Raw genomic sequence first — 86,430 nt, forward strand, 5'->3', positions numbered from 1 at the left:
TGCAAGGTCCCGCCGCCGGGTCAGCCCATGATTGGCGTCATGGAGAACGCCGTCGAAAAGATCAAGGTCTGGTTCCGGTTCGTCCCCCGCGAGGGCTGGTTCCCTCAGGACATCGAGGGCCTGTGGGCGACAAGGCTCAGCGCTGACACGGCCACGATTGAGAACGTCCCGTTCCTCCAGGACGGTGTGGCCGAGGGGGACGTTGTTCAGTTCCAGACCGACTCGGATGGGCTGCACTGGGCTGTCGGGCGGGTCAGTTCAGCCGGCAATTGCACGGTTCGCGTCGTTCCCGTCCCCTCTGGGCTGCTGGGACGCAGCCCTCAGGCGGTGCATCAACGCCTGGCTGTCTTCAACCTCGGCGGTGAAGTCATGAGCAAGGACTTCCCTATGGTCGCCTTCAACGTGCCGGCCGGCGCGGACTTCGCCGGGATCAAGGCACTGCTGAAACAAGGGCAAGACGCGGGCTGGTGGCACTACGAGGTTGGCTGCGGGACCGACGAGTGGTGGAGCGCCTGACTCCAAGTCTTCGCGTTCGTCCTCGCTGTCACGGGACAACTGCCCTGACAGTGCGTTCAGTCGCGACCTGTTGACACTGCAGTGAACACCAGCGGCGAACTCGTCCAGAGGGACCGCGGACGAATAGCTTCTGGCAGTGCTCACACGTCACCGGGCCGTAGTCGGCGGGGTCAAGCCCGCGCTGGGCCCGCTTGCTGCAGCGGCCGGAGCACCATTTGCGGACGGGGCCTCTGGGGTGAGTGGATGACGGAATCGGCTTTCCGCAGAAGCCGCAGGCGGTCATGGGCAGGGGAGGCTGCTCGCGTTGGGCGAGCTGGTGCCAACGTCGGGCTTCATTGCTGCAGGATGCCGAGCAAGTCTCCCATGTTGTATTCGAGAACTCCGGGATCGGGTTCTCGCAGACGATGCACGCACGCGATTGTTCGCCGGGCTGCGGCCCGACGTGGCCGGCTTGCGTGTTGTCGGGTTGGCCATACCAGCGCGCAAGGTAGGCAGCACGGCGGCAGGCCGATGAACAGAGCCGCTGCCTCTGTCCGAGCCGAAGGACCATGGGCTGCTGGCAGACCCGACAAGCAACCGTCGTGAGGGTGCGGCGATGGGCCCAACTCCGGCATCGGCTTGAGCAGAGAAAGGGAGGTCTGCCGAAGGGGGCCTTAGGTGGGATGCTCGTGCCGCACTCCTTGCATTTCGCGGTGTCCAGGATCTTTCGCAACAGCTGCGGGTCGCGGCCGGAAACTTCGGCTAGTCGGTTCCAGGACAGTGGGCCGGGGCCCCACGGTGGCTCGACGAGGAATTTCCGCAGATAGGCAGGTGGGAGATGGTTGGCTTGGGCGAGTCGGGCGATGAACGACCGCCCGCCCTCACCCGCGATTGGGCGGATTTGGAACGGGAGCTTCGCGATCACTTCCCCTTCCCAGGCGGGGCGATTCATCCTGCTCCATCCTGTGCCTGAGTGCTCTTGGGTCGATTGCGGCGGGAGGCTATATCCAGATCGACGGCCAGCAGACCCTGCTTCGTTATCTTCTCGGTCCCGCTGAGGATGGCGTCAACGGCGGCTCCTCGAACCTGGTGGGAGAGGGTGCCGATCATGCCTCCAGTTCGGGTGTGGAGAAAGCGGTCCAGCCGGGTGAGTATGCCGGGCTTGTGCTGATGCAGCAGCAGGTTGGCCTCCATCTGGGCCACGAGGGCCTTCCATTCCGCGTTATAGGGGAACGGGTGGGTGGCGACCGAGGTGAAGCGGGCGGCGATCTGGTCGCCTCGGGTCCCGGTCAGGAGGCTGCTGTCCTCAATGTCGATACCCGCGTAAGCGAAGGTCGCCGGGATTCGCTCGGAGAAGTACTTGAGCGTGTCCGAGGCTTCGGCCCCAGTTCGGGTATGAAGGGAGATGTTGTGGATCTCATCCACCAGAACCAGCCCGGTGCGAGCTTTGGTGCAGACGCCGACCACTGCCTCGGTGAGGTCGGTGATGTTCGAGCTTCTCCGGACCGGCAGCCCGAGAAAGCGGGCGAACTCGGCTGCAATCATGCGGGGTGTCGCAGCTGGCGGGACGGTGATGTAGAGGACCGGTATGCGTTCGTCCTGCCCGGGGTGCCGACGGCGGTCCTGAAGTTCGTGGGCCAGGCCGAGCTGGGCCAACGCGATGGTCTTGCCAGTGTTGGCCGGTCCCGTGACGATCAATCCGCGACGGGCACTGATCGCCCCTCGGTTGAGGATGATCAGGCGGCGTCCGCATGTGACGGTGTGTCGGACGGTGGAGGTGGCGACCACCTGCAGGCGGGCGTGGTGGTCGAGGCGGTCATCGTCGTAGGTGTACTTGTCTTCTTTGTTCAGGGCGTCGTACTCGTCCTGTGGCAGCGTGACCATCGGCTCGGCGACCGCCGAGGAGACGAACTCGCGCCAGCCAGGCAGGGTGGTCAGTTGCCGCCCGAAGTCGTCGTCCGGACTGTCGGCAGGACTCGTGATCACAGGCGCTTCCAGGGGTCCTCGAGCGGGTCGAAGAGCCCCAGCGGGATCACCTCGGCCAGCGTCTCCTCGTCCTCCGCCGGCTCTTCCGGAGAGGGTTCGTGCTGTGGCTTCGGCAGGGGTGGTGCCGCGGCTGTGGCCCGGACGGTGGCCTTGGTCCGGGCCGCGACACGGTGGTCGCCCTTGGCGGGCTTGGTCTTCCTGCTCTTCTTAGCAGCCGGCTGGTCGGGGCCGGCGTGGGCGCGGGTCAGCAGGGCCGCGACGGCATCGGCGAGTTCTTCCTCGGTGGCCTTGGGCAGTTGGTGGCTGACGTGGTCCCAGGCCAGGTCGCCGAACGGGACCGGGGCCCGGTTCAAGTACTTCCAGGTCGCCTGGACCCAGCCGCCGCCTGCGCGGTGGTCACGGACCCAGACCCGGGAGACGTCGTAGGGGTCGCGGTGGATCTCCCAGAGTCCGCGTTTGGCGGTGATGCCGGAGTCGCGTCGGCGCATCGGGCCGAGCTCGGGGCTGTCGTAGGTGCGGTTGTTGATCCGAATGCCGTAGGTGTTGACAGCCCGCCAGGCCGCCGGCAGGAGTTCGATGTAATCCTGGCCGCTGAGGGCGACCGGGACATAGCCGCAGGCCTCGACCAGGGCGGCGTACTTCTGGTTCGGAGTGAACAGCCGCCCGGGGTGGTCGGGGTCTCGCAGTCCTTCGTGGGGACGGTTCTGCCAGTGCGCGATGATCCACTCGTCGAGCAGGTCCTGAAGCTCGGGCAGCGACCACAGGTTCTCCTGCTCGGGGTGCCGTCCGCGGCGGTCAGTGTTGCGGCCGGTGTGACCCGGCAGAAACTGGGCGAACATCGTGGCGACCGAGCCCAGCATCTTCTCGATGTGACCCTTCTCGAAGGGCGAACCCTTGTGGGTGGGCTGGAAGTCGATCTCCAGAAATCGGCAGGAGGCCCGGAAGTTGCGGGAGATGAACACCTTGCCGTGGTCGCAGACGATCATCTCCGGGACGATGACCGGCTTGGCAGCGGCGTGCTCAAGGCGCTCGTCCAAGGTCAGCAGGCGGCGGTGCGGCAGCACGGACCGGGACATCTTGAGCACATCGACCCAGCCCGGCCGCATCAGCTCCGGGGTGACCGTGCGCGCCAGCAGCACGCTCGCGTCGACCGACTTCGTCGACGGCCGCAGCACCGCCGCCGACAGCGTCCGGGACGCGACGTCGATCATGCCGGTGAGCTCAACCTTGCCGACGACCCCGTTGTCGAGGCGGACCATGACGTCCAGCGGCGTCGAGTCGATCTGCATCACCTCGCCCGGCGCGGACACCGTCAGTTCGCCGAACGGAGCCGCCGCCCCGTGGGCCCTGGACCGGCGCGTGACCGCGGAGCCGGTCGCGTGAGTGCCCGCGGTCAGCTTCGCAACCAGCCGGTAGAGCGTTCGCCTCGACGGCAGCTCGACCGGTTCCCCACCGCGCTCCCGCAAGATCTCACCGGTCCGCCAGATCAGGTAGGCCCCGTTGCGGGTCGAGGTGTCGACTCCCTCCTTGATTGCCTGCCGCATCGCGTCGACGACTGGCTCGGGCACCGAGCCGAACTCCTTGCGCTTGCGGACCGGCCGGTGGTCGGCCAGCCCGACCAGGCCGTCTTCCTGGTAGCGGCGACGCCGGAGTCCGACCGTGCTCGGCTTGACTTCGTGGCCCAGGGCCGTGAGCTCGGCCGCCTTGACCCGCTGGCGTGAGGTCACGGACGAGCCGGAACCGTAGCCAGGCCGCGGAGGCGTGCCCGGCTCGGCGTCCGGCGGCAGCCGGTGCAGGACCTCAAGGATGTGCTTCTCCCACCAGAGCGCCTGCTTGACCGCATCAGGCGGGAACGTCTCCAGTAGCCCGGTCGGGGGCATCGGCATGCGTTCGGGCTGGAACAGGACCTCGAAGTCCGCTGCCTCGAACAAGTCGATCAGGGCGACCACCCGGTGCGGCGCCTGGTCATCTTCCAGCACCGCGGCCTGGGCGGTGATGTCGAGGACCCCCCTCATCTGACCGTCGAACCGGATCCTCTGGCCGACCGCCAGGGCCGGTGGCCGCTTCAGCCTGCCCATCGACTTTCCTCCGTCCAGACGAGACTGTCGGTCTCCATCAGGCCGCTCACCAGGTCCGTTCCCAGAGCACCGGACCAGAGCAGGTGAAACAGCACCGGCAGAACCTGCAGCCGGTCCCCGACCAGTCCGGCCCCCTCCCAGAGGGCCATCGGCTCACGGAAGACCTCCAAGAGCCGGGCGGCGACCGAGGCCGGCCGCCCGCAGCGAGTCCGCCGGTAGCGGGCCAGCCAGCGGATGTTCGCCATGAGTACTGGTTCGGGCCGCCCCGCCCATTCGAACTCCCAACCCACCGTCCGGCAGGCGCGTTCGGTCGCGGTGAAGGCCTCCCACGTCTCCCCGTCCAGGTCGCTCTCAGCGCGGACGTCAACGACGCGGGCCCGGCCATCAGCCAGCCGAACGAAGTAATCCGGAGCGTGACGACGACGCCGGTTGCCGTCGTGCCAGTGCAGCCAGAACGGCTGCGAGGCGATGGCTGTGACCTGCGGATCTCGGTCGAGCAGAACCAGTCGGTCCCGCTCCAGCCACGACTCGTAGCCCACGTGATCCCGCTCGGTGACCGAGTAGTACCAGCCCGCGAAACCCTGGCTGCCCTTGTGCCAGCTGAACTCGCGAACAGGCTCAGCCATCTCGAACTGCACGTCCCAACTCGCACGCAACGGCTTGCGCTGGCGTACCCCCTCAACAGAAAAGGCCAGTTCAAAGGCCGTAAGCGCATCCTCAACGAGCGCACGTGCCGGTTCCCCCACCGCATCCTCACTTGACGGATCAGCTACAAGTCAAGGTTCGGTGGCACAAACTAGCGTTGATCAACCTTCGCTGACAACACGTCAGGGTTCGTTGTCACAGGACACCGACACGGTTGCGACAGACGGCACGGGCCCGGGGCGAACGGATACGGTGACGGGCATGTCCGGTGAACGAGACCTTGCGACCCTGCTGCGCGGGATGCGCCCGCAGCTCAACCCGGGGCGGTACGTCTACTGCACGCTCCCCGCGAAGGTGCCCGCCGGGATGCGGCCGGTGGTGACCGTCGCCGAGCCCGAAGGGGTGACGGTGGTGGTCACCCAGGACGAGGCCGACGCGCTCGGACTGCGCTACGACTACGTGGCCGCCTGGATCACCCTGCAGATCCACTCCGCGCTGGAGGCCGTCGGACTGACCGCGGCCGTCGCCGGGCGGCTCGCCGAACAGGGCATCAGCTGCAACGTGGTGGCCGGCTTCCACCACGACCACCTGTTCGTCGCCGCCGACGACGCCGACCGCGCCGTCCTGGCCCTGGAGCAGCTCTCGGCCGACTCCGCCGACTCCTCCAGCTCGGCCTGACCGTCCCGCCGGACGGGCCCGCCGGGTGGCCGCCCCCGGGCGACCCTTCGACACTGGTGGGAGCCGCCCCGCCAGGGCCGGCCCCGACCGGAAGGAGACGGCCGCCATGGCCATCTGCGTCACCTGCGGCAACGACTACTGGCTCGCCTTCGAGATCAAGACGGTCACCGGCGACACCTACACCTTCGACAGCTTCGAGTGCGCGATGGAGAAGCTCGCCCCCCGCTGCGAACAGTGCAACGTGCGCATCGTCGGCCACGGCGTCGAGGTGGCCGGGATGTTCTTCTGCTGCGCCAACTGCGCCCGGGTCAACGGCGGCCTCGGCGAACAGATCCGCGACGCCGTCGGCGCCCACCCGGCGTGAGGCCCGGCAGGACCGAGGTCCGGCCCCGGGGCCCGAACGCGACGAAGGCCCCCCGGCCGCGCTTCTCGCGCGGGCCGGGGGGCCTTCTCCAAGTCGGCGACGGAAGAGTCGGCCTGTACGCCGGGAACAGTCTCTTCACCAGCAGCGACCTGCGGAAACGCCGTTCCCGGCGGTCCGATCGCCACGTGATCGCCACACCTTCGGCGACCGCCACTCATCGGGCCTCTTCAGCGGCTCCTCGTCCGTCGTGAGGCTCTCGTCAGACGGTGGTGGTGCAGACGAATCCGAGGTCGGCCAAGCCCTCGCTCTGGCACAGTCGGTCGGATGCGCCCCCGGCAGCTGTCTGCAAGAGCTGGTAGTCGGCGCCGTGTTCCTTGCCCCAGTGCATCGCCGAGCGCCACAGGAGCCGACCGAGGCCGAGGCCTCGGTATTCCGGCAGAACACCGAAGTACTGCGGAAGGAGTCGTCGCCTACCGATGGGGTCGGCCATGGTCTCCATGGGGCCGATTGCGCCTACTACGCGCTCGCCCCGGACAGCGACCAGCACGGGGCCGACGCTGTCGATCCGGGAGTGCAGGAACACGAAGCCCTCGCCGGCCAGCTTCTCGGCGAACTCGGGGAAGGCGGTCCGAATGGCTTCGGGCTGTTGGCCGAGAGCCTCGATTCCCTCGACGGCTGGTGCGTCCTGGTCGAAGGTACGGAGCTGTACGCGGGTAGAGGCGGCCACTGGGTCGGCGGCGTCCTGAAACCACACCACACGGGCTTTAGCCCCGTCATGCTCGGCGGCAAGCTTGGCGGCGAGTTCCTCGGCCTCCTGGCGATACTCGCGGGCACCGTAGAGATGGACGCGCAGGATGCCGCGACCGGTGATGGTGGGGATCAGCGTGCGGGCCTGGTCCTGAACGACGGCATCCACCAGGACATGCTCGTCCTTGTGGTCGGACCACCGCCGGTCCTTGTCGTGCGGCAGGAATTCTCCGGTGCCAGCGACGGCGAACACGTCGGCCAGAAGCTCAGCGGAAACAGCTTCGGGGTGGAGCGGCCCGAGCGTCGGAAAATACGGGACGCACATCACGGGGCGCAGCAAGTCCCAGCGCAGATCCATACCCGCACCCTACTCGCCCGCCCCGCACGGCTCAGGCCCCGACGCGGAGAGCGCCGGGGCCTGAGCGTTACTGATCAGGTGCGATCAGCGGGTGGTTCAGTGCGGGTTGTCGTCGCCCGCGTTGCACGAGCACTTCACGCTGTCCATGACGTCGTCCAGGTCGCCGACGGCGATGATCTCGGTGACGGGCGGGGTCGGGGCCGCGATCGGCCGCGTGAGGTACGGCAGGCGCTGGGCCGGGCCGTCGTCCGGGAGCGGACGCCTCGGGGAGAGTTCGACAGCTACAGCGGTCATGTCACCCTGCTTTCTTGATCCCGTGCTGGCAGTAACTTGCGAGTGGTGCCTTCGCCTCCTGGTAGTGCTTGGCCAGCGGCCGGCACACGGTGCACGCGCCGGAAAGCTGGCAGCCGGAGCATCCACCGGTGCGAAGCATGAGGCGATCGGCGATGGCGCCGAGCCGGGCGAGGCCGTTGATCCCCTCAGCGGGGAGGCTGATTTGGTCGTCACGGCCGATCTTGCAGATGGACACCAGCCCGTGTGGGTCGGTGTGGAAGAAGGTGTGTCCGGCGTTGCAGCCGCCGAACGGCTTGCGCATCCGCAGGTGCTCCTTGGACTGCGCGGTCAGCGACTCCGCCCCGCCGTAGATCGTCGGAGTCATGTTGGTGAAGACGTTGTACTCCAGCCCCCAGCCTTCACACAGGTCGATCATCGCCTGTTCCTCGGTGGCGTTGTCCTCGGTGACGATGATGCTCATCCGCAGCGGCAGCTTGGCCCGGCGGCCGGCATTCATGCCCTGGATAAACAGGTCCCAGGCGCCCTGCCGCTGGGTCAGCTCGTCGTAGCTGGCCTTGGTCGCCCCGTACATCGATACCGTGACCCGGTAGGGCGGGCACTCGCGGAACATCTCCAGCAGGTTCTCTCGCCACAGCAACGAGGCGTTGGTGGAGACGGTGATCATCATGCCCAGCTCGAACGCACGGCGATACGAGGGCATGAAGTCCCGGTCCACGGTGGGCTCGCCCCCGGTGATCTGGAGCCAGAGGACGCCGGCCTCGGCCATGATGCCCAGGCAGGTGAGCTTGTCCGCGAGCGGCATGCCCGAGTTGACCTTGAGCCCGAGATAGCAGTGCTTGCACTTGTAGTTGCAGCCGAGGTTGATCTCCCAGCTGGCTCGCGAGTAGCCCCAGGTGGAGGGCTGCCGGACCAGCAGGACGTCACCCGCAGGACGACCGGTCACGTCCAGGTCAGCCCACTGGGCGCGTACGGCGTCCGCGAGCCACGAGGGAACTGCCTGAGCGGGGTTGTGGGCGCGCAGATCCTCGTAGTTGGCCTGCGGGAGCCGGAGACCACCCCGGCCACCGGGGCGCACCAATAGGTATTCGTCCAGGAACGGACTGGCGATCAGGTCGTGCACGTGTTCCCCTCCTTCGCTGAGCGGTATTCGGTGGCTGTGGCGCCCTGAGGTCCTGCCTGCGACAGGGTGTTTGGTGGACAGCCGATCTCGGCCCAGACCCATTTGCCGAACGGGGCTTCGTCGACACCCCAGCGGTTGGCGATGCGGTCGACGAGGCCCATGCCGCGCCCGGACGTCTCGGTGACCCCGGTCTTGATGACCACGGGCAGGGCGCGTGACGAATCGCGGACCGCCAGTCTGAGTCGGCCCCCGTCCAGGCCGAGTGCCACACACAGCCAGGTGCAACCGGTGTGCCGGGCTGCGTTCCCGACCAGTTCCGAGACGATCAGCCGAGCATCTTCCAGCAGATCGAGACGGCCCCAATCGGTCAGCTTCTCCTGGACCAGGTGTCGGGCGCTCCTCGCCGACTCGGGGGCGCAGGGCATGTGCCGCATGCAGCGGCGGCGCCGCATGGTGGGCACGTCAAGTGCGGTTGTCACCGCAGCCCCTGGTGCCGCCGGAGCCACCGGCCGCGTTGGAGCTGCCATAGGCGGATCTCCGGTAGGAGCGCCCGGCTCTCGGCCGGGACATAGAGCGCGGTGCCCCTACCTGCCTCGTCGGTGTCGGCATGGATCAGGCCGCGCTTGGTGAGCAGCAGCGTCGTCATGGTCGTCAGGGCGGCCTCCGGTAGTCAGGGGCCGCCCGGCGCTCTTCCACGGAGCCGAGGGGATCGTTGTTTCCTCGCGCCGGGCGGCTGTTAGTCATTGAACGGCGCGGGCATGCCGTAGGAGAGGGGCCACGAAGGGGTGCATTTTCCACCAGGGGACCGCCAAGGGGGCCAGAATTGAGGTCATGTCAGCTATGAGCTAGGGGGCCGCAGGTGAGCGGTGTCAGCCTGGACGGGATCGGCCGACTGTTGCGGGAGATCCGCGAGGCGCATCCGAAGAAGACGCGCGCCGAGCAGGCCGCGTTAGTCGCCGCCGCAAGTGGCGAGTGGTGCGACTGGGAGACCATCAAGCGGTGGGAAACCGAGAAGCGAATTCCGCAGAAACCCTCGTACCAGGGGATCGCCGACGCCTACGGTCTGACCGTGGGCCAGGTGGCCGAGGCCGCCGCCGCCTCCCGGCGGTACCGGAGTGAGCGCAGCACGAAGGGCAACAGCGTGGACAGGCGGAAGTTCATCGGAGCAGGAATAGGAGCAGCCACCGGCCTCGTCGCGCTGCCCGGCATCGCACAGGCCCACGAGGGGATCACCGCCGCGCTCAGGTCATCCGGAGAGGGCGATCTCGCCTACTTGAAATCGGCGTTCGAGCGACACCGGGGTGGCTACCGTGGCCGGGCACCGGAGGCGGTGCTGGCCGAGATGATGGGCGATCTCGATCTGCTGGGTGAGGTGCTGAACCGCCCTCACCCGGCGCGTACCCGTGCGGACCTCGCCCGGACGGCAGCAGGCATTGCGGGCTTGGTGGCGATCGTCCAGCACGATCGCGGTGACCAGCGCGACGCCTACCGGTGGTTCGCCACCGCCGAGCAGGCCGCACGAGAGTCCGGTGATCAGCGGATGATCGCGTGGGTGCTGGCCCGGCATGCCATGGTCCCGCTCAACTACGGCGCCCCTGGGGCTGCCGCTCGGATCGCCGAGCAGGCTCGGCGGGAGGCGGGGAGCAGCCCGACGGCGGCCGGAGCACTCGCTGCAGCCGTCACAGCGCGGGCCCTGGCAGCCTCCGGCGACCGCGAAGCGGCCCGGCGAGCAGTGGACGACGTGCGGAATCTGGCGGAACGACTGGAGGGCGCCGAGGCGGCTGACACCTGGTTCGGCTACCCCGAGCAGAAGCACCACGTGCACCTGTCGCAGGCGTACACACTGCTGGGCGACACGGGCAGCGCCTACCAGGCACAGGAGGACGCCCTGGCGCTCACGGACTCTCCGTCGGTCATGGCGCGCGCCCTGCTGGCAGTGGACACCGCCAAGTGCCTGCGCGTCGACGGCGACCCGACCGGTGCGGCCGAGATGGCGTCCGGGGTGTGGGAGCGGCTGCCGGCCGCCTACCGTGAGGGCCTGATCCGATCCCGCACCGAGACGCTGCATCACCAGCTCACCGGTCGGCCATACGCGCTGCTCGGGGAGGCGCTGGCCAGCTAGCTGCAACGAGGTTACCGGGGGGCTATTGGACGGCTGCTTCGACCGTTCTCACCGCCACTCAATCGCCACACAGCACTCAGAAACAGGCCGCAATAGGCACGAAGAGTCAGCAAGCGATTACAGATCTACGAGACATGAAAAGGCCCCCTGACCTGCAAAGATACAGATCAGGGGGCCCTTCAAAAACCGGCGACGGAAGAGTCGGCCTGTACGCCGGGTTCTGTCACCCGGGTTGCTTGCGCGGCCCGGGGAGACGGCCATCCATCTAGGGCTGCCGTTGCCGACAGCCTCGTGCGGTCTACCCGCGAGCTCGGGCGAGCAGCCCTCGAACACTCGCGCACGGTGCCCGAGGGCACCGATCTTGACCTTGCTCCAGGTGGGGTTTACCTAGCCGGCCGGGTCACCCCGGTCGCTGGTGGTCTCTTACACCACCGTTTCACCCTTACCCACGCGCCGAAAGCGGTGGGCGGTCTGTTTTCTGTGGCACTGTCCCGCGGGTCACCCCGGGTGGGCGTTACCCACCACCCTGCTCTGTGGAGCCCGGACGTTCCTCGGCGGGTCAGGGACCCGTCGCGACCGCCCGGCCGGCTCTTCCGCCGTAGTGGTCATCGTAGCCGCTCGGGCGGAGCCTCCCGAACACCGGACCGGGCCGCCGGGGCCTCGCCGCCCAGGCGGGCGGCCACCCGGGCGGCGGTGCCGGTGGCCCAGGTGCCGGTGGTGAGCACGCCGAGGACCAGGATCGCGCCGCCGAGGCCGACCAGGATCCACCAGCCGGCGTGGCTGGCAGGGGCGAAGCCGGTGGCCACCGGGCCCACCACGGCCGAGGTCACGACCGTACCGATCACCGCCACGCCCAGCGACTGGCCCACCTGGCGGCTGGTCGAGGCGACGGCGGCGGCCACCCCCGCCTGGGAGCGCGGCATCCCGGAGACGGCGGCGTTGGTGATCGGCGCGTTGACCAGGCCGAAGCCGAAGCCGAACAGCGCGTACGCGGCCAGCAGCAGCGCGGCCGGGGAGTCCGCGGTCAGCCGGGTGAGCAGCAGGCCGCTCGCGGCCAGGCCCAGCCCGGCCACCATCAGCGGCAGGCGCGGGCCCCGACTGCCGACGATCCGTCCGGACAGCGGCGCGCAGACCAGCATCAGCCCGGCCATCGGCAGCGTCCACAGGCCCGCCTCGACCGGGCTGTAGTGCCGGACGTCCTGGAGGTAGAGGGTGTTCAGGAAGAGGAAGCCGCCGAGCGCCGAGAACGCGCAGACCGCGGTGACGGTGGCTCCGGCGAACGGCGCGCTGGCGAAGAACCGCGGGTCCACCAGCGGCTCGGCGACCCGCCGCTCCCAGAGCGGGAAGGCGATCAGCGCGGCCACCGCGGCCGCGGCGAGGGCCAGGATCATCGGCGAGGTCCAGCCGTTGGCCGGGCCCTCGATGATCGCGGCGGTGCCGCAGCCGAGCAGGACGACCATCAGCGCCTGCCCGACCGGGTCCAGTCGGCGCGGTCGCGGCGCGCGCGACTCGGGGACGTAACGGACGGTCAGCAGGATGGCGAGCAGCGCCACCGGAACGTTGATCAGGAAGATCGACGGCCAGCCGGCGCCGTCCACCAGGAAGCCGCCGAGCAGCGGGCCGAGCGCCATCGAGATGCCGACCACACCGCCCCAGACCCCGATCGCCCGGGCCCGTTCCTTCGGGTCGGTGAAGGTGTTGGTGATGATCGACATCGCCACCGGGTTGAGCATCGAGCCGCCCACCGCCTGCAGCGCCCGGAAGGCCACCAGCCACTCCAGGCTCGGCGCCAGGCTGCAGAGCAGCGAACCCAGCGCGAAGCAGGCCAGCCCGATCTGGAACACCCGGCGGCGGCCGAAACGGTCGGCCACCGAGCCGAACAGCATCAGCAGCGAGGCCAGCACCAGGGTGTAGGCGTCGATGATCCACTGGAGGCCGGAGGCCGGGGCGTCCAGGTCCTTCTGGATCGCCGGCAGCGCGATGTTCACCACGGTGTTGTCCAGGCCGACGATGAACAGGCTCAGGCAGCAGATGGCGAGGACCAGCAGCCTGCGGCGGCGGCCGGGGTCCGCGGCGGGGGGCGGGCCGGCGGGGGACGGGGCGGCGGGGGGTGTGGCGGCGGGAGGCTGAGGATCGGGCACGGACCGATCCTCCCACCCCCGGGGCGGGGGCGGGCGGTTCAGACAGCGGCGAAGCGGACCGTCCGGGTGGCCGGGTCGGCCGTGGTGAGGCGGACGTCGATCACCCGGCCCAGCGGGAGCGCGGGCCCGCCGCCGTTGCCGCCGGCGGCGTCGCAGCGGGCCCGGACGGCGGGCTCGCGCAGTTGGACGACGCCCGCGCCGGGCCGTTTGCCGTCCACCTCGATGACCACCGCGGGGAACTCCTCGCCCTCCCGGCCCACCAGCAGCTCGGCCTCCACCAGGTCCACGCAGGCCCGTTCGACCTCGGCCGCCCGCCGGTCCCCGCCCGCCATCAGCGCCGGCACGGTCGGCAGCGCCTCGCGCGCCCAGTCCGGCACGTCCTCCCCCGCCGCGACCGCCGCGCACACCTCCTGGGCGAAGCGGTCGCCGAGCCGGCGCAGCGGCGCGGTGCAGTGCGCGTACGGGGCGGCCAGCGCGGCGTGCCCCGGCTCGGCGGGGGCGGGCAGGCCGCGGGACTCGTCGAAGGCGTGGTAGCCGGCGCCGCGCAGCAGCCCGGTGCAGGCGTTCAGGAAGGCCGCGTTCAGCGGCACGTCCGGGTCCAGCGAGCGGATCAGCTCCGGGTACGGGACGGCCTGCGGCCAGTCGACGTCCAGCGCGGCGGCGATCCGGCGCAGCCGGTCGTACCCGGCGGCGGGAGCGGCGGGCAGGGTGCGCAGCAGGCCGACGCCCGCATCCAGCATCAGATCGGCCGCGGCCATGCCGGTGAGCAGCGAGATCTGGGCGTTCCAGCCGTCGGCCGGGCTCGGCGCGCGGTAGCCGAGGACGTAGCCGTGCAGGGTCTCCTCGACCTCCTGCTCGGGCACCGGCAGGCTGATCCCGCCCCGGGCGCGCTCCTGCTCCTCGCGCAGCCGGCCGACGGTGGCGAGCAGGGCGAGCTGTTCGTCGGCGCCGCCGAGGTCCACGGCGCGCTGGACGGCGGCGTAGTCCAGGCGGCGGTGGGAGCGGACCAGGGCGCGGCGCAGGTCGGCCAGCACGACGGCGCCGTCGGCGTCCAGGTCCAACTGCCAGAGCAGGGCCGGGCGGGGCTCGCCGGGCAGCAGGCTGGCGGCGTCCTCGGAGATCCGGGCGGGGTGCAGCGGGACGCGGTGGTCCGGGAAGTAGAGGGTCTCGATCCGGCGCCGGGCCTCGGTGTCGACGGCGCCGCCGGGGCGGACGAAGGCGGCGACGTCGGCGATCGCGTAGTGCACCCGGTAACCGCCGCCCTGACGGTGGCTGAGGTGCATGGCCTGGTCGAGGTCGCGGGAGCCCGGCGGGTCGACGGTGAACAGCGGCAGGTCGGTGGCGTCGTACTCCGGCAACCGGGGGTGCCCGGCCGCTTCCTCCGCCTCGGCGAGCACCGCCTCCGGCCACTCGGTGTGGATCTCCAGGCGGGTGCGGAGTTCGGTCAGCTCGATGTTGATCCGGGCGGAGTCGACGGCCTTGACGCGCAGTTTTCGGCGAGGCATGCAGGCCAGCGTAGGGCGAACCGGGTGATTCCGGGCGCAGGCCCCCGGCGCGTCCGCCCGGGGCCTGCGCCGGCCAGGACGACAGGGGCTGCGCCCGGGGTGGGGGTAAGGGCTCGTACGGTGGGGTCGGGTGTTGGTTCACGGAGTCGGGTGTCGGTTCACGGAGGGGATGCGGGCGATGGGCGGGGTCAGGGCGGCAGGGGTCGTGGTGTCGGCGGGGTTGGCGGTGACGGGGGCGCTGCACGCGCTGTGGGTGGTGACGCCGTGGCCGTTGCGGACGCCGGAGGAGTTCGCGGACACCGTGGTCGGGACGGGCGAGGGGGTGCCGTCGGCGGCGGCCTGTCTGACGGTGGCGGGGCTGCTGGGGACGGCCTCGTACCTGGTGGCGGCGGAGGCCGGGGTGCTGCCCGCGGTGGGTCCGCGGGGGTTGCGGCGGGCCGGGGTGCGGGTGGTGGCCGGGGTGCTGTCGGCGCGCGGGCTCGCCGGGCCGGTGGTGTTCGGGCGGCTGAGTGAGCGCTCGGCGCGGTTCCGGCGGCTGAACGTGCGGTACTACTCGCCCCTGTGCGTGGCGTTGGGAGCCGGGGCGGCCGCAGTAGGGTGGCGGGGTTCGTCCGCCACAAGCTGTTGAGGAGTCCGCTGTGCTGGTGCTGTTGCCTCCCTCGGAGGGCAAGGCCGCGTCCGGGGACGGCGAGCCGGTCGCGCTCGACGGGCTGTCGCTGCCGGGGCTGACGGCGGCGCGCGGCGCGGTGCTGGACGCACTGGTCGGCCTCTGCCGGGGCGACGAGGACACCGCCGCCGAGGTGCTCGGCCTCACCCCCGGGCTGCGCGGCGAGATCGCCAAGAACGCCGGCCTGCCCGCCGCCGGGGCCCGTCCGGCGGCCGAGGTGTACACCGGGGTGCTGTTCGACAACCTGGACCTGGCCACCCTGGACGCCGCCGCGTACGACCGCGCCGAGCGGGCGCTGCTGGTGTTCTCCGGCCTGTGGGGCGCGGTGCGGATCTCCGACCGGATCCCGTCCTACCGCTGCTCGATGGGCGTGAAGCTCCCCGGGCTGGGGGCGCTCGGCGCGTACTGGCGGGGCGCGACGGCCGCCGTGCTCCCGGAGGTGGCGGACGGGCTGGTGCTGGACCTGCGCAGCTCCGCGTACGCCGCGGCCTGGAAGCCGGCCGGTGAGGTGGCCTCCCGGACGGCGACCGTCCGGGTGCTGCAGGAGCGCGACGGCAAGCGGAGCGTGGTCAGCCACTTCAACAAGGCCACCAAGGGCCGGCTGGTGCGGGACCTGCTGGTCGCCGGGGCCGAGCCGAAGACCCCGTCCGAGCTGATGGACGCGCTGCTGGAGCTGGGCCACCGGGTCGAGCTGGCGGCGGAGGGCACGGCGCGCAAGCCGTGGCAGCTGGACGTGGTGGTCACCGAGGTGCACTGACCCCCCGGATGGGGAGGGTCAGCGCAGGTGCGAGCTGTCGTTGAGCAGCCGCAACGAGGCGTTGCCGTCCGCGTAGTACTGGACGGCGCAGATCGAGGCGGCGGACAGCTCCATCCGGTACATCGAGTCCGGCGGGGCGCCGAGCGCCAGCCGGACCAGGGTCTTGATCGGGCTGACGTGCGAGACCACCAGCACCGTCTTCCCCGCGTACCGGGCGAGGATCTTGTCCCGGGCGACGCCCGCCCGGTGGGTGAGGGTGGTGAAGCTCTCGCCGCTGCCGGTCGGCTTGGCCTTGGCCGAGCCCAGCCAGGCCGACAGGTCGTCCGGGTAGCGCTCCTGCACCTCGGCGAAGGTCAGGCCCTCCCAGTCGCCGAAGTCGACCTCGCGCAGCCCGTCCTCGTACCGGACCTCCAGGCCGAGCCTGGCGGCGACGATCTCGGCGGTCTGCCGGGTACGGCGCATCGGGGAGGCGACGACCGCCTGGATGCTGCCTCGCGCGGCCAGCGCCTCGGCGGCCCGCTCCGCCTGCCAGCGGCCCTTCTCGGACAGCTCGGGGTCGGTGCCGCCGCTGCCGGAGAAGCGCTTCTCCGGGGTGAGCGGGGTCTCGCCGTGGCGCAGCAGGACGAAGGTGGTCGGGGTGCCGAGGTCGGCGGGGGCGGCCCAGCCGGCCTTGGGGGCGGGGGGCTTCGGCACCGGCTGCTCGACCGCGGCCGCAGCTTCGGCCGCTGCTGCGGGCCTGGGCTCCCACTGGCGTCCGTCGCGGCCGGCGTCCATCGCCTCGTTGGCCAGCTTGTCGGCGTCCTTGTTCTTCTCGCGCGGGATCCAGGTGTAGCTGACCCGGCCGCGCGGGAAGACCGTGCGCGCCTCGGCGGCGAGCGGCTGCATGTCGGGGTGCTTGATCTTCCAGCGTCCGGACATCTGCTCGACGACCAGCTTGGAGTCCATCCGGACGTCCACGGAGGCGTCCGGGTCGAGCTCGCGGGCCGCCTTGAGGCCGGCGATCAGACCCCTGTACTCGGCCACGTTGTTGGTGGCGTGGCCGATGAACTCGGCGGCCTCGGCGACGAGCTGCCCGGTGTCGGCGTCCCGGACCACCGCGCCGTAGCCGGCCGGCCCCGGGTTGCCCCGGGACCCGCCGTCCGCTTCGACGATGAAGCGCGCCGCCACCGGATCAGGCGCCCGAGTCGGCGGTGCGGACCAGGACCCGCCCGCAGTTCTCGCAGCGGACGACCTTGTCGGCCGGCTCGGCCTTGATGGCGTTCAGCTCGGTGATCGAGAACTCGGTGCGGCAGCCCTCGCAGCGGCGCTGGTAGAGCCGGGCCGCGCCGACGCCGCCCTGGGTCTCGCGCAGCTTGGTGTACACCTTCAGCAGGTCGGCCGGGATGACGGCGGCGACGGTCTCGCGGTCGCGCTTGACCTTGTCGGCCTCGCCGTCGATCTCGGCGAAGGCGGCGTCGCGGCGGCCCTCGGCCTCGGTGAGGACGACGGTGGAGTGCTCCAGGCGGGCGGACAGCTCCTCGACCCGGGTGTTGGCGCTCTCCTGGCGCTCCATGATCTCCAGCACGACCTCCTCGAGGTCGCCCTGGCGCTTGGCCAGCGAGCCGATCTCGTGCTGGAGGTTCTCCAGGTCCTTCGGCGAGGTGATCGCGCCGGAGTCCAGGCGCTGCTGGTTGCGGGCGGCCCGGGCGCGGACCTGCTCGACGTCCTGCTCGGCCTTGGCCAGCTCGCGGGCGGTGTCGCCCTTCTGGGCCTCGGCGGCGACGACGAGGTCCTTGAGCGCGGTGTGGTCGGCGGTGGCCTTGTCGATCTCGGCGTGCTCGGGCAGGCTCCGACGCCGGTGGGCCAGCTGGTCGAGCTTCGAGTCGAAGGCCTGGAGGTCGAGCAGGCGGATCTGGTCGGCGGGCGCGGCGTTCAAGGGGAAAGCTCCTGTGAATCGGGTCAGGCGGTGAAGGACATGGGGGCGTGCGCGGTCCACGGGTCGGTGACCCGGTGGGAGACCTTGGTCTCCACGGCCCAGCCGTGCTGGTCGGCGACGGCCCGCAGGGCGCGCTCGGCCAGGCCGAGCCAGGGCCACTCGGTGGCCCAGTGGGCGGCGTCGACCAGCGCGACCGGCGCGGCCTCGGTGGCCTCGGAGGCCGGGTGGTGGCGCAGGTCGGCGGTCACGTAGGCGTCCACGCCGGCCGCCCGTACGTCGGCGAAGAAGCTGTCGCCCGAGCCGCCGCACACCGCCACCCGGCTGATCAGCCGGTCCGGGTCGCCGGAGACGCGCACGCCGGTGGCGGTCGCGGGCAGGCCGGCGGCGACCTGCGCGGCGAAGGCCGACAGCGTCAGCGGGGGCTCCAGCAGGCCGATCCGGCCGGTGCCGCGACGGCCCAGCGGGTCGGTCCGGTCCGGCACCAGCGGGCCGGTGACCCGCAGGCCGACGGCCTCGGCCAGCGCGTCCGAGACGCCGGGGTCGGCGTGGTCGGCATTGGTGTGGGCGACGTGCAGCGCGATGCCGTTGGTGATCAGGCTGTGCACCACCCGGCCCTTGAAGGTGGTCGCGGCGACGCTGGTGGTGCCGCGCAGGTACAGGGGGTGGTGGGTGACCACCAGGTCGGCGCCCCACTCCACGGCCTCGTCGACGACCGCCTGGACGGGGTCGACGGCGAAGAGCACGCGGCTGACCTCGGTCTGAGGGTCCCCGCAGACCAGGCCGACGGCGTCCCAGGACTCCGCCCACTGCGGGGGGTAGACCTCTTCGAGCGCGGTGATGACGTCGGACAGTTTCGGCACCTGTCGAGACTACCGTGCGCGCGGGGCCGCCCGGGCCTCGGCCGTTCGGGGGACGGGGGCGGGGCGGGGGCGGGGCGGGGCCGGATGGCGTTCGGACGGGCGTGGAACGGCGTTCGGACGGTGGCCGGACGGCGTTCGGACCGCGGCGGGACGGCTTTCGGACGCGGGTGCCGTGGACGTACGGATGCGCGTCAACCCGGCGCGGGGGGACGTCGACCTGCGGCGGATGCGCCCGGAGCGCCGTACGCGGGCCGCGCGCGCCCGTACGCCGGGCGCCCGTTACTCACAGCAGGGTTCTCGTACGAATTCGAAACCGCCCCCTGATCACCCTTACGAGTGAAGTGACCGGCTCTGCGTTGAGGGTTCGGATTTCTCGAAACTAACTTCAGTCCTGCGAACGGGAGTTGCCCTGGCTGCCTCGACCGAACGGTCCCCGACCGAACGGACGGAGGCCCGATCGAGGACTCCCGTCCCGGAGCGGGACTCCCGCTCCTCCCGAGGAAACCGATCAGGCCGGGCCGTCGCGCCGCGGATGCCGAGCAGGGGCATCCGCGGCCCGGGCGGCCGAAACGAAGGGGTGTGGCGACGGATGAGGGCGGACACATCCCTTCGTACGGCCGGGGGCCGGGGATCGGCGGGCCACGGACCGGATGCGGCCGGTGGGTGGCCGGAGGCGACGCGGACGGCCCTGGCCGGTGCCGGGGGCCGGGGAGACGACGGCGACTGGGACGTCACCGTCGGGGGCTTCTGGTGCACGGCCAGGCCGTCCGTGTCCGCACCGTTACCGGCGCAGGGGTGGAAGCTCCACGTCAGCGCCGCCTCGGTGGTCGGCGGGGAGGTGCTCGCGGCGGTGGCCCGGGTGCTCGCCGCGGACCCCTGCAGCTTCAAGTTCGCCGCCGCCGAGGAACGGCTGCGCGAACTCAACTCCCGCAACAGCGACCGCGGTTCGGCGGGAAAATTCATCACCGTCTACCCGACGGACGACGCGCAGTTCCAGCGGCTGGCGGCCGCACTGGACCGGGTGACGGCCGGGCTGCCCGGGCCGGTGGTGCTCTCCGACCGGCCGTACCGGCCCGGCAGCCGGGTGCACTACCGCTACGGCGTGTTCGCGGCCCGGGCGGAGCTCGGCAATGACGGGGAGTACCGCTCGGTGCTGCGCGGGCCCGGTGGGGAACGGGCCGAGGACGTGCGCGGGGGGTCGTACCGGGCGCCGGGGTGGGCGCGGGATCCGTTCGCCGCGCCCGCTGCGCCCGGCGTTCCCGCTGCGCCCGGCGGGCCCGTCGTGCCCGCTGCGCCCGGCGGGCCCGTCGTGCCCGCTGCGCCCGGCGGGCCCGTTGCTCCCGTCGCCCCGGGGCGGCGCAAGGGCGGGGTGCTGCTGGCCGGACGGTACGCGGTGACCGCCGCCGTCCGACACGGCGCCAAGGGCGGGGTGTTCCTCGGGCGCGAGGCGGCGAGCGGCGCGGAGGTCGTGGTCAAGCAGGCCCGCGCGCACATCGAGGTCGACCGCGCCGGGACCGACGCCCGCGACGCGCTGCGGCACGAAGCCGCCCTGCTGGCCCGACTGGACGGGCAGGGGCTGGTGCCGCGCGCCGTCGAACTGATCGAACAGGACGACTCCGTCTTCCTGGTGCAGGAACGAATCGCCGGGCAGCCGCTCGGCTCCTGGGTCGCCGCCCGGCTACGGCGCGACGGCAGCCCCGACGTCGACTGGGCCGAGGCCGGACCGGTGGTGCACGGGCTGCTCGACCTGGTCGAGCGGGTGCACGGCCAGGGGCTGGTGCTGCGCGACCTCTCCCCCGGCAACGTGATGGTCCGGCCGGACGGCAGCCTGCGGCTGATCGACCTCGAACTCGCCGCCGAGACCGGCCGCCGGGCCGGCACCGCCGGCACCCCCGGCTACCGCGCCCCCGAACAAGGACGGCTCGCCCTCGCGGGCTCCTGCACCGCCGACCCGGCCGTCGACCTGTACGCCCTCGGCGGGCTGCTCTTCCTGCTCGCCACTGGGCACGACCCGCTGCTGCCGGAGGACCTCCCGCGGGCCCGCCCGGTCGCCGAGCGCCTCGGCCGCTGGCTCGCCCTCGCGGCCCGATCCGGGGCGACGGCGCGGCGGCTGGCACCGGTGGTGCCGGGACTGCGGGCGGAGGAACCGGAGCTGCGCTGGAGTGTGGCGCGGGCCCGGGAGGCGCTGGGCGGCTCCGCCCGCCGGCCGGGATCCGAGCCGGCCGTTGTGGTCGCTCCGCTGTGGCACGCCGGTGCGGCGCCGGGCGCAGGCGCCGACGGCCCGCTCCTCGATCGGTTGCTGCACGACGGCCTGCGGCACCTCGCCGCCACCGCGACGCCGGAGCGGTCCGACCGGCTGTGGCCCGTGGTGCCCGCCGGGGAGCGGACGGATCCGTGCAATGTGCAGCACGGCGCCGCGGGTGTGCTCGCCGTGCTGGCGCGGGCGGTTGCGACGGAGGGGCTGCCGGCCGGGGTGCGGGCGGAGGCCGCGCGGACCGCCCGTACCGCCGCGGCCTGGATCGAGCGGCGGGTCGCCGTCGAACCGGTGGTGCTGCCCGGGCTGCACTTCGGACGGTCGGGGACGGCGTGGGCACTGCTGGACGCCGCCCGTGCGCTGGGCGACCCGGCGGCGGCCGAGCGGGCCGCCGTACTCGCCCGACGGGTCGCCGTCGAGTGGCCCAACCCCGATGTGTGCCACGGCGCGGCGGGGGCCGGCTTCGCCCAACTCCGCTTCGCCGACGACGCTTTCGCCCATGAGGCTTTCGACGAGGCCGCTTTCGACGAGGCCTTCCGCCGGAGCCACGGCTTCGCCGAGCGGGCCGACCGCTGCGCCCGCGCCCTGCTCGGCGCCGCCCGGCGGGAACCGTACGGGACGGTCTGGCCGGTGCCGGCCGACTTCGACTCGGCGCTCGCCGGGATCACCCACCTCGGCTTCGCGCACGGCGTGGCGGGCGTGGGCGCCTTCCTCCTCGCCACCGCCGGGGCGACCGGCGACCGCGCCCTGCGGGAGGCCTGCACGGCGGCCGCCGTCGAGGCGGGGCGGACGCTCGGCGCGACCGCGCGGTGGAGCGGAGGCGACACCGAGGACGACAACGAGGACGACAACGGGGGTGCCGGCAGGGGCGGCAGCGGGGGCGGCACCGCCCAGGCCTGCGCCTGGTGGCCGCAGAGCGCGGCCGACCCGGGGCACATCCGACTCTCGCACTGGTGCAGCGGTTCGTCCGGCGCGGGCAGCTTCCTGCTGCGGCTGTGGCGGGCGACCGGCGACGCCGAGGCGCTGCGCCTCGCCCGGGCCGCCGGTCGGGCTGTGCTGGCCGGGCGCTGGCACAGCGGGGTGAGCGCCTGCCACGGACTGGCCGGCGACGGCGAGTACCTGCTGGACCTCGCCGAGGCCACGGACGATCGCGAATTCCGCTCCGGTGCGCATGAGTTGGCGCGACTGATCGCGGCCAGGGCCGCCCTGCGCGACGGCCTGCTGGTCCTGCCCGACGAGACCGGGACGGGCTGCGCCGCCGCCTACGGCACCGGCACCGCGGGACCGTTGGCCTTCCTGCTCCGACTCCGCCACGGCGGCAGCAGGCTCTGGCTGGACCCGGTCACCCCCTCCCGCCGCCAACTCCCCTGCGGCGCCGACGGGGTGAGCGGGGAATGAACACGGCCACCCGCACCACCACCCGGGCGCTGCGCCGGCTGAGCTTCTCCTTCGCTGCCGACGGCAGCCACGCGGCCTGCCTGGCCGCGGCCGCCGACAGCGGCTGGTACGTGGAGAGTTGGCGGCTCCCGTCGGACGACTCCCCGGCCGCGCCCGCCGCGCTGCCGCTGACCGGCAACCGGTCGGAGCAGCTGCGCTCGCAGCTGGTCGCGCTGCCCGACGGCTCGGTCCTGGTCTGTCGGCACGACGGCGAACGGCACGACCTGGTCCGCCTCTCGTACGGCGAGAACGGCACCATGGAACAGCAGTTGGCCACGCTCCGGATGCCGGGCCTGCGCCTGCTCCCGCTCCCGGTGCCGCCCGGCGCGGACCCGCACACGCCGGTGGCGATCGCCCTGGGCACGGACACCCGTCCGGCGACCACCGCCTGGCTGGTCCGAACGGACGGCAGCGACCCCGTCCAGGTCGCCGAGATCCCCGGCCTGCACGGCGGCGGCGCCTGGCTGGACCACTCGGGCACGCTGCTCGCGCTGGACCGGGTGGCCGGCGGGCTGGTCCGCAGCGTGGTGCTGGACCTGCGCAGCGGCACCACCACCCCGCTGCTGGAGATCGGCGAGCACAGCAACGACCGGCTGGTGCTGTTCGACCCCGACAGCCGCTTCGCGATGGTGCGCAGCGACGCACCCGGCACCGACCGGCTCGGCTGGGGCGTGCTGGGCGGCGGGCAACCGCTGCGGTTCCCCGAATGCCTGCACGTCACGGGCATGTTCCTGCGCCCGGTGGCGCTGCGGCAGGCCGCGGACGGCCCTCGGGTCGCGGTGCAGATCGACCACGGCGCCGGGTCGGCGCTCGCCCTGTGGCGGCCCGCCGTCGGACGGCTGGACCCGCTGCCGGTGCCGCCCGGGCGGCTCGGCGCGGTCGGGCGCTGGGACGCGGCGGGGCTGCGGATCCCGTACTCCTCGCCCGACCACCCGGCGGCGCTGGCCACCCTGGACGTGGACGCCCTGCTGGCGCACGGCCCGGCCCCCGCCGGAACGGCCCCCATCCCGCTGCCGCTCCAACTCGCCCCGCTCGGCTCGGGCCTGCCCGGACCGTGGCGGGACACCGTACTGCCCTGGCAGCCCGGCGCGCCGCGCCCCACCCGCACCCCGCCGGCCGGCTGGCGTCTGGACGGCAGCACCCAGCCCGGCGACGGCAACCGCTGGCATCCCGCACAGAGCCTCGAACTGGCGGGCCCGGCAGGCCCGTTGGAGGCCCTGGTGTACGGGGGTGACGCCTGGCTGAGCAGCCCGCACCTGGTCCTGGCCCTGCACGGCGGCCCCGCGGACGCCTGGCGACTGGAGTTCGACCCGGCGCTGCAACGGATGGCCGCCGAGGGCCTGGCGGTGGTCGCGCCCAACCAGCGCGGCTCCACCGGCTACGGAGTGCCGCACGCGCTGGCCATCCGGGGCGCCTGGGGCGGGCCCGACCTCGACGACGTGCTGTACCTGCTGGACGGCATCGCCGGGCAACGTGCGGCCCTCGGCCTGGAACCGCCCGCCCTGTTCGGGGTCAGCTACGGCGCCTTCCTGGCCCTGCTGGCGGCGGCGCACGCGCCGGCCGAACAGGTCGCCCGCTGCGCGGTGGTCGCGCCGTTCCTGTCCGGCGCCCGACTGCTGGCCGAAGCGGCGCCCCCCGTAAGGGCGTTGACCACCCGGCTCGGCGGCGGCGAGCCGATCCTGGACGCCCGCGGCCCGCGCGACGTGCTCCAGCTCGCGCACCGGCTGAGCGCGCCGCTGCTGGTCGTGCACGGGAACCGGGACGAGGTCGTCCCGGTCAGCCAATCCCGCTCACTACGGCACGAGTTGCTGCGAATCGGCCGGGTCGAGGGCGCGGACTTCCGGTACGTGGAGGCGGCCGGCTCCGGACACGAGGTGCTCGCCGAGGAGGGCGCCGCCGTGCTGCACGAACTGCTGGCCGCGTTCCTGCGGACCGGCCGGCCGGGCTGATCCCGCCCGGCCGCTCACAGACTCCCGGGCCCGTCGAGGCCCGGGGCACCACCCCGGTGCGGCGGATGGAGGCCGCCCGGGGATCAACACCCGACGCCCGCAGGCAGATCGCGGCGGGCGCATCCCAAGGGGAGGACCCGATCATGGAGAACATGGTGGACTTCGAGACCGACCTCGCGGCGCTGCAGGACCTGCCGGAGACCGAGTCCGTCGAGCTGACCGGCCACGGCAGCGGCTGCCAGTACACCTGTCTCATCCTGACCTGCCTGATCTTCACCAACAGCTGATCCATCGGCTGAGGCAACGGCTGAGGCAACGGCTCAGCCATCGGCTGATCAGGAGTGACCCACGGGTGCCGCCCTCGCCTGTCCGGACAGGCGAGGGCGGCACCCGCCTTCTCGCCCACCTTCTCAGGCACCCTCTCAGACGTGCTTCCAACTCAGCTACGGGAGAACGGACTTGCCCCGCCGACCCACCGGATGGGCCCTCGCACTCGGCATCGCCCTGCCGGTCGAGGCCGCCACCACCCTCGCGCTGCCCGCCGTCCTCGCCGGGGCCGTCGACACCGTCCTCGCCCACCGGAGCGGGGCCGCCCTCGCCCTGCCCGCCCTCCTGCTGCTCACAGCCGCCGCCGCCGACGCCACCGCCGCGGCCGCCGGCCCGGCCTGCTCCGCCGAGGCCACCGCCGCCCTGCGCGGGCGCCTGCTCCACCACCTGTTCGCCCTCGGCCCCGGCGGCCGCCTGCACGGCGGCCCACCGCCCGGCGACCTCGCCGCCCGGCTCCTCGGCTCGGCGGGCGACGCGGGCGGCCGGCTCCCCGCCGTCCTCGGCGCGGCCACCGCACTGCTCACCTCGATCGGCGCGGTCCTCGGACTCGCCGTGCTGTCGCCGTGGCTGGCCCTCGCCTTCTTCGCGGGCGTGGTGCCCGGCGCGGTGCTGATCCGGCTCTTCCTGCGCCAGGCCGGACCGGTGTTCGCCCGCTACCAGGAGGTGCAGGCCGAACTCGCCGCCCGGCTCAGCGGCGCCCTCACCGGACTGCGCAGCATCCACGCGGCGCGCGCGGAACACCGCGAAGCCGCCCGGGTGCTGGCCCCGCTCCCGGAACTCTCCGCGGCCGGACACGCGCTCTGGGCCGCCCAGCGGCGCACCGCCTGGCAGGCCACCCTGCTGATCGCCCTGGTGGAGGTCGCGGTGCTCACCACCGCCGGGGCCCTGCTCGCCGACGGCGCCCTCGCCCCCGGCGCGCTCGCCGCGGCGGCGGGCTGGGCGGCGCTCGGCGCGGGGCTCTTCGAGCAGGTCGAGTCCCTGGTCGGGGTCGCCCACGCGCGTGCCGGCCAGGCCCGGGTCGACGAGCTCCTGGCCCTCGCCCCGGCCCCGGCCGGCACGGCGGCCCTCCCGGCGGGCGGGCCCGGGGAGGTCACGCTGCGGGGCGTGGTGGTGCGCGACGGAGAACGGGTGCTGCTCGGCCCGCTCGACCTCACCGTCCCCGGCGGCCGTACGGTCGCCCTGGTCGGACGCTCCGGCTCCGGCAAGTCCCTGCTCGCCGCACTGCCCGGGCGGCTGCGCGACCCCGACGAGGGGGCCGTACTGATCGACGGCGTCCCGGTGGGCGCCCTGTCCCCCGCCGACCTGCGGGAGGCGGTCGGCTACGCCTTCGCCCGACCCGACCTGGTCGGCCGAACCGTCCGCGACGCACTCGCCGGAGCGGGCCCGGCCGAAGCCGCGGCCGCATGCGCGGACGGCTTCCTGGCCCGGCTCCCCCGCGGCTGGGACACCCCGCTGGACGAGCTCCACCTCTCCGGCGGCGAACTCCAACGCCTCGGCCTCGCCCGACTGCTGGCCCGCCCCACCCGCGTCGTCATCCTCGACGACGCCACCTCCGGCCTGGACCTCGCCACCGAGTACCAGGTCACCGAGGCCCTCGACCGCGCCACCCACGGCCGCACCCGGCTGGTCATCGCCCACCGCACCACCGTCGCCGCCCGCGCCGACCTCGTCGCCTGGCTGGACGGTGGCCACCTCCGCGCCCTGGCCCCCCACACCCAACTCCTCACCCACCCCGACTACCGCGCCGCCCTCGCGACCACCACCCTCCAAGCAGCCACGGCCTGACCCGCCCCCGGGCTCCCGAAGTCGACTTCCCACCCAAGGCCCCCACGCCGATCGCACCGGGCCGGGCCGTCACCGCCGACCCGGGAAATGTGCGGGCCCAACAAACCCCACACCACAACGCGTGCTGCACCGAAGGCCGGCCCGATCGACGTCTCGCGCACACCGCTTAGCCGTACGCGGGAAGTCGGCCCGGCCGACTTCCCGTCCTCCTAGAAGGCCGACTGGATCGACTTCCATGCGACTCACCTCGAACCATGCCAGCACCAGCACCGACGCCGGCACCGACGCCGACGCTGAAAGTCGGCGGGGCCGACTTTCCGTGCAACCGCCGAGCCGGGCGGGCCACCGTGCGAGGGGTCGGCGGCGGACGAGGCGGGTGGGGTCGTCGTCGCCTGGAGGTCGCCGGGAGCCGGGAGTGTCTGCGCCCGGAGGTCGGCGGGGGCCGGGGGTGTCGGGGCGGCCCGGCGCGGGGGCGCCCGGGTGGGGGTTGTGGATGGGGGAGGTGCGGGGGACGCGGGCCGCGTTGGTGGGGTTGCTCGTGTGGTCGGGGGTGGAGGCGGTGCCGCCGTTGGTGTCCGGGTTGTTCGTGTCGGCCGCGGTCGATCAGGGGTTCCTGGCCGGGCGGCCGGGGGTCGGGGTGGCCTGGCTGGGTGGGTTCGGGGCGGCGATGGGGGTCCGGGCGTACGCGGCGCGGGCCGGGTTCCCGTACCTCGCGGGGGTGGTGGAGCCGTTGCGGGACGCCTTGGTCGAGCGGGTGGTCCGCGGTGCGCTGGCGCGGCCGGCGGCGGATCCGGCGGCGGTCGCCCGGCTGACCGAACAGGTCGAGTCCGCACGGCAGTTGACCGCGACGCTGCTCCGCACGCTGCGCGGGGTGGGGGTGACGCTGGTCGCCGCGCTGGTCGGGCTGGCGCTGCTGGCACCGGTGGTGCTGCCGTTGGTGCTGGTGCCGCTGCTGGCGGCCGGTCTGCTGTTCGTGCGGCTGCTGCGGCCGATGGCGGCCGGGCGGCAGGCCGTCGTGCTGGCCGAGGAGCGGCTCGCCGCCGAGGCCGGGCGCGCGCTGCGCGGGCTGCGCGATGTGCAGGCGACGGGCTCCGGGGAGGCGGTGGCCCGGGCGCTGACCGGGGCCGCGCGGGAGAGCGCCGCAGCCTCCCGCGCGCTGGGCCGGGCGTCGGCCCTGCGGGCCCTCGTGGTGGCACTCGGCGGGCGACTGCCGGTGCTGGCCGTCCTGGCGGCCGCGCCGTGGCTGCTGGCGCGCGACGCCCTGACGGCGGGCGAACTGCTCGGTGTCGCCACCTATCTCCTCCAGCAACTCGATCCGGCGGTAAGGACGTTGGCGGGCACGGTCGGCGGCTGGCTGCTCAACCTCGCCGTGGTCCTGGACCGCCTGGCCGCGGCAACCGCCGGAACCGATACACCAGCCGGCACCGGCAGCGCACCACCCGGTGTCCCACCCGGCGTTCCACCCGGTGTCCCACCCGGCGTTCCACCCGGTGTCCCACCCGGCGTTCCACCCGGCGTCCCGCTCGGCGAGGTACGGCTGACCGGACTGCGCTACGCCCACGCCCCCGGTGCCACGCCCGTACTGGACGGGGTGGACGCGGTGTTCCGGCCCGGGGAGCACGTGGCGGTGGTGGGGCCGAGCGGGGTGGGGAAGTCGACGTTGGCGGGGCTGCTGGCGGGCTTGGCGACACCGACGGCGGGGGCCGTACTGGTGGGCGGCGGCATGCGCGGGGTGGTGCTGCTGCCGCAGGAGGCGTACGTGTTCCCGGGCTCGGTGTGGGAGAACCTGACCTGGCTGGCCCCGGGCGCGTCCGAGCCCGAGGTCGCGGAGGCCGTCGGGCGACTGGGGGCGGACGGGGTGGTGGCGCGGCTGGGCGGGTTGGCCGGCCCGCTGCGCGATCCGGGCGAACTGTCGGCCGGGGAGCGGCAGTTGCTGGCACTGGTGCGGACGTATCTGGCGGCTTCGCCGGTGGTGGTGCTGGACGAGGCGACCTGCCACCTGGAGCCGGCCGCGGAGGAGCGGGTGGAGCGGGCGTTCGCCGAGCGGCCGGGGACGCTGGTGGTGGTCGCACACCGGATCAGTTCGGCGTTGCGGGCGGACCGGGTGCTGTTGCTGGACGGCGGTCACGGGGTACTGGCCCGGCACGGCGACCTCCAGGTGCTGTCGCCGTTCTACCGCGAACTCGTCGGTCACTGGTTGGGTTCGACGACCGGCCCCGGGGCCGCGGGCGGGACGGGACTCGCCTCATGAGGTCGATAGGATCTCGTCCGTCCCGGCCGTTATGGTGGCCGGGGCACGGGCCGCGATCACCGGCTGTGGGCGCGTACCGAGCGCCCGATCGGGGACCCGACCGTGTGCCGCAGGCGCCGGACGGGCGCCGACGACCCGCACCCTCGCACGGAAGACGATTCTCATGTCCGACACCCTCACCGACACCACCGGCTCCGCGGTCAACGGGTCCGACGCCGACGAGAAGACGGCCGAGTACTCCTCGCACGGTCGCCACCGCGGCGGCTCGGCCGCCGACGACACCCCCGGGGCGGACCCGCACGGCCGCCACCGCGCGGCCGGCGCCCGGGGCTGATCCGGGCAGCACGCCGACACACCCCGCGAGGGCCCGCCGAGGATGCTCCCCGGCGGGCCCTCGCACGTCTCCCGGCGGACCCGACCGCTTCAGGTCAAGGCGTCAGGAGTCCAGCGAGACCACCGTCCGCAGCGCCTCGCCGCTGCGCATCTGGGTGATCGCCCGGTTCACGTCGGCCAGCCCGACCCGGTGGGTGATCATCCCGTCGAGGTCGATCCGCCCGGCCCGCCAGAGGTCCACGACGAGTCCGATCGTGCGGGCGACCGGCGCCCCGCCGTACAGCGAGGGCAGCAGCCGCTTCTCGTTGAAGAACAGCTCCCCCATGGTGAATTGGGCGAGGTCGTCCTGCGCGCCCGCGCCGATGACGACGACGGCGCCGCCGCGCCGGGCCACGTCGTAGCCGGCCCGGACGGTGGCCGCGCGGCCGACCGCTTCGAAGACGTAGTCGAAGCCGCCGCCGGCCAACCCCTTGGCGAACGGCTTGAGTTCCTCGGGGGCGATGGCCTCGGTGGCCCCGAAGGCGAGGGCCCGTTCGCGGCGCGAGGCGACCGGGTCGACGACGGTGATCCGGGCGGCGCCGCAGACCCGGGCGCCCTGGACGGTGGCCACGCCGACGCCGCCCGCGCCGATCACCGCGACCGAGGAACCGGGCTCGACCCGGGCGGTGTTGACGGCGGCGCCGATGCCGGTGGTCACGCCGCAGCCGATCAGGGCGGCGGCCTCGTACGGGAGGTCGGCGGGCACCTTGATCACCGCGTCGGCGGCGACCACCACCTCCTCGGCGAAGGCGCCGGTGCCGTAGAAGCCGGAGGCCTCGGTGCCGTCGTCGGCGAGCCGGAAGCCGGGGGCGCCGAGCCGCCGCAGGCTGGCGATGCAGAGGTGGCCGCGGCCGTGCTCGCAGTGGGCGCAGCGTCCGCAGGGGGCCATCCAGCAGAGCACCACGCGGTCGCCGACGGCGATGCCGGTGACGCCTTCGCCGACCTCGACGACGTCCCCGGCGCCCTCGTGCCCGGGGACGAACGGCGCGGGCTGCGGCAGGACGCCGCTCATCGCGGAGAGGTCCGAGTGGCACAGGCTGGCGGCGCGCATCCGGACCCGTACGGTGCCCGGGCCGAAGCCGAGCGCCGTGACGTCCTCGCGGACGTCGAGGGTGTCCTGGCCGGTCTTGTGCAGGACGGCTGCGCGCATGGGGCTGCTCCCGGTGTGCCGCGGGTCAAGGGTCGGGGCGATTCTGGCACGGCCGCCGGCCACCGACTAGAACGCGTTCCAGAACGGCGCGGGGGCGGCGAGGAGGCTCACCGGATCCGGGCCGAGGAGCGCGGACGGCCCCGGGTCGGCCGCGCCCGGAACCGCCGGACCGAGGACGCCCCCGCACCGCCCGCACCGGAGTTGCTCTGGGACCGGGTGCGCGAGCACATCGCCGCCGTCCCCGCCGTCGAGCACGAGCGGCTGCTGCGGCTCAGCGCCCGCGACCGGTGCGCCGTGGACGGCTCGCACCCGCCGACCCACCTGCGGATCGCGCTGGCCGAGCGTGCCGGGGACGGGGGCGCGGCCGTCACCGCCACCGCCGCCGAGGCCGCGGCGATCGCCGCCGAGCTGGCCCCGTACCGCGCCCGGATCGCCGCCGACCTCCTGGCCGGCTGACGGCACCGGCCCGACGGCACCGGCTGACAGCGCCGGCTCACGGCACGAACCGACCTCCCGGCAGCCGCCCCGCTACCGTCGAGTAGGGTCCGAGCACGTCCGTCCGCCGCCCGAACCCTAGGAGCACCCCCATGTCCGACCTGCTGGAGGGCGCCCGCCCGGCGCCGGAGGTGCTGGCGGCGTTCGAGGCGGCCACCGGGTTCATGCCGGTGGACGAGGGCCTCGCGCTGTACGCGGCGGCGGTGGCGGCGGCCCGGCGCACCGGGCTGCCGGTGCTGGAGATCGGCACCTACTGCGGCCGCTCGGCGGTCCTGCTGGCCGCCGCGGCCCGGGAGGCCGGGACGGTCGCGCTGACCGTGGACCACCACCGCGGCTCGGAGGAGCAGCAGCCGGGCTGGGAGTACCACGACCCGACCCTGGTGGACCCGGAGGTCGGGCGGATGGACACCCTCCCCCGGTTCCGCCGCACCCTGCACGCCGCGGGTCTGGAGGAGCACGTGGTCGCGCTGGTCGGCCGCTCGCCGCAGATCGCCGCGCTGTGGGGACGCCCGCTGGCGCTGGTCTTCATCGACGGCGGGCACACCGACGAGCACGCCACCGGCGACTACGAGGGCTGGGCGCCGCACCTGGCCCCGGACGGCCTGCTGGTCGTCCACGACGTGTTCCCGGACCCGGCGGACGGCGGCCAGGCGCCCTACCGGGTGTACCTGCGGGCGCTGGCCGAGGGCTTCGAGGAGGTCTCGGTGACCGGCTCGCTGCGCGTCCTGCGCCGGGCCGCCGCCTGACGCCCGCCCCGCGCAGCCCGGCCGTCCCCTCTGCGCCCACCGCCCCCGTCCACCCCGCGGGATCACCCCCACAGCCGCGCCCCGATGCTCTAACGTCGTGCCGGGGCTGTCGGGCGGGGGTTCGAACGGTACGGTGTCCGCGCAGCACCAGGCAGCTGCGGCACGGGCGGCAGCACCAGGCAGAGCATCGGCGGACGGTGGGGGCTAGCGGCACATGACGGACCAGCACAACACCGCTCCGGCGGTCTGGGACCCGACCGCGCGCGGCGGCGCGGGCGGCTGGGTCCGCAATCCGCAGCGCCCGGACACCGAATCCGCCCCCGCCGCACCACCCGCGCCCCCCGGCGCGGGCGCGGTCGGCGACCAGGGCCCGCCACTGGGCGGCCGCCCGTACCTGTCCACCGCCCCGGGCTTCGGTCCGCCGCCGGACATGTCGGGACCGGCCCCCGCACCCCGGCCGGGCGCCGCGCCCCAGCCCGCCCCCGCACCCCGGCCGGACCCCGGGCCCGGGGCACCCACCGCCGCCCTCCCCCGGATCGGCCCGCAGCCCCCGGGCGCCCCGCCCGCGGCGACCCCCTTCCCCTCGCACGCCGCCCCGCAGGACCGCGGCCCGCAGAGCGGCCCCCAGGGCGGGCCGCTCCCCGGCCCCGGGTACGTCTACCCGCCGCCGCCCCCGGCCGGCCCGTACCAGCAGGCGCCGGACCCGCAGGCCGGGTACGGGTACCCGCCGCCCCCGTACTCCCAGCCCCCGTATCCCCAGGCCCCGCACGGCGCCCAGCCCTACCCGGCCCAGCCGACCGCCCTCCCGCTCGGCGACCAGGACCACGAGGACGACGAGGACCGCCCGAACAACCGCAAGGCCCCGCTGCTGATCGGCTTCGCGGTGCTGCTGGTGCTGGCCGTCGGCGGCGGCCTGCTGTACGCGGCCCAGGGCGGCGGCAAGAGCGACCAGGCCGCGCCCGCCCCGTCGACCGCCGGCACGGCCGGCTCCGGCAACCCCCAGCCCGCCCCGGCGCCCACCGGCACCGACGCCGCCCCGAGCAGCGCGGCCACGCCCGGCGACACCCCCTCCCCGACCGCGACCACCACCGGCCCGAACGCCAAGGCACAGGCACAGGCGCTGGACGGGCTGCTCACCGAGGGCGGGAACGCCCGGACCCAGATCGGCAACGCGGTCGCCAAGGTGAGCAGTTGCCCGTCGAAGGCCGACATCGAAAGCGCGGCGCAGGTCTTCGACAGCGGCGCCACCCAGCGCCAGGGGCTGCTGGGCAAGCTCGCCAAGCTGAGCGTCACGGACGTTCCGGGCGGCGCGGACGCGGTGAACTCGCTGAAGTCCGCGTGGCAGTTGTCCGCCGACATCGACAAGGCGTACGCGAGCTGGGCGCGCGCCGTGGCCAAGCAGGGCTGCTCCGGCACCGCGCCGAGCACGCCGGACAAGAAGCACGCGGACGAGCTCAACCCCCAGGCGACCCAGGCGAAGTCCGACTTCCTGACCAAGTGGAAGCCGATCGCGGACGCCTACGGCCTCAACACGCCCACCTCGGACAGGATCTGAACCGACCGTGACCGGCCCGACCTCCCCCGCCCACCGCCGTTCCGCCCTGCTGCGCACCGCCACCGCGGTGGCCGTGGCCGTTCCGCTCTGCACGGCAGGCTGGCTGGGCTGGCGGGCCCTGGACGACTCCGGCCCGGCCGGCGCTGCGGCCTCCGCACCGCCCGCCGCCGTCGCGTCCGGCGACCCGGGCCAGGCCACCCCGGCGGCCCCGCCGACCAGCGCCGCACCACCCGGCACACCACCCGGCACACCGACCGGCACACCGACCGACTCGCCGACGAGCGCTCCGGCCGGCACCCCGACGCCCACCGCCACGCCGGAGGGCCCGGCACCCGGCCCCGGTGACCTCGCCGGCCGCACCATCGTGCTCGACCCCGGCCACAACCCCGGCAACTTCTCCCACCCCACCGAGATCAACCGCCAGGTGGACGTCGGCAACGGCCACAAGGAGTGCGACACCACCGGCACCGAGACCGACGCGGGTTACACCGAGGCCGACTACACCCTGGACGTCACCCGCCGGGCCCGCGCCCTGCTGACCGCCCGGGGCGCCAAGGTGGTGCTGGTGCAGGACGGCGACCGTCCGTGGGGCCCCTGCGTCGACGAGCGGGCCAGGGCGGGCGCCGACGCCCACGCGGACGTCGCGTTGTCGGTGCACGGCGACGGCGCCCCGGCGAGCGGCAGCGGCTTCCACGTGATCATGCCCGCCAAGGTGGTCGCCGGCAAGGCGGACAACTCCGCGATCATCGCGCCCTCGCACCGCCTGGGCCTGCTGCTGCGCGAACGCTTCCACGCCGCGACCGGTGAGCCGTTCGCCGACTACATCGGGACCGACGGCCTGGACACCCGCTCCGACCTGGGCGGCCTCAACCTCTCCGCGGTTCCCAAGGTGTTCATCGAGTGCGGTAACATGCGCAACTCCGCGGACGCCCGACGGATGACGGACCCTCAGTGGCGGCAGCAGGCCGCCCAGGGGATCGCCGACGCGCTGGCCGCCTACCTGACCACTCGCTGAGCTTGCCCGGCAAGGGAGTTGGGGCGGGCGGCCCCGGTGGACGACACCCCACCGCGCCCGCACGGTTTGCAACGACTTCGACCCATTGCCGGTCCCGCCGTGCACCGGCGGGACGGTTGGCCCTAGGCTTCTGGTCCGTTCGGGAGTTTCGGCCGGTCGGACCGACCGCACGAAGCACCGTCCACGACACGTCAACGAGGGGAACGTAAGTGAATCTGCGAGCGCTCACCAGGGGAGACGCCGCCGTCGCAGGCGCGGCCGTCCTGCTGTTCATCGCCTCCTTCCTGCCCTACTGGACCGTGGACTGCAGCGGCCGGTACTGCGGGGCCACCTCGCAGAACGCGTGGAGCACCGACCTGTTCCCCATCCTGCCGTCGATCTACCTCCTGGGGATCGCCGCCGCCGTCCTGATCCTGCTGCAGCGCTTCCAGGGCCCCGCTGCCGCCAACCGCCAGGTGCTCGGCCTGCGGCTGGACCAGTGGGGCATCGCGTTCGCCGTCGCGGCGCTCTGGACCTCGCTCTGGGCGCTGGGCGGCGGCCCGTCGGCCACTGCGCTCAGCCACGGCTTCGGCGCCTGGCTCGGCCTCATCTCGCTGATCGTGCTGGCCGGTGCGGCCGCGGCGGCACCGCTGGTGCCGGCGCTGAAGGCCCCGCTGGTCAACGACCGCCCGGCCGTCCCGTACCAGGGCGGCTACCCGATGCCGGGTCAGCCCGGCCCCGGCCAGTACGGCTACCCGGGCCAGGCCCACGACCCGGCCTTCGGCGCCCAGCCGGCCCCCGGTGGCTACGGCTACCCGGCCGCCGGCCAGCCGCAGCCGGGCCAGCCGGTGCAGCCGCAGGACGCCGGCGTGCCGGCTCCGCAGCCGACCCCGCAGCCGGCCCCGGCCGCCCAGCAGCCGGCCCCGCCGGCGGCGGACTTCCAGCCGTTCTGGTTCGCCGTCCCGGCCCCGCGCCAGCTGGCCCCGAAGGACAACCCGGTCGGCGCCCCGGTCGGCGAGGTCGTGCCGGGCACCTGGTACCTGGCCGTCGAGCAGCGCGGCGCGGCCCTGGTCGCCCAGCTGCCGGACGGCACCCAGGGCGTGCTGGCCGACACCGCGGGCATCCAGCGCGGCTGACGCCGTCCGACGGACAACCCGACGGACAACCCGACGGGCACACGGAAGGGGGCGGGACCGGATCACCGGTCCCGCCCCCTTCGCCGTCCTCGGGGTGCGTCAGCAGCAGTCCTGGACCACCAGGCCGGCGGGCAGCTGGTCCCCGCCGAAGACCGCGACGGTCGCCGGGTCCCCGCCGAGCGCGGCGACCGCGAGCAGCAGCGCCCCGGCCGTCCAGGTGGTGCGCTCCTCGGGCCAGATCGCGTCGTCCTCGAAGACGTACCCGGTCCAGTACGAGCCGTCCTCGTGCCGCAGGTGCCGCTGGATCCAGCGCAGGATGTCCACCGCGCGGTCGGACTGGCCGACCGCCCAGAGCGCGAGCGCCAGTTCGGCGCTCTCGCCGCCGGTCACCCACGGGCGGTCGCTGACGCAGCGCACGCCGAGGCCGGGGACGACGAAGCGCTCCCAGTCCCGCTCGATCCGCGCCACCGCCGCGTCGCCGCGCAGGCCGGTGCCGAGCACCGGGTAGTACCAGTCCATCGAGTAGCGGTCCTTGTCGAGGAACCGCTCGGGGTGGTGGGCGATGGCGTGCCGCAGCCGGCCGGCCGCGAGCTCCCAGTCGGGCTGCGGCTCCTCCAGGTAGTCGGCGACGGCCAGGCCGCAGCGCAGCGCGTGCAGGATGCTGGACGAGCCGGTCAGCAGCGCCTCCTCGGTGGCGGCGCCGTCCTCGCCGACCCGCCAGGCGATCGGGCCGCCGGGCAGCCGCAGGCCGACGATGAAGTCCAGCGCCCGCCGGACCACCGGCCAGATCCACTCCAGGAAGGCGTCGTCGCCGGTGCTGAGGTGGTGGTGCCAGACCCCGACCGCGATGTACGCGCAGAAGTTGCTCTCCTTGGCCCGGTCGGTGACCGCGCCGTCGGTGTACGCGGCGTACCAGGAGCCGTCCGGGTTCTGGGCGGCGGCGAGCCAGCGGTAGGCGGCCTCGGCGGCGGCGTGCTCGCCGGCGGTGTCGAGGGCCATCGCGGCCTCGGTGTGGTCCCACGGGTCGAGGTGGTGGCCGGCGAACCAGGGGATGGCGCCGTCGGGGCGCTGCTCGGCGAGGATGCTGCGCACGGTGTCGGCAGCCTGCTCGGCGTCCAGCACCCCGTCGAGCAGCAGCACCTCGGGGACGGCGGCGGTCATGCGCCCGCCCGCCGCGGCTTCGAGGCGTAGGCGACGAAGCTCTTGCCGATGAGCGGGTTGAGCGCCTTCTCGGCGGCCTTGGTGATCGAGCTGATCACCGGGGTGCCGACGATGTCCCAGACCAGCAGCTGGTGGTAGGCCTTGACCGGCAGCGCCTTGTCGTTGTCCACGCCGACCGCGCACTTGATCCACCAGTACGGCGAGTGCAGCGCGTGCGCGTGGTGGGTGCCGTACGGTTCCAGGCCGGCGTCCTTGAGCTTGCCGAGCAGTTCGTCGCCCCGGTAGATCCGGATGTGGCCGCCCTCGACCTCGTGGTACTCGTCGGACAGCGCCCAGCAGATCTTCTCCGGCAGCCAGCGCGGCACGGTGACGGCGAGCAGGCCGCCCGGCTTGAGGACCCGGAACATCTCGTTGAGCACGCCCTTGTCATCAGGTATGTGCTCCATCACCTCGGAGATGATGATCTTGTCGAAGTAGTCGTCCTCGAACGGCAGCGCCAGCGCGTTGCCCTCCATCGCGACCGCCGACGCGCCCTCGGGGGCCTCGCCGGCCAGCTCCATCGCGGCGAACCACTTCTGGACCTCGGCGATCTCCTCGGCGTTCTGGTCGAGGGCGATCACGTTGGCGCCGCGGCGGTAGCACTCGAACGCGTGCCGGCCCCCGCCGCAACCCAGGTCGAGCACCCGGTCGCCGGGGGCGAGCGGGAAGCGCGAGAAATCGACGGTCAGCACTGCAGGGCTCCCATTCCTATTGCTACCAAGCACTCCTGACGCTTCGCCAGGCACCTCGCATCGATCGCCCGGAGCGGGTCGCTCACGAGCGTGCCGCTCAGGGCACGTACCGCCAGCCCGGCCCGGAGCGGGCCCGGGCGCCGACGCCGGTCGCGATCGCCGCGCGGTACGCGTCGGCGGTCAGCTCGGCGGCCCGCTCCCAGGTGAACCGGGCCAGCACCCGCTCCCGGCCGGCCGCGCCGAGCTCGGCGCGCAGCTCCGGGTCGTCCAGCAGCCGGCCGAGGGCGCCGGCCAGCGCGCCCGCGTCTCCCGGCGGCACGGCCAGGCAGGTCCCGCCGTCCGGACCGGCCACCTCGGGGATCGCCCCGCCGGTGGTGGCCACCAGCGGGGTGCCGGTGGCCATCGCCTCGGCGGCGGGCAGCGAGAAGCCCTCGTAGAGCGACGGGACGCAGGCCACCTCGGCCGAGCGGTACAGGTCGACGAGCTCGCGGTCGCTCAGCCCGGTGCGGAACTCGATGTGCTCCGCGAGTCCGAAGCGGCGCACCGCCTCGGCGACCGGCCCGTCCTCCTTCTGCGGCTTGCCGACCACCACCAGGTGGGCGTCCCGCTCGGTGCGGACCTTGGCCAGCGCCTCGACCAGGAACACCAGGCCCTTGAGCGGCACGTCCGCGCTGGAGGTGGTGACGATCCGGCCCGGGACCCGCCCGACTTCCGCCGAGGGCGACCAGAGCCGGGTGTCGGCGCCGATCGGCACCACCGAGACGGCGCCGGGGGCGGCCCCCAGGTGCTCGGCGATCTCGCGCTGCGAGGTGCCGGAGACGGTGATCACGTGGTCCAGCCGGGCCGCGACCCGGCGCTGCATCCGGGTGAAGGCGTACCAGCGGCGCAGCGACAGCCGCTTGCCCCGGGTGGTGGCCGCGTCCAGCTCCAACTGCCGGTCCACGGTGATCGGGTGATGGATCGTGGTGACCAGCGGGAAGCCGTGCCGGGCCAGGCCCAGCAGGCCGTAGCCGAGGGTCTGGTTGTCGTGCACCACGTCGTAGCGGCCCTTGTGCCGGGCCAGGTACTGCCGGGCGCGCAGCGAGAAGGTGAGCGGCTCGGGGAAGCCGCCGGTGCGCATGGTGGCGAACTCCAGCACGTCCACCGGGCCGCGGAACTCGCCGCGGGCGGGGGTGCGGAAGGGGTCGTCGGCGCGGTAGAGGTCCAGGCTGGGCAGCTCGACCAGCCGGACCGAGCCGGGGCCGTCGACCTCGTCCAGCACGGGGTAGGGCTGGGCGCCGATCACGTCCACGTGGTGGCCGAGCCGGGCCAGCTCACGGGAGAGGTGCCGGACGTACACGCCCTGACCGCCGCAGAACGGGTCCCCGCGGTATGACAGCAGGGCAATCCGCAGCGGCTGCGCGGTCATCCTCGGCCCTCATCTCTGGCTGCTATCGGTGCGAGCGGCGCCCAAGGACGGCACCGGTCGCTAAAGTAGATCAGGTTTCAGTGGCTGTGGAACTCATCATCGACCGTGTGAACAATGAGAGACCTCGAAGATACCGGCCCGTAGCTTTCGCTCAGGAGCCAGGGCTGGTGATTCCCGCCACGCCGGGCCCGACCGAACGCGGGTCGACTTCGGGTCGACCTTTCTGGAGCACGCCGCCACCCACGCGCCCCCGGGAGCACCCTTGCCGTCGCCGACCACCCCCGTGAGCCCCGCCGCGCCCGCCCAGGGCGAGCCGCCGCTGTCCGCGCGCCAGGCCGAGCGGCGGCGCCGGATCCTGCGCGCCGCCACCGCGCTGGCCGCCCGCGGCGGGTACGAGGCGGTGCAGATGCGGGAGGTCGCGGAGAGCGCGCAGGTCGCCCTCGGCACGCTGTACCGGTACTTCCCGTCCAAGGTCCACCTGCTGGTCGCGGTCATGCTGGAGCAGCTCCAGGGGCTCCAGGAGCACATCCGGCGGCACCCGCCGACCGACCCGGAGCCGGCCCTGCGGGTCGCCGACGCCCTCACCCGGGCGTTCCACGCGCTCCAGCGCGAGCCGCTGCTGGCCGAGGCGATGGTCCGGGCGCTCAGCTTCGCGGACCGCTCGGTCGGCACCGAGGTGGACCAGGTCAGCGCCGCCACCGGACAGCTCATCCTGGACGCCATCGGGCAGTCCGGCCCGCCCAGCGAGAGCCAGCGCGCGGCCGTCCGGGTGATCGAGCACACCTGGCACTCGGCCCTGGTCGCCTGGCTCTCCGGGCGCGCCTCGATCGCCGAGGTCCGGGCCGACCTGCACACCGCGGCGCGGCTGCTCACCCTGCCCTGACCGGACCCCCGGTACTGGAACCTGTTCCTGCTCCGCCCGCCCCGCTCCGCCCACCCTGCGGCACACGGCCCGGCGGTCGGGGTCGACGGGCGGTTAGAGTCGACGGGCAGCACAACTCCATCCCGCTCCTCCCCCGGGGAAAGCCGGTGCGAATCCGGCGCTGACCCGCAACCGTGAGCCCGGCCGCGCCCCCGCGCGCCGGACGAGCCGGGGCACCCGGGGAGGGAACGAGCGGCGAGCCGGGCCCCGCGCGCCCGGCACCCGTCGAGGACTACGGAACGGCCCCGCCCGGGCCACCACCGCTCACCGAAAGGCACACCCGCACCATGCTGACCGCCGCCCGCCTGGGCGCCGCCGCCCTGTCCGCCGCGCTGCTCACCGGCATCGCCGCCGGACCGGCCCTCGCCGACGTCCCCCCGCCCACCATCCCGGACGGCCTGTACGGCAAGAGCGACCCGACGTACGACGGCGTCTGGCGGCAGTCCCTGGCGCTCACCGCACTGACGGCGGCCAAGATCACCCCCGCCGACTCCGCCGTCGGCTGGCTCACCGGGCAGCAGTGCGAGGACGGCGGCTGGCCCTCCTACCGGGCCCCCGGCGCGGCCTGCGACCCCAAGTTCGAGGACAGCAACGCCACCGCCGTCGCAATCCAGGCCCTGATCGCCCTCGGCGGGCACCAGCCCGCCGTCGACAAGGGCGTGCAGTGGCTCAAGACCAACCAGAACGCGGACGGCAGCTGGGCCTACAACCCCGGCAACCCCGGCGACGCCAACTCCACCGGCCTCGTCGTGAACGCGCTGTTCGCCGCCCGGACCGACCCGGCCAGCATCGCCAAGCCCGGCACCGGGGGCGCCGCCGGGAAGAACGCCTTCGACGGCCTCGCCCGCTTCCAGCTCGGCTGCTCCGCCCCCGCCGACCAGCGCGGCGCCTTCGCCTACCAGCCGGACCCGGCCGCCGGCACCCTCACCCCCAACACCCTCGCCACCGCCCAGGCCGCCCTCGCCGCCGCCGGCGGCCACCTGCCGGTCGCCACCTCGGTGCGCGCCGACGCCACCCCCCAGGCCCTCGCCTGCGCCGACGGCTCCGCGCCCGCGACCGTCCCGCACGCCGAAGCGGGCGAGGCCGTCAGCTCCTACCTCGCCGCCCAGCTCGCCTCCGGCGGCGAACACCTCACCCTCACCACCCCCGGCGCCGAGCCCAAGCCCGACTACACCGCCACCGCGTGGGCCGCCCTCGCCCTCACCCAGAGCGGCCACCCCGAGCAGGCCACCGACGCGGTCGACTGGCTGGAGGGGCAGAGCGCCACCTGGACCAAGAACGGCACTGACGCCGCCGCCACCGCCACCCTCCTGCTGGTCGACCAGGCCGCCCACCGCGGCGACGCCGCCCTCACCGACCAGCTCACCGCCCTCGGCCCGGCCCCCAAGGCCGCCGCCGCCTCGCCGGCCGCCACCCCGGCGAAGAAGAAGGGCGACGGCTTCGGGCAGTTCTGGCTGATCGTCGTCGGCCTCCTCGTCGGCGTCGGCGGCGGGCTCCTGCTCAGCCTCCAGCGCAAGCGCAACCCCAACCTCTGATGCGCGCCCGCCCCGCTCTCGGCCGTCGTACGCGGCGGGCGTCCGCCGCCCTGCTCCTCCCGCTGCTCGGTGTGCTGGTGCTGCTGGCCGCCGCCGCGCCCGCGCAGGCCGCCGGGTACCGGTACTGGTCGTTCTGGCGCGGGGGCGACGGCGGGGCGTGGACGTACCAGCAGCAGGGGCCCGCGGTCGCCGTGCCGCCGGACGGTGCGGTGGACGGCTGGCGGTTCGCCCTCAGCCCGGACGGCGGGCAGGACGCCGCGAAGCCGCGGACGGCGGCCGGGTTCGACGGGATCTGTGCCGCCACCCCCGCCCAGGACGGCCGCAAGCGGGTGGCCGTGCTGCTGGACTTCGGCACGGCCGAGGACGCCGGGGCTTCCGCTGCCCAGCCGCCGGAGCCGCGGACGGCCTGCGCGAGCGTCGCACCGCGCGCCACCTCGGCCGAGGTGCTGGCCGCCGTCGCCCCGCCGCTGCGCTACGACTCCAACGGCCTGCTGTGCGCCATCGCCGGCTACCCGAAGGCGGGGTGCGGCGACCAGGTGGCCGCCGGCGCCGCCCAGCCGGACAGCGGTGCCGCGGCACCCGGGCACGGCAGCGGCCCGGACCTCGGCCTGGTCGCCGGGGGTGCGCTGGTCGCCGTCCTCGCCGGCGGCGCCGTCTGGCAGGCGCGCCGCCGCCACTCCTAGGCACCCCCACCCCTCCCCAGGACAGAACAGATCCGTGAGCAGCCCCGCCCGCAGCACCCGCCCGCCCGTCGGCCCTCGCCAACTGCACCCCGGGGCCTGGTGGTTGTGGGCACTCGGGCTGGGCGCGGCGGCGACCCGGACCACCAACCCGGTGGTCCTGCTGCTGATCGCCGCGACCGTCGGGTACGTGGTCGCGGCACGACGCGGCGACGCCCCCTGGTCGCGTTCGTACGGGGCGTTCCTGCGCCTCGGGCTGGTCGTACTCGGCATCCGGCTGGTCTTCGCGATACTGCTCGGCTCGCCGGTCCCCGGCACCCACCTGCTGTTCACCCTGCCCGAAGTCCCGCTCCCCGCCTGGGCGCAAGGCGTGCGGATCGGCGGGCGGGTCACGCTGGAAGGGCTGCTCGCGACGCTGTACGACGGGCTGCGCCTGGCCACCCTGCTGGTCTGCGTCGGCGCCGCGAACTCCCTGGCCAGCCCGGCCCGACTGCTGCGCGCCCTGCCGGGTGCGCTCTACGAGGCGGGCGTGGCCGTGGTGGTGGCGATGACCTTCGCACCGAACCTGGTCGCCGACGTACGCCGGCTGCGCGCCGCCCGTCGCCTGCGGGGCCGTACGGACAAGGGCGTCGCGGCCGTACTGAGTGTCGGACTCCCCGTCCTGGAGGGCGCGCTGGAGCGCTCGATCGCCCTGGCGGCGGCGATGGACACCCGCGGCTTCGGCCGCACCGCCGACGCCCCGCGCCGACTGGCCCGGGCGACGGCCGCGCTCACCCTGGCCGGGCTGCTCGGGGTCTGCCTGGCCGCCTACGGGCTGTTGACCGCCGGGGGCGGCGGCTGGGCACTTCCGGTGCTGCTGCTGGGCCTGGCCGCCGCCTTCGCCGGACTGCTGCTCGGCAATCGACGGTCCGTCAGATCCCGTTACCGGCCGGACCCTTGGGCCGCCCCCGAGTGGCTGACCGCCGGTTCCGGCATCGCCGCGGCCGCCCTGGTCACGTACCTCGCGTCGCGGGATCCGGCCGCCTTCGCCCCCACCGTCGTCCCGCCGACCGTCCCCGAGCTGCCGCTGGCCGCCGTCCTGGCCGTACTCCTCGGCCTGGTACCGGCGTTCGCCGCCCCGACCCCGCCCCGGAGGGCATCGTGATCACCTTCGAGCAGGTCTCCGTCCGGTACACGGACTCCGCCGCCCCCGCGCTGGCGGGGGTCGACCTCACCGTGCCCGAGGGCGAACTGTGCCTGCTGGTAGGCCCGTCGGGCTCCGGCAAGTCCACCCTGCTGGGGACGGTCAGCGGCCTGGTACCGCACTTCACCGGCGGGGTACTGCACGGCAGGGTCACCGTCGGCGGCCGGGACACCCGCGAGCACCGGCCGCGCGAACTCGCCGACCTGGTCGGCACAGTGGGCCAGGATCCGCTGGCGCACTTCGTCACCGACACCGTCGAGGACGAACTCGCCTACGGCATGGAGTCGCTGGGCCTGCCGGGCGACGTCATGCGGCGCCGGGTCGAGGAGACCCTCGACCTGCTCGGCCTCGCCGACCTGCGCGACCGCGCCCTGGGCTCGCTCTCCGGCGGACAGCAACAGCGCGTCGCGATCGGCTCGGTGCTCACCGTGCACCCGCGCGTGCTGGTCCTGGACGAACCCACCTCGGCGCTCGACCCGGGCGCCGCCGAAGAGGTGCTGGCCGTGCTGCAGCGGCTGGTGCACGACCTGGGCACCACCGTGCTGATGGCCGAGCACCGGCTGGAGCGGGTGGTCCAGTACGCCGACCAGGTGCTGCTGCTGACCCCGGGCGCGGACCCGGTCCTGGGCGAACCCGCCGAGGTGATGGCGCACTCCCCCGTGCACCCGCCGGTGGTCGGCCTCGGCCGGCTCGCCGGCTGGCAGCCGCTGCCGCTCTCCGTCCGGGACGCCCGGCGCAAGGCCGCCGCGCTGCGCGCCGACCTGGACGGGCGCGTGCCCGCCGCCGTCGCCGCTCCGGACGGCGCTCCGATCGCCGCCTGCGTCCGCCTGGCCGTACGGCGCGGCCCGGTCCAAGCACTGCGCGGGGTCGACCTGGCACTGCGCCCCGGCGAGATCGCCGCCCTGATGGGCCGCAACGGCGCCGGCAAGTCCACCCTGCTCGGCAGCCTGGTCGGCCTGCACGCCCCCGACTCCGGCACCGTCACCGTCGGCGGCCGCACCCCGCACCGCACCCGCCCCGCCGAACTGATCCGCCACGTCGGCCTCGTCCCCCAGGACCCGCGCGACCTGCTGTACGGCGAGAGCGTCGCCGCCGAGTGCGCCGCCGCCGACACCGACGCGGGCGCCCCGGCCGGCACCTGCCGCGCCCTGGTCGAACGCCTGCTGCCCGGCATCGCCGACACCGCCCACCCCCGCGACCTCTCCGAAGGCCAGCGGCTCACCCTCGCCCTCGCCGTCGTCCTCACCGCCCGGCCCCCGCTGCTGCTGCTCGACGAGCCGACCCGAGGCCTGGACTACGCCGCCAAGGCCCGGCTGGTGGAAATCCTGCGCGGGCTGGCCGGCGAGGGCCACGCCGTCCTGCTGGCGACCCACGACGTCGAACTGGCCGCCGAACTGGCGCACCGCACCCTGATCCTGGCCGAGGGCGAGATCGTCGCCGACGGGCCGACCGCGGAGGTGGTGGTCTCCTCCCCGGCCTTCGCCCCGCAGGTCGCCAAGGTGCTCGCGCCCGGGCCGTGGCTCACCGTCCAGCAGGTCGCGGAGGCGCTGGGCGCATGAGTGAGCGCAGCGAGCTCATCGTCAAGAGGTGCGCATGGGCGAATGCCCCTGCCGAGCGGAGCGAGGCGGGCGCATGAGCAGTGGACCCGTCCCCCTCGGCCGTCGATCCGTCGCGGCCCTGCTGCTCGTCTCCGCCGTCGGCGTGACGGCCTTCGGCTGGCCGCTGCTCGCGTCCACCAAGTCGGCCCTGGTCGGCCACTCGGCCGACGCGCCGTGGCTGTTCGCGCTGCTGCTGCCGCTGCTGCTGGCCGTGCTGATCGCCCAGATCTCCGAGGGCCGTTCGGCGGGCGGCGGGGCGCCGGGGCTGGACGCCAAGTCCGTCGCCCTGCTGGGGGTGCTGGCGGCGGCGGGCGCGGCCCTGCGTCCACTGGGCGCGGGGACGGCAGGCCTGGAGCCGATGTTCTTCCTGATGGTGCTGTCGGGGCGGGTGCTCGGCCCCGGCTTCGGCTTCGTCCTGGGTTCCCTGTCGATGTTCGCCTCCGCGCTGCTGACCGGCGGGGTCGGGCCCTGGCTGCCGTTCCAGATGCTCGCGATGGGCTGGGTCTGCCTCGGAGCGGGCCTGCTGCCTGGGTCCGCCACGCTGCGCGGTCGGCGCGAACTCCTGCTGCTGGCCGGGTACGGAGCGCTCTCCGCGGTCCTCTACGGCACGATCATGAACCTCCAGGGCTGGCCGTACATCGGCGGCCTGGCCGGTTCGATCTCCTTCCATCCCGGCGACCCGCTCTCCGCCAACCTGGTCCGCTTCGCCGCCTACTGCCTCACCACCTCCCTGGGGTGGGACCTGCCGCGCGCCGCCCTCACCGTGGTGCTGTGCCTCACCCTCGGCACGCACCTGCTGCGCGCCCTGCGCCGCACCACCCGACGCGCGGCCTTCGACGCGCCCGTCGACTTCCGGCCGCCCTCCGGGCGGACGACGGGAGGGTGAGGGCGGCCCCTAGAGTGAGCGTTCGAAGCGCGAGCCAGAACGGGAGTCCACCCAGTGTCCGACGAACCCCTCGAACCCATCGAGTCCCTCGAACCCCTCGAGATCGACGAGGACGATGAGGACGATGAGGACGATGAGGACGATGAGGACGATGACGCTCCCTGGCTCCTCGCGACCTGCCCCGTCACCCCCGAACTCGCCGCACAGATCGCCGGGATGACGGACCTCGACTGGACGGAAGGCGCTGCCGGCGAGGAGGCGATGAAGGCCGCCGGCTGGCGCTCGACCGGCGACTACCTGGGCGAGCTCAACGAGAAGGCCTACACGCCCGCGGGCCACTTCGTGTACGGCGACGAGTGCCTCTTCATGCCGTTCGCGTACGAGTACTACGTCCACCCCGACGGGCCGATGGGCGAGGACTTCTGGGGCGACCTCCCCGGCTGGCAGAGCCTCACCGGCCCGGACACGGCCACCCTGGACGACCAAGTGGAGGCCGTCGTCGACCGGTTCACCGCACTCCTCGGGCCGCCCGACCACGACGTGACCCACGAGCGCCGCCCGGCCCTCGACCACCGCTGGCGGTACCGGATCTGGCGCCGGGGCGACAACCTCCTGGTGGTGGCGCCGGGACTGGACGGCTTCTCGTACTCCCAGTTCGAGCACGCCTTCGTCCAGATCCGCCCCTTCCCGGCCGACGCGCCGCTGCCGCCGGCCACCGAGCTGCCCGGCCTCTTCAGCTGGTAGCCGTCCGACCGGCCCGTCCTCCGGCCCTTGTGCTCCCCGGCCGGGCGGCCGGGGAGCACAAGGCGCACAAGGCGCACAGAGCGCACAGAGCGCACGGGCGGGCACACCGTCAGATGAGCCCCTTGGCCGGGTCGCCGGCGGGGAAGGCGTCCAGGACGGCGACATCGGCGGGCTCCGCGAGCGCGTCGGCCAGGACGGAGCCGAGGGCGGCCAGCGGAGCACCGGTGCTGTGGGCGTCCAGGGCGGCCTGGTCGGCCCACTTCTCGACGACAGTGACGCGGTCGGGGCCCGCGTGGACGGCGTAGAGCTCGCAGCCGTCCTCGGCGTGGATGGCCGGGGTGTGCTTCTCGAAGGCGGCCAGCACTTCGTCGCGACGGCCGGGCTTGGTCTTGATCGTGGCGATGACGACGGGCATGTGGATCTCCAATGATGACGGGACGGGCAGCTGCGCGCGGGCCGCGGCCGACGGCCCCATGACTCACCAGTCCAGGGCGGACCGGGCGAGCGCGGCGAGGCCGAGAGCGGCCGGGAGTTCGACGAGGAAGGCCATCGCGAGGGCGGTGTACCAGGCGCCGCCGCCCTCGGCGGTCATCACGTCGAACCAGGCGTCGAGCAGGAGCAGGGTGGCCGCCGCTGCGGCGGCCAGGGCGGTCAGGCGTGAGCGCCGGACGAGCAGCCTGGCCGTGGCGATCAGGCCGGCGACCTGGAGGACGTCCATGCCGATCCACACCGTGGACCAGTTCCTGACCTCGGCCTGTCCGCGGGTGACCGATCCGAGGACCAGGATCCAGGCGAAGAGCAGGACCGCGACGGCGACCAGCCCCCCGCCCAGGAGTGTGCGGGAGCGCTCCGCTGTCGGGTCCGCTGATCCCAGGCGGTCGAGCGCCGCACGCACCGGCCGACCGTCCCCCGTTGACGTTCTCATGATCGAGAATCTACCCACCCCCTCGCGGCACCCGGCGGGCGGTCCCCGGGGGCCGGGACCGTCGCCCGGTGCCGACGGGCCCGGTTTCGCTCCGCGCCCGAACGGGTGATTTCCCCGGAATCGTCGCCCGCAGTGGTGCGTGCGCCCCCGTCGTACACGACACGCCCTGTCGAGCCACCTGCCAACCACCGTCAGGTCAACGTAACTTTGACCGATCGTCATCTCACCAGGCCGCCCGGCTGGATCCGTCTCCGTCGAACGGTGGTTGCCATGCGACGCCCCTCCCTGCTCCCCCCGCGGATGCGACTCCTCCGGATCCGACTCCTCCGGCTCGGTCTCGGCGGCTGCCTCCTGGCCGCCGTCACCACCGGCAGTGCCGCGGCCGCCCCGGACGAACGCGCACAGGACGGCCCGGGCGCGCAGGAGCAGCGCATCGAGAGCCTGCTCGCCCAGCTCACCACCGACGAGAAGGTCACCCTGCTGCGCGGCCAGGACGCCCCGGCCGGTGTGAGCTCCGTCGGCTACGTCGCGGGCGTGCCCCGACTCGGCATCCCGCCGCTGCTGCTGTCCGACGGCCCGTCCGGCGTCCGGGACGGCCGGCCGGCGACCGCGCTGCCCGCGCCCGTCGCACTGGCCGCCGCCTTCGACCCGGCGCTGGCCGCGCGGTACGGCGACGTGCTGGGCAGGGAGGCCCGGGCGCGCGGCTACCAGGTGCTGTACGCGCCGATGGTGAACATCGTGCGGATCCCCCAGGGCGGCCGGGACTTCGAGACGCTGGGCGAGGACCCGCACCTCGCCGGGCAGCTCGCCGCCGCCGAGGTGCGCGGCATCCAGGCCCAGCACGTCGCGGCGCAGGTCAAGCACTTCGCGGCCAACAACCAGGAGGACAACCGCCAGTCGTACAGCTCGGAGGTGGACGAGCGCACGCTGGCCGAGATCGAACTGCCCGCCTTCCGCGCGGCCGTCCGGAACGGTCGGGCCTGGTCGGCGATGTGCGGCTACAACCCGGTCAACGGGATCTGGGCGTGCGAGCACTTCCCGCTGCTGCGCGACGTGCTGAAGGGCCGCTGGGGCTTCGACGGGGTGGTCGGCTCCGACTACCCGGCCACCCACTCCGCCGTCAATGCCGCGGCGGGCGGGCTGGACCAGGAGTTCGGCGGTTCGACCTACTTCGCCGACCTGCCCGCCGCCGTGGCGGACGGCCGGCTCGCCCCGGCCGTGCTGGACGACCAGGTCCGCCGGGTGCTGCGGCTGATGGCGCGCACGGGGGCGCTCGACGGGGCCCAGGCGCTCCCGGCCGACCCGGCCGCCGGCGCGCGCGACGCCCGGACCGCGGCCGCCGCCGGAACGGTTCTGCTGCGCAACGAGCGGGCCGCGCTGCCGCTGGACGCCGCCCGGCTGAAGTCCGTCGCGGTGATCGGCCCCTGGGCGGACCGCGCCTACACCGGCGGCGGCGGATCCTCCCACGTCACCCCGTACGCCGAGCACACGGTGACGCCCCGCCAGGGCATCGCGGCCCGGGTCGGCCCGAACACCGAGGTCCGCTACCACCCCGGCGACGACGCCGACGCGGCCGCCGCCCTGGCCGCGGGGGCGGACGCCGCGGTGGTGGTGGTCGGCGACGAGGAGACCGAGGGCGCCGACCGCGGCTCGCTGCACCTCAGCGACGCGGACGACGCGCTGATCCGGGCCGTCGCCCGGGCCAACCCCCGCACGGTGGTGGTGCTGGACACCGGCGGGCCGGTCACCATGCCCTGGCTGGACGCGGTGCCCGCCGTGGTCGAGGCCTGGTACCCGGGCGAGCAGAGCGGCGCCGCCCTCGCCGACGTGCTGTTCGGCGACGTCGACCCGGCCGGGCGGCTGCCCGTCACCTTCCCGACCTCCGCCGATGCCACCCCGATCCGGGACGCCGCCCAGTACCCGGGCACGGACGGCGCCTACCACTACACCGAACGCCTCGGCACCGGCTACCGCTGGTACGACGCCAGCGGCACCGCTCCGCTGTTCCCCTTCGGCCACGGCCTCTCGTACACCAGCTTCGACTACAGCGGCCTCACCGTGACCGGCCCCGACCCGGCCGGCCGGGTCCGGATCGGCTTCGAGCTGCGCAACCGGGGCTCCCGGACCGGCAGCGAGGTGCCCCAGCTGTACCTGACCTTCCCGTCCGCGGCCGGCGAACCGCCGCAGCAGCTCAAGGCCTTCGACAAGGTCACCCTGGCGCCCGGCGGCTCGACCCACGTGGAACTGCGGCTGGACCGCTCCGCCTTCGCCGTCTGGGACGACGGCGTCCACGGCTGGGGCGTCCCCGGCGGGCCGTACGGCCTCACCGTCGGCTCCTCCTCCCGCGCACCCCGGCTCCGGGGCACCGTGGACGTGCCCGGCTCCCCCGCCGTCTCCACCTGGTCCGGGCGGATCACCGGCTCCGACGGCTCCTGCCTGGACGCCGGGGCCACCGTCGACGACCCCAACGCGGCCGTACAGTCCGCGAGTTGTGCGGGCACGGCGGCCCAGGACGCCACCGTCGGCTCGGACGGCAGCATCGGCCTCCTGGACGGCTGCCTCACCCCGGCCGGCTCCGCCGACGGCTCCCCCGTCCGCCTACGGGACTGCACCCGGGCCCCCGACCAGGAGTGGCGCCTGCGCCCGGACGCCTCGCTGCTGCACCCGGCCTCCGGCCGCTGCCTCACCACCGCCGACAGCCACCCGCTGCTCCGGGACTGCTCGGGCGGCGCCGAGCAGCGCTGGCACACCCCGCGCCCGAGCGGCCGGCTGACCGGCATCGCCGGGCAGTGCGTGGACGTCGCCGGCGCGTCCACCGCCGACGGCACCGCCGTCCAGCTCTACCACTGCAACTCCACCGGCGCCCAGGACTGGTCCGTCCGGCAGGACGGCACGCTGCGGGCCTACGGCAAGTGCCTGGACGTCACCGACGGCCGGACCGCCGCCGGCACCCCCGTCCAGCTCTACGACTGCAACGACTCCGGCGCCCAACGCTGGCAGCCGCGCGAGGACGGCACCCTCCTCAACCCCGCCTCCGGGCGCTGCCTGGACACCCGGGGCGGCGGCAGCGCGGACGGCACCGGACTCCAGCTCTGGGACTGCCTGGGCTCCCCCAACCAGTCCTGGAAACTGCCCGGTTAGAACCCGGTCCGGCAGGTGGCAGTCGGCGGGGGAAGCCCACCCGCTCCGCCCCGCCACCGGAATCCGCTCCACCGGTGATACCCCGTCCACCGTTCGAAAGGGCGGAACGCACCCGTACGCTGTCCCGCAACGCCAGCGATACGAGCACACACGGACGCTCGGGGGAGCCGGGGAAACCAGTGGAACTTCGTCAGTTGCGCGCCTTCGAGGCCGTGGTCACCCACCGCACCGTCACCGCGGCGGCCGCGGCGCTCGGCCTCGCCCCCTCCTCGGTCTCCGAGCAGATCCGCACCCTCGAACGCGGCCTGGACACCGAACTGTTCGACCGGACCCGGCGCGCCCCGACCCTCACCGCGGCCGGCGAGCGCCTGCTGCCCTGGGCCCGCCGACTGCTCGACCAGGCCGAACAGGCCCGCCGCGAGGTGACCACCGACCGCGCCCGGCTCCGGCTGGGCGCGCTGGAGACCATAGCGGCGACCCACGTTCCGGCCGTACTGGCCCGGCTCGCCGAACGCCGCCCCGGCCTCGACATCTCCCTGCACACCGACTCCGCCCGGGACGGCCTGCTCGGCGGCGTCGCGGCCGGGGCCCTGGAGGCCGCGCTCATCCTGGACACCGCCGGCCCGCTCGGCGGTCTCGGCTTCTACCTGCCGCCCGCCCCGCTCGACCACCTCGACCTCCAGGACGTCCCGCTCGCCCTGGTCGCCACCCCCGGCCACCCGCTCAGCGGCGCCACCGCCCTCACCCCCGAAGACCTGCGCGGCCAGCGGTTCCTGGTCAACGCCCCCGCCTGCTGCTTCCGGCTCGCCGGCGAGCGACTGCTCGGCCACGACGTCGAACGCGTCCGCACCGACGGCATCGCCGTCACCCGCGCCTGCGCCGAACAGGGCCTCGGCATCGCCCTGCTCCCCGAGTCCGCCGTCCGGGAGCCGCTCGCCTCCGGCACCCTCGTCCGCCTCCCGCTCGACCCGCCGCCCCTCCACCTCCGCCTGGTCTGGCGCGCCGACCGCGAGACCACCCCCGGCCTGCGCGAGGCCCTGCACGCCGTATCGGCCTGAACTCCCCTGCCGGACAAGGCGAGCGGGCAGACCAACGGCGCGCCCCGGAACCCCGGGACGCGCCGTCCGCCCTGCCCGACGTCCGTCAGGCCTTCGGGCCCGCCGACTGGACGACGTCGAAGGACCACAGCGTGGACCCGGAGGCAGCGGGGCGCTTGGGAGCCTCGCCCTCACCGCCGTTCTGGTGAGCCGACTTCATGGGGCCCTCCATCCAGGCCTGGAAGGACTCCTCGTCGCGCCAGCGCGTGTAGACGAGGTACTGGTCGGTGCCCTCGACCGGGCGGAGCAGTTCGAACCACTCGAAGCCGTCGGAGTTCTCCACCGCACCGGCCCGCGAGGCGAACCGCTGCTCCAGCACCTCGCGCTGCTCGGCGGGCACCGTCAGGACATTGATCTTGACGACGGACATGCCGCTCCTCACTGATCCGCCGGGGCCGCGCGTTCGGCGCGGCCGCCGGCTCGGTTGCTGCCTACGACCAGCAGTCTCCTACACCTCACACTCAGCGGATCGGGCGCAGCGGGTCGGGTGCTGCGGCTCAGGCGATCCAGGCCGGCAGGAGGCGCTCGGCATCGCGCGGGGCGAGGGCGCAGGCGCCGTCGGGGGTGCGGGCGTCGGGGTTGTAGGCGTGGGACTGGAAGGGGGAGGCGACGAGGGCGGTGAAGCCCTCGGCGGTGGTGATGCGGCGGGGGCCTAGAACGACCGCCCCTCCCCCCGGTACGGCGGCTGCGGGCCGACCGGCGGGTCCGGCCGGTCCCGCCGGTCGGCGCAGAGCGTGGAGCTGAGCCGGGTGAGCAGCGCGGCGAGCTCGTCGTACTGCTGCTCGTCCCAGTCCCCCAGCAGTTCGGCGAGCTGGGTGCGCCGGGCCGCGACCAGCCGCAGCGCCACCTCCTCGCCCGGCTCGGTGAGCCGCAGCGGCAGGCCGCCGGTGCGGGCGGCGAGACCGCGGCCCTCCACCTCCCGGACGGCCTCCTCGACGACCGAGACGGGGACGACCCGCCGCTCGGCCAGCTCGGCGGGTTCCACCGAGCCGTGGTGGTGCATCTGCAGCAGCAGCCAGCTGGAGGCGGGCAGCAGGTCGAGTCCGGCGGTGGCGGTGATCCGGCGGAAGAGGTCGCGCCGGGCCTCCCGGGTGCTCAGTACGGAGAGGGCACGGGCGATCTCGTCCAGGGAGGAGCGCTCGACCGGGTTGATCCCGATGGACTCGCTGAGGTCGGGCGCGGTCACCGTGGAGCGCAGCTTCTGCTCCCGCAGGAACAGCGACAGCACGAAGGCGACCACCGTGACGGGCACCGCGTACAGGAACACCCGGGTGATCGACTCGGCGTAGGCGTGGTGGACCGCGGCCTGGAGGGCGGCCGGGAGCCGGGTGATCAGGCGGGGGTCGGCGGTGATCGCCTCGACTCGGAAGCCCGGTGGCAGCGGCTGCCCGGCCAGGGCGTCTGCGAGCCGGGAGCGCAGTCCGCCGGCGAAGACCGTCCCGAAGATGGAGACGCCGAAGGAGGCGCCGATGGAGCGGAAGAAGGTGGCGCCGGCGGTGGCCACGCCGAGGTCCTGGTAGCCGACGGAGTTCTGCACGATCAGCACCAGCACCTGCATCACCAGGCCCAGCCCGAGGCCGAAGACCAGGAAGTAGAGGCTCATCTCGGCGGTGCCGCTGTGCTCGTCGAGCCGGGAGAGCAGCAGCAGCCCGACCGTGGTGACGGCCGTCCCGGCGATCGGGAAGGCCCGGTAGTGGCCGGTGCGGGCGACGATCTGCCCGGAGCCGATCGAGGTGAGCAGCATGCCGAGCACCATGGGCAGCATGTGGATGCCGGACATGGTGGGCGAGACCTGCTGGACCACCTGGAGGAAGGTCGGCAGGTAGGTGAGGGCGCCGAACATCGCGAAGCCGACCACGAAGGAGATCACCGCGACCAGGCTGAAGGTCCGCGACCGGAACAGCCGCAGTGGCAGGACGGGTTCGGCGGCGCTTCGCTCCACCTGGACGAAGACGAGCAGCAGCGCCAGTCCGAGCACGCCCAGGCCGACAACCTGCCAGGAGCTCCAGGCCCAGGTGGTGCCGCCGAGCGAGGTCATCAGCACCAGGCAGGTGGCGACGGCGGCGATCAGCGCGGTGCCCAGGTAGTCGATCCGGTGCTCGCGCCGGACCTCCGCGCCGTGCAGCACCGCGGCGATCACCGCCAGGGCGACCACGCCGATCGGCAGGTTGACGTAGAAGACCCAGCGCCAGCTGAGGTGGTCGACGAACAGGCCGCCGAGCAGCGGTCCGAGGACGCTGGTGACGCCGAAGACGGCGCCGAAGAGGCCCTGGTACTTGCCGCGGTCCCGGGGGGCGACGAGGTCGCCGACGATCGCCTGGGAGAGCACCATCAGCCCGCCGCCGCCGAGGCCCTGGAGCGCCCGGAAGGCGATCAACTCGCCCATGTTCTGGGCGACTCCGCAGAGCACCGAGCCGATCAGGAAGATCACGATGGAGGCCTGGAAGAACCGCTTCCGGCCGTACATGTCGCCGAGCTTGCCCCAGAGCGGGGTGGCGGCGGTGGACGCCAGCAGGTACGCGGTGACCACCCAGGAGAGGTGGTCCAGGCCGCCGAGGTCGCTGACGATGGTGGGCAGTGCGGTCGACACGATGGTCTGGTCGAGGGCGGCCAGCAGCATCGCCAGCAGCAGGGCCCCGATCGGCACCCAGAGGTTGGGGACGGTGACCTCGGGCGGGCCGGACCCGGGCGCCGGGCCCCGGTCGGACGCGACATGGGGGTCCGTCATGGCGTCACCACAGGCGGCATGGCCTCTCCGTAGGGTCGCGGGGCCGGACGACCGGCCGCCCGGGTGGATGATCACTCCCCGTTCCCCATGCTGGCAGATATGCCCCGGTTTGCGCCGTCCGGTTGAGCCGAACGTAAGCACCGGGCCCGCCACTCGCGTTCCGATGCATTCCCCGGGGGCCAACCACCACCAACCGGCACAACACCCCCGCCGGAGGCCGGACGCCCCTGTCCACCCTCCGGGACGTCCTGCATAATCAGGCCCGATCGCGAGACCCGAGAACCGAGGAGGACCGGCCGATGCCGGACCAGCACTGCCCGACGTGCGGCACCGCACGCTCCACCGGGTGCAGCTGCCTCCCCGACCGGAGCCTCGACGAGACCACCGTCCTCCCGCACCTGGAGGGCCCGCCGCTGGTCCGCCCGTACGTGCCGCAGGCGCCCGAACAGGTCGCCGACGAACCGCCGCTGACGGCCGACCCGTTCGCGACCACCGTGCTGCCCCCGGTCGGACCGGTGCACCCGGCGCACCCGGTGCATCCGACGCAGCAGGCCCAGCAGGCCCAGCCGCCGGTCACGCCCCCGCTCGGGCCGGACGCGGACGCCTACGCGACGACCGTCCTGCCGCCCGTCCCGGGCCCCGCCCCGGACGCGTACGGCAGCGGCGCCACCACCGTCCTGCCCCTGGTCCCGCCCGGCCCACCCGGGCCGGGCGACCCGAGCGGATCCGCCGGCTCCGGGGACGAGCTCGGCTACTTCCCCTTCGACAACCGGGCCCCGGAGCCCCACGCCGCCCCCACCGGCGGACGGGCCGCCCGACGGCAGGCCGAGCAGTCGGAGCGCGGTCCCTTCGCCGGGCGCAAGGGACTGATCGCGGGCGTCGGCGCCGCACTGCTGGCGCTCACCGTCGGCCTCGCGTACGCCGTGACGCCCTCCGCCGCGCCGAGCCGCCAGGCCGAACCGGCGCCCACCGCCTCGCTCGCCCCCGCCCCGGTGGACCCGCCGACCATGGCCGCCCCTCCCACGACCACCTCGGCGCCGCCCAGCGACACGCCGAGCCCGACCGCCACCCGCACCGCCAGACCCAGCCCGACCAGGACCCCCACCCCGACGCCCACGCCCACCCCGACCCCGACCCCGACGCCGACCCCCACCCCGACGCCCACACCCACCCCCACGCCGACGCCCACCCCGACCCCGCGCCTGCTCCAGCTCGGGATGAGCGGGCCCGACGTCACCACGATGCAGCAGCTGCTCGTCAACGCCGGGTGCGGATTCGTCGACAAGTCGCTCGTGACCGGCACCTTCGACTACTGGACCCGGACGACGCTGCAGGACTACCAGCGCCAGAACCGGATCAAGGGCGAGAACGGCGTCTACGGCCCCAAGACCCAGGCCACCCTCGCCGCCGACCCCGGCTGCTGAGCGAGGCCGGGCGGAAAGCGGCCGCCCTCAGCCGGTGATCGCCCCGAAGATGCTGACCCCGGCCAGCACCACCATGATCGCCGCCGCCACCCGGATGATCAGCTTCATCGGCACGTGCTTGAGCAGCTTCTGACCACCCACGATGGCGATCCCGCCGACCGCGCACAGCGCCAGCCAGGAGCCGAGGCCGACGGCGATCGGATCGGCGTACTTGGCAGCCAGGTTGGCGGTCATGATCTGGGTCAGGTCGCCGAACTCGGCGACCGCGACGACCACGAAGCTGGTCCCGGCCACCTTCCAGAAGCGGTTCGAGGACGGCTCCTTGGCGGCGTGCTCGTCCTCGTCCTCGCCGCCGTGGAACAGCAGCATCGCCGCGCCGACCAGGAACAGCAGGCCGGTGATGCCCTCCACCCAGCGGTGCGGCAGCAGCGAGAGCAGGTGCCCGGCGACCAGCGCCAGCACCACCTGGACCAGCATCGCCGCGGCGACGCCCGCGAAGACGTAGCTCGCCCGGTACTTGGTGCCGAGCACCAGGCTGGCCAGCGCGGTCTTGTCCGGCAGCTCGGCCAGGAAGATGATGCCGAACGTCAACGCGGCAACGGTCAAACTCATCGGAGGAAACCCCTCGGTCGGCTGCCCGGCCTCCGCAGGTCCGTCAGGGGACGCTTCGGCCCGACAGCACTGGAAATGGTCACAGCACTGCGGCCGAAGGTCTCGCCGGCAGCCGCCAATCGAGCGGTGCCCCGGGCGCCGGGCCCCTGGGGGCCAGTATGTCGACGGTCCGGTGGAGGGCTACTCCCCTTCAACGCGCTCCAGCCTACCCGACGTCGCCGACCGGCCCGGCCGTCACCAGCCCCCGCCCGACCAGCTCCAGCACCACCACGACCGCCACCGACTCCACCGCCAGCAGCCCGATCAGCACGAACAGCTGCACCGCCCCCGCCTGCACCGGCGAGGCGCCGCCCAGCAGCATCCCGACGAAGGCGCCGGGCAGGGTGACGAGCCCGACCGTGCGGGTCTGGTCCAGCGCCGGGACCAGCGAGGTCGCGGCCGCCGTACGGCAGATCTCCAGCCGGGCGTCCCGCTCCTCGAAGCCGAGTGCCAGCGCCGCCTCCACCTCGCCGCGCCGCTGCCGCAGCTCGTCCAGGGCGCGCCGCCCGGCGAGCGAGGTGGCGGTGAGCCCGCCGCCGATCAGGATGCCCGCGACCGGGATCACCGACAGGCCCTTGAGCGGCAGCAGCCCGACGGCCAGCAGCAGGCCGAGCACCGGCAGCACCCCGGCGCCGATCGGGGCCGCCGCCCAGACCCAGCCGGGGCCGGGGGTCATCCGCCGGCCGGCGGTGCGCACCGCGACCGTGAACATCAGCAGCACGAACAGCGCCGACCACCACAGCGAGGCGACCACCCAGCTGATCACCGCGGCCACGGCGGCCAGCTGGACGACCGCCCGCAGTCCGGCCCGCGCCACCGCCCGCCCGTGGCCGAGCAGGCCCCGGCCGGCCACCGCCACGGCGACCAGCAGCAGCACCGCCGTGACCACCCCGAGCACGGGGGTGACCGGCAGCAGCTGCCCGCCGCCGGAAGCCGCCAGCGGTACCGGTGCCGCCAGCAGTACCGGTGCCGACAGCGGCATCAGATCCAGCTGGTGAACCACATCCGGTCCTGCCAGGACGACATCGGGATCACCTCCGCCGTGTACAGCGGGTAGAAGAAGGCGAAGCAGCCGACGATCGCGAGCACGATCAGCCCGGCCGCGATCGCCCCGTACCGGCGGCGCTCGGGGGTGCAGCCCACCGGGCCGAGGATCGCGCCGAGCATCTGGGCGACGGCCAGGCACAGGAACGGCACCAGCACGACCATGTAGAAGGAGAAGATCGTCCGCTCCTGGTACTGGAACCAGGGCAGGTAGATCCCGGCCACCGCGCACAGCACGGCGCCCGAGCGCCAGTCCCGGCGGAAGAACCAGCGCCACAGCAGGTAGACCAGCGCGAAGCAGGCCGCCCACCACAGGAACGGGGTGCCCAGGCCCAGGATCTGCGCCGCGCAGCCGCCGGAGGAGGTGCAGCCGCGCGTGCCGGTCGGCACCTGCTCCCAGTACATCGAGACCGGGCGGCCGTCGACCAGCCAGGCGAAGGGGTTGGACTGGTAGGTGTGCGGGGTGCTCAGGCCGGTGTTGAACTCGTACATCTGCGAGTGGTAGTGCCACAGGCTGCGCAGCGGCGCCGGGACCCAGCTCATCGGGACCTGGGGCAGCGGGATGCCGAAGGCGTGGTCCGGCGAGAGCCCGGCGCGGCCGTCGGCCCAGTGCCGGTCGTAGCCGCCCCCGCCGCCGGCGCCACTGGCCAGCCAGCCGCTCCAGGCCCCGACGTACACCACCAGGGCGGAGCCGACCATGGCGAGGAGGGCGGGCACGGCGTCCCGGCGCAGCATGGACCGCCAGGGGTGGCGGGCGCCGGCGCCACGACGGCCGGACTGGTCCCAGAGCACGGTCAGGACGCCGAAGGCGGCGAGGATCGGGGCACCGTTCCACTTGACGGCGCAGGCGGCACCGATGAACACCCCGGCGGCGATCCGCCAGGGGCGCCACCCGAGCCGCACCTCGTCGCCGTCGGTGACCCCGGCCAGCCGGCCGCGGACGCGGTCGCGGTCGATCAGCAGGGCGCCGAAGGAGGCGAGCACGAAGAACATCTGGATGCCGTCGAGCAGGCCGACCCGGCTCATCACCAGCTGGAGGCCGTCGACGGCCATCAGCAGCGCGGCGGTGCAGCCGACCAGGGTGGAGCCGAACAGCCGGCGGCCGATCCGGGCCAGCATCAGCACGCTGAGGGTGCCGAGCAGGGCGGTCATGAAACGCCAGCCGAAGGGGTGCAGCCCGAACAGCTGCTCGCCGATCGTCATCACCCATTTGCCGAGTGGCGGGTGGGCGATGAACTCCGGCGAGGAGCTGAGCGGGATGGACTGCGGGACGGCCAGGATGTCGGCGTTGGCGTGGTCGGGCCAGGTGCCCTCGTAGCCCTGCTGGAGCAGGGACCAGGCGTCCTTGGGGTAGTACGTCTCGTCGAAGACGAAGGCGTTGGGGTACCCGAGGTTCCAGAACCGCAGCAGCCCGGCGAAGAGCGCGACGCCGATCGGGCCGAGCCAACCGGAGCGGTCGGCCGCCCAGCGCAGCAGTCCGCGCGGGGCCGGTGCCCGGTCCGGTTCGGCGGTGGCCGGGGCCGCCGGGGGGTGCGTGAGCGCCGCTTGCGTCATAGCCTCGCCGATTCGCCTGTCTGCGGGGCCCGCGGGTGCTGCGCCGGGCCCGGGTCTGCTGCCCGGCCGGGGCCTGGGCGGTCAACAGCCACTGACACTATGTGGCGGTGCCCGCGAAGCCAAGCGCGACGGGCGCCGACCAGGTGACCCGGTCGGCGCCCGTACAAGAGGCCGATTCAAGCGGCCGGACCATGTGACCGGACCGTGCGGCCGGACCATGTGACCGGACCGTACGACCGGACCGCGCGGCCGTCCACCCGGCCGCCGGCCGTCACGCGGCGGTCTGCAGCTCCCGGACCGGGGCCGGGGTGCGGACCACGGCCGGGGCCGCGTTGTCCTGCTCGGCCGTGAGGTACGGGCGCAGCCGCAGCGCCAGGACGACGATCAGCACCGTCGAGCCCGCCATGGCCGCGAGGTAGAGCGGCCAGGTGCCGGAGCCGACCAGCAGCACGCCGACGGCCGGGCCGACCGCGATCGCGATCTGCTTCACCAGGGCGTACCCGGCGTTGTAGGTGCCGAGCAGCCGGGCCGGGGCGAGGTCCGCGACCATCGGGCCCATGGTGGGCGCGAGCAGCGACTCGCCGACGCCGAACAGGGCGTAGATCGAGACGATGGCGACCGTGGCGGCCATGGTCTCGGTCCGGATCAGACCGGCCACCAGGGCCATCGCCCAGGCGCCCAGCCAGACCACGCCGGCCGCGGCCATAGCGGCGGTGCGGCGGTGCCGCGCGGTGATCCGCACCATGAACATCTGCAGCACCACGATGGTCACCGCGTTGGCGCCGATCGCGAGGCCCAGGGTGGACGGCGCGGTGCCGACGGTGTCGGTGGCGAAGGCCGCGACACCGGACTCGAACTGGCCGTAGCAGGTGAAGAAGATCAGCCCGGCGAGGATGCTGAGCCGCACCATCGCCTTGTCGGCGAGCAGGGCGCGCAGGCCGGTCGGGGCGTCCTTCTTCTCCTGGACGACGCTCAGCTGGGCCTTCGGTATCCGAGCGGTGCCGGTGACCAGGGCCAGGCCGAGGAAGGTGACCGCCTCGATGGTGAACAGCCGGGTGAGGCTGGCCGGGTCGGCCACGTTCACGATCTGCCCGCCGACCAGCGCGCCGATGCCCATGCCCAGGTTGACCAGGGTGAACTGCAGCGCGAAGGCGTGCGAGCGGGTCGCCGCCGTGGAGCAGCGGACGATCATCGTGGCGAGCGCCGGCTGGCAGGTGGTGACACCCGCGCCGAACAGGAACGAGGAGACCAGCAGCTCCGGGGTGCCGGTGGCGTGGCCGAAGGCGAACGCGCCGGTGGCGGCCAGGGCCGCACCCGCCAGCAGGACCGGACGGGGGCCGTACCGGTCGATGCCGCGCCCGGTGAACGGGAGGACGGCGAGCGCCGCCAGCGCGAAGACGGTGAACACCATCCCGGCCGCCAGCGAACCCAGCCCGCGCACCTGGTCCACGTACACGAACATGTACGGCATCGTGAACCCGCTGCCGAACGCGCTGAGCGCGTTGCCGATCTGGACGCGGCGCAGCGGGCCGCCCGCCCCACGTCGCTGCTGCCTCTGCTGCTTCACCGTGCCGGCCACCGTGCACATCCCTTCCTGTTTCCACTGGAACTCTTGAGCCCAGAAGATTTCAGACCTAAACTCTGCCGAGATAAAGTCTTAGCACCGGAAGACTGCGGAGTCAAAGGCTTAAGGAGTGCACGCCCGTGCGACACTGGTCCGCATGACTACGGACAAGCCGTCGCCGGCTGCCGACAAGCCTCCGCGGGCCACTCCCCTGGAGCTCGGCATCGCCGAGCAAGTGGCCCTCTACCAGCGGGAGTTCCCCACCGTCGACCCCCAGGTCGAGACGATCGTGCAGACCCTCAACCGGGTCTCCCGGCGGATGGGCGTCGCGTACGACCGGCAGCTGACCGTGCTGGGGATCACCTCCGCCGAGTGGGAGGTGCTCAAGGCGCTGGTGGTGAGCGGCAGCCCGTACCGGCTGGGCCCGGGCGAGCTGGCGAAGCGGCTGGGGCTCACCCCGGCCGCGATGACCCACCGGATCGACCGGATGGTGGCCGAGGACCTGGTCACCCGGGAGCGGGACGAGTCCAACCGGGTACGGGTGATCATCGAGCTGACCGAGAACGGCCGCGACAAGTGGCTGGAGTCGATGCGGATGGCGGCCGTGTTCGAGGAGGAGCTGCTGCAGGACATCGCGGGCGAGGAGCGCACCGCGCTCTCCGGCCTGCTGGCCCGGATGCTGCGGCGGATCGAGGAGAGCCAGCCGGACGCGCTCGGGCGCACGGCCGACCTGGCCTGAGCCCGCCGCCGGGGACGGCCCGCCGGATATGACGGAGTCCGGCCCGTCGGGGTGCTCCCCCGGCGGGCCGGACTCCGTTCGTTCACGTGCCGCTTCAGGCGGCGGTCAGCCGGTCAGCAGGGGCCGTTGTCGGTCCAGACGCCCCACTGGCCGCTCTGGCTCGGGTCGTCGCCCTTGGTCCACCACTTGTTGGTGTAGTAGTGGCCCTTCCAGGAGACCTTGGTGCCGCCGGCCGCGTAGGTGGCGTTCGGGTCCCAGCTCGGGGCGGCCGAGCAGGTGGCCGGCGAGGACGGGGTGCCGGTCGGGGTGCCGGTCGGGGTCCCGGTGGGCGTGCCGGTCGGAGTGCCGGTGGGCGTGCCGGTCGGAGTGCCGGTCGGGGTCTGGGTCGGCGTCGGGGTGCCGGTCGGCGGGGCCGGGCAGCCGGCCGCGGAGCCGTTGGTGGCGTTCACCATCGTGTCGAACAGGCTGGTGTTGGTCCCCAGGTCGTACAGCGAGAAGGCGAAGGAGCCGCCGAGCCCGTTGCAGTGCGCGTAGTCGAGCTTGGCCTGGATGGACTTGGCGTTCTCACCGCTCCAGAAGGTGGTGCCGTCGTAGAAGTACGCGGCCTTGGCGTCGTCGTCCCAGAAGGTCTTGGACGGGTTGTCGACGAAGCCGCCGAGCTCCTTGTACATCTGGATGCCGGGGACGTTGCCGGACATCGCGGCGCCGGCGGCGGGGGCGGTGGCGGGCTGGAAGAGTCCGTTCCTGCCGTTGTTCTGGACGCCGGTCCAGCCGCGGTAGTAGAACGGCACACCCATGTTGATCTTGTTGGCCGGGAAGCCTCCGGGGATGCCGTACTGGGCGTCGCCGGCCGTCCACGCCTTGATGGCGTTGTCGATCGAGTACTTGCCGTTGCCCGGCTTGGCCGGGGTCGACGGGTCGTTCGGGCCCGAGTAGATCGGGGCCTGGTGGTTGGTCGGCCCCTGGGGGTCCCAGCCGCCGTGCATGTCGTAGGTCATGACGTCGAGGAAGGTCAGGTACTGACCGATCTTGTCGGTCTCGACGTTCATGATCTTGTCCTGGCCGGCGCCGACCGCCGCGGAGAGGGCGTAGGTCTTGTTGTCGGCCTTGCCCTGGACGTCCAGCTGGTTGCGGAACTCCTGCAGCAGCAGGGTGAAGTTCTGCTTGTCGGCCGGGCTGGAGATGTTGCCGGTGTGGCCGCCGCCGCCCGGGTACTCCCAGTCGATGTCGATGCCGTCAAAGACCCCGGCGCCGGTGCCCGGGCCGCCGAAGCCGGCGTCCGACGGGAGGTTGCCCTTGATGAACATGTCGATGCAGGACGAGACCAGGTGCTTGCGCGAGGCGTCCGTGGCGGCCGCCGACGAGAAGTACTTGGAGTAGGTCCAACCACCGATCGACAGCAGGACCTTGAGGTTGGGGTTCTTCGCCTTCAGCTTCTTCAGCTGGTTGAAGTTGCCCGCGATCGGCTGGTTCCAGACGTCGCCGACGCCGTCCACCGAGATGTCCGCGCCGAAGCTCTTCTGGTAGTCGGCGAACGCGTCGGCCGCGCCGTCACCGGCGTTGGGGTTGTTGTCGTTGGTGTCGGCGGCCTTGGTCGCCTCGAAACAGCCCAGGTCGGTCGGGGAGATGTTGGCGAAGTCGTAGATCAGGTAGTCCAGCTTCCCGGCCACGCCGGTGTCCTGGATCGTCTTCGGGTAGTACGCGTTGGCGTAGACCGACCACTGGTCGAAGTAGGCGACCTTGATGCCGCCGCTGGTGGCGGCCGCGCCGGTGGAGTTGGTGGTCGCGGCGTTGGCCGCGCCGCCGCCGGACAGCGCGAGGCCCGCGCCGAGCAGCAGGGAGGCGGTGGTGCCGGCCGCGACGGCGGCCAGGCTCTTCGGGCGGCGCCGGCGGGGCCCGTCCGGAGCCGGGGTCCCGGCCCTTTCAATGCGTGAGCGCAGCATGGGTGCGTGACTCCTGGGTGTGGGGGTTCCGTCGCCCGGTGGGGTCGCGCGTCCGGGGTGGGGCCGGACGACCGGGACATGACAGATCAGGGGTGGGAATCGAGCGGACAGGCCATGACGGACACCGGGATGTGCCGAACCGGCGCCACCGACACGAGGCCGGTGACGCCGGTTCAGGGGCTCCCTGCACCTGGGGAATAAAAATGGACTAGACCAACTCGCCCGTCAAGGGGTCCTGTTGGCCTTGAGACCCGCTTAAGGTTCCGCACCCGCCCCGCACCCGCAGCGAACCCGCCCCGCACCCGCCCCGGAACGGACCCGCAGCGAACCCGTATCGGACCCGGTCAGTAGCGGACGGCGTTCGCCACCTCGGCCTTGACCGTGCCACTGAGCTCCCGGTTGGCCTGCGCGGTGGCCTGGGCGCTCTGGCCCGCGGCCACGTCCGGGACGGTCACCGCGGTCGCGTCCAGCAGCTTGCCGCTCCCGTCGGTGAAGTTCACCTGGACCACGTACCGGTAGGACTGCTGCCCGTGGTTGGTGACGGTCAGCTGCGCCTGCGCCTTGCCGTCCGAACCGGTCGTCACCGCGCCGACCGAGACGTCTCCCTTGGCGTCCAGCCCGCCCTTGATCCCGGCGACCGCCGAGGAGGCCGCCGAGACCGCCGCCGAGGCCTCCGCCTGCGCCGAGCCCAGCACCCCGCCCACCCCGCCGGCCGCCGAGGCCAGCGCCGACGCGGCCGACGCCGCGGCGCTCGCCGCCTTCTGCACCTCCCCGGCCGCCGCGGAGGCCGCACCGCTCGCGCTCTTGCCGGAGGAGCAGCCCGCGAGCACCGCCGAGCCCACGACGACGGCCGCCAACACCGCTGCGGCCAGTCTTCGGTGACGCTGCGTCAGGACGGCCGGGCGCTGCGCGGTGCGGCGCGGCCCGGAGCTGGCTCGGGTGAGCGGCTGGCGGTCCATGAGGTCCTCGTTCCTTCCGGCGCCGGGCTGCCCGGCGCACCTCCCCGCCCACCCTCCGAGCCGCCCGCCGACACCGCCAGCAGGGGTGCTGCCTCCGGGTGAAGCCACGGGCCTCAGGACAGCCCGGAGCCGTCCTGCTCGTCCGCCTCCACCGCCGCCCGCTCCTCGCGCAGCCGCACCAGGTGACGGCGCCGCGCCACCACCCCGTACGCACCCGCCGCGCTCGCCACGAAGGCCAGCGCACCGACCCACGGCCGGTCGAAGACGTGCCCGGTCGCGTGGTCCAGCGAGTACCGTCCCGGGCCGGCCAGGCCCATCGCCAGGGCGGTCGCGCCGAGGAACGCCGGGTACTCGTAGCCACCGCCGGTCATGAAGAAACCCGCCGGGGCGTGCACCGCCACGGCTCCGGCCATCGTCCCGGCCACCACCGCGCCGGCCGCCGGGGTGGCCAGCCCGGCCACCAGCAGCGCGCCGCCGCCGGCCTCGCCGACACCCGCCGCGATGGCGCTCTCCCTGGCCGGGTGGAAGCCCATGTGGTCCATCGCCTGGGTCGTGCCCTCCAGGCCGCCGCCACCGAACCAGCCGAACAGCTTCTGGGTACCGTGCGCGATCAGCACCCCGCCGACCGCGCTGCGCAGGGCCAGCAGGCCCAGGTCCCTACGGTTCAGGCACATGTCGCATCCTCGTTTCCGGCAAGGAGTGGTCCTACCTACCTCCATGGCACCCGAGAGCGACCGCCCGCTCGACCCGGGGCCGCCATCCGGGCGAATCCGCGTCCGACCAGGAATGCTGGGCCCATGTTCGTCTTCAACCTGGGCAGCGCCTTCATCACCTTCTTCGCCGTGGTCGGCCCGCCGAAGACCCTGCTGGCCTTCACCAGACTGGCCGGCACCCGGAGCACCGAGGAGCTCCGCCGGCTGGCCGCGTGGAGCACGGTCGTCTCGGCGCTGATCGGCCTGGTCCTGGGCTTCGGCGCGGACGAGCTCACCACCCTCTTCCACATCAGCGACCAGTCGCTGCAGCTCGCGGGCGGGGCGATCTTCTTCGTCTACGCCGTGGCCCTGGTCTTCGGCCTGCACCTCGGCACGGACGGCGACGGCGAGCACCTGGCCAACCCGCTGGCCGACGGCATCCGCGAACTGCTGCTGCCGTACATCGCCAGCCCGCTCGCGATCACCGCCGTCCTGGTCGCCTCCCTCAACCGGGACGACTGGGGCTGGAAGGCGGCCGTCGCCGGGGCGTACGTGGGTGTCGCGGTGCTCAACTACCTCTGCGTGGCCGTGCTCGCGCCCCTGATGAAGCGCACCCACAGCACCTCGCTGGAGGTGGCCTCCCGGCTGCTCGGGCTGCTGCTCGCGGCGGTCGGCGTCGAACTCTTCCTGGAGGGCCTGGCCGGGCTCGGGGTGCACCTGCCCGCGGGGCACTGAACCGGCGGGGCACTGGACCTGCGGGGCCGCCGGGCCGGCGGCCTTCGGGCGAACGGCTCAACCGGCCCTCCGACCGTCCGGCTCAGCCGGCTCAACCGGCTGCCAGGAGGGTCAGCACCTCGCCGATCCGCCCGCGCACCAGCGGGTCGGCGACCAGCCCGTCCGGGCCGACCGCGCCGCGCTCCAGCGGGATCCGGACGCAGGCCTCCGCCAGCACGGCCGCGCCGGTGTAGCCGAGGACGGTGCCCAGGGTGGCCTCGGCGCCCTGGCCGCGACCCGGTCCGGCGCAGTTGATCCAGGCTGCGGGCTTGTCGGAGATCTCGACCCCGCCGACCGTCCAGTCCAGCAGGTTCTTGAAGGAGCCCGGCAGCGTCCCGGCGTACTCGGGGGTGCAGACCAGCAGCGCGTCGGCCGCCCCGATCGCCGCCCGCAGCGCCGCCACCGGCTCCGGCAGCGGGTCGGTGTCGTGGTCCGGGTTGAAGTGCGGCAGCCCGGCCAGGTCCGCGTAGTACGTCGTCCGGACGCCGGGCAGGGCGTCGGCCAGCGCGGCGGCAGTGCGCAGCACGGCCTCGTTGGCGGACGCGGCCCGCAGGCTCCCGGGCAGCAGCAGGATGTGGCGCTCGTTCGACATGCCGAGGAACCTACTCCTTGACGTGCGCGTCAAGGCGAGCCGGGCGCCCGGCGCCCGGCGCCCGGCGCCCGGCGTCAGTTCGGCAGCAGCGGCCGCCAGGGCACCGGGCTGGAGAGGATCATCGAGCTGGCCGGCGGCCCGTACCCGCCGAGCCGGTCGCAGAGTTCCTCGAACCCGGCCATCGTGGCGACCGCGACCAGCAGCACGCAGCAGGCCCCGCCGGTGACCCGGTGCAGTTGCAGCACCTCCGGCCAGGTCGCCACCTCGGGGTCGCGCAGCACGCAGCGCGGGCCGTAGCACTGGACCTGGACCAGCGCGGTGATCGGCAGCCCGGCCCGGGTCGGGTCGACGTGGGCGTGGTAGCCGCTGATCACCCCGTCCGCCTCCAGGCGGCGGACCCGTTCGGCCACCGCGGGTGCGGACAGGCTCACCCGGCGGGAGAGTTCGTTGTACGAGAGCCTGGCGTCGGCCTGGAGTTCGGCCAGCAGGCGGCGGTCGACGGCGTCCATGACGGCTCCCGAGAAGCGGTTGTGATCAGCGGTTTTTCATTCGTAAAGCAGATCGGTCGAACGCCTCGCGAACGACAACCCGAAGCCCGGTTGCGGTGCTCGTCGGCCATTCAAGCGGGGGACCACGGCACCGCACAATGGGCTCCCCGGTGGAACCAGGACGTCCGTCCGCTCCGCCGGACCCGGGCGACGGTGCCCGGACGGAGCTGGAGGGATCGGGATGGGGCACGACACGGTGGAGACACCCAACCTGTCGTTCGGTAGGGGCGGCGAGCCGGGTCGGGGCACCCCGTACGCGCAGTACGTGCGCCTGGAGGAGCTGCACAGCCTCCAGCACCCGCGCAGCAAGGAGCCGGCCGAGCTGTCGTTCATCGTCACCACCCAGGTGATGGAGCTGCTCTTCGACCTGCTGCGGCACGAGTGGACGATCGCCCGGCAGGCGCTGCGCGAGGACGACGCGACCGCCGCCCGGGCCGCGCTGCGCCGGGGCACCCACGTCCAGGACGTGCTGGTGGAGTCCTGGGACCTGCTGGCCACCATGACGCCGCAGGAGTTCAACTCCTTCCGTGCCCTGTTCGGCGAGGCCTCCGGCTTCCAGTCCTCGGCCTTCCTGCACCTGGAGTTCCTGCTCGGCAACAAGAACGCCGCGCTGCTGAACATGTACGCCGGGGTGCCGGAGACCCAGGCCGAGCTGGCCGAGGCGCTGCGCTCCCCCGGCCTCTACGACGAGGTGCTCGGACTGCTGGCCCGCCGCGGCCTGGCGGTGCACGCGGAACCCTCGGAGCAGCGCTACCGGCCCTCCGAGGAGGTCGCCGCGGCCTGGCGCCGGGTCTACACCGAGCCGGAGTTCGCCGACCTCCAGCCGCTCGCCGAGGCGCTGCTGGACGTGGCCGAGCGGGTCACCCGCTGGCGTCAGCGGCACCTGACCTCGGTCAAGCGGACCATGGGCGCCAAGCCCGGCTCGGGCGGTTCCAGCGGACTCACCTGGCTGCGCAAGGCGGCCGAGCAGGACGTGTTCCCGGAGCTGTGGACGATCCGGGACGAGCTGTGACCGGGCCGGCGGTGGAGCCGGCGGTGGAGCCGGCGGTGGAGGAGAGAACGGGCATGATCACGCGCGAGGAGTGCGCGGCGCTGGACGCCGCCGACCCGCTGGCGGCGTTCCGCGAGGAGTTCACCCTGCCGGACGGGGTGATCTACCTGGACGGCAACTCGCTCGGCGCACTGCCGGTGCGCACCCCGGAGCGGGTGGCCCGGGTGGTCGAGCAGGAGTGGGGCCGGGAGCTGATCCGCAGCTGGAACGACGCCGGCTGGTTCGAGCAGCCGTACCGGCTGGGGCGGCGGCTCGCGCCGCTGATCGGGGCCGACCCGGCGGAGGTGGTCGTCTGCGACACCACCTCGGTGAACCTGTTCAAGGTGCTCGCGGCCGCGCTGCAACTGCGCCCGGGGCGGCGCACGGTGCTCGGCGACGTCGAGGCCTTCCCGACCGACCTGTACATCGCCGAGGGCGTGACCGGCCTGGTCGAGGGCGGGCGCAGCGTGCTGCTCCGCCCCGAGGAGCTGGACCGGCACCTGGACGGCGACGTCGCCGCGGTGGTCCTGTCGCACGTCGACTACCGCACCGGCGAGCTGCTGGACATGCCCGGGATCACCGCCCGGGTACAGGCCGCGGGCGCCCTGATGATCTGGGACGTCTGCCACTCGGTGGGCGCGCTGCCGATCGAACTCGGCGCCGCCAAGGCGGACTTCGCGGTCGGCTGCACCTACAAGTACCTGAACTCCGGCCCCGGCTCGCCGGCCTTCCTGTACGTCGCCGAGCGGCACCTGGCGGCCGGTCCGCGGCAGCCGCTGAGCGGCTGGTTCGGGCACGCCCGCCCGTTCGCCTTCGAGCCCGGGTACGACCCCAAGCCGGGCATCGGGCGCTTCCTGACCAGCTCGCCCTCGCTGCTCGGCCAGGCCTCGCTGGAGGTGTCCCTGGACATCTGGGAGCGGGCCGACCTGGCCGCCGTCCGGGCCAAGAGCCTGGCGCTGACCGATCTGTTCGTCTCGCTGGTCGAGGGCCTGGACGGGGTCGAGGTGGTCACCCCGCGCGAGCACGCCCGACGGGGCAGCCAGGTCGCGCTGCGGCACACGGACGGGTACCCGGTGGTGCAGGCGCTGATCGCGCGCGGGGTGATCGGGGACTTCCGCGCACCGGACCTGATGCGCTTCGGCTTCACGCCGCTGTACCTCTCGTACACCGAGGTGTGGGACGCGGCGCAGCAGCTGGCCGAGGTGCTCGCGAGCGGCGAATGGCAGGAGGAGCGATTCTCCCGCCGGGGCGAGGTGACGTAACCGCGCTTCCACGGGGCTCCGGACATCGGGACGCACGTCGCGCGGGCGGTGACACCGCGCGGCGCGTCAAGTGACGCACATCATGGTCGAGCGGGAGTTCGACCGCCAGTGCACAAGGGAAACCTCCATCTTGACTGTCCGTCAGATCACGGGGAGGTTGGCGTGCACATCGAACTCGGCCCACTCAGACCCGATCCGTCCTTGCTGGTCCTCGGTCTGGCCCAGCTCTTCCTGCTGATGTTCGTCCTCGGCGTCCTGCTGTTCCCGCGCGTCGAACGGATGCGGGCCCAGCGCTGGGACGCGACCGAGGGCCGCGCCGAACGGGCGGAGGCCGTCCGCGCCGAGGCCGAGGCGATCCGGGACGCGGCCCTGGACGAGATCACCGAGGCCCGGCACGAGGCAGCCCGGATCCGCCAGGAGTACACCGAGCGGGGCTCGGCGGCGATCGCGGCTGCCCGCGCCGAGGGCGTCCGCGACCGCGCACTGCTCCTCACCACGGGCCGCGCCCGGATCGCCGCCGACCGGACGGAGGCCGCCGGTGTGCTGCGGCGGGACGTCGGCGGCCTGGCCGTCGCCCTGGCCGGCCGGGTGGTCGGCGAGTCGGTGCACACCGTCGCCGCCGAACGCCGCACAGTGGAACGGTTCTTCGCTCAGCCAGCCGACTGAGGCACCGTCAATTCGGCTATCAGATTGCGGTAGACGTCGAAGGCGGGCTTGCGCGTGTAGTCGTCGCGCAGCAGACCGAAGTGGTGGAACGGACTCGGACCGGCACTGTCGGCGTCCCGGAGCGAGAACAACGAGTAGCTCCGGACGTCGAGTTCACCGGCCAGCCCGGCCACCGTCCGGACCACCCGCTCCACCACCTCGGCCTGTCGCGCCGCACTGCGCCCCGGACCGGTCGGCCAGCCGTTCTCGCAGATCCGCAGCGGGACGGCCGGCCCGATCCCGGCCCGGGGCAGCGCGTCGTTCCGGAAGCCGGTGAGCACCGCCCGCACCGCGTCCGCGAGCCGATCCTCCGGGACGGGGCGGAAGACGTCCGGGAAGAAGTCCAGGCCGACGTAGTCCAGGGCGCGGTGGAAGCGCTCGTCGGCGAGCCGGCCGAGCTCCGGCCAGAAGGTGTCGGCCGGGTCGAAGGACGGCACCGCGTTGAAGCCCACCGCGAGGTGGGCGTAACCGCGGGCCAGCGCCTCCTCCTTGGCCGCGATCACCCCCTCGACCAGCGCCCGACGGACGTTCGGGATGCTGCCGTCCACGATGGGCAGGTCCAGGTTGGGCTCCTCGCAGATCTGCAGGACGGCGAGCCGGTGGCCCTCCTCCCGGACGGTCCGGCGGACGAAGTCCGGCCAGCCGGCCGGATCGCCGCCGCGGACGCCGAACTGCAGCACCAGGTCGAGCCGGCGCCCGTCCGTCGCGTACTGCTCGGGCCGCTCCGGGGTGCGGTGCCCGGCGTCCGCGTACGAGCGGTAGGCCCGGACCAGGAACTCGGGTGCGTCGCCCTGGAGTTCGCGCAGGGCGGCGGCGATCAGCGCGGGGTCGTCGGGGCGGACGGGCTCGATCACGCCGCTCTCGTCGCCGAGCAGGCCGCCGGGGTAGATGCCGAAGGTGAAGGTCATGGCGACACCGTAGCCGATAATTTTGGTGTCACTGCAAGTTTTAAGTGACACCATGGTTCGGGGCTAGGATGCCGCCATGGGACTTCGCGAACTCAAGAAGCAGCAGACCCGGGAGCTCCTCGCCGACACCGCCATGGGCCTGTTCGCCGAGCGCGGCTTCGACCGGGTCACCGTGGTCGAGGTGGCCCGGGCCGCCGGGGTCTCGCCCAACACGGTGTTCAACTACTTCCCGACCAAGGAGGACCTGTTCTTCGACCGGCAGGACGAAGTCGTCGCCCACCTCGCCGAGGTGGTCCGCCGACGACCCGCCGACAGCTCCGCCGTGGACGCCGTCCGGGCCGACCTGCTGGCGGGCATCGCCGACGGGGAGCCGACAGTCGGACTCGACCCGCGGATGGCCGCGTTCTGGCGGATCATCGCGGACAGCCCGGCGCTGCGGGCCCGGCTGCTGGAACTCGGGGAACGCTCCGAGGCGGCCCTGGCGGCCGTCCTGGCCGCGGAGTCGGGGGCCGGACCGGCGGACCCGCTCCCCCTGGTGGTGGCCGGGGCCCTCGCCGGGGCCCACCGGGCGGTGCTCGGCGAGATCCGACGGGCGATGGTCGCCGGGGAACCGGCCGAGGCCGTGCGGGAACGCGCCGGGGCGGCGGTGGACCGGGCCTTCGACCTGCTCGCCTCGGGGCTCGCCGGGTACCCGTCGGGGCGCTGAACCGGGCCGTGGCCCGACACGGCGGAGGCCGCCCGATCGGATCGACCGGGCGGCCTCCGCGTCATCGCGACCGTGTCGTGCCGGGTCGCTACCGTCAGCTGTGGCGACCGCGGCGGCGGGCGGCCCGCACGGCCAGACCGCCCAGGCCGAGCAGGCCGACGCCGGCCAGCCCGAAGACCACCGGCGCGTTGCCCGCACCGGTCGAGGGCAGCTCACCGCCGCCACCGGGGTGGTGGCCGGTCGGATGCTTGGACGGGTGGTGGCTGGTCGGGGCGGGGCCGGCGCTCGACGTGGACGCGCTGGCCGACGGCGAGGTGACGGTCGCGCTCGGGGACGTCGCGCTCGGGGAGGTCGGCGACGGAGAGGTGGGGGACGGGGACGTCGGGCTCGGAGACGTCGGCGACGGCGAGGTCGGACTCGGGGACGTCGGCGACGGGGAGGTCGGACTCGGGGACGTCGGCGACGGGGAGGTCGGACTCGGGGACGTCGGCGACGGCGAGGTCGGCGACGGGCTCGGCGTCACCGTGCAGTCCGGCAGGTCCCCGTCGAACGGGTAGCTGTGGATCTCGTAGCCGCCCGTACCGGTGTGGATCAGGTTGCCCGCGAGGTACACCCGGCCGTTGATGCCCGGCTGGGCGAGGGTCGTGGTGCTGCCCGGATTGCCCGCCATGACCGAGCCCTGGAACTGGGCGCTGCCGAGGATCTGCGCCGAGGTCGCGGTCGGGAAGTTGTACAGCAGCTTGGAGCGCATGTCGGTGGTCTGGTCCCCCGCCAGGCCGGTACCGGTGTAGGTGTTGATGACCGGGTTGTCCCCGAGCATGTTCACCACGACGGTGGCCCCGGCCGGGATGTTGGTGAAGACCAGGCCGATCTGGCCGCCGCTCGGCGAGGCCAGGTTCTGGCTGACGTTGAAGACCTGCTTCATGCTGACGCCGTCACCGGTGAAGGTGGCCTGACTGGAGGAGACGTCGACGGTGCCGGTCGCGGCGGCCCGCCCGACGCAGTCGGAGGCCTCCTCGATCCGGGTCAGCACGTCCTGGTAGGGCGCGGCGGCGTTCGGGTCCTGGATCGACTGGCCGGTGGGGTCGATGCTGACGGTGCCGGTGACGCTGCCTGCGTGGCGCAGGTTGCCGAAGGCTGGGCCGTGGGAGTCGCTGCCGCCGATCAGGATCGAGTTGCCGGTCGTGACGTCGACGTTGCCGCCGCTGGTGACGAAGTCACTGCCGTTGGGCGGCACGACGCGTGAGCCGACGCCCACCACACCCATGTTGTAGACGCCGCCGCCGTTCTTGTCGACGGTCAGGTTCCCCAGCGTGACGATCTTGCCCTCGGCCTCGGCCGCGCGGCCGTTGACGGTGTAGTCACCGCCGGTGAAGACGTTGATCGTGGCGTCCCGTCCGGTGAAATCGCCGTTGTTCGCCGGCGGCCAGGTGGCGGGGCAGTCGGGGCCGGAGCAGGCGCCCAGCGGCGGGGCGAGCGGGGCGGCCGAACCGACCGTCAGCACGGCGGCCATCGGCACGGCGGCGACGGCGGTCGCCACGGCGATCCGGACGGCCCGGCGGCGGCCGGTGGCGGGTGTTCTTCTCACGGCGGTCGCTCGGTGATCCGGCGAACCGGTGGCCTGACCCATCGACAATTCCTCCGTGCAGAGAAAAGGGCAGGCCCGGACGACCTGCCAGGTTCCGTAGTATCTCCTGACGATCCCATAGATCAGGTTCATTCAATCCTAAAACGGACTATTAGCACCTTGCGGACTCTCAGATCGGATCCGAGCACCCATCGCACGGCGCACGGTCCCGCCCGGCCCACCCGGCCGGGACCGGGGCGCCCGCCCGGCCCGCTCCCCCAGAGTCCGGCTCCCCGCCCGACGGCCGGGCGGACTAGGTTGGGGGCATGACCACCGAGGCCCAGGAGCAGGACGCGCCGCTCGTCGCCGTCGCGTCCGCCGACGCCGTACTGCGGCACCCCGAGGCGGGCGAGCACCTGCTCACCGAGATCGAGCGGGCGCGCGCCGCACGCTTCCGGCAGGAGTCCGGGCGGACCGACTTCGTCGCCGGGCACGTCCTGGTCCGGCTCTGCGCCGCCCGACTGCTCGGCGTCCCCGCGGCCGGGCTGGTCCTCGCCCAGGAGTGCCCGGACTGCGGCCTCGCCGACCACGGCAAGCCCTACCTGCCCGACCACCCCGGATTGGAGGTCAGCCTGTCCCACACCCGGGGCGTGGTCGCGGCCGGAGCGGGCCGCCGGCCGATCGGCGTGGACGTCGAACTGGCCGCCCGGGGCGGCTCGCTGCGCGCGGTCGCCCGCCGGGTGCTCGCCCCGGCCGAGCTGGCCCTGGTCGAGGCGGCCCCGGAACCGGACCGGGCGTTCCTGCGGCAGTGGGTGCGCAAGGAGTCGCTGATCAAGATCGGACGGGTCACCCTGGACACCCTCGGACAGGTCGACCTCTCCGCCCTGCCGCTGGACGTCCCGCCCGGGGCCCCGCTGCGCAGCCGCTTCGAGGACCTCCACCTGCTCGACTGGACCGACCCCGGGCAGGGCGCCGCCGTCGCGGCCGTCAGCACCGCCCCGCCGCGGATCGTGGAGCTGCTCCCGGCGGGCTGAGCCGAGCCGAGCCGAGCCGAGCCGAGGGCACCCGAGCGCGGGGCCGGCGGATAAGCGGTGTTAGCGTGCCTGGTCGTGGGCACGCCGAGCGCGCACGCCCGCCGACCCCCAGCTGCCCACCGGATCCAAAGGGTGCCCCGCCATGGCCAAGTTCCTGCTGAGCCTGCACGTCCTCGCGTCGGTCCTGTTCATAGGCCCGGTCGCGGTGGCCGTCAGCATGTTCCCGCGCCGGGCGAAGGCCGCCCTGGCCGGCGGGCCGGAGCAGGCCTCGGACGCGGGCGTGCTGCGCGTCCTGCACCGGATCACCCAGGTCTACGCGCTGCTCGGCGTCGCGGTGCCGGTGCTGGGCATCGGCCTGGCCCAGGTGATGGACGTGATCAGCCAGTCCTGGCTGATCGTGTCGATGGTGCTCACCGCGGTCGCCGCGCTCTCCCTGCTGCTCTTCGTGCTGCCCGGCCAGCAGGCCGCCGTGGACGCGCTCGCCCTCGACCCGGAGGACGAGCAGCGCGCCAAGGCCGTCAGCGGCCTGCGGCTGCTGCCGATGACCGCCGGGGTGTTCAACCTGCTGTGGGCCGTGGTCGTGGTGCTGATGGTGATCCGCCCGGGCTCGACCACCGGCGCCTGACCCCTCGGCGCCCTCCCGCACACCGGGCCGGTTCGAGTACCGTCCTTGCCCATGACGATCATGGCGGGCATGGGCAGCCCCACCGGGACCGGCGTCGGCCCGCTGATCCGCGCCTGGCGGGAGCGCCGGCAGCTCAGCCAGCTGCAACTGGCGCTGCGGGCGGACTCCTCGGCCCGGCACCTCAGCTTCGTCGAGAACGGCCGCGCCCGGCCGGGCCGGGACCTGCTGCTGCGGCTGGTCGAACAGCTGGACGTCCCGGTGCGCGAGCGCAACTCCCTGCTGCTGGCGGCGGGTTACGCCCCGCACTACCCCGAGACACCGCTGGACGACCCGTCCATGGACGCGCTGCGCGGCGGCCTCGAACGGCTGCTCGCCGCGCACGACCCGTACCCGGCGGTGGTCGTCGACGCGACGTTCCAGGTGCTCGCGGCCAACCGCTCGCTCACCCTGTTGCTGGACGGCGTCGCCCCGCAGTTGGTCCAACCGCCGTTCAACGCCGTCCGGGTCGCCCTGCACCCGGACGGGCTGGCACGCCACGTCGTCAACCTCCGGCAGTGGCGGCGGCACCTGCTGGCGCGGCTGGAACACCGGCTGGAACAGGGGATCCGCACGGAGCCGCTGCGGCAGCTGTACGAGGAGGTCCGCGGCTACCCCGAACCGGAGGAGGACCCGACCTCCGAGGCCGCCGAGGAGGGCCACCCCTTCGCGCTGCCGCTGCGGGTCCGGTACGACGGACGGGTGCTCTCCTTCCTGTCCACCATCGCCACCTTCAACACGCCGCTGGACGTCACCGTCTCCGAACTGGCCATGGAGACCTTCCTGCCCGCCGACCGGGAGACCGCCCGCTACCTCCAGTCCCTGGTGGACCGGGCGGAGGGCGAGGGTTAGGGGCTGTCCCTATGGGCGCCGGGGCAGGGCGGTGAGCTGGACGACTGCGAACAGCACCACCACGGCGGCCTGCAGCGGGATCCAGACCGTGGCCGCGGTGCTGGACTCCGGCCGGACGGCCAGCGTGACCAGGCTGAGCACCGCCCAGGCGAGGTTGAGGCCGGCCACCGTCAGCACGGCGGGGCGCGGCGGGCGTCGACGGGCGGCCAGCGCGGCGAGTGCGAGGGCATAGCCGGTGAGGAAGAGTCCGAGGCCGGACAGGAGGGCCTGCCGGGCGCCGAACAGTTCGCCGAGCGGACCGGAGAAGGCCAGGTAGAGCAGGCCGTTGCCGCCGGTGACCACGGCGTCCAGAGCGAGGACGCCCCGGGCCGTCCGCGGCGAGGCGGCCGGCCCGGGACCGGCGGGGGCGGGCGCGGCGGTATCGGCGGGCGCGAGGGCGGGGGTGTCCGCGGGGCTGTTCGTCGGGGTGCTCGGTGGGGTCCTCCGTGGGGTGCTCGGTGGGGTCCTCCGCGGAGTGCTCGACGGGCTGTTCGATGGGGTGTTCGCGGGCATGACGGGCCGCCTTCCGAGCGGGGCTGGAGTTCCGGGGCCCCAGGGCCTGACCGGGTGCCTCCACCCTGCCGGGGCGGACCGCGCGCGTCGATTACCTCGCAGGTAAGGGCGGTCGGCGGACGGGCTCGGCGCTCACCGGCGGCGCGGCGGCCGGTGGAGCGGCACGCCGGCCCGCTTCACCGCGCGGGCGGTGATCGTGGTCTCGGCGCGGGTGACCCCGAGCGGGCCGAGGGCGTCGGTGAGGAAGCGGTAGAGGCCGCCGTGGTCCGGGCAGAACAGCGTGGCCAGCAGGTTGGTCGGGCCGCTGGTGGCGAAGACGCCGTGCACCTGCGGGTGGCGGGCCAACTCGGCGCCGACCTCGGCGAGTCGGCCGGGCGGGACGTCCAGCCACAGGTTGGCGTCCACGGCCATGCCGAGCAGCCGGGGGTCCACGGTGGCGTGGGTACGCAGCAGCCCGAGCCCGTCCAGCCGGTGCAGCCGCCGCCGTACGGTCGACTCGGGCGCGCCGACCGCCCCGGCCAGCACCGCGTGGGACTGCCGGGCGTCCTCCCCCAGCTGCTCCAGCAGGGCGTGGTCGAGCGCGTCCAGCGACGGGGGCGAGACGGGACGCGGGGCGAGCGGCCGGGCGAGCGCGGCGGCCTCCTGGTCGGTCAGCCACCCGGCCCGCCACTGCCCGGCGTCCGCGAAGGCGTGCAGCACCGCGTGGGTGGTGGTCTCGACGACGGCGCCGGTCGCGGGCAGCTGCCCGTACAGCAGGCGGTCGCGGCCGCCGGCGTCGCTCAGCATCACGGCGCCGACCTCGTGACCGCCGAGCATCACGTCGACGAACGGAACGTCGGGGCGGTCGGCGAGCGCCTGCGCGATGGCGTCCACCCGGCCGCGCAGCACCCGGACCCGCAGCAGCAGCGCGCCCACCGCGGCGTCCTCGACCTCGGGCATCCGGACCACCCGGAGCACTCCGGTCCGACGCATCCGGCTCAGTCGGCGGGTGACCGTCCGGGCGGAGACCCCCAGCACCTCGGCGATCCGGCCGGGCTCGGCCCGTCCGTCCACCTGGAGGGCGCAGACCAGACGGCGGTCCAGGGCGTCCAGCACGGTGTCCGGATCGGTCGTTTCGAGGTCCATGGCTGTCCGATCTCCGTCGTCTGCTGCCGATCGAGCGTCCTGTTCGGCAGCAATGACGGTACTCCTTGTCCTGTCCGGCCGGAACGAGCCGGACAGGACAAGGAACCGGGCACGGGACCGGGTACGGAACCGACGACGCGACCGAAGATCAATCGAGGAGCAGGGCATGGACGAGCAGGTCAAGGAACTGTGGACGCTGGCGGAGGCCGTGGAGGCGGCGGTGCGCGAGGTCGGTGCCGAGCTGGTTGCGGCCCGGCCGACCGAGCCGACCCCGGGGCGGACGGTCGAGGAGGCGATGGCGCGGTTCGCCGAGCTGGACGGCCCGGCCGCCGCCGGGCTGCGCGAGCGGCTGACCGCGCTGCGCCCGCAGGCCGGGTGGCTGCCGGAGGAACTGGACGGCTCGGTGCCCGCCGAGGGCGAGTGGTGGGTGTGCGACGCGACCGACGGCGCGGTGCAGTACCTGCTCGGGCAGCCGCACTGGGCGGTGACGGCCGCCCTGGTCCGCGACGGCGCGGCGGTGCTGGCCGTGGTGCACGCCCCGGAGCTGTTCGGCGCGGGCCGGACCTACCGGGCAGTGCTGGGCGGCGGGGCACAGCTGGACGGCCGGCCGATCGCGCCGTTGGAGCGGGAGTTGGCGGCCACCGTCGCCGCCACCAGCCAGCCGCCGCTGGTCGCCGCCGACCCGGTGGCGCTGCGCCGGGCCGGCGAGTCGCTGTCCGCGATGGCCGGCGCGGTGCTCGCGGTGCGCAACCTCGGCCCGACCGCGCTGCAGGTGGCCCAGGTCGGCTCCGGGCACCTGGCGCTGTTCTGGCAGTACGGGCAGGACGCGGGCAACCTGCTGCCCGGCGCCCTGGTGGCGAGCGAGGCGGGCGCGACGGTGACGGACGCCGCCGGGGCGGCCTGGACGGCCGACTCGGACGGCTTCCTCACCGCCGCGCCCGGGCTGCACGCCGACGCGGCGGCGGTGCTGCGCGTCGTCGGGTGAGGCCTCAAAGTGGGGCCTCAAGTGGGGCCTCAGGAAAGGCCCTTGGGTGAGGTCACGAGTGCGGCCTCAGCTGAGACCGAACAGCGCGGCCGCGTTGTCGTGGCAGACCGCCCGCAGCCACTCCTCCCCCAGCCCCAGCCCGACCAGCGCCTCCAGCTGGTGGACGTACCGGTACGGGATGTTGGGGAAGTCGCTGCCCAGCAGGACGCGCTCCTGGAGCCCGCGCAGGCGCGGCAGTTCGTCGCGCGGGAAGGGCACGTCGGCCTCGGCGAAGTCGGTGAACGCGATGGTGGTGTCCAGCCGGACGGCCGGGTGGCGCTCGGCCAGGTCCAGGAAGTCCCGGTACTCGGGCATGCCGAGGTGGGCGACCACCAGCACCAGGCCCGGATGCCGGTCCAGCACCGCGCCGATCGGACCGGGACCGGTGAACTTGCCCGGCACCGGCCCGGATCCGCAGTGGGTGACGACCGGGGTGCCGGTCTCGGTGAGCAGCCCCCAGACCTCGTCCAGCCGGGTGTCCGTCGGGTCGTAGCCGCCGACCTGGAGGTGCGCCTTGAACACCCGTGCGCCGTCCTCGATCGCCCGGGCCACGTAGCCGGCCGCCCCCGGTTCGGGGAAGAAGGTCGCGGTGTGCAGGCAGTCCGGGGTACGGGCGGCGAACTCCGCGGCCCAGGCGTTCAGCCAGCCGGCCATGCCCGGCTTGTGCGGGTACAGCATGGAGGTGAACGCCCGGACGCCGAAGTCCCGCAGCCGGCGCACGCGTTGTTCCTCGGCCTCGCGGTAGGTGATCGGCCAGGGCCGGTTCACCAGCGGGCCGGCCGCGTCGAAGTACGCCCACACCTTGTCCAGGACGTTCTTCGGCATGAAGTGGGTGTGCACGTCGATGAGTCCGGGCAGGCCCAGACCCTGCCAGAACTCCCGTACGCCTGCCGCCTCCTGGTCGCTCATGCGGTCACCGGGCGGGCGCGGTCGATGATCTCGGCGGTGTCGACGCCGGGCGGCAGGGTGCCGAAGGCCGCGCCGTGGTCGCCGCCGAGCCGGCTCGCGCAGAAGGCGTCGGCCACCGCCGGGCTGCCGTAGCGGACCAGCAGCGAGCCCTGGAAGGCCAGCGCCATCGACTCGACCAGCCGCCGGGTGCGGTACTCCAGGTCGCCCGAGTCACTGAACTGCTTGCGCAGTTCGGCGACGGCCGCGTCCAGTCGGCGGTCCGCCCCGGCGGCCGCGTCGAGTTCGCCGAGGAAGGCCTCGACCGTCTCCGGGCGCTTGGCCATGGCGCGCAGGGCGTCCAGGGCGGCGACGTTGCCGGAGCCCTCCCAGATCGACACCAGCGGCGCCTCGCGGTAGAGCCGGGGCATCCCGGACTCCTCCACGTAGCCGTTGCCGCCCAGACACTCCAGCGCCTCGGCGGAGTGCGCCGGACCGCGCTTGCACACCCAGTACTTGGCCACCGCCAGGCCCAACCGCCGTACCAGCGCCTCGGTTTCGTCCCCGGCGAGGGTGCGGTCGGTGGCGTGGGCCAGCCGCATCGCGACGGCGGTGGCGGCCTCGGACTCCACCACCAGGTCGGCGAGCACGTTGCGCATCAGCGGCTGGTCGACCAGCGCCTTGCCGAACGCCCGCCGGTGCAGGGCGTGGTGGACCGCCCGGGTGGCGCCGTAGCGCATGCCGGAGGCGGCGCCGACGGTGCAGTCGAGGCGGGTCATGTTGACCATCTCGATGATGGTCTGCACGCCGCGGCCCTCCTCGCCGACCAACCGGCCGACCGCACCGTCGTACTCCAGCTCGGCGGAGGCGTTGGACTTGTTGCCGAGCTTGTCCTTGAGCCGCATCAGGTGCAGCCGGTTGCGGCTGCCGTCCGGGAGCACGCGCGGCAGCACGAAGCAGCTCAGCCCGCCGGGGGCCTGGGCGAGGGTCAGGAAGAGGTCGGACATCGGCGCCGAGGTGAACCACTTGTGCCCGGTGAGCCGGTAGGTGCCGTCCGGCTGCGGGACCGCCGTGGTGGTGTTGGTTCGGACGTCCGAGCCGCCCTGCTTCTCGGTCATCGACATGCCGGCGATCAGCCCGCGCTTGGTGCGCGGCTCGCGCAGCCCGTAGTCGTACTCGGTCGCGGCCAGCAGCGGCTCCAACTCGGCGGCCAGGGCGGGACTCTGGCGCAGGGCCGGGACGGCGGCGTAGGTCATCGAGATCGGGCAGGTGTGGCCGGCCTCGACCTGGCCCCAGACGAAGAACTTGGCGGCGCGGGCGGAGTGGGCGCCGGGCCGGTCGTCCCGCCAGGGCGCGGCGTGCAGGCCGTACGAGACGGCGGTGCGCATCAGCTCGTGCCAGTACGGGTGGAACTCGACCTCGTCGATCCGGTGGCCGAAGCGGTCGTGGGTGCGCAGCACGGGCGGGTTCTCGTTGGCCAGCCGGCCCCACTCGGCGGCCCGTTCGGAGCCCGCCAGGCGGCCGAGCTCGCGCAGCTCGGGCTCGGCCCAGCCGGCGCCGGCCCGGTGCAGGGCGGCGAGCAGGGTCGGATCGGCGGCGGTGTCGTGTCCGTACGGCAGGGGCACCTGGTTGGTGACCTCATGCGTCGCTGTCATCGCGTCCTCCCAGGGCACGCAGGGTGAAGGAGACCAGGGCGGGGACCACCTCGGTGGTGGCCCGCTGTGCAGTGGCGGCCCGCTGTGCATCGGCGGGCCGGGGCTCGGCGGGCTGAGACTCGGCGGGCTGAGACTCGGCGGGCCCGGGCCCGGGCTCGGAGGGCTCGGCTGCGAGCGGGCCGGCCAGGGCCTCGCCGACCGCGCCGACCAGGGCGGCGGCGGTCAGCACCGGGTCCTGCTCGGGGAGTTCGCCGGCCGCCACGGCGGCGGCGATCTCGGTGGCGATCACGTCCCGGAACGCCCGCCGGAACACCAGCCGCTCGGCGTCCACCACCGCGTCGGCGGGCTCCACCAGCAGCGCGTACGCCAGCCGGGGGGCGCGCAGGGCGCGGGCGGCGAAGGTCTCGACCACGGCGGCGATCCGCCGCCGCGGGGTGTCCCGGAGCGCCACGGCGGCGTTGACCGCGGCCATCTCGCGGGTGACCACCCGGCGGAACAGCTGCACCGACAGCTCGGCCTTGTTGGCGAAGTGCTGGTAGAGGCTGCCGGTGGCGATCCCGGCGCGGTCCGCCACGGCGGCCATGGTGCAGCCGCCGTAGCCGCGCTCGGCGAGCAGGCCGACCGCCGACTGCAGCACCGCCTCGCGCTGGGCGTCCAGTCGGGCTTGGACGGCGGGGGTGCGTCGATAGGCCATGGAAGCATTGAAGCACCGATTCACTGCTTCGGGGAGGGGGCGGGCGAGCAGAGCACAGGCGGAACGACGGGAGGCCGCCCCCACGTGGGGCGGCCTCCCGGTACTGCTCCGAGAGCTACGCGCTGCAGCGGGCGGCGCTACAGCGGGCGGCGCTCCTGCTCCAGCCGCTGGCCCTCGACGTCCAGCGGACCGAACGGCGCACCCGACTGCGGCGACCGGGCGAGCGAGCGGGCGGCGTCCTGGTCACCCAGACCGGCCCACTCCAGCACCTTGGCGGTCGCCTCCGCCGACTGGTCGGCCGGCAGCTTGCCGATGTTGGAGCCGTGGTTGCCGCCGGGCACGACGTAGACGTAGCTGTCGTCGCTGCCCCAGCCCAGGTGGAACGGCTTGGCGCCCCACGGGTCGTTGCCGCCGTAGACGAACATGATCCGCTCGCCCTCGTGCTTCACCCAGCGGTCGATGTCGGGCATCGCGTACGGGTTGAAGACGGTCGGGATCTCCTTCGGCACGTAGGAGCGGGCCCCGTAGAGCTCCTTGTAGTCGTAGTGCAGCTGGTCCTTCAGGTACGAGACGTCGAAGAACGGCGCACCCAGCTCGGTGGCGGCCTGGTAGTAGTACGCGGTGTACTTCGCCAGCGACTGGTCACTGTTGCCGGTGATGCCCGACTGCGCGTCGTACCAGGCGTACAGCTCGTCGTCGGTCGCGGTCGCGGCCACCGGGACCTTCGCGCAGTCCGACTCCAGGCTGTACTGCCAGAACGCCCAGACCACGTCGAGCGCGCCCGCCTCGTAGGCGCGGTCCGGGGTGCCGAGGGTGTTGAAGGTGGAACCCGCCGCCTTGTTGTCGGCGATGAAGCGGGGCTCCAGGCGGTCACGGCGCACCAGCAGCTCGCGCTGGGCGGCGTTCAGCTTGGCGCGGCACTCCGGGGTACCGACGTTGCGGAAGAACTCGGTGTACGCCGAGTAGTCGTTGACGTCGGTGTTGTTCGGCGCGACGTAGGCGATGGTGCCGGCCATGTCGTCCGGGTAGAAGCGGCGGTAGAAGGTCGACGACATGCCGCCCTTGCTGGCGCCGGTGGAGAGCCACTCCTGCTGGTAGATCCGCTTGAGCGCGGTCACCAGCTTGTGCGAGTCGGCGGCCTGCTGGCGGATGCCCGCCTTGGACCAGTCGGCCGGCTCGGGGCGGGAGGGGGTGAAGTACCGGTACTCGATGGAGATCTGGTTGCCGTCCACCAGCCGGGTCGGCTCGGTGCGGGACGGGCTGGTGCCCAGGGTGTAGCCGTTGGTGTAGAACACGGTCGGCCGGTCGTAGCCGCGGTGCAGCACGCTGAACCGCTGCTGGAAGGTGCCCAGCCAGGGGCGGAAGTGGTCGATCGGCTGGGTGTAGGTGGCCAGGAAGTAGCGGTGGCCGGTGGTGGTGGGCTTCTCCTCGGTGATCGTCACGCCGGGGATCGCCGCCAGGCGGTCCTTGATGTCGGCGGTCGGGTCGTCGGCGGGGCTCCGGCCGTGCGCCGCCCCGGAGGCCTCGGCGCCCTGGCCGGCGTCGGCCGAGGCCGGGGCGGCCAGGCCGCCGATCGCGAACATCGGTATCAGCAGGACGGACACCAACAGCCTCTTCAGCTTGGTGGTCATCAACTCTCCATCTGGTCAACGGACATGACAGCTACCTCGTCGGAACTACTCTGCGGTGCGGGTGGTGCGGCGGCCGCCCGGTGGACGGCCGAATGGGCCACCCGCCTGATCGCGGGTGGCCCATCGGGGAAAGGTGCTGGTCAGGGGGTTTCGCCTCGGTTCCGTCGACGGCCCGGGTGGTTGCTCGGATCACCGCCCGGGTGGCCCGGCCGGGTGGCCTGCCCGGGTGGCCCGCCCGCCGAGGGGGGTGCGGTGCGGGGGGCCGGGGCCCGGGCCCGGGCGGCTTACGAGGATGGTTGACGGGGGTGGTCTACGAGGTGGTCTACGGGCGGGCCAGGGTGCAGCCCGAGAGCGTGAGGTCGAGGGTGTTCCCGGCGGAGAAACAGGCCGGAATGATGTAGGTCTCCTGGGCGTAGCCGATGCCCTGGTGGACCGTCACCGCGCCGGACTGGTCGACCTCGCACGGGTTGTTGATCGTGCAGGACTCGCCGTTCTCGTTGATCGTGTTGTTGACGGCGACGACCTGACCGGTACCGGCGTCGACCACCGGCGAGCCGGAGGTGCCGCCGATCACGTCGCAGCCCGAGGTGTAGCGGACCGAGTCGTTCCAGGTCCAGCCCGCCTCCTTGAGCCGGTAGGCGAAGCCGTCGACCGAGCAGGAGTAGATCCGCTTCCAGTAGCCGGAGACCACCCGGATGTCGGCGCCCTGCACCGGGTGGTCGGCGGAGACCGTCAGCGGGGAGATCCCGGTCTGCGCCTGGATCGCGTCGTAGCTGGAGTCGAGCTGGTAGATCGTCACGTCGGTGCCGGTCATCGCGCTGTAGACCACCTTGGTGGCGTTCAGCGTGCCGACCTCATTGGCGGAGCCGTCGAGCAGGGTGAAGGTCCGGCTGGACGGCTGGTCGACGATCACCTGGCCCGGGCCCGGCAGCCCGGTCTCCAGGCAGTGGCCGTTGGTGAGCACCAGCCCGGGGTCGCTGCCGACCGAGCCGGGCATCCGGACCAGCGAACCGGAGCAGTTGCTCAGCGCCACGGTGCCGCTGAAGTCGACGGCGTCGAGGGCCCTGGCGGCCGTGGCGGCGTGCGCGCCCGTGGCCCGGCTGGTGACGTGTGTGGGGGTGGCCTGAGCCGGGGCGACTCCGGTCAGCGCGGTGGCTCCGGCGACCAGGATCGAGGCGAGCAAGCCTATGAGTGGCTTCTTCATGAGAGACCTCGCGGTGTGGGGTCCCCCAAAATTGGCGTGAACATGACGCCATGTCAAGGGGGCCACCGCACCGACCGGCCCACCGGCACACTAGGGCAAGCGGCCCACCGCCGTCAGGACTTCAGGCCGACCGGCACGCTCAACTCCCTTGCCAATGACGCCGACCAAGGCTGATCAGGCGCAGCTGCAGCCGGGCGGTGGCGGCGATCCGCTGCTCGCGGGCGGGATCCGACTCCTGGGCCTCCAGGAAGGCGGAGGCCGTCGACACCATGTGGTCGACGTACAGCTCGGCGAGCATCCGCAGATCCTGCGCACTCCAGTCCTTCGAGACCGGCTGGAGCGCCAGGGCGGAGCCGACCTCGGCGGCGAAGCGGCCCAGCTCGGCGTCGATCGCCTCGCGTACCTGCCGGACCCCGCCGTGCCGCTCGCGCGACAGGAAGCGCACGTGCGGCTGGTGCTCGCGGACGTGCCGCTGGATCACGTCCACCGCACGGTCGATCAGCTCCTCCGCGCCGCCGGCCTCGGTGAGCACCGAGCGGATCATGACGTGCAGGCTCGCCAGCGACTCCTCGACCAGGGCGACGCCGAGCGCGGCGAGGTCGGGGAAGTGCCGGTAGAAGGCGGCCGGGGACAGCCCCGCCTCCCGGGTGACCTCGCGGACGCCCAGGCTCGCCAGGTTCTGATCGGCCAGCAGGTGCAGCCCGGCGTCCAACAAGGCCCGGCGGCTCTGCTGCTTCTGGGCCTGTCTGACCCCCACGGTGTGATTCACGCCATTCAGTAAACAGTCGTTTGCCGAACTTGGCCAGCCGGGCGTACAGTGAGGCTCGAAGTCAGTGAACACTTGTCAACCGAAACTCGGCGCAGCAGCCGCCGAGCCCGGCACCGCAGCCGAAGGAGCCAGCCGTGATCCTGTTCTCCGCACTGGTCGCCATGGGAGTCCTGATCGGCACCGCCGCCCACCTCCCCCTCCCGGTGTTCCTCGCCGCCTCCGCCGCCATTACCGCCTGGCTGCTCGCCTTCGGCGCCCGCGAGGGCATCGCCCGCCTGCGGCACCGCTGAACCCCTCGCACCGTCCACTCCCGCTGAGAGGACCACCACCGCCATGAGCACCATCACCGGCCGTACCGCCACCAGCCGCACCGTCTCCGGCCGGGCCGCCACCGACCGGGCCGCCGACGCGCGTCAGGGCACCGCCGAGGCCGACAACCTGGCCGTCGCCTCCTTCCTGCTCGGCCTTCCGGGCCTGCTGCTCTTCAACCTCGTGCTGGGCCCGATCGCCGTCACCCTCGCCACGCTGGCCCTGGTCCGCGGCACCAGCCGCCGCGGCCGCGCCTTCCTCGGCCTGGCCCTCGGCATCGCCTCGCTGACGATCCTCGCCGTCACCACCGCCACCTCCCACGGCGTGCTCATCGACCTCGGCTCCTGATCGGACCTCAACTCCCTTCCGGATCCAGCGGCTCCGCGGCCCCGCACGCCGATCAACTGCTCAGGCCCGCCCTGTCCAAGATCCCCGCCCGCCACGTAGGGTGGCTGCATCGGCCGGGTGACCACAGGGGGCAGGAGTGAGTACCGAGATCCGCAGCGGCGCACAGCCGAGGCCCATCGAGGCGGGTGGGGGCGGGCGACTGCTCGCAGTGAGCGATCTGCACATCTCCTACCAGGAGAACCGCGACCTGGTGGAGAAGCTCCAGCCCACCCACCCCGACGACTGGCTGCTCGTCGCCGGTGACGTCGCCGAACTCACCACCAGCATCGAGTGGGCGCTCGGCCTGCTCGCCGACCGCTTCGCCCGCGTGGTGTGGGCGCCCGGCAACCACGAGCTGTGGACCCACCCCGAGGACCCGGTCCAGCTCCGCGGCGTGGCCCGCTACAACCACCTGGTGGAACTGTGCCGCGCCCTCGGCGTCGTCACCCCCGAGGACCCGTACCCGCTCTGGCACGGCGCCGGCGGCCCTGTCCGGATCGCCCCCCTCTTCCTCCTGTACGACTACACCTTCCGCGCCCCGGGGACGACCACCAAGGAGGAGTCCCTGGCGGCCGCGTACGAGAGCGGCATCGTCTGCGCGGACGAGCGGATGCTCCACCCGGACCCGTTCCCGGACCGCGACTCCTGGTGCCGCGAGCGCGTCCGGCTGACCGAGCAGCGGCTCGCGGCCTGTGACCCGGACGTCCCGCTCGTCCTGGTCAACCACTACCCGCTGGTCCGCCACCCCACCGAGGTCCTCTGGTACCCCGAGTTCGCCCAGTGGTGCGGCACCGAGCTGACCGCCGACTGGCACCGCCGCTTCAACACCGCGGCGATGATCTACGGGCACCTGCACATCCCGCGCAAGACCGCCTACGACGGCGTCCCGTTCCAGGAGGTCTCGCTCGGCTACCCGCGCGAGTGGCGCAAGCGCGGGCTGCCGGACCCGCTGCTGCGGGAGGTGTTCCCGCAGGTCACGGTGGGCTGAGCCAGGTGACCCCGGCCGGGTGGGAGGCCCTCGTCGACGAGTCGGGTCGATCACCCAGCGGCGCGGGCCGGAGCCC

At 73.7% G+C, this 86,430-nt stretch carries 80 protein-coding genes and 1 other RNA gene; 40 read left to right on the forward strand and 41 right to left on the reverse strand.

All coding sequences use genetic code 11. The features are described 5' to 3' along the window. Positions 1-27 precede the first annotated feature (27 nt). Entirely contained in the window at positions 28-516 is a 489-nt protein-coding gene (locus ABTY61_RS10885; RefSeq protein ID WP_502895269.1) for a DUF4265 domain-containing protein, read from the forward strand. 927 nt (positions 517-1,443) lie between these two features. Here the strand turns inward: ABTY61_RS10885 and ABTY61_RS10890 are convergent. Genes ABTY61_RS10890 through ABTY61_RS10900 form a run of 3 tightly spaced genes read right to left on the reverse strand, consistent with a single transcriptional unit; the run spans position 1,444 to position 5,305 of the window. Next, positions 1,444-2,481 carry a TniB family NTP-binding protein gene (locus tag ABTY61_RS10890; RefSeq protein WP_350504632.1) on the reverse strand — a complete coding sequence of 346 codons (1,038 nt, stop codon included), beginning with the start codon at positions 2,479-2,481 and terminating at the stop codon, positions 1,444-1,446. Further along, complete coding sequence (locus ABTY61_RS10895; protein WP_350504633.1) at positions 2,478-4,559, reverse strand: TnsB C-terminal domain-containing protein; 2,082 nt, start codon at positions 4,557-4,559, stop codon at positions 2,478-2,480. Before ABTY61_RS10895 ends, ABTY61_RS10890 begins: the two co-directional genes overlap by 4 nt. Further along, positions 4,547-5,305, reverse strand: coding sequence for a TnsA-like heteromeric transposase endonuclease subunit (locus ABTY61_RS10900; protein ID WP_350504634.1), 759 nt, complete (start codon positions 5,303-5,305; stop codon positions 4,547-4,549). The genes ABTY61_RS10895 and ABTY61_RS10900 overlap by 13 nt, the downstream gene beginning before the upstream one ends. 160 nt (positions 5,306-5,465) lie before the next feature. Between ABTY61_RS10900 and ABTY61_RS10905 the strand changes: the two genes are divergently transcribed. Both ABTY61_RS10905 and ABTY61_RS10910 read left to right on the forward strand, forming a co-directional pair. Further along, complete coding sequence (locus ABTY61_RS10905; protein ID WP_350504635.1) at positions 5,466-5,882, forward strand: ACT domain-containing protein; 417 nt, start codon at positions 5,466-5,468, stop codon at positions 5,880-5,882. 106 nt (positions 5,883-5,988) lie between these two features. Further along, the gene (locus tag ABTY61_RS10910; protein ID WP_030056921.1) at positions 5,989-6,246 is read left to right on the forward strand and encodes a metallothionein; all 258 of its coding nucleotides are present in this window, start codon (positions 5,989-5,991) and stop codon (positions 6,244-6,246) included. 259 nt (positions 6,247-6,505) lie between these two features. Here the strand turns inward: ABTY61_RS10910 and ABTY61_RS10915 are convergent, their stop codons facing one another. The 5 genes from ABTY61_RS10915 to ABTY61_RS10935 all read right to left on the reverse strand — a co-directional run bounded on the left by ABTY61_RS10915 (position 6,506) and on the right by ABTY61_RS10935 (position 9,411). Then, the gene (locus ABTY61_RS10915) at positions 6,506-7,351 is read right to left on the reverse strand and encodes a GNAT family N-acetyltransferase (RefSeq protein ID WP_350504636.1); all 846 of its coding nucleotides are present in this window, start codon (positions 7,349-7,351) and stop codon (positions 6,506-6,508) included. 96 nt (positions 7,352-7,447) lie between these two features. Next, positions 7,448-7,645, reverse strand: a complete 198-nt coding sequence (locus ABTY61_RS10920) for a hypothetical protein (protein WP_097238145.1) — start codon at positions 7,643-7,645, stop codon at positions 7,448-7,450. Between the two features lies 1 nt (position 7,646). Continuing rightward, positions 7,647-8,765, reverse strand: coding sequence for a radical SAM protein (locus ABTY61_RS10925; protein ID WP_350504637.1), 1,119 nt, complete (start codon positions 8,763-8,765; stop codon positions 7,647-7,649). Beyond that, positions 8,753-9,244 (reverse strand): ATP-binding protein, encoded by a 492-nt coding sequence (locus ABTY61_RS10930; RefSeq protein ID WP_350504638.1) that lies wholly within the window; start codon positions 9,242-9,244, stop codon positions 8,753-8,755. Before ABTY61_RS10930 ends, ABTY61_RS10925 begins: the two co-directional genes overlap by 13 nt. After that, positions 9,241-9,411: a hypothetical protein gene (locus tag ABTY61_RS10935; RefSeq protein WP_350504639.1), complete on the reverse strand. Its 171-nt coding sequence runs from the start codon at positions 9,409-9,411 to the stop codon at positions 9,241-9,243. Before ABTY61_RS10935 ends, ABTY61_RS10930 begins: the two co-directional genes overlap by 4 nt. Positions 9,412-9,624: 213 nt before the next feature. Here ABTY61_RS10935 and ABTY61_RS10940 point away from each other — a divergent pair, with 213 nt between their 5' ends. Continuing rightward, positions 9,625-10,887 carry an NsdA family TPR-like regulatory protein gene (locus tag ABTY61_RS10940; RefSeq protein ID WP_350504640.1) on the forward strand — a complete coding sequence of 421 codons (1,263 nt, stop codon included), beginning with the start codon at positions 9,625-9,627 and terminating at the stop codon, positions 10,885-10,887. Positions 10,888-11,080: 193 nt separating this feature from the next. Here the strand turns inward: ABTY61_RS10940 and rnpB are convergent. The 3 genes from rnpB to ABTY61_RS10955 all read right to left on the reverse strand — a co-directional run bounded on the left by rnpB (position 11,081) and on the right by ABTY61_RS10955 (position 14,533). Next, an RNA gene (rnpB, locus tag ABTY61_RS10945) (RNase P RNA component class A) lies at positions 11,081-11,479 on the reverse strand. A 13-nt stretch (positions 11,480-11,492) separates the two neighbouring features. Next, positions 11,493-12,935, reverse strand: coding sequence for an MFS transporter (locus tag ABTY61_RS10950; RefSeq protein WP_350504716.1), 1,443 nt, complete (start codon positions 12,933-12,935; stop codon positions 11,493-11,495). A gap of 131 nt (positions 12,936-13,066) precedes the next feature. Further along, positions 13,067-14,533, reverse strand: a complete 1,467-nt coding sequence (locus ABTY61_RS10955) for an RNB domain-containing ribonuclease (RefSeq protein WP_350504641.1) — start codon at positions 14,531-14,533, stop codon at positions 13,067-13,069. A 178-nt stretch (positions 14,534-14,711) separates the two neighbouring features. Here ABTY61_RS10955 and ABTY61_RS10960 point away from each other — a divergent pair, with 178 nt between their 5' ends. Together ABTY61_RS10960 and yaaA are read left to right on the forward strand one after the other, a co-directional pair. Beyond that, a complete protein-coding gene (locus ABTY61_RS10960) occupies positions 14,712-15,161 on the forward strand; it encodes a DUF3995 domain-containing protein (protein WP_350504642.1) in 450 nt (149 codons plus the stop codon). A 10-nt stretch (positions 15,162-15,171) separates the two neighbouring features. Further along, a complete protein-coding gene (yaaA, locus tag ABTY61_RS10965; protein WP_350504643.1) occupies positions 15,172-15,957 on the forward strand; it encodes a peroxide stress protein YaaA in 786 nt (261 codons plus the stop codon). 18 nt (positions 15,958-15,975) lie between these two features. Here yaaA and ABTY61_RS10970 read toward each other — a convergent pair whose 3' ends face one another. From ABTY61_RS10970 to ABTY61_RS10980, 3 genes are read right to left on the reverse strand one after another with little or no spacing between them, the layout of a single operon-like run. Further along, positions 15,976-17,124 (reverse strand): bifunctional RNase H/acid phosphatase, encoded by a 1,149-nt coding sequence (locus ABTY61_RS10970; protein ID WP_350504644.1) that lies wholly within the window; start codon positions 17,122-17,124, stop codon positions 15,976-15,978. Between the two features lie 4 nt (positions 17,125-17,128). Further along, a complete protein-coding gene (locus tag ABTY61_RS10975) occupies positions 17,129-17,872 on the reverse strand; it encodes a zinc ribbon domain-containing protein (RefSeq protein WP_350504645.1) in 744 nt (247 codons plus the stop codon). 23 nt (positions 17,873-17,895) lie between these two features. After that, positions 17,896-18,732, reverse strand: coding sequence for a Nif3-like dinuclear metal center hexameric protein (locus ABTY61_RS10980; protein ID WP_350504646.1), 837 nt, complete (start codon positions 18,730-18,732; stop codon positions 17,896-17,898). 589 nt (positions 18,733-19,321) lie between these two features. Here ABTY61_RS10980 and lanL point away from each other — a divergent pair. The 6 genes from lanL (at position 19,322) to ABTY61_RS11010 (ending at position 29,069) form a co-directional block, all read left to right on the forward strand. Continuing rightward, positions 19,322-22,384 (forward strand): class IV lanthionine synthetase LanL, encoded by a 3,063-nt coding sequence (gene lanL / locus ABTY61_RS10985; RefSeq protein ID WP_350504647.1) that lies wholly within the window; start codon positions 19,322-19,324, stop codon positions 22,382-22,384. After that, complete coding sequence (locus ABTY61_RS10990) at positions 22,381-24,372, forward strand: S9 family peptidase (protein WP_350504648.1); 1,992 nt, start codon at positions 22,381-22,383, stop codon at positions 24,370-24,372. Before lanL ends, ABTY61_RS10990 begins: the two co-directional genes overlap by 4 nt. Positions 24,373-24,515: 143 nt before the next feature. Continuing rightward, on the forward strand, positions 24,516-24,659 hold the full coding sequence (locus ABTY61_RS10995; RefSeq protein WP_157882160.1) for a VenA family class IV lanthipeptide: 144 nt from the start codon (positions 24,516-24,518) through the stop codon (positions 24,657-24,659). Positions 24,660-24,831: 172 nt separating this feature from the next. Beyond that, positions 24,832-26,484 (forward strand): ATP-binding cassette domain-containing protein, encoded by a 1,653-nt coding sequence (locus tag ABTY61_RS11000; RefSeq protein ID WP_350504649.1) that lies wholly within the window; start codon positions 24,832-24,834, stop codon positions 26,482-26,484. 526 nt (positions 26,485-27,010) lie between these two features. Next, positions 27,011-28,735, forward strand: a complete 1,725-nt coding sequence (locus tag ABTY61_RS11005; RefSeq protein ID WP_350504650.1) for an ATP-binding cassette domain-containing protein — start codon at positions 27,011-27,013, stop codon at positions 28,733-28,735. Between the two features lie 163 nt (positions 28,736-28,898). Continuing rightward, positions 28,899-29,069: a hypothetical protein gene (locus tag ABTY61_RS11010; protein WP_350504651.1), complete on the forward strand. Its 171-nt coding sequence runs from the start codon at positions 28,899-28,901 to the stop codon at positions 29,067-29,069. 102 nt (positions 29,070-29,171) lie between these two features. On the opposite strand, the gene ABTY61_RS11015 is transcribed toward ABTY61_RS11010, so the two are convergent. Beyond that, complete coding sequence (locus ABTY61_RS11015) at positions 29,172-30,257, reverse strand: alcohol dehydrogenase catalytic domain-containing protein (RefSeq protein ID WP_350504652.1); 1,086 nt, start codon at positions 30,255-30,257, stop codon at positions 29,172-29,174. A gap of 216 nt (positions 30,258-30,473) precedes the next feature. Here ABTY61_RS11015 and ABTY61_RS11020 point away from each other — a divergent pair, with 216 nt between their 5' ends. From ABTY61_RS11020 to ABTY61_RS11040, 5 genes are all read left to right on the forward strand, one after another. Continuing rightward, entirely contained in the window at positions 30,474-30,713 is a 240-nt protein-coding gene (locus ABTY61_RS11020; protein ID WP_350504653.1) for a hypothetical protein, read from the forward strand. A gap of 131 nt (positions 30,714-30,844) precedes the next feature. Further along, positions 30,845-31,498 (forward strand): class I SAM-dependent methyltransferase, encoded by a 654-nt coding sequence (locus ABTY61_RS11025; protein ID WP_350504654.1) that lies wholly within the window; start codon positions 30,845-30,847, stop codon positions 31,496-31,498. Positions 31,499-31,712: 214 nt separating this feature from the next. Then, a complete protein-coding gene (locus tag ABTY61_RS11030) occupies positions 31,713-33,053 on the forward strand; it encodes a hypothetical protein (protein ID WP_350504655.1) in 1,341 nt (446 codons plus the stop codon). A gap of 7 nt (positions 33,054-33,060) precedes the next feature. Then, positions 33,061-34,068: an N-acetylmuramoyl-L-alanine amidase gene (locus ABTY61_RS11035; RefSeq protein WP_350504656.1), complete on the forward strand. Its 1,008-nt coding sequence runs from the start codon at positions 33,061-33,063 to the stop codon at positions 34,066-34,068. Positions 34,069-34,277: 209 nt separating this feature from the next. Next, a complete protein-coding gene (locus tag ABTY61_RS11040; RefSeq protein WP_350504657.1) occupies positions 34,278-35,183 on the forward strand; it encodes a hypothetical protein in 906 nt (301 codons plus the stop codon). 99 nt (positions 35,184-35,282) lie between these two features. Here ABTY61_RS11040 and ABTY61_RS11045 read toward each other — a convergent pair whose 3' ends face one another. The 3 genes from ABTY61_RS11045 to ABTY61_RS11055 all read right to left on the reverse strand — a co-directional run bounded on the left by ABTY61_RS11045 (position 35,283) and on the right by ABTY61_RS11055 (position 38,483). Next, the gene (locus tag ABTY61_RS11045; protein WP_350504658.1) at positions 35,283-36,344 is read right to left on the reverse strand and encodes a prenyltransferase; all 1,062 of its coding nucleotides are present in this window, start codon (positions 36,342-36,344) and stop codon (positions 35,283-35,285) included. After that, complete coding sequence (locus ABTY61_RS11050) at positions 36,341-37,075, reverse strand: class I SAM-dependent methyltransferase (protein WP_350504659.1); 735 nt, start codon at positions 37,073-37,075, stop codon at positions 36,341-36,343. The genes ABTY61_RS11045 and ABTY61_RS11050 overlap by 4 nt, the downstream gene beginning before the upstream one ends. A gap of 97 nt (positions 37,076-37,172) precedes the next feature. Continuing rightward, positions 37,173-38,483: a glycosyltransferase family 4 protein gene (locus ABTY61_RS11055; RefSeq protein ID WP_350504660.1), complete on the reverse strand. Its 1,311-nt coding sequence runs from the start codon at positions 38,481-38,483 to the stop codon at positions 37,173-37,175. A gap of 262 nt (positions 38,484-38,745) precedes the next feature. Between ABTY61_RS11055 and ABTY61_RS11060 the strand changes: the two genes are divergently transcribed. From ABTY61_RS11060 to ABTY61_RS11090, 7 genes are all read left to right on the forward strand, one after another. Then, a complete protein-coding gene (locus ABTY61_RS11060; protein ID WP_350504661.1) occupies positions 38,746-39,366 on the forward strand; it encodes a TetR family transcriptional regulator in 621 nt (206 codons plus the stop codon). A 326-nt stretch (positions 39,367-39,692) separates the two neighbouring features. Further along, entirely contained in the window at positions 39,693-40,940 is a 1,248-nt protein-coding gene (locus ABTY61_RS11065; RefSeq protein WP_350504662.1) for an SCO2321 family membrane protein, read from the forward strand. Then, positions 40,940-41,623: an SCO2322 family protein gene (locus ABTY61_RS11070; protein ID WP_350504663.1), complete on the forward strand. Its 684-nt coding sequence runs from the start codon at positions 40,940-40,942 to the stop codon at positions 41,621-41,623. Before ABTY61_RS11065 ends, ABTY61_RS11070 begins: the two co-directional genes overlap by 1 nt. A 34-nt stretch (positions 41,624-41,657) precedes the next feature. Beyond that, entirely contained in the window at positions 41,658-42,764 is a 1,107-nt protein-coding gene (locus ABTY61_RS11075; protein WP_350504664.1) for an energy-coupling factor transporter transmembrane component T, read from the forward strand. Further along, positions 42,761-44,362, forward strand: coding sequence for an ABC transporter ATP-binding protein (locus ABTY61_RS11080; protein ID WP_350504665.1), 1,602 nt, complete (start codon positions 42,761-42,763; stop codon positions 44,360-44,362). The genes ABTY61_RS11075 and ABTY61_RS11080 overlap by 4 nt, the downstream gene beginning before the upstream one ends. Before the next feature lie 73 nt (positions 44,363-44,435). Beyond that, on the forward strand, positions 44,436-45,287 hold the full coding sequence (locus ABTY61_RS11085; RefSeq protein WP_350504666.1) for an ECF transporter S component: 852 nt from the start codon (positions 44,436-44,438) through the stop codon (positions 45,285-45,287). Between the two features lie 54 nt (positions 45,288-45,341). Then, entirely contained in the window at positions 45,342-46,031 is a 690-nt protein-coding gene (locus ABTY61_RS11090; protein ID WP_350504667.1) for a hypothetical protein, read from the forward strand. 109 nt (positions 46,032-46,140) lie between these two features. Here ABTY61_RS11090 and ABTY61_RS11095 read toward each other — a convergent pair whose 3' ends face one another. Both ABTY61_RS11095 and ABTY61_RS11100 read right to left on the reverse strand, forming a co-directional pair. After that, the gene (locus ABTY61_RS11095; protein WP_350504668.1) at positions 46,141-46,446 is read right to left on the reverse strand and encodes a putative quinol monooxygenase; all 306 of its coding nucleotides are present in this window, start codon (positions 46,444-46,446) and stop codon (positions 46,141-46,143) included. Between the two features lie 63 nt (positions 46,447-46,509). Continuing rightward, positions 46,510-46,956 (reverse strand): hypothetical protein, encoded by a 447-nt coding sequence (locus ABTY61_RS11100; protein ID WP_350504669.1) that lies wholly within the window; start codon positions 46,954-46,956, stop codon positions 46,510-46,512. A gap of 270 nt (positions 46,957-47,226) precedes the next feature. Here ABTY61_RS11100 and ABTY61_RS11105 point away from each other — a divergent pair, with 270 nt between their 5' ends. After that, positions 47,227-50,097 carry a glycoside hydrolase family 3 C-terminal domain-containing protein gene (locus ABTY61_RS11105; RefSeq protein WP_350504670.1) on the forward strand — a complete coding sequence of 957 codons (2,871 nt, stop codon included), beginning with the start codon at positions 47,227-47,229 and terminating at the stop codon, positions 50,095-50,097. A 179-nt stretch (positions 50,098-50,276) separates the two neighbouring features. Beyond that, positions 50,277-51,155, forward strand: a complete 879-nt coding sequence (locus tag ABTY61_RS11110; RefSeq protein WP_350504671.1) for a LysR family transcriptional regulator — start codon at positions 50,277-50,279, stop codon at positions 51,153-51,155. An 85-nt stretch (positions 51,156-51,240) separates the two neighbouring features. On the opposite strand, the gene ABTY61_RS11115 is transcribed toward ABTY61_RS11110, so the two are convergent. Together ABTY61_RS11115 and ABTY61_RS11120 are read right to left on the reverse strand one after the other, a co-directional pair. Beyond that, positions 51,241-51,564 carry an antibiotic biosynthesis monooxygenase family protein gene (locus ABTY61_RS11115; protein WP_350504672.1) on the reverse strand — a complete coding sequence of 108 codons (324 nt, stop codon included), beginning with the start codon at positions 51,562-51,564 and terminating at the stop codon, positions 51,241-51,243. Positions 51,565-51,846: 282 nt separating this feature from the next. Next, positions 51,847-53,922, reverse strand: coding sequence for an MDR family MFS transporter (locus tag ABTY61_RS11120; protein ID WP_350504673.1), 2,076 nt, complete (start codon positions 53,920-53,922; stop codon positions 51,847-51,849). A gap of 299 nt (positions 53,923-54,221) precedes the next feature. Between ABTY61_RS11120 and ABTY61_RS11125 the strand changes: the two genes are divergently transcribed. Further along, the gene (locus tag ABTY61_RS11125) at positions 54,222-55,346 is read left to right on the forward strand and encodes a peptidoglycan-binding protein (protein ID WP_350504674.1); all 1,125 of its coding nucleotides are present in this window, start codon (positions 54,222-54,224) and stop codon (positions 55,344-55,346) included. Between the two features lie 27 nt (positions 55,347-55,373). Here the strand turns inward: ABTY61_RS11125 and ABTY61_RS11130 are convergent, their stop codons facing one another. The 4 genes from ABTY61_RS11130 to ABTY61_RS11145 all read right to left on the reverse strand — a co-directional run bounded on the left by ABTY61_RS11130 (position 55,374) and on the right by ABTY61_RS11145 (position 60,162). Next, positions 55,374-55,958 (reverse strand): TMEM165/GDT1 family protein, encoded by a 585-nt coding sequence (locus ABTY61_RS11130; protein ID WP_350504675.1) that lies wholly within the window; start codon positions 55,956-55,958, stop codon positions 55,374-55,376. A 205-nt stretch (positions 55,959-56,163) separates the two neighbouring features. Further along, positions 56,164-57,000: an ABC transporter permease gene (locus ABTY61_RS11135; RefSeq protein ID WP_350504676.1), complete on the reverse strand. Its 837-nt coding sequence runs from the start codon at positions 56,998-57,000 to the stop codon at positions 56,164-56,166. Beyond that, a complete protein-coding gene (locus ABTY61_RS11140; RefSeq protein WP_350504677.1) occupies positions 56,979-58,595 on the reverse strand; it encodes a dolichyl-phosphate-mannose--protein mannosyltransferase in 1,617 nt (538 codons plus the stop codon). Before ABTY61_RS11140 ends, ABTY61_RS11135 begins: the two co-directional genes overlap by 22 nt. Before the next feature lie 271 nt (positions 58,596-58,866). After that, on the reverse strand, positions 58,867-60,162 hold the full coding sequence (locus ABTY61_RS11145; protein ID WP_350504678.1) for an MFS transporter: 1,296 nt from the start codon (positions 60,160-60,162) through the stop codon (positions 58,867-58,869). 154 nt (positions 60,163-60,316) lie between these two features. Between ABTY61_RS11145 and ABTY61_RS11150 the strand changes: the two genes are divergently transcribed. Then, positions 60,317-60,898 carry a MarR family winged helix-turn-helix transcriptional regulator gene (locus tag ABTY61_RS11150; protein WP_350504679.1) on the forward strand — a complete coding sequence of 194 codons (582 nt, stop codon included), beginning with the start codon at positions 60,317-60,319 and terminating at the stop codon, positions 60,896-60,898. A 113-nt stretch (positions 60,899-61,011) separates the two neighbouring features. Here ABTY61_RS11150 and ABTY61_RS11155 read toward each other — a convergent pair whose 3' ends face one another. The 3 genes from ABTY61_RS11155 to ABTY61_RS11165 all read right to left on the reverse strand — a co-directional run bounded on the left by ABTY61_RS11155 (position 61,012) and on the right by ABTY61_RS11165 (position 64,474). Next, complete coding sequence (locus ABTY61_RS11155; RefSeq protein WP_350504680.1) at positions 61,012-62,841, reverse strand: glycosyl hydrolase family 18 protein; 1,830 nt, start codon at positions 62,839-62,841, stop codon at positions 61,012-61,014. 344 nt (positions 62,842-63,185) lie between these two features. Further along, entirely contained in the window at positions 63,186-63,800 is a 615-nt protein-coding gene (locus ABTY61_RS11160; protein ID WP_350504681.1) for an FxLYD domain-containing protein, read from the reverse strand. A 113-nt stretch (positions 63,801-63,913) separates the two neighbouring features. After that, positions 63,914-64,474 carry a DoxX family protein gene (locus ABTY61_RS11165; RefSeq protein WP_350504682.1) on the reverse strand — a complete coding sequence of 187 codons (561 nt, stop codon included), beginning with the start codon at positions 64,472-64,474 and terminating at the stop codon, positions 63,914-63,916. Between the two features lie 123 nt (positions 64,475-64,597). On the opposite strand from ABTY61_RS11165, the gene ABTY61_RS11170 reads away from it, so the two are divergent. Next, complete coding sequence (locus tag ABTY61_RS11170; protein WP_350504683.1) at positions 64,598-65,227, forward strand: MarC family protein; 630 nt, start codon at positions 64,598-64,600, stop codon at positions 65,225-65,227. A 91-nt stretch (positions 65,228-65,318) separates the two neighbouring features. Here the strand turns inward: ABTY61_RS11170 and ABTY61_RS11175 are convergent, their stop codons facing one another. Then, a complete protein-coding gene (locus ABTY61_RS11175) occupies positions 65,319-65,858 on the reverse strand; it encodes an NADPH-dependent FMN reductase (RefSeq protein WP_350504684.1) in 540 nt (179 codons plus the stop codon). A gap of 74 nt (positions 65,859-65,932) precedes the next feature. After that, positions 65,933-66,367: an Lrp/AsnC family transcriptional regulator gene (locus ABTY61_RS11180; RefSeq protein WP_350504685.1), complete on the reverse strand. Its 435-nt coding sequence runs from the start codon at positions 66,365-66,367 to the stop codon at positions 65,933-65,935. A gap of 220 nt (positions 66,368-66,587) precedes the next feature. On the opposite strand from ABTY61_RS11180, the gene ABTY61_RS11185 reads away from it, so the two are divergent. The 3 genes from ABTY61_RS11185 (at position 66,588) to ABTY61_RS11195 (ending at position 69,364) form a co-directional block, all read left to right on the forward strand. Then, entirely contained in the window at positions 66,588-67,418 is an 831-nt protein-coding gene (locus ABTY61_RS11185; RefSeq protein WP_350504686.1) for a tryptophan 2,3-dioxygenase, read from the forward strand. 53 nt (positions 67,419-67,471) lie between these two features. Then, positions 67,472-68,698: a kynureninase gene (gene kynU, locus ABTY61_RS11190; protein WP_350504687.1), complete on the forward strand. Its 1,227-nt coding sequence runs from the start codon at positions 67,472-67,474 to the stop codon at positions 68,696-68,698. 162 nt (positions 68,699-68,860) lie between these two features. Further along, positions 68,861-69,364, forward strand: coding sequence for a F0F1 ATP synthase subunit B (locus ABTY61_RS11195; protein WP_350504688.1), 504 nt, complete (start codon positions 68,861-68,863; stop codon positions 69,362-69,364). Here ABTY61_RS11195 and ABTY61_RS11200 read toward each other — a convergent pair. Continuing rightward, complete coding sequence (locus tag ABTY61_RS11200) at positions 69,349-70,311, reverse strand: hypothetical protein (RefSeq protein WP_350504689.1); 963 nt, start codon at positions 70,309-70,311, stop codon at positions 69,349-69,351. The two genes, ABTY61_RS11195 and ABTY61_RS11200, sit on opposite strands and share 16 nt — an antisense overlap. A 76-nt stretch (positions 70,312-70,387) precedes the next feature. Here ABTY61_RS11200 and ABTY61_RS11205 point away from each other — a divergent pair, with 76 nt between their 5' ends. Next, the gene (locus tag ABTY61_RS11205) at positions 70,388-71,017 is read left to right on the forward strand and encodes a TetR family transcriptional regulator (RefSeq protein WP_350504690.1); all 630 of its coding nucleotides are present in this window, start codon (positions 70,388-70,390) and stop codon (positions 71,015-71,017) included. 94 nt (positions 71,018-71,111) lie between these two features. Here the strand turns inward: ABTY61_RS11205 and ABTY61_RS11210 are convergent, their stop codons facing one another. After that, positions 71,112-72,605: a choice-of-anchor A family protein gene (locus ABTY61_RS11210; RefSeq protein WP_350504691.1), complete on the reverse strand. Its 1,494-nt coding sequence runs from the start codon at positions 72,603-72,605 to the stop codon at positions 71,112-71,114. Positions 72,606-72,910: 305 nt separating this feature from the next. On the opposite strand from ABTY61_RS11210, the gene ABTY61_RS11215 reads away from it, so the two are divergent. From ABTY61_RS11215 to ABTY61_RS11225, 3 genes are all read left to right on the forward strand, one after another. Next, complete coding sequence (locus ABTY61_RS11215; RefSeq protein WP_350504692.1) at positions 72,911-73,618, forward strand: 4'-phosphopantetheinyl transferase family protein; 708 nt, start codon at positions 72,911-72,913, stop codon at positions 73,616-73,618. Positions 73,619-73,760: 142 nt separating this feature from the next. Next, a complete protein-coding gene (locus ABTY61_RS11220; protein WP_350504693.1) occupies positions 73,761-74,243 on the forward strand; it encodes a DUF2269 family protein in 483 nt (160 codons plus the stop codon). 51 nt (positions 74,244-74,294) lie between these two features. Beyond that, positions 74,295-75,131 (forward strand): helix-turn-helix domain-containing protein, encoded by an 837-nt coding sequence (locus ABTY61_RS11225; protein ID WP_350504694.1) that lies wholly within the window; start codon positions 74,295-74,297, stop codon positions 75,129-75,131. A 9-nt stretch (positions 75,132-75,140) separates the two neighbouring features. On the opposite strand, the gene ABTY61_RS11230 is transcribed toward ABTY61_RS11225, so the two are convergent. Together ABTY61_RS11230 and ABTY61_RS11235 are read right to left on the reverse strand one after the other, a co-directional pair. Then, positions 75,141-75,683, reverse strand: a complete 543-nt coding sequence (locus tag ABTY61_RS11230) for a hypothetical protein (protein ID WP_350504695.1) — start codon at positions 75,681-75,683, stop codon at positions 75,141-75,143. 132 nt (positions 75,684-75,815) lie between these two features. After that, positions 75,816-76,808 (reverse strand): Lrp/AsnC family transcriptional regulator, encoded by a 993-nt coding sequence (locus ABTY61_RS11235; protein ID WP_350504696.1) that lies wholly within the window; start codon positions 76,806-76,808, stop codon positions 75,816-75,818. A 166-nt stretch (positions 76,809-76,974) separates the two neighbouring features. On the opposite strand from ABTY61_RS11235, the gene ABTY61_RS11240 reads away from it, so the two are divergent. Further along, entirely contained in the window at positions 76,975-77,793 is an 819-nt protein-coding gene (locus ABTY61_RS11240) for an inositol monophosphatase family protein (protein WP_350504697.1), read from the forward strand. Between the two features lie 66 nt (positions 77,794-77,859). On the opposite strand, the gene ABTY61_RS11245 is transcribed toward ABTY61_RS11240, so the two are convergent. The 6 genes from ABTY61_RS11245 to ABTY61_RS11270 all read right to left on the reverse strand — a co-directional run bounded on the left by ABTY61_RS11245 (position 77,860) and on the right by ABTY61_RS11270 (position 84,670). Next, the gene (locus ABTY61_RS11245; RefSeq protein ID WP_350504698.1) at positions 77,860-78,741 is read right to left on the reverse strand and encodes an amidohydrolase family protein; all 882 of its coding nucleotides are present in this window, start codon (positions 78,739-78,741) and stop codon (positions 77,860-77,862) included. Further along, complete coding sequence (locus ABTY61_RS11250) at positions 78,738-80,372, reverse strand: acyl-CoA dehydrogenase family protein (RefSeq protein WP_350504699.1); 1,635 nt, start codon at positions 80,370-80,372, stop codon at positions 78,738-78,740. Before ABTY61_RS11250 ends, ABTY61_RS11245 begins: the two co-directional genes overlap by 4 nt. After that, positions 80,356-81,066 (reverse strand): TetR/AcrR family transcriptional regulator, encoded by a 711-nt coding sequence (locus ABTY61_RS11255; protein WP_350504700.1) that lies wholly within the window; start codon positions 81,064-81,066, stop codon positions 80,356-80,358. The genes ABTY61_RS11250 and ABTY61_RS11255 overlap by 17 nt, the downstream gene beginning before the upstream one ends. A 137-nt stretch (positions 81,067-81,203) precedes the next feature. Further along, positions 81,204-82,697 carry a S28 family serine protease gene (locus ABTY61_RS11260; RefSeq protein WP_350504701.1) on the reverse strand — a complete coding sequence of 498 codons (1,494 nt, stop codon included), beginning with the start codon at positions 82,695-82,697 and terminating at the stop codon, positions 81,204-81,206. Positions 82,698-83,019: 322 nt separating this feature from the next. After that, on the reverse strand, positions 83,020-83,901 hold the full coding sequence (locus ABTY61_RS11265; protein WP_350504702.1) for a S1 family peptidase: 882 nt from the start codon (positions 83,899-83,901) through the stop codon (positions 83,020-83,022). 139 nt (positions 83,902-84,040) lie between these two features. Then, positions 84,041-84,670 carry a TetR family transcriptional regulator gene (locus tag ABTY61_RS11270; RefSeq protein ID WP_350504703.1) on the reverse strand — a complete coding sequence of 210 codons (630 nt, stop codon included), beginning with the start codon at positions 84,668-84,670 and terminating at the stop codon, positions 84,041-84,043. A 134-nt stretch (positions 84,671-84,804) separates the two neighbouring features. Here ABTY61_RS11270 and ABTY61_RS11275 point away from each other — a divergent pair, with 134 nt between their 5' ends. From ABTY61_RS11275 to ABTY61_RS11285, 3 genes are all read left to right on the forward strand, one after another. Further along, positions 84,805-84,960, forward strand: coding sequence for a hypothetical protein (locus tag ABTY61_RS11275; RefSeq protein ID WP_270151505.1), 156 nt, complete (start codon positions 84,805-84,807; stop codon positions 84,958-84,960). Between the two features lie 43 nt (positions 84,961-85,003). After that, entirely contained in the window at positions 85,004-85,327 is a 324-nt protein-coding gene (locus ABTY61_RS11280) for a DUF4190 domain-containing protein (protein ID WP_350504704.1), read from the forward strand. Positions 85,328-85,463: 136 nt separating this feature from the next. Beyond that, on the forward strand, positions 85,464-86,354 hold the full coding sequence (locus ABTY61_RS11285; protein ID WP_350504705.1) for a metallophosphoesterase family protein: 891 nt from the start codon (positions 85,464-85,466) through the stop codon (positions 86,352-86,354). Positions 86,355-86,430: the final 76 nt, after the last annotated feature.

The organism is Kitasatospora sp. NPDC096128, assembly GCF_040303105.1.
Taxonomy (GTDB): domain Bacteria; phylum Actinomycetota; class Actinomycetes; order Streptomycetales; family Streptomycetaceae; genus Kitasatospora.

Excerpts from the sequence above, each read along its gene's own strand:
- ABTY61_RS11095 (WP_350504668.1), bottom strand. The coding sequence starts at position 46,446 with ATGCCCGTCGTCATCGCCACGATCAAGACCAAGCCCGGCCGTCGCGAC.
- ABTY61_RS11230 (WP_350504695.1), bottom strand. The coding sequence starts at position 75,683 with ATGCCCGCGAACACCCCATCGAACAGCCCGTCGAGCACTCCGCGGAGG.
- ABTY61_RS11150 (WP_350504679.1), top strand. The coding sequence starts at position 60,317 with ATGACTACGGACAAGCCGTCGCCGGCTGCCGACAAGCCTCCGCGGGCC.
- ABTY61_RS11280 (WP_350504704.1), top strand. The coding sequence starts at position 85,004 with ATGAGCACCATCACCGGCCGTACCGCCACCAGCCGCACCGTCTCCGGC.
- ABTY61_RS10990 (WP_350504648.1), top strand. The coding sequence starts at position 22,381 with ATGAACACGGCCACCCGCACCACCACCCGGGCGCTGCGCCGGCTGAGC.
- ABTY61_RS11265 (WP_350504702.1), bottom strand. The coding sequence starts at position 83,901 with ATGAAGAAGCCACTCATAGGCTTGCTCGCCTCGATCCTGGTCGCCGGA.
- ABTY61_RS11130 (WP_350504675.1), bottom strand. The coding sequence starts at position 55,958 with ATGAGTTTGACCGTTGCCGCGTTGACGTTCGGCATCATCTTCCTGGCC.
- ABTY61_RS11155 (WP_350504680.1), bottom strand. The coding sequence starts at position 62,841 with ATGCTGCGCTCACGCATTGAAAGGGCCGGGACCCCGGCTCCGGACGGG.
- ABTY61_RS11225 (WP_350504694.1), top strand. The coding sequence starts at position 74,295 with ATGACGATCATGGCGGGCATGGGCAGCCCCACCGGGACCGGCGTCGGC.
- ABTY61_RS10935 (WP_350504639.1), bottom strand. The coding sequence starts at position 9,411 with ATGACGACGCTGCTGCTCACCAAGCGCGGCCTGATCCATGCCGACACC.
- ABTY61_RS11205 (WP_350504690.1), top strand. The coding sequence starts at position 70,388 with ATGGGACTTCGCGAACTCAAGAAGCAGCAGACCCGGGAGCTCCTCGCC.
- ABTY61_RS11125 (WP_350504674.1), top strand. The coding sequence starts at position 54,222 with ATGCCGGACCAGCACTGCCCGACGTGCGGCACCGCACGCTCCACCGGG.
- ABTY61_RS11160 (WP_350504681.1), bottom strand. The coding sequence starts at position 63,800 with ATGGACCGCCAGCCGCTCACCCGAGCCAGCTCCGGGCCGCGCCGCACC.
- ABTY61_RS11240 (WP_350504697.1), top strand. The coding sequence starts at position 76,975 with ATGGACGAGCAGGTCAAGGAACTGTGGACGCTGGCGGAGGCCGTGGAG.
- ABTY61_RS11245 (WP_350504698.1), bottom strand. The coding sequence starts at position 78,741 with ATGAGCGACCAGGAGGCGGCAGGCGTACGGGAGTTCTGGCAGGGTCTG.
- ABTY61_RS10910 (WP_030056921.1), top strand. The coding sequence starts at position 5,989 with ATGGCCATCTGCGTCACCTGCGGCAACGACTACTGGCTCGCCTTCGAG.
- ABTY61_RS11100 (WP_350504669.1), bottom strand. The coding sequence starts at position 46,956 with ATGAGAACGTCAACGGGGGACGGTCGGCCGGTGCGTGCGGCGCTCGAC.
- ABTY61_RS11045 (WP_350504658.1), bottom strand. The coding sequence starts at position 36,344 with ATGACCGCCGCCGTCCCCGAGGTGCTGCTGCTCGACGGGGTGCTGGAC.
- kynU (WP_350504687.1), top strand. The coding sequence starts at position 67,472 with ATGATCACGCGCGAGGAGTGCGCGGCGCTGGACGCCGCCGACCCGCTG.
- ABTY61_RS11180 (WP_350504685.1), bottom strand. The coding sequence starts at position 66,367 with ATGGACGCCGTCGACCGCCGCCTGCTGGCCGAACTCCAGGCCGACGCC.
- ABTY61_RS11055 (WP_350504660.1), bottom strand. The coding sequence starts at position 38,483 with ATGACCGCGCAGCCGCTGCGGATTGCCCTGCTGTCATACCGCGGGGAC.
- ABTY61_RS10960 (WP_350504642.1), top strand. The coding sequence starts at position 14,712 with ATGGGCGGGGTCAGGGCGGCAGGGGTCGTGGTGTCGGCGGGGTTGGCG.
- ABTY61_RS10895 (WP_350504633.1), bottom strand. The coding sequence starts at position 4,559 with ATGGGCAGGCTGAAGCGGCCACCGGCCCTGGCGGTCGGCCAGAGGATC.
- ABTY61_RS10915 (WP_350504636.1), bottom strand. The coding sequence starts at position 7,351 with ATGGATCTGCGCTGGGACTTGCTGCGCCCCGTGATGTGCGTCCCGTAT.
- ABTY61_RS11170 (WP_350504683.1), top strand. The coding sequence starts at position 64,598 with ATGTTCGTCTTCAACCTGGGCAGCGCCTTCATCACCTTCTTCGCCGTG.
- ABTY61_RS11070 (WP_350504663.1), top strand. The coding sequence starts at position 40,940 with ATGCGCGCCCGCCCCGCTCTCGGCCGTCGTACGCGGCGGGCGTCCGCC.
- ABTY61_RS11030 (WP_350504655.1), top strand. The coding sequence starts at position 31,713 with ATGACGGACCAGCACAACACCGCTCCGGCGGTCTGGGACCCGACCGCG.
- ABTY61_RS11220 (WP_350504693.1), top strand. The coding sequence starts at position 73,761 with ATGGCCAAGTTCCTGCTGAGCCTGCACGTCCTCGCGTCGGTCCTGTTC.
- ABTY61_RS11010 (WP_350504651.1), top strand. The coding sequence starts at position 28,899 with ATGTCCGACACCCTCACCGACACCACCGGCTCCGCGGTCAACGGGTCC.
- ABTY61_RS11085 (WP_350504666.1), top strand. The coding sequence starts at position 44,436 with ATGAGCAGTGGACCCGTCCCCCTCGGCCGTCGATCCGTCGCGGCCCTG.
- ABTY61_RS10920 (WP_097238145.1), bottom strand. The coding sequence starts at position 7,645 with ATGACCGCTGTAGCTGTCGAACTCTCCCCGAGGCGTCCGCTCCCGGAC.
- ABTY61_RS11120 (WP_350504673.1), bottom strand. The coding sequence starts at position 53,922 with ATGACGGACCCCCATGTCGCGTCCGACCGGGGCCCGGCGCCCGGGTCC.
- ABTY61_RS11200 (WP_350504689.1), bottom strand. The coding sequence starts at position 70,311 with ATGACCTTCACCTTCGGCATCTACCCCGGCGGCCTGCTCGGCGACGAG.
- ABTY61_RS11215 (WP_350504692.1), top strand. The coding sequence starts at position 72,911 with ATGACCACCGAGGCCCAGGAGCAGGACGCGCCGCTCGTCGCCGTCGCG.
- lanL (WP_350504647.1), top strand. The coding sequence starts at position 19,322 with ATGAGGGCGGACACATCCCTTCGTACGGCCGGGGGCCGGGGATCGGCG.
- ABTY61_RS11175 (WP_350504684.1), bottom strand. The coding sequence starts at position 65,858 with ATGTCGAACGAGCGCCACATCCTGCTGCTGCCCGGGAGCCTGCGGGCC.
- ABTY61_RS11140 (WP_350504677.1), bottom strand. The coding sequence starts at position 58,595 with ATGACGCAAGCGGCGCTCACGCACCCCCCGGCGGCCCCGGCCACCGCC.
- ABTY61_RS10885 (WP_502895269.1), top strand. The coding sequence starts at position 28 with ATGATTGGCGTCATGGAGAACGCCGTCGAAAAGATCAAGGTCTGGTTC.
- ABTY61_RS11250 (WP_350504699.1), bottom strand. The coding sequence starts at position 80,372 with ATGACAGCGACGCATGAGGTCACCAACCAGGTGCCCCTGCCGTACGGA.
- ABTY61_RS11235 (WP_350504696.1), bottom strand. The coding sequence starts at position 76,808 with ATGGACCTCGAAACGACCGATCCGGACACCGTGCTGGACGCCCTGGAC.
- ABTY61_RS11185 (WP_350504686.1), top strand. The coding sequence starts at position 66,588 with ATGGGGCACGACACGGTGGAGACACCCAACCTGTCGTTCGGTAGGGGC.
- ABTY61_RS10995 (WP_157882160.1), top strand. The coding sequence starts at position 24,516 with ATGGAGAACATGGTGGACTTCGAGACCGACCTCGCGGCGCTGCAGGAC.
- ABTY61_RS11025 (WP_350504654.1), top strand. The coding sequence starts at position 30,845 with ATGTCCGACCTGCTGGAGGGCGCCCGCCCGGCGCCGGAGGTGCTGGCG.
- ABTY61_RS11015 (WP_350504652.1), bottom strand. The coding sequence starts at position 30,257 with ATGCGCGCAGCCGTCCTGCACAAGACCGGCCAGGACACCCTCGACGTC.
- ABTY61_RS10905 (WP_350504635.1), top strand. The coding sequence starts at position 5,466 with ATGTCCGGTGAACGAGACCTTGCGACCCTGCTGCGCGGGATGCGCCCG.
- ABTY61_RS10955 (WP_350504641.1), bottom strand. The coding sequence starts at position 14,533 with ATGCCTCGCCGAAAACTGCGCGTCAAGGCCGTCGACTCCGCCCGGATC.
- ABTY61_RS11115 (WP_350504672.1), bottom strand. The coding sequence starts at position 51,564 with ATGTCCGTCGTCAAGATCAATGTCCTGACGGTGCCCGCCGAGCAGCGC.
- ABTY61_RS11260 (WP_350504701.1), bottom strand. The coding sequence starts at position 82,697 with ATGACCACCAAGCTGAAGAGGCTGTTGGTGTCCGTCCTGCTGATACCG.
- ABTY61_RS11065 (WP_350504662.1), top strand. The coding sequence starts at position 39,693 with ATGCTGACCGCCGCCCGCCTGGGCGCCGCCGCCCTGTCCGCCGCGCTG.
- ABTY61_RS11255 (WP_350504700.1), bottom strand. The coding sequence starts at position 81,066 with ATGGCCTATCGACGCACCCCCGCCGTCCAAGCCCGACTGGACGCCCAG.
- ABTY61_RS11105 (WP_350504670.1), top strand. The coding sequence starts at position 47,227 with ATGCGACGCCCCTCCCTGCTCCCCCCGCGGATGCGACTCCTCCGGATC.
- ABTY61_RS11165 (WP_350504682.1), bottom strand. The coding sequence starts at position 64,474 with ATGTGCCTGAACCGTAGGGACCTGGGCCTGCTGGCCCTGCGCAGCGCG.